The organism is Gordonia sp. ALPHA1B1 (assembly GCF_005502615.1).
GTDB classification, from domain to species: Bacteria; Actinomycetota; Actinomycetes; order Mycobacteriales; family Mycobacteriaceae; genus Gordonia; species Gordonia hongkongensis.
This window is the reverse complement of the sequence record NZ_SCOC01000003.1, coordinates 57,358-172,700: the sequence shown is the minus strand read 5'-3', so window position 1 is coordinate 172,700 and position 115,343 is coordinate 57,358. Positions and strand designations below refer to the sequence as shown.

Annotated in this window: 103 protein-coding genes and 4 tRNA genes (2 of these 107 only partly in view); 32 read left to right on the top strand and 75 right to left on the bottom strand. The window is 69.4% G+C overall.

Annotated elements, in window-relative coordinates:
• Positions 1–22: the final stretch of a hypothetical protein gene (locus FFS52_RS03145; protein WP_137808801.1), read on the top strand. It extends 554 nt beyond the left edge of the window; the window shows 22 of its 576 coding nt (coding positions 555–576); its start codon lies off the left edge, out of view; it ends in the stop codon at positions 20–22.
• Positions 23–127: 105 nt separating this feature from the next.
• Here FFS52_RS03145 and pyrF read toward each other — a convergent pair whose 3' ends face one another.
• The 10 genes from pyrF to FFS52_RS03095 form a co-directional block, all read right to left on the bottom strand.
• Positions 128–958, bottom strand: a complete 831-nt coding sequence (pyrF, locus tag FFS52_RS03140; RefSeq protein WP_137808800.1) for an orotidine-5'-phosphate decarboxylase — start codon at positions 956–958, stop codon at positions 128–130.
• A complete protein-coding gene (carB, locus tag FFS52_RS03135) occupies positions 955–4,296 on the bottom strand; it encodes a carbamoyl-phosphate synthase large subunit (RefSeq protein WP_137808799.1) in 3,342 nt (1,113 codons plus the stop codon). The genes pyrF and carB overlap by 4 nt, the downstream gene beginning before the upstream one ends.
• Positions 4,296–5,465, bottom strand: a complete 1,170-nt coding sequence (carA, locus tag FFS52_RS03130; protein WP_137808798.1) for a glutamine-hydrolyzing carbamoyl-phosphate synthase small subunit — start codon at positions 5,463–5,465, stop codon at positions 4,296–4,298. Before carA ends, carB begins: the two co-directional genes overlap by 1 nt.
• A complete protein-coding gene (locus FFS52_RS03125) occupies positions 5,462–6,097 on the bottom strand; it encodes a hypothetical protein (protein WP_137808797.1) in 636 nt (211 codons plus the stop codon). Before FFS52_RS03125 ends, carA begins: the two co-directional genes overlap by 4 nt.
• Positions 6,094–7,401 carry a dihydroorotase gene (locus tag FFS52_RS03120; protein ID WP_137808796.1) on the bottom strand — a complete coding sequence of 436 codons (1,308 nt, stop codon included), beginning with the start codon at positions 7,399–7,401 and terminating at the stop codon, positions 6,094–6,096. Before FFS52_RS03120 ends, FFS52_RS03125 begins: the two co-directional genes overlap by 4 nt.
• A gap of 31 nt (positions 7,402–7,432) precedes the next feature.
• Positions 7,433–8,383: an aspartate carbamoyltransferase catalytic subunit gene (locus FFS52_RS03115; protein ID WP_058250562.1), complete on the bottom strand. Its 951-nt coding sequence runs from the start codon at positions 8,381–8,383 to the stop codon at positions 7,433–7,435.
• On the bottom strand, positions 8,383–8,967 hold the full coding sequence (gene pyrR, locus FFS52_RS03110; protein WP_058250344.1) for a bifunctional pyr operon transcriptional regulator/uracil phosphoribosyltransferase PyrR: 585 nt from the start codon (positions 8,965–8,967) through the stop codon (positions 8,383–8,385). The genes FFS52_RS03115 and pyrR overlap by 1 nt, the downstream gene beginning before the upstream one ends.
• Before the next feature lie 118 nt (positions 8,968–9,085).
• Positions 9,086–9,571 carry a transcription antitermination factor NusB gene (nusB, locus tag FFS52_RS03105; protein ID WP_137808795.1) on the bottom strand — a complete coding sequence of 162 codons (486 nt, stop codon included), beginning with the start codon at positions 9,569–9,571 and terminating at the stop codon, positions 9,086–9,088.
• A 3-nt stretch (positions 9,572–9,574) separates the two neighbouring features.
• Positions 9,575–10,138, bottom strand: a complete 564-nt coding sequence (efp, locus tag FFS52_RS03100; protein ID WP_058250342.1) for an elongation factor P — start codon at positions 10,136–10,138, stop codon at positions 9,575–9,577.
• 21 nt (positions 10,139–10,159) lie between these two features.
• Positions 10,160–11,269: an aminopeptidase P family protein gene (locus FFS52_RS03095; protein ID WP_137808794.1), complete on the bottom strand. Its 1,110-nt coding sequence runs from the start codon at positions 11,267–11,269 to the stop codon at positions 10,160–10,162.
• A 114-nt stretch (positions 11,270–11,383) separates the two neighbouring features.
• Here FFS52_RS03095 and FFS52_RS03090 point away from each other — a divergent pair, with 114 nt between their 5' ends.
• Entirely contained in the window at positions 11,384–11,890 is a 507-nt protein-coding gene (locus FFS52_RS03090) for a B-4DMT family transporter (RefSeq protein ID WP_137808793.1), read from the top strand.
• 108 nt (positions 11,891–11,998) lie between these two features.
• On the opposite strand, the gene aroB is transcribed toward FFS52_RS03090, so the two are convergent.
• The 14 genes from aroB to aspS form a co-directional block, all read right to left on the bottom strand.
• The gene (aroB, locus tag FFS52_RS03085) at positions 11,999–13,123 is read right to left on the bottom strand and encodes a 3-dehydroquinate synthase (protein ID WP_137808792.1); all 1,125 of its coding nucleotides are present in this window, start codon (positions 13,121–13,123) and stop codon (positions 11,999–12,001) included.
• 17 nt (positions 13,124–13,140) lie between these two features.
• Positions 13,141–13,698, bottom strand: a complete 558-nt coding sequence (locus FFS52_RS03080; protein WP_068972554.1) for a shikimate kinase — start codon at positions 13,696–13,698, stop codon at positions 13,141–13,143.
• Entirely contained in the window at positions 13,695–14,903 is a 1,209-nt protein-coding gene (aroC, locus tag FFS52_RS03075; protein ID WP_065632127.1) for a chorismate synthase, read from the bottom strand. The genes FFS52_RS03080 and aroC overlap by 4 nt, the downstream gene beginning before the upstream one ends.
• A gap of 51 nt (positions 14,904–14,954) precedes the next feature.
• Positions 14,955–15,359: an A24 family peptidase gene (locus FFS52_RS03070; protein WP_137808791.1), complete on the bottom strand. Its 405-nt coding sequence runs from the start codon at positions 15,357–15,359 to the stop codon at positions 14,955–14,957.
• A gap of 88 nt (positions 15,360–15,447) precedes the next feature.
• Positions 15,448–16,317 (bottom strand): shikimate dehydrogenase, encoded by an 870-nt coding sequence (locus tag FFS52_RS03065; protein ID WP_249356633.1) that lies wholly within the window; start codon positions 16,315–16,317, stop codon positions 15,448–15,450.
• A 14-nt stretch (positions 16,318–16,331) separates the two neighbouring features.
• Complete coding sequence (gene mltG, locus FFS52_RS03060; RefSeq protein WP_137808789.1) at positions 16,332–18,272, bottom strand: endolytic transglycosylase MltG; 1,941 nt, start codon at positions 18,270–18,272, stop codon at positions 16,332–16,334.
• Positions 18,259–18,720, bottom strand: a complete 462-nt coding sequence (gene ruvX / locus FFS52_RS03055) for a Holliday junction resolvase RuvX (RefSeq protein ID WP_137808788.1) — start codon at positions 18,718–18,720, stop codon at positions 18,259–18,261. The genes mltG and ruvX overlap by 14 nt, the downstream gene beginning before the upstream one ends.
• The gene (gene alaS, locus FFS52_RS03050) at positions 18,720–21,431 is read right to left on the bottom strand and encodes an alanine--tRNA ligase (protein WP_137808787.1); all 2,712 of its coding nucleotides are present in this window, start codon (positions 21,429–21,431) and stop codon (positions 18,720–18,722) included. Before alaS ends, ruvX begins: the two co-directional genes overlap by 1 nt.
• A 138-nt stretch (positions 21,432–21,569) precedes the next feature.
• Complete coding sequence (locus tag FFS52_RS03045) at positions 21,570–22,955, bottom strand: replication-associated recombination protein A (protein WP_137808786.1); 1,386 nt, start codon at positions 22,953–22,955, stop codon at positions 21,570–21,572.
• Positions 22,956–22,962: 7 nt separating this feature from the next.
• Positions 22,963–24,156 carry a hypothetical protein gene (locus FFS52_RS03040; RefSeq protein WP_137808785.1) on the bottom strand — a complete coding sequence of 398 codons (1,194 nt, stop codon included), beginning with the start codon at positions 24,154–24,156 and terminating at the stop codon, positions 22,963–22,965.
• 147 nt (positions 24,157–24,303) lie between these two features.
• Positions 24,304–25,209 carry a transglutaminase family protein gene (locus FFS52_RS03035; RefSeq protein ID WP_137808784.1) on the bottom strand — a complete coding sequence of 302 codons (906 nt, stop codon included), beginning with the start codon at positions 25,207–25,209 and terminating at the stop codon, positions 24,304–24,306.
• Complete coding sequence (locus FFS52_RS03030) at positions 25,206–27,941, bottom strand: circularly permuted type 2 ATP-grasp protein (protein WP_137808783.1); 2,736 nt, start codon at positions 27,939–27,941, stop codon at positions 25,206–25,208. The genes FFS52_RS03035 and FFS52_RS03030 overlap by 4 nt, the downstream gene beginning before the upstream one ends.
• The gene (locus tag FFS52_RS03025; RefSeq protein WP_137808782.1) at positions 27,938–31,438 is read right to left on the bottom strand and encodes a transglutaminase family protein; all 3,501 of its coding nucleotides are present in this window, start codon (positions 31,436–31,438) and stop codon (positions 27,938–27,940) included. Before FFS52_RS03025 ends, FFS52_RS03030 begins: the two co-directional genes overlap by 4 nt.
• Before the next feature lie 169 nt (positions 31,439–31,607).
• Entirely contained in the window at positions 31,608–33,440 is a 1,833-nt protein-coding gene (aspS, locus tag FFS52_RS03020) for an aspartate--tRNA ligase (protein WP_137808781.1), read from the bottom strand.
• Between the two features lie 142 nt (positions 33,441–33,582).
• On the opposite strand from aspS, the gene FFS52_RS03015 reads away from it, so the two are divergent.
• Complete coding sequence (locus tag FFS52_RS03015; RefSeq protein ID WP_065632116.1) at positions 33,583–34,440, top strand: neutral zinc metallopeptidase; 858 nt, start codon at positions 33,583–33,585, stop codon at positions 34,438–34,440.
• A complete protein-coding gene (locus tag FFS52_RS03010; RefSeq protein WP_137808780.1) occupies positions 34,437–36,125 on the top strand; it encodes a DUF885 domain-containing protein in 1,689 nt (562 codons plus the stop codon). Before FFS52_RS03015 ends, FFS52_RS03010 begins: the two co-directional genes overlap by 4 nt.
• A gap of 88 nt (positions 36,126–36,213) precedes the next feature.
• On the opposite strand, the gene hisS is transcribed toward FFS52_RS03010, so the two are convergent.
• Both hisS and FFS52_RS03000 read right to left on the bottom strand, forming a co-directional pair.
• Positions 36,214–37,479 carry a histidine--tRNA ligase gene (gene hisS / locus FFS52_RS03005; protein ID WP_137808779.1) on the bottom strand — a complete coding sequence of 422 codons (1,266 nt, stop codon included), beginning with the start codon at positions 37,477–37,479 and terminating at the stop codon, positions 36,214–36,216.
• A complete protein-coding gene (locus FFS52_RS03000) occupies positions 37,476–38,216 on the bottom strand; it encodes an MBL fold metallo-hydrolase (protein WP_137808778.1) in 741 nt (246 codons plus the stop codon). Before FFS52_RS03000 ends, hisS begins: the two co-directional genes overlap by 4 nt.
• 186 nt (positions 38,217–38,402) lie before the next feature.
• Between FFS52_RS03000 and FFS52_RS02995 the strand changes: the two genes are divergently transcribed.
• Entirely contained in the window at positions 38,403–39,323 is a 921-nt protein-coding gene (locus FFS52_RS02995) for a peptidylprolyl isomerase (RefSeq protein WP_137808777.1), read from the top strand.
• Positions 39,324–39,508: 185 nt separating this feature from the next.
• Here the strand turns inward: FFS52_RS02995 and FFS52_RS02990 are convergent, their stop codons facing one another.
• The 24 genes from FFS52_RS02990 to FFS52_RS02875 form a co-directional block, all read right to left on the bottom strand.
• Entirely contained in the window at positions 39,509–41,893 is a 2,385-nt protein-coding gene (locus tag FFS52_RS02990; protein WP_137808776.1) for a RelA/SpoT family protein, read from the bottom strand.
• A 106-nt stretch (positions 41,894–41,999) separates the two neighbouring features.
• Positions 42,000–42,575, bottom strand: a complete 576-nt coding sequence (locus FFS52_RS02985; RefSeq protein WP_137808775.1) for an adenine phosphoribosyltransferase — start codon at positions 42,573–42,575, stop codon at positions 42,000–42,002.
• A gap of 16 nt (positions 42,576–42,591) precedes the next feature.
• Complete coding sequence (locus FFS52_RS02980; protein ID WP_137808774.1) at positions 42,592–44,325, bottom strand: ABC transporter substrate-binding protein; 1,734 nt, start codon at positions 44,323–44,325, stop codon at positions 42,592–42,594.
• Between the two features lie 10 nt (positions 44,326–44,335).
• Positions 44,336–45,529: a protein translocase subunit SecF gene (secF, locus tag FFS52_RS02975; RefSeq protein WP_137808773.1), complete on the bottom strand. Its 1,194-nt coding sequence runs from the start codon at positions 45,527–45,529 to the stop codon at positions 44,336–44,338.
• Positions 45,526–47,151 (bottom strand): protein translocase subunit SecD, encoded by a 1,626-nt coding sequence (gene secD, locus FFS52_RS02970; protein ID WP_249356407.1) that lies wholly within the window; start codon positions 47,149–47,151, stop codon positions 45,526–45,528. The genes secF and secD overlap by 4 nt, the downstream gene beginning before the upstream one ends.
• Positions 47,152–47,399: 248 nt before the next feature.
• On the bottom strand, positions 47,400–47,783 hold the full coding sequence (yajC, locus tag FFS52_RS02965; RefSeq protein ID WP_137808771.1) for a preprotein translocase subunit YajC: 384 nt from the start codon (positions 47,781–47,783) through the stop codon (positions 47,400–47,402).
• A 170-nt stretch (positions 47,784–47,953) separates the two neighbouring features.
• Positions 47,954–49,042 (bottom strand): Holliday junction branch migration DNA helicase RuvB, encoded by a 1,089-nt coding sequence (gene ruvB / locus FFS52_RS02960; RefSeq protein WP_058250271.1) that lies wholly within the window; start codon positions 49,040–49,042, stop codon positions 47,954–47,956.
• Positions 49,043–49,636, bottom strand: coding sequence for a Holliday junction branch migration protein RuvA (gene ruvA, locus FFS52_RS02955; protein ID WP_137808770.1), 594 nt, complete (start codon positions 49,634–49,636; stop codon positions 49,043–49,045).
• A complete protein-coding gene (ruvC, locus tag FFS52_RS02950) occupies positions 49,633–50,202 on the bottom strand; it encodes a crossover junction endodeoxyribonuclease RuvC (protein WP_068971778.1) in 570 nt (189 codons plus the stop codon). Before ruvC ends, ruvA begins: the two co-directional genes overlap by 4 nt.
• A 102-nt stretch (positions 50,203–50,304) precedes the next feature.
• Complete coding sequence (locus tag FFS52_RS02945; RefSeq protein WP_058250268.1) at positions 50,305–51,060, bottom strand: YebC/PmpR family DNA-binding transcriptional regulator; 756 nt, start codon at positions 51,058–51,060, stop codon at positions 50,305–50,307.
• Between the two features lie 142 nt (positions 51,061–51,202).
• On the bottom strand, positions 51,203–51,823 hold the full coding sequence (gene pdxT, locus FFS52_RS02940) for a pyridoxal 5'-phosphate synthase glutaminase subunit PdxT (RefSeq protein ID WP_137808769.1): 621 nt from the start codon (positions 51,821–51,823) through the stop codon (positions 51,203–51,205).
• The gene (locus FFS52_RS02935) at positions 51,820–52,674 is read right to left on the bottom strand and encodes an acyl-CoA thioesterase II (RefSeq protein ID WP_065632103.1); all 855 of its coding nucleotides are present in this window, start codon (positions 52,672–52,674) and stop codon (positions 51,820–51,822) included. Before FFS52_RS02935 ends, pdxT begins: the two co-directional genes overlap by 4 nt.
• Positions 52,675–52,737: 63 nt before the next feature.
• Positions 52,738–53,229, bottom strand: a complete 492-nt coding sequence (locus tag FFS52_RS02930) for a LuxR C-terminal-related transcriptional regulator (protein WP_065632102.1) — start codon at positions 53,227–53,229, stop codon at positions 52,738–52,740.
• Positions 53,230–53,399: 170 nt separating this feature from the next.
• Complete coding sequence (locus tag FFS52_RS02925; RefSeq protein ID WP_137808768.1) at positions 53,400–54,170, bottom strand: FHA domain-containing protein; 771 nt, start codon at positions 54,168–54,170, stop codon at positions 53,400–53,402.
• A gap of 11 nt (positions 54,171–54,181) precedes the next feature.
• Positions 54,182–55,048 carry a protein phosphatase 2C domain-containing protein gene (locus tag FFS52_RS02920; protein ID WP_137808767.1) on the bottom strand — a complete coding sequence of 289 codons (867 nt, stop codon included), beginning with the start codon at positions 55,046–55,048 and terminating at the stop codon, positions 54,182–54,184.
• Positions 55,049–55,179: 131 nt separating this feature from the next.
• On the bottom strand, positions 55,180–56,091 hold the full coding sequence (pdxS, locus tag FFS52_RS02915) for a pyridoxal 5'-phosphate synthase lyase subunit PdxS (protein WP_137808766.1): 912 nt from the start codon (positions 56,089–56,091) through the stop codon (positions 55,180–55,182).
• A gap of 96 nt (positions 56,092–56,187) precedes the next feature.
• Positions 56,188–56,733 (bottom strand): NUDIX hydrolase, encoded by a 546-nt coding sequence (locus FFS52_RS02910; RefSeq protein WP_058250261.1) that lies wholly within the window; start codon positions 56,731–56,733, stop codon positions 56,188–56,190.
• Positions 56,733–57,857 (bottom strand): glycosyltransferase family 4 protein, encoded by a 1,125-nt coding sequence (locus FFS52_RS02905; RefSeq protein ID WP_068971776.1) that lies wholly within the window; start codon positions 57,855–57,857, stop codon positions 56,733–56,735. The genes FFS52_RS02910 and FFS52_RS02905 overlap by 1 nt, the downstream gene beginning before the upstream one ends.
• 19 nt (positions 57,858–57,876) lie before the next feature.
• The gene (locus tag FFS52_RS02900; protein WP_137808765.1) at positions 57,877–58,800 is read right to left on the bottom strand and encodes a phosphatidylinositol mannoside acyltransferase; all 924 of its coding nucleotides are present in this window, start codon (positions 58,798–58,800) and stop codon (positions 57,877–57,879) included.
• Entirely contained in the window at positions 58,797–59,516 is a 720-nt protein-coding gene (gene pgsA / locus FFS52_RS02895) for a phosphatidylinositol phosphate synthase (protein ID WP_068971774.1), read from the bottom strand. Before pgsA ends, FFS52_RS02900 begins: the two co-directional genes overlap by 4 nt.
• Positions 59,517–59,627: 111 nt before the next feature.
• Entirely contained in the window at positions 59,628–60,191 is a 564-nt protein-coding gene (locus FFS52_RS02890) for an HIT domain-containing protein (protein WP_058250257.1), read from the bottom strand.
• Positions 60,184–62,280 (bottom strand): threonine--tRNA ligase, encoded by a 2,097-nt coding sequence (gene thrS / locus FFS52_RS02885; protein ID WP_137808764.1) that lies wholly within the window; start codon positions 62,278–62,280, stop codon positions 60,184–60,186. Before thrS ends, FFS52_RS02890 begins: the two co-directional genes overlap by 8 nt.
• Positions 62,281–62,400: 120 nt before the next feature.
• Positions 62,401–62,901: a TIGR02611 family protein gene (locus tag FFS52_RS02880; RefSeq protein ID WP_083207463.1), complete on the bottom strand. Its 501-nt coding sequence runs from the start codon at positions 62,899–62,901 to the stop codon at positions 62,401–62,403.
• Positions 62,902–62,978: 77 nt separating this feature from the next.
• The gene (locus tag FFS52_RS02875) at positions 62,979–64,376 is read right to left on the bottom strand and encodes a glycosyltransferase 87 family protein (protein ID WP_249356403.1); all 1,398 of its coding nucleotides are present in this window, start codon (positions 64,374–64,376) and stop codon (positions 62,979–62,981) included.
• 148 nt (positions 64,377–64,524) lie between these two features.
• On the opposite strand from FFS52_RS02875, the gene FFS52_RS02870 reads away from it, so the two are divergent.
• Entirely contained in the window at positions 64,525–65,064 is a 540-nt protein-coding gene (locus FFS52_RS02870; RefSeq protein ID WP_137808763.1) for a hypothetical protein, read from the top strand.
• 43 nt (positions 65,065–65,107) lie between these two features.
• Here the strand turns inward: FFS52_RS02870 and FFS52_RS02865 are convergent, their stop codons facing one another.
• Both FFS52_RS02865 and FFS52_RS02860 read right to left on the bottom strand, forming a co-directional pair.
• A complete protein-coding gene (locus tag FFS52_RS02865; protein WP_249356400.1) occupies positions 65,108–65,437 on the bottom strand; it encodes a hypothetical protein in 330 nt (109 codons plus the stop codon).
• Positions 65,438–65,639: 202 nt separating this feature from the next.
• Positions 65,640–65,714, bottom strand: a tRNA-Val gene (locus FFS52_RS02860).
• Between the two features lie 253 nt (positions 65,715–65,967).
• On the opposite strand from FFS52_RS02860, the gene FFS52_RS02855 reads away from it, so the two are divergent.
• From FFS52_RS02855 to FFS52_RS02845, 3 genes are all read left to right on the top strand, one after another.
• Positions 65,968–66,040: transfer RNA gene (locus FFS52_RS02855), tRNA-Gly, on the top strand.
• A gap of 22 nt (positions 66,041–66,062) precedes the next feature.
• Positions 66,063–66,136: transfer RNA gene (locus FFS52_RS02850), tRNA-Cys, on the top strand.
• A gap of 21 nt (positions 66,137–66,157) precedes the next feature.
• Positions 66,158–66,232: transfer RNA gene (locus FFS52_RS02845), tRNA-Val, on the top strand.
• Between the two features lie 51 nt (positions 66,233–66,283).
• On the opposite strand, the gene FFS52_RS02840 is transcribed toward FFS52_RS02845, so the two are convergent.
• The 4 genes from FFS52_RS02840 to FFS52_RS02825 are packed head-to-tail and all read right to left on the bottom strand — an operon-like array spanning position 66,284 to position 70,245.
• Positions 66,284–67,378 (bottom strand): CaiB/BaiF CoA-transferase family protein, encoded by a 1,095-nt coding sequence (locus tag FFS52_RS02840; RefSeq protein ID WP_137808761.1) that lies wholly within the window; start codon positions 67,376–67,378, stop codon positions 66,284–66,286.
• Complete coding sequence (locus FFS52_RS02835) at positions 67,375–68,019, bottom strand: TetR/AcrR family transcriptional regulator (protein ID WP_137808760.1); 645 nt, start codon at positions 68,017–68,019, stop codon at positions 67,375–67,377. The genes FFS52_RS02840 and FFS52_RS02835 overlap by 4 nt, the downstream gene beginning before the upstream one ends.
• The gene (locus tag FFS52_RS02830; protein WP_137808759.1) at positions 68,000–69,610 is read right to left on the bottom strand and encodes a class I adenylate-forming enzyme family protein; all 1,611 of its coding nucleotides are present in this window, start codon (positions 69,608–69,610) and stop codon (positions 68,000–68,002) included. Before FFS52_RS02830 ends, FFS52_RS02835 begins: the two co-directional genes overlap by 20 nt.
• Positions 69,607–70,245 carry a nitroreductase family protein gene (locus FFS52_RS02825; protein ID WP_137808758.1) on the bottom strand — a complete coding sequence of 213 codons (639 nt, stop codon included), beginning with the start codon at positions 70,243–70,245 and terminating at the stop codon, positions 69,607–69,609. Before FFS52_RS02825 ends, FFS52_RS02830 begins: the two co-directional genes overlap by 4 nt.
• Positions 70,246–70,383: 138 nt before the next feature.
• Here FFS52_RS02825 and FFS52_RS02820 point away from each other — a divergent pair, with 138 nt between their 5' ends.
• Genes FFS52_RS02820 through FFS52_RS02810 form a run of 3 tightly spaced genes read left to right on the top strand, consistent with a single transcriptional unit; the run spans position 70,384 to position 73,743 of the window.
• Positions 70,384–72,330, top strand: coding sequence for an NAD(P)/FAD-dependent oxidoreductase (locus tag FFS52_RS02820; RefSeq protein ID WP_137808757.1), 1,947 nt, complete (start codon positions 70,384–70,386; stop codon positions 72,328–72,330).
• A 19-nt stretch (positions 72,331–72,349) separates the two neighbouring features.
• The gene (locus FFS52_RS02815) at positions 72,350–73,168 is read left to right on the top strand and encodes a sulfurtransferase (RefSeq protein WP_137808756.1); all 819 of its coding nucleotides are present in this window, start codon (positions 72,350–72,352) and stop codon (positions 73,166–73,168) included.
• 44 nt (positions 73,169–73,212) lie between these two features.
• Positions 73,213–73,743, top strand: a complete 531-nt coding sequence (locus FFS52_RS02810; protein ID WP_249356397.1) for a GNAT family N-acetyltransferase — start codon at positions 73,213–73,215, stop codon at positions 73,741–73,743.
• Positions 73,744–73,848: 105 nt separating this feature from the next.
• On the opposite strand, the gene zapE is transcribed toward FFS52_RS02810, so the two are convergent.
• A complete protein-coding gene (gene zapE / locus FFS52_RS02805; protein ID WP_137808754.1) occupies positions 73,849–74,862 on the bottom strand; it encodes a cell division protein ZapE in 1,014 nt (337 codons plus the stop codon).
• Positions 74,863–74,897: 35 nt separating this feature from the next.
• On the opposite strand from zapE, the gene FFS52_RS02800 reads away from it, so the two are divergent.
• From FFS52_RS02800 to msrB, 4 genes are all read left to right on the top strand, one after another.
• Positions 74,898–75,683 carry a pyrimidine reductase family protein gene (locus FFS52_RS02800; RefSeq protein WP_137808753.1) on the top strand — a complete coding sequence of 262 codons (786 nt, stop codon included), beginning with the start codon at positions 74,898–74,900 and terminating at the stop codon, positions 75,681–75,683.
• A 79-nt stretch (positions 75,684–75,762) separates the two neighbouring features.
• The gene (locus tag FFS52_RS02795; protein ID WP_137808752.1) at positions 75,763–77,373 is read left to right on the top strand and encodes an alpha/beta hydrolase; all 1,611 of its coding nucleotides are present in this window, start codon (positions 75,763–75,765) and stop codon (positions 77,371–77,373) included.
• Between the two features lie 58 nt (positions 77,374–77,431).
• Positions 77,432–78,718 (top strand): glycosyltransferase family 87 protein, encoded by a 1,287-nt coding sequence (locus FFS52_RS02790; RefSeq protein WP_137808751.1) that lies wholly within the window; start codon positions 77,432–77,434, stop codon positions 78,716–78,718.
• A 37-nt stretch (positions 78,719–78,755) separates the two neighbouring features.
• A complete protein-coding gene (gene msrB, locus FFS52_RS02785; RefSeq protein WP_058250317.1) occupies positions 78,756–79,187 on the top strand; it encodes a peptide-methionine (R)-S-oxide reductase MsrB in 432 nt (143 codons plus the stop codon).
• Positions 79,188–79,208: 21 nt separating this feature from the next.
• Here the strand turns inward: msrB and hemQ are convergent, their stop codons facing one another.
• Genes hemQ through hemE form a run of 3 tightly spaced genes read right to left on the bottom strand, consistent with a single transcriptional unit; the run spans position 79,209 to position 82,432 of the window.
• Entirely contained in the window at positions 79,209–79,904 is a 696-nt protein-coding gene (hemQ, locus tag FFS52_RS02780) for a hydrogen peroxide-dependent heme synthase (RefSeq protein ID WP_058250316.1), read from the bottom strand.
• A 57-nt stretch (positions 79,905–79,961) separates the two neighbouring features.
• Positions 79,962–81,368: an FAD-dependent oxidoreductase gene (locus tag FFS52_RS02775; protein WP_137808750.1), complete on the bottom strand. Its 1,407-nt coding sequence runs from the start codon at positions 81,366–81,368 to the stop codon at positions 79,962–79,964.
• Positions 81,368–82,432 (bottom strand): uroporphyrinogen decarboxylase, encoded by a 1,065-nt coding sequence (gene hemE, locus FFS52_RS02770; protein ID WP_137808749.1) that lies wholly within the window; start codon positions 82,430–82,432, stop codon positions 81,368–81,370. Before hemE ends, FFS52_RS02775 begins: the two co-directional genes overlap by 1 nt.
• A gap of 93 nt (positions 82,433–82,525) precedes the next feature.
• Between hemE and FFS52_RS02765 the strand changes: the two genes are divergently transcribed.
• The 3 genes from FFS52_RS02765 to FFS52_RS02755 all read left to right on the top strand — a co-directional run bounded on the left by FFS52_RS02765 (position 82,526) and on the right by FFS52_RS02755 (position 85,022).
• Complete coding sequence (locus tag FFS52_RS02765) at positions 82,526–83,152, top strand: DUF3000 domain-containing protein (RefSeq protein WP_137808748.1); 627 nt, start codon at positions 82,526–82,528, stop codon at positions 83,150–83,152.
• Entirely contained in the window at positions 83,149–84,438 is a 1,290-nt protein-coding gene (locus FFS52_RS02760; RefSeq protein WP_137808747.1) for an HRDC domain-containing protein, read from the top strand. Before FFS52_RS02765 ends, FFS52_RS02760 begins: the two co-directional genes overlap by 4 nt.
• Positions 84,439–84,593: 155 nt before the next feature.
• Positions 84,594–85,022, top strand: coding sequence for an SRPBCC family protein (locus tag FFS52_RS02755; protein ID WP_068969826.1), 429 nt, complete (start codon positions 84,594–84,596; stop codon positions 85,020–85,022).
• 320 nt (positions 85,023–85,342) lie between these two features.
• On the opposite strand, the gene FFS52_RS02750 is transcribed toward FFS52_RS02755, so the two are convergent.
• From FFS52_RS02750 to FFS52_RS02735, 4 genes are all read right to left on the bottom strand, one after another.
• Entirely contained in the window at positions 85,343–86,482 is a 1,140-nt protein-coding gene (locus FFS52_RS02750; RefSeq protein ID WP_249356395.1) for a glutamate--cysteine ligase, read from the bottom strand.
• A 41-nt stretch (positions 86,483–86,523) separates the two neighbouring features.
• Positions 86,524–88,482 (bottom strand): 1-deoxy-D-xylulose-5-phosphate synthase, encoded by a 1,959-nt coding sequence (gene dxs, locus FFS52_RS02745; RefSeq protein WP_137808745.1) that lies wholly within the window; start codon positions 88,480–88,482, stop codon positions 86,524–86,526.
• 150 nt (positions 88,483–88,632) lie between these two features.
• Positions 88,633–89,940 (bottom strand): TRAM domain-containing protein, encoded by a 1,308-nt coding sequence (locus FFS52_RS02740; RefSeq protein ID WP_137808744.1) that lies wholly within the window; start codon positions 89,938–89,940, stop codon positions 88,633–88,635.
• Complete coding sequence (locus tag FFS52_RS02735) at positions 89,937–91,952, bottom strand: APC family permease (protein WP_137808743.1); 2,016 nt, start codon at positions 91,950–91,952, stop codon at positions 89,937–89,939. The genes FFS52_RS02740 and FFS52_RS02735 overlap by 4 nt, the downstream gene beginning before the upstream one ends.
• Before the next feature lie 78 nt (positions 91,953–92,030).
• Between FFS52_RS02735 and FFS52_RS02730 the strand changes: the two genes are divergently transcribed.
• Entirely contained in the window at positions 92,031–92,699 is a 669-nt protein-coding gene (locus tag FFS52_RS02730; RefSeq protein WP_137808832.1) for a TrkA family potassium uptake protein, read from the top strand.
• Between the two features lie 22 nt (positions 92,700–92,721).
• Positions 92,722–93,384 carry a TrkA family potassium uptake protein gene (locus tag FFS52_RS02725; RefSeq protein WP_137808742.1) on the top strand — a complete coding sequence of 221 codons (663 nt, stop codon included), beginning with the start codon at positions 92,722–92,724 and terminating at the stop codon, positions 93,382–93,384.
• On the opposite strand, the gene FFS52_RS02720 is transcribed toward FFS52_RS02725, so the two are convergent.
• Positions 93,365–93,979: a DUF3159 domain-containing protein gene (locus FFS52_RS02720; RefSeq protein WP_091344242.1), complete on the bottom strand. Its 615-nt coding sequence runs from the start codon at positions 93,977–93,979 to the stop codon at positions 93,365–93,367. The genes FFS52_RS02725 and FFS52_RS02720 overlap by 20 nt on opposite strands.
• 104 nt (positions 93,980–94,083) lie before the next feature.
• A complete protein-coding gene (locus FFS52_RS02715) occupies positions 94,084–94,458 on the bottom strand; it encodes an OB-fold nucleic acid binding domain-containing protein (RefSeq protein WP_004018839.1) in 375 nt (124 codons plus the stop codon).
• Between the two features lie 378 nt (positions 94,459–94,836).
• Here FFS52_RS02715 and FFS52_RS02710 point away from each other — a divergent pair, with 378 nt between their 5' ends.
• Complete coding sequence (locus FFS52_RS02710; RefSeq protein ID WP_137808740.1) at positions 94,837–95,568, top strand: alpha/beta hydrolase; 732 nt, start codon at positions 94,837–94,839, stop codon at positions 95,566–95,568.
• Between the two features lie 24 nt (positions 95,569–95,592).
• On the opposite strand, the gene FFS52_RS02705 is transcribed toward FFS52_RS02710, so the two are convergent.
• Together FFS52_RS02705 and dut are read right to left on the bottom strand one after the other, a co-directional pair.
• Complete coding sequence (locus tag FFS52_RS02705) at positions 95,593–96,483, bottom strand: DUF3710 domain-containing protein (protein WP_137808739.1); 891 nt, start codon at positions 96,481–96,483, stop codon at positions 95,593–95,595.
• 109 nt (positions 96,484–96,592) lie between these two features.
• Positions 96,593–97,078, bottom strand: a complete 486-nt coding sequence (gene dut / locus FFS52_RS02700) for a dUTP diphosphatase (protein ID WP_065628893.1) — start codon at positions 97,076–97,078, stop codon at positions 96,593–96,595.
• Between the two features lie 22 nt (positions 97,079–97,100).
• Here dut and FFS52_RS02695 point away from each other — a divergent pair, with 22 nt between their 5' ends.
• Positions 97,101–97,673: a DUF3093 domain-containing protein gene (locus FFS52_RS02695; RefSeq protein ID WP_137808738.1), complete on the top strand. Its 573-nt coding sequence runs from the start codon at positions 97,101–97,103 to the stop codon at positions 97,671–97,673.
• 97 nt (positions 97,674–97,770) lie between these two features.
• Here FFS52_RS02695 and FFS52_RS02690 read toward each other — a convergent pair whose 3' ends face one another.
• Positions 97,771–98,070, bottom strand: coding sequence for a DUF4193 domain-containing protein (locus tag FFS52_RS02690; protein WP_004018846.1), 300 nt, complete (start codon positions 98,068–98,070; stop codon positions 97,771–97,773).
• A 410-nt stretch (positions 98,071–98,480) separates the two neighbouring features.
• Here FFS52_RS02690 and cei point away from each other — a divergent pair, with 410 nt between their 5' ends.
• A complete protein-coding gene (cei, locus tag FFS52_RS02685) occupies positions 98,481–99,173 on the top strand; it encodes an envelope integrity protein Cei (RefSeq protein WP_065628895.1) in 693 nt (230 codons plus the stop codon).
• A gap of 54 nt (positions 99,174–99,227) precedes the next feature.
• Here cei and FFS52_RS02680 read toward each other — a convergent pair whose 3' ends face one another.
• On the bottom strand, positions 99,228–100,154 hold the full coding sequence (locus tag FFS52_RS02680; RefSeq protein WP_137808737.1) for an inositol monophosphatase family protein: 927 nt from the start codon (positions 100,152–100,154) through the stop codon (positions 99,228–99,230).
• A gap of 169 nt (positions 100,155–100,323) precedes the next feature.
• Between FFS52_RS02680 and ppgK the strand changes: the two genes are divergently transcribed.
• The 4 genes from ppgK to FFS52_RS02660 all read left to right on the top strand — a co-directional run bounded on the left by ppgK (position 100,324) and on the right by FFS52_RS02660 (position 104,670).
• A complete protein-coding gene (gene ppgK, locus FFS52_RS02675) occupies positions 100,324–101,142 on the top strand; it encodes a polyphosphate--glucose phosphotransferase (protein ID WP_137808736.1) in 819 nt (272 codons plus the stop codon).
• Between the two features lie 56 nt (positions 101,143–101,198).
• Positions 101,199–102,764 carry an RNA polymerase sigma factor gene (locus FFS52_RS02670; RefSeq protein ID WP_137808735.1) on the top strand — a complete coding sequence of 522 codons (1,566 nt, stop codon included), beginning with the start codon at positions 101,199–101,201 and terminating at the stop codon, positions 102,762–102,764.
• A 393-nt stretch (positions 102,765–103,157) separates the two neighbouring features.
• Positions 103,158–104,207 (top strand): sulfite exporter TauE/SafE family protein, encoded by a 1,050-nt coding sequence (locus tag FFS52_RS02665; RefSeq protein ID WP_137808734.1) that lies wholly within the window; start codon positions 103,158–103,160, stop codon positions 104,205–104,207.
• Positions 104,208–104,463: 256 nt separating this feature from the next.
• Entirely contained in the window at positions 104,464–104,670 is a 207-nt protein-coding gene (locus FFS52_RS02660) for a hypothetical protein (RefSeq protein ID WP_004018852.1), read from the top strand.
• Positions 104,671–104,820: 150 nt separating this feature from the next.
• On the opposite strand, the gene FFS52_RS02655 is transcribed toward FFS52_RS02660, so the two are convergent.
• Positions 104,821–106,563, bottom strand: coding sequence for a DEAD/DEAH box helicase (locus tag FFS52_RS02655; protein WP_137808733.1), 1,743 nt, complete (start codon positions 106,561–106,563; stop codon positions 104,821–104,823).
• 283 nt (positions 106,564–106,846) lie between these two features.
• Between FFS52_RS02655 and FFS52_RS02650 the strand changes: the two genes are divergently transcribed.
• Positions 106,847–108,085 carry a YihY/virulence factor BrkB family protein gene (locus FFS52_RS02650; RefSeq protein ID WP_137808732.1) on the top strand — a complete coding sequence of 413 codons (1,239 nt, stop codon included), beginning with the start codon at positions 106,847–106,849 and terminating at the stop codon, positions 108,083–108,085.
• Positions 108,086–108,116: 31 nt separating this feature from the next.
• Here FFS52_RS02650 and FFS52_RS02645 read toward each other — a convergent pair whose 3' ends face one another.
• Positions 108,117–108,389, bottom strand: coding sequence for a DUF3039 domain-containing protein (locus FFS52_RS02645; protein WP_058250213.1), 273 nt, complete (start codon positions 108,387–108,389; stop codon positions 108,117–108,119).
• A 212-nt stretch (positions 108,390–108,601) separates the two neighbouring features.
• Here FFS52_RS02645 and FFS52_RS02640 point away from each other — a divergent pair, with 212 nt between their 5' ends.
• Both FFS52_RS02640 and FFS52_RS02635 read left to right on the top strand, forming a co-directional pair.
• A complete protein-coding gene (locus FFS52_RS02640) occupies positions 108,602–109,060 on the top strand; it encodes a DUF3099 domain-containing protein (protein WP_137808731.1) in 459 nt (152 codons plus the stop codon).
• Positions 109,061–109,363: 303 nt separating this feature from the next.
• A complete protein-coding gene (locus tag FFS52_RS02635) occupies positions 109,364–110,302 on the top strand; it encodes a sigma-70 family RNA polymerase sigma factor (RefSeq protein WP_171011532.1) in 939 nt (312 codons plus the stop codon).
• Positions 110,303–110,346: 44 nt separating this feature from the next.
• Here the strand turns inward: FFS52_RS02635 and FFS52_RS02630 are convergent, their stop codons facing one another.
• Complete coding sequence (locus FFS52_RS02630; RefSeq protein WP_249356363.1) at positions 110,347–113,136, bottom strand: bifunctional GNAT family N-acetyltransferase/acetate--CoA ligase family protein; 2,790 nt, start codon at positions 113,134–113,136, stop codon at positions 110,347–110,349.
• Positions 113,137–113,182: 46 nt separating this feature from the next.
• A complete protein-coding gene (locus FFS52_RS02625) occupies positions 113,183–114,427 on the bottom strand; it encodes an acetoin utilization protein AcuC (RefSeq protein WP_137808729.1) in 1,245 nt (414 codons plus the stop codon).
• 185 nt (positions 114,428–114,612) lie between these two features.
• On the opposite strand from FFS52_RS02625, the gene FFS52_RS02620 reads away from it, so the two are divergent.
• Positions 114,613–115,308 carry a metal-dependent transcriptional regulator gene (locus FFS52_RS02620; protein WP_065628906.1) on the top strand — a complete coding sequence of 232 codons (696 nt, stop codon included), beginning with the start codon at positions 114,613–114,615 and terminating at the stop codon, positions 115,306–115,308.
• A 21-nt stretch (positions 115,309–115,329) separates the two neighbouring features.
• Here FFS52_RS02620 and FFS52_RS02615 read toward each other — a convergent pair whose 3' ends face one another.
• Positions 115,330–115,343: the 3' portion of a DUF4192 domain-containing protein gene (locus tag FFS52_RS02615; RefSeq protein WP_137808728.1), read on the bottom strand. The gene runs 1,111 nt beyond the window's last position; 14 of the gene's 1,125 nt are visible here — the last part of the coding sequence; the start codon falls outside the window, past its right edge — the gene reads right to left on this strand; it ends in the stop codon at positions 115,330–115,332.

Sequence of the window (115,343 nt, the reverse complement as noted above, 5' to 3'; positions counted from 1 at the left end):
AGTTATCGCCGGTGGGCAGTGATCCGCATCGATCGATTCGATCGTCGTCGATACTGGCGGTCGCCGGAGCGGGCCTCGCCGTGGCGACCGCCGGTTGTCTCCCGAACCCGCGACTCCTGACCGCACCTCAGCCCAGCGCGGCCTCGACCTCGTCCCGGGCGCGGACGAAAGCGTCGCGCAGGGCGATGGGATCGGGCCCGGCTCGGAGCACGCCGCGCGAACTGGCGGGCAGCACCCAGGCCGGGTCGGCCCCCTCGAACACAATCGGCAGGTCGGCGGCCGTCGCACCCTGGGCACCCAGCCCGGGGGCCAGGATCGGGCCGCGGAGGCCGGCGAGATCGAGCCCGTGCTCACGTGTCGCCCCGACGACCAGACCGACGGTCGCGGTGCCGTCCGTGTTCTCGGCGGCCGCGGCGTCGACGATCGATTGCGCGACCGTCCGCTCCCCCACCTGCGCCCGCTGGAGCTCGCCGCCCTCCGGGTTCGACGTCCGCGCCAGCACGAAGACGCCGCGCTCGCCGGACCGCGCGAGATCCAGTGCAGGGCGCAGGGATTCGTAACCCAGGTAGGGAGACGCGGTGACCGAGTCAGCGCACAGCGGCGACGACTCGGACAACCAGGCCTGCGCGTAGGCGGCCATCGTCGAACCGATGTCACCGCGCTTGGCGTCGGCGATGACGAGGGCGCCCGCCTCGCGGCAGCCCGCGATGACGCGTTCCAGTACCGCGAAACCCGCGGACCCGAACGGCTCGAAGAAGGCGACCTGAGGTTTGATGACGGCGGCCACCGGACCCAGCGCCTCGACGCAGATGTCGGCGAACGCCGACAGTCCGTCGATGTCCACCGAGAGGCCCCACTCCGCGAGCAACGCGGCGTGGGGATCGATCCCGGCGCACAGACGCCCGCGCTCGGCGACCGCCCTCGTGTAGCGGCCGCCGAACCCGGACGCGTCCGTCACGAGCGGCCGGCCAGGTCGGCGTGCCGGTTCTGCAGCGACCGCACCCCGATGTCGCCGGTCATCGCGGCCTCGATGCCCTGCACGGCGGCCGAGGCACCTTGCACCGTGGTGATACACGGGATGTTCACCGACACCGCGGCGCTCCGGATCTCGTAGCCGTCGACGCGGGGCCCCGAGTTGCCATACGGGGTGTTGACCACCATCGTCACCTCGCCGGCGCGGATGATGTCGACGATCGTGCGCTGACCCTCGGCGGCCTCGAAGTGCTTGCGCACCGTCTCGCACTTGATCCCGTTGCGGCGCAACACGTCCGCGGTCCCCTCGGTGGCCAGGATGTCGAACCCCAGGTCGGCGAGGTGCTTCACCGGGAAGATCAGCGCCCGCTTGTCCTTGTTGGCCACCGACACGAAGATCTTGCCGCTGGTCGGGAGCGAGCCGTAGGCGGCGGTCTGCGACTTGGCGAATGCGCGACCGAAGTCGGCGTCGATGCCCATGACCTCGCCGGTCGACTTCATCTCGGGGCTCAGCAGGTTGTCGACCCCGCTGCCGTCATGGCGACGGAACCGATTGAACGGCAGGACCGCTTCCTTCACCGAGATCGGCGCCGTCGCCGGAGCCTCGCCGCCGTCGCCGTCGCCGTCGCCGGGCAGGATGCCCTGCTCCCGCAGATCAGCGATCGACGCGCCGAGCATGACGCGCGCACACGCCTTGGCCAGGGGCACCGCGGTGGCCTTGGAGACGAACGGGACCGTCCGGCTCGCACGCGGATTGGCCTCGAGCACGTAGAGAATGTCGTCCTTGAGCGCGTACTGGACGTTGAGCAGACCCTTGACGCCGATGCCCTTGGCCAGCGCCTCGGTCGAGGTCCGCACCATCTCGAGGTCGGCTCGGCCGAGAGTGACCGGCGGCAACGCGCACGCCGAGTCACCGGAGTGGATTCCGGCCTCTTCTATGTGTTCCATCACGCCGCCGATGTAGACCTCGTCGCCGTCGCAGAGGGCGTCGACGTCGATCTCCACCGCGTCTTCGAGGAACCGGTCGACCAGTACCGGATGATCCGGGGTCAGCTCGGTCGCGCGAGAGATGTAGTCCTCCAGGGACTTCTCGTCGTAGACGATCTCCATGCCGCGTCCACCGAGGACGTACGACGGCCGGACGAGCACCGGGTACCCGATCCGGGCGGCGGTGTCGCGGGCCTCGTCGAAGCTCGTCGCGGTACCGAACGCCGGGGCCGGTAGTCCGGCGGCGGTCAGCACCTTGCCGAACTCGCCGCGATCCTCGGCGAGGTCGATGGCCGCCGGGCTGGTGCCGACGATCGGCACCCCGGCCTCCTCCAAACGGTGCGCGAGACCGAGCGGCGTCTGGCCGCCGAGCTGGACGATGACACCTTCGACGGTGCCCGACTCCGATTCGGCGTGGTAGACCTCGAGGACGTCCTCGAACGTCAGCGGCTCGAAGTAGAGACGGTCGGCGGTGTCGTAGTCGGTGGACACCGTCTCCGGGTTGCAGTTGACCATGACGGTCTCGTATCCGGCGTCCGACAGGGTCAATGCGGCGTGCACGCACGAGTAGTCGAACTCGATGCCCTGACCGATGCGGTTGGGGCCCGAACCGAGGATCAGGACCTTGGGGCGCTCCGTCTGGGGCGCGATCTCACTGGTCGCCCCGGGGTCGAGTTCGTAGCTCGAGTAGTGGTACGGCGTCTTCGCCTCGAACTCGGCCGCGCAGGTGTCGACGGTCTTGTAGACCGGCCGCACGCCCAGCCCGATCCGGTGGGCGCGAACGGCTGCCTCGTCGGCGAAATCCGAACGCAGAGCGGCGATCTGACGGTCGGAGAAGCCGGTGGACTTGGCCTCGCGCAGCAACGACTCGTCCAGTGTGTCGGCGTCGCGGATCTCCGCTCCGAGCGCGGCGATCCCCCCGATCTCGGCGAGGAACCAGGGATCGATCGCGGTGGCCTCGTAGAGGTCCTCGATCGTCGCGCCGGCCTCGAAGGCGAGCATCAGCTTGTACAGTCGGCCGTCGCGCGGGGTCTTGATGTCCTCGAGCAGTGCGGGCAGGTCGACGGTCGACGGGTCTGGGCGGTTGGGCTCGGCCCAGAAGCCACCGGCCTTCGTCTCCAGCGACCGCATGACCTTGCCGAGCGCCTCGGCGAAGCTGCGACCGAGGCTCATCGCCTCGCCCACCGACTTCATCGTGGTGGTCAGCGTGTCGTCGGCGCCCGGGAACTTCTCGAACGCGAACCGCGGAGCCTTCACCACGACGTAGTCGAGCGTCGGCTCGAAGCAGGCCGGGGTCTCCTTGGTGATGTCGTTGACGATCTCGTCGAGGCTGTAGCCGATGGCCAGCTTCGCGGCGATCTTCGCGATCGGGAAGCCGGTGGCCTTCGACGCGAGCGCCGACGACCGCGACACGCGCGGATTCATCTCGATGACGACGAGGCGCCCGTCGCGCGGGTCCTGGGCGAACTGGATGTTGCAACCGCCGGTGTCGACGCCGACCTCGCGCAGGATGTCGATGGAGAGGTCGCGCATGATCTGGTACTCGCGGTCGGTGAGCGTCATCGCCGGGGCGACGGTCACCGAGTCACCGGTGTGGACGCCGACCGGGTCGAGGTTCTCGATCGAGCAGACGACCACCACGTTGTCGCGGTTGTCGCGCATGAGCTCGAGCTCGTACTCCTTCCACCCGAGGATCGACTCCTCGATGAGGACGTTCGCCGTCGGGGAGGCGGCGAGACCGCCGCCCGCGATCCGGTCGAGGTCCTCGTCGTCGTAGGCCATGCCCGAGCCGAGACCGCCCATGGTGAACGACGGCCGGACGACGACCGGGAACCCGAGCTCGGCGACGGTGTCCCGCACCTCGTCCATCGTGTGGCAGACGCGGGACCGCGCGCTCTCCCCGCCGACCTTCTCGACGATGTCCTTGAACATCTGCCGGTCCTCGCCGCGCTGGATGGCGTCGAAGTCGGCGCCGATCAGCTCGATGCCGTACTTCTCCAGCGAGCCGCGATCGTGCAGTGCGACAGCGGTGTTGAGCGCGGTCTGACCGCCGAGGGTCGCCAGCACGGCGTCGATGGGATGCCCGGCGTCGCGCTCGGCCTCGATGACCTTCTCCACGTACTCGGCCGTGATCGGCTCGATGTAGGTGGCGTCGGCGAACTCCGGATCGGTCATGATCGTGGCCGGGTTCGAGTTGACCAGGCTGACCCGCAGGCCCTCGGCCTTGAGGACCCGGCAGGCCTGCGTGCCGGAGTAGTCGAACTCGCAGGCCTGACCGATCACGATCGGCCCGGACCCGATGACCAGGACGTGGTTGATGTCTTCGCGGCGCGGCATCAGGCACTCGCTCCTTGGGACTTGTCCCCTTCGAGCAGGGTGACGAACTTGTCGAACAGATACGCGGCGTCGTGGGGACCGGCGGCCGCCTCGGGGTGGTACTGCACCGAGTAGGCGCGACCGGAGAGCAGCTCGACGCCCTCCACGGTGCCGTCGTTGGCGCAGACATGGCTGACCCGGGCGCGGCCGAAGTCGGAGTCGAACTCCTCGCCCGCCTCGCCTTCGAGCGCGAAGCCGTGGTTCTGCGAGGTGATCGAGACCTTGCCGGTGGCGTGGTCGACCACCGGGATGTTGATGCCCCGGTGGCCGAACTTCATCTTGTAGGTCGACCGGCCGAGCGCGCGGCCCAGGATCTGGTTGCCGAAGCAGATGCCGAAGAGCGGGATGTCCTGGCCGAGCACCCCGCGGGTGAGTTCGACGATGTCGTCGGCCGTGGCCGGGTCGCCGGGACCGTTCGAGAGGAACACCCCGTCGGGTTTCAGGTCGGCGATGGCGTCGAGCGCGACGGTCGCGGGCAGCACGTGGGTGCGGACGCCGCGTTCGGCGAACATCCGCGGCGTGTTGGTCTTGATGCCCAGGTCGATGGCGGCCACCGTGAACCGGTGCTGGTCGAGGGGTTCGACCACGTAACCGCTGTCGGTGGTGACCTCGTCGGCCAGCCGGGCGCCCTTCATGTCCGGCTGGTTGCGCACGCGGGCGACGAGTTCGTCGGTGTCGGCGAGCGCCGGGCCGGAGAAGATCCCGGCCTTCATCGACCCGTGGTCGCGGAGGATGCGCACCACGGTGCGGGTGTCGATACCGCCGATCCCGACGATGCCCTGACGGTCCAGCTCCTCTTCGAGAGAGGTCGTCGCGCGCCAGTTGGAGACGCGTCGGGTGGGGTTGCGAACCGCATACCCCGCGACCCAGATCTTGCCCGAGTCACCGTCGACTCCGGTGCTCCCGGCGCTGCCCGTGCTCTCGCCGTCCTCGGTGTTCCAGCCGGTGTTGCCGATCTGCGGCGCCGTGGCGACCACGATCTGCCGGTGGTAGCTCGGATCGGTCAGGGTTTCCTGATAGCCGGTCATCGCGGTGCAGAACACCGCCTCGCCAAGGGTCTCGCCGACTGCGCCGAAGCTCCGGCCGGTGAACACCTGGCCGTTCTCCAGCACCAAGACCGCTGTGTTCATTCCTGTGCCCCTTGTCCCTGTGGCCCGTGGCCACTGTCATGCGTCCCGGCGAAGGCGCTCACCCAGCCGGGGTAGATCGTTTTGTCGTCGGCGCGCACCCCGGAGTCGATCTCGGTGCCGCTGGGCAGGACCCAGCGGATGGCGAGGACGCCGTCGGCGGTCATCACCTTGCCCGCGATGCCGCGTTCGGTCCGGACCGCGGTGATCGATTCCCGGGGAATCCAGAGGTCACTGGCTCCCTGACGCGCAATGAGGATGCCCCTCTCGAACTCGGTCAGCACCGAGGACGCCCGGTCGCCGATGTCGCCGACGGTCACCCGGTTCTGCCAGCTCGGCGCGATGGTGCTGCCGAGGTAGAGGCCGGTATCTGGACCTCTGAGTACCGCGCCCGGCTCGGTGGGGATCGTCGGAAGCGTGCCGATCACGTCGGCCTGCGCCGCGGTCTTCTTCCGATTCCCGGTTGCCAGCAGGTAGAACACCGACGCCACCCCGAGGGCGAGCAGTGCGACCACGCCGATGAACCAGGCGTTGAAGACGATTTTGCCGTATCCGAGCAGCGACGCGACCACCGAGGCGACCACCAGCACCGCGAGGATCGCCGGTACCAGTCCACGCCTGGGTCTCGCGGTCATGGGGTCACCTGCCCGTCGTGGGCCGTCACCACGCCACGCAGCACGGTCGCGGTGACGGTGGCGGGCATGGTCATCGACTCGAACGGGGTGTTGTCCGAGAGGCTTGCCAGCTCGGGACCGTGCACCACCCAGGACGTGTCCGGATCGACGACGGCCAGGTTCGCCGGCTCGCCGACCTCGATCGGACGGCCCTGATCAGTCAGTTCGACGATCTGCGCGGGCCGCTCGCTCATCACACGCGCGACGCCGCGCCAGTCGAGCAGGCCGGGCTTCACGAGGGTCTCGACGATGATCGGCAATGCGGTCTGCAGGCCGAGCATCCCGGGCTTGGCCTGGGCGAACTCGCAGCACTTCTCCTGCGCGGCGTGCGGGGCGTGGTCGGTGGCCACACAGTCGACGATCCCCTCGGCCAGCGCCTGTCGCAATGCCTGCTTGTCGCGGACCTCGCGCAGCGGCGGATTCACCTTGTTGACCGGGTCGTACGTCTCGAGCCGCGAGTCGTCGAGCAGCAGGTGATGCGGGGTCACTTCGGCGGTGATCGCAATCCCCTGGTCCTTGGCCCAGCGCAGCAGTTCGACGGTGCCCTCGGTCGAGGCGTGACAGATGTGGATGCGCGCACCCGCGTCGCGTGCGAGCAGGGCGTCGCGGATGACGATCGACTCCTCGGCCGCACGCGGCCAGCCCGCCAGCCCGAGGCGCGAGGCCGTGGGCCCCTCGTTGGCGACGGCTCCGACGGTCAGTCGCGGCTCCTCGGCGTGCTGTGCGATGAGGACGCCGAGCCCGGTTGCGTACTCGAGCGCGCGGCGCATCAGGAGCGGATCGTCGACGCACTTGCCGTCGTCGCTGAACATCCGTACGCCCGCGGCACCGGCGGCCATCATGCCCATCTCGGCGAGCTGCTTGCCGGCCAGACCCACGGTCACGGCGCCGACCGGGTACACGTCGACGAGTCCGACCTCACGTCCGGACCGCCACACGTTGTCGGTGACGGTCGAGTTGTCGGCCACCGGGCTGGTGTTGGCCATCGCGAAGACCGCGGTGTAACCGCCGAGCGCGGCGGCCGCCGAACCCGACCGGATGGTCTCGGTGTCCTCGCGGCCCGGCTCCCGCAGGTGGGTGTGGAGGTCGACGAACCCCGGCAGCAGCACGCCACCTTTGCCGTCGAGGACGTCGGTGTCCTCGGGTGCGGTGACCTGATGGCCGATCTCGCTGATGATGCCGTCGACTACGAGGACGTCGATCGGGTCACCCTCGCCGTATGGACGAACGGCGCGGAGAAGAACGGATCCGGTGCGGGCGGTCACTTCACATCTCCTGACACGATGTCATGGGCGGTCATAGGTGGGCACCCGCGGAATCGGAACCGACCAGCAGCCGGAACAGAACCGCCATGCGGACGTGCACGCCGTTGCGGACCTGCTCCAGCACGGTCGCCTTCGGCGAATCGGCCACCGAGTAGCCGATCTCCATACCGCGCAACATCGGTCCGGGATGCAGGACCACGGCATCATCGGCCAGCAACGCCATCCGACGATCGTTGAGCCCGAAGCGGACCGAGTACTCGCGGGCACTCGGGAAGAACCCGCCGTTCATGCGTTCGGCCTGGACGCGGAGCATCATGACGGCGTCGACGGCCGGCAGCTCGGCGTCCAGACTTCCCGAGACGCTCACCGGCCACTGGTCCACCCCGACCGGCAGCAGCGTCGGGGGCGCCACCAGGACGACCTCGGCGCCGAGCGTCGAGAGCAGGTGGGCGTTCGACCGCGCGACGCGGGAGTGGATGATGTCGCCGACGATCGCGATCCGCCTGCCCTCGAGCGAACCGAGCCGCTGTCGCAGGGTCAGCGCGTCGAGGAGCGCCTGCGTGGGATGCTCGTGCGTTCCGTCGCCGGCGTTGATCACCGCGGGACCGTCACCGTCGGGCGTGGTCGTCCAGTCGGCGATCTGGGCCGGCGCGCCCGACGCCGGATGCCGGACGATCAGCGCGTCGGCGCCCGCCGCGTGCAGGGTCTTGGCCGTGTCGCGCAACGACTCCCCTTTGCCCGCAGAGGAACTCGAAGCACTGACGTTGATGACGTCGGCACTCATCCACTTGCCCGCGACTTCGAAGGAGACTCGGGTGCGGGTGGAGTTCTCGTAGAACACGGTCATCACCGTCCGACCGCGCAGCGTCGGCAGTTTGCGCACCTCACGCCCGGTCAGGGCCTGCTCGAAACGCTCGGCGTCGTCGAGGAGGGCGGTGGCGTCGTCACGGCTGAGGTCTTGCGTCGACAACAGATGCCGCATCATGAATCACTCTCCGCGGCAACCGAACTCGACGCCGAGGCGAGGACGACCTCGTCGATGCCGTCGTGTTCGACGAGATGGACCGAGACCTGTTCGTCGCGGGCCGTCGGGATGTTCTTGCCGACATAGTCTGCGCGCAACGGGAGTTCGCGATGGCCACGGTCGACGAGGACCGCGAGTTGCACGGCCGCGGGACGACCGAGATCGCGCAGTGCGTCGAGCGCGGCACGGACCGTCCGTCCGGAGTAGAGGACATCGTCGACGAGGATCACGATGGCGCTGTCGACGCCACCGGCCGGCACCATCGTCCGCTCGAGCGGGCGGTGTGGCTTGCCGCGTAGATCATCGCGGTAGAGCGTGATGTCGAGATATCCCACCGGCACGTCGACGCCCGCGAACTCGCTGATCTTGGCACCCAGCCGGGTGGCGAGAGATGTTCCGCGAGTGGGGATTCCGATGAGGACGACGCGAGGTGCGTCGGGCGAGTCCAGAGCAGTCTTCTCGATGACCTGGTGTGCGACACGGGCAATCGTGCGCGACACGTCAGCGGCATCGAGCAGCACCCTGGGAGCGGGGCTGGCCAAAGCCGACCTCCTTCTCCGCCTCGCAGGACGGATCGTTAAAGGATGTCTGTCTCGCGACACTCTACACCGGGCGGCGACGCCGACGAATTCCCGCGACGTACGCCACACCCGGTGCGGATCAGTTGGGCTCCGGCCGTCCGGGTGCGGCCCCACCGGGTTCGGCGGAAGCGGCTGCGCGGACCTGCGGCGCGAGCTCGGCGATCTTGGCCAGCACGCCGTTCACGAAGGCCGGCGAGTCGTCGGTCGAAAGTTCTTTGGCGAGTTCGACCGCCTCGTCGACGACGACGATCGTGTCGACGTCGAGAGAGTTGAACAGCTCCCACGTCGCCAGTCGCATGATGGCGCGATCGACGGCCGGGAGACGTTCGAGGGTCCAGTCGCGCAGATACGACGAGATGACCGCGTCGACCTGACCCTGGTCCTCGGCGAGTCCCTGGATCACGGTCGCGGTGTAGTCGTGGATCGAGCCGACGCTCTCGTCCGAGCGGACGTATTCACGACGTTCGGCGACGAGCTGCGCGGGACTGACCTTCTTGGCCTCGGCCTCGAAGAGCAGGTCCACCGCGCGCCGCCGCGCCTTGTGTCGGGCTCCGGGTTGTTTCACAGGTCAGGAGTTGACGCGGCCGAGATAGCTGCCGTCGCGCGAATCGACCTTGAGCTTGTCACCGGTGTTGATGAACAGCGGAACCTGGATCTCGGCGCCGGTCTCGAGCGTGGCGGGCTTGGTGCCGCCGGTGGAACGGTCGCCCTGGAGTCCGGGATCGGTCTGGGCGACGATCAGCTCCACCGTGACCGGCAGTTCGACGAACAACGGGTTGCCCTCGTTCAGCGAGACCTGCACGGTCATGTTCTCCAGCAGGAAGCGGGCGCCGTCGCCGACGGTGGCCGGGGGCAGGGAGAACTGCTCGTAGTCCTGCGCGTCCATGAACACGTAGTCGGTGCCGTCGTTGTAGAGGAAGGTCATGTCGCGACGGTCGACCGTCGCGGTCTCGACCTTGACGCCCGCGTTGAAGGTCTTGTCGACAGTCTTGCCGCTCAGCACGTTCTTGATCTTGGTGCGCACGAACGCGGGACCCTTGCCCGGCTTGACGTGCTGGAACTCCATGATCTGCCAGAGCTGGTCGTCCATGCGCAGCACGAGGCCGTTCTTGAAGTCGGCGGTGGATGCCATGTGGTTTTCGTTCCCTTGCAGTCAGATGACGGTGAATGTCTTGTCGGTGGCGGTCAGCAGGTCGGGGTCGCCGTCGGTGACCACCAATGTGTCCTCGATCCGGACCCCACCCCATCCGGGTAGGTAGACACCGGGCTCCACGGTGACCGCAGCACCGCATGGCAGTGTACCCGCCGCGAGTTTGCCGATTCCCGGCGCTTCGTGGATCTCCAGTCCCACTCCGTGACCGAGACCGTGCACGTAGTTCTCGCCGTGGCCGGCGTCGGCGATCACGTCGCGGGCCGCGGCGTCGACCGCCCGCAGGTCGGCCCCGGGCGTGAGGGCCCGGCGGCCGGCGGCCTGCGCGGTGGCGACGAGTTCGTAGAGGTCCCGCTGCCACGACGCCGCGCGCCTCAGGACGAAGGTCCTGGTCATGTCGGAGTGATACCCGCCGACCACCGAGCCGAAGTCGATCTTGACCAGATCGCCGTCCGCCAGAGCCGTGTGGGTGGGCCGGTGATGCGGGATCGCCGAGTGCGCGCCGGCGGCCACGATGGTCTCGAACGCGATCCCGTCGGCCCCGAGGCGGTACATCTCCCACTCGAGCGCACGCGCGACCTGCCGCTCGGTCGTCCCGGCCCGCAGGACGCCGTCGGCGATGATCTGCGCCAGGGCCGCATCCCCGATCGCGCACGCCGCCCGGAGCAGCTCGATCTCCCCCGGTTCCTTGACCGCGCGCAGGTTCTGCACGACACCGGTCGTGCTGACGAGTTCGATCCCGGAGTCCCCGACAGCCGCGGACAGCGCTCGGTGCCCGGCCACGGTCTCGGTGTCGGCTTCGAAGCCGACGCGACCCGCCCCGGCGGCCCGGGCGTGGTCGACGAGGGCACGCGCCGCCGAGCGTTCGATGATCGGCTCGACGTCGGGCACCTGTTCGGCGACCTGGGTGAGATACCGGCCGTCGGTGGCGATCCGGTCGCCGGCCGGATCGTCGACGTCGATCAGCACGGCGGCGTTGGAGCCGGTGAACCCGGTCAGGTAGCGGACGTTGACGAGGTCGGAGACGACGAGGAACGAGACCGGGTCGTCCGCGGTACGCAGCTCGGCACGCAGCCGGGCGCGGCGGCCTGCGGTGTCATGGTTGATCGGCACCCTGGCCACGCTACGGCCGGCGCCCCAGCCGCGCGAACCCGCCCGACCCGCGAAACCCGGCCACTTCGACCAGGTGTGTCCGCTGTCACCACCCCCGTGCGTAAGATGACGCGCATGTCTTCGTGGTTGGTGCGCGGTCTGACGATGACCGCAGTTCACGTCCTCGCCCGCGTCTTGCTGGGATTCGCCGTGGTGCAGGCGCCGCTGAACTCGACGATCTGGCGCACCATCGCGATCGCGGTCGTCGTGCTCATCGCCCTGGTGTGGGGTGGTTACGACGGCATCCGCGACGCCCGCGCCAACCCGGATCCCGATGACTACGAGGATCTGACCGTGCGCTGGCTGCAGGCCGGTGTCCTCGCCGGCGTCGTCGCCGGGTTGATCTCCTGGATCCTCGGCACGGTCGTCCTGGCCGGCATCGGGCAGGCCAGCCTGTTCATCGAGCTGATCGCCGGGGCGTCGTTCACCGCACTGCTCGTCTTCGTCCCGGCCTTCGTCGGCGCGGCGATCGGCCGTTTCCTCGTCCGGCGCGACCAGAACAAGGGCGCAGCCGACGACGACTGGTCGGTGCACGAGGATCGTCATGCCGACACGGATGCCCCGACTCGGGAGATCCGCTGACGTTGTCTTGACCGGCCGTCTACCCGCAAACCCACCCCCTTTCCACAAAGTCACCACGCTCGGACTGGGCTGGGTTTGTGGAAAAGGGGTGGGTTTGTGCAGCGCTGACTAGAGCAGCACCGACGTACTCTTCGCTGCCGGGCCGCCCGCCACTGCCGAGTAGGCAGCGGCGATCAGACCGGGGTCGGGCCCTTCGAGCCGGCCCGGCTTGGCGAGTCCGTCGAGCACGACGAAACGCAGTACGCCGGAACGGTTCTTCTTGTCCCCCGCCATCCCCTGCAGGAGATCGGCGAACGCATCCGGGTCATAGGTCGTCGGCAAGCCCACGAGATCCAGGATCGCCTTGTGCCGATCCGCCGTGGCGTCGTCGAGGCGGCCCGCCAGGCGGGAGAGTTCGGCAGCGAACACGAGACCCACCGACACCGCCGCGCCGTGACGCCAGCGATAACGCTCGCGGCGCTCGATCGCGTGGCCGAGCGTGTGCCCGTAGTTGAGGATCTCGCGCAGCGACGACTCCTTGAGGTCGGCCGACACCACGTCGGCCTTGACCTGCACCGAGCGCCGGATCAGATCGGGCAGTACCGGCGACGTCGGGTCGAGAGCGGCCTCGGGGTCGGCCTCGATGATGTCGAGGATGGTCGGATCGGCGATGAACCCGGTCTTGATGACCTCGGCGAGTCCGGCGACGATCTCGTTGCGCGGGACGGTCTCCAGCGTGCCGGTGTCGATCAGGACGGCGTCGGGTTCGTGGAACGAGCCGACGAGGTTCTTGCCCGCCTCGGTATTGATGCCGGTCTTGCCGCCCACGGCGGCATCGACCATCGCCAGCAGGGTCGTCGGAATGTGGATGACCCCGATGCCGCGCATCCAGGTCGCCGCGACGAACCCGGCGAGGTCGGTGGCGGCTCCCCCGCCGAGGCTGATGACCTTGTCGTTGCGTTTGAGGCCGATCCGGCCGAACACCTCCCAGCAGAACGACGCGACCGACAGGTCCTTGCCGGCCTCGGCGTCGGGGATCTCGACGCGATGGGCGTCGAACCCCTTGTCCGCCAGATACTCTCGGATCTGTTCGGCGGTCTTGGCCAGCGGCGGCTGGTACAAGATCGCGATGCGGTCGGCGCCCTGCGCGGCCGCGGCCACCTCACCGAGGAGTCCCCGGCCGATGGTCACGTCGTACGGTGCGCCGGCGTTGACCCGGATGGCGATGGGTTCGTTCGCTGCCTGTTCGTTCACGGTGATACTCGGCTTCCTCACATCAGTTCACGGGCGAGTTGGACGACCACGGCGTCGGCCACCGCGTCGGGGTCGGGGTCGGCGTCGACGTCGAAGGTGCACACCGCCTCGTAGACGGGTGTCCGCTCGGCGAGCAGTTCGGCGTACCGAGCGGCAGGGTCGGCTGTCGCCAGGAGCGGACGGTCGGTACCCGACACGCGCTCGTACCCGCGCTCGGCCGACACCCGCAGGTACACGACGCGCTGGTCGGCCAGTGCCTCGCGGATCCCGGCGGTCGTCACCGCCCCGCCGCCGAGCGACACCACCCCGCCATGGTTGTCCAGGACATCGGTGACGACGTTGGCCTCGATCGTCCGGAACCCCTCGAGACCGCCGGATTCGAAGATCTCCGGGATGCTGCGGCCGGTGCGCCGGACGAGTTCGATGTCGGTGTCGATGAAGTCGACGCCGAGCCGGTCGGCGAGCATACGACCGACGGTGGACTTCCCGGCTCCCATGAAACCGATCAGTACGGCCGCCGGGCGGCGACCGGTCGTCGGACGCGTCGGGGTCGGGGGTGCCGGGGGCTGGGTCATGCCCGGGGCGGACGCGCGTCGACGGCAGCCCGGTAGGCGGCGAGGTTCGCGCCGGTCTCGGTCACCGAGTCGCCGCCGAACTTCTCGAGAGCGGCCTGGGCCACGACGAGCGCGACCATCGCCTCGGCGACGACGCCCGCCGCGGGCACGGCACAGACGTCGGAACGCTGATGAATGGCGCTGGCCGTCTCCCCGGTCGACATGTCGATCGTGGACAACGCACGCGGCACCGTCGAGATCGGCTTCATCGCGATGCGCACGCGCAGGTCCTCGCCATTGGTCATGCCGCCCTCGAGTCCGCCCGCGCGGTTGGTCGATCGCAGGACACCGTCGGCACCGGGCACCATCTCGTCGTGGGCCTCACTGCCACGCCGGCGGGCGGTGGTGAAGCCGTCGCCGACCTCCACACCCTTGATCGCCTGGATGCCCATCAGCGCGGCCGCCAGCTTGGCGTCCAGCCGGGTGTCGCCGCTGACGTGCGAGCCGAGGCCGACTGGCACCCCCGTGGCGACGATCTCGACCACGCCGCCGAGGGTGTCGCCGTCCTTCTTCGCCGCCTCGATCTCGGCGATCATGGACGTCTCGGCATCGGCGTCGAACGCCCGGACCGGACTGGCGTCGATGGCCTCGAGGTCGGAGATGCGCGGCGGCGGGCCGACGTAGGGATCGCTCGCGCCGATGGAGATGACATGGGAGATGACGTCGACGCCCAGTACCTGGCGGAGGAAGTTGCGAGCGACCGTGCCCGCGGCGACACGCGCCGCGGTCTCCCGGGCGCTCGCGCGCTCCAGCACCGGACGGGCGTCGTCGAAGCCGTACTTGAGCATTCCCGAGTAGTCCGCGTGCCCGGGGCGGGGACGCGTCAGCGGTGCGTTACGGGCACTCCCCTCGAGTTCGGCCGCGTCCACGGGATCGGCCGCCATCACCGTCTCCCACTTGGGCCACTCGGTGTTGCCGATCTCGATCGCGACCGGGCCGCCCATGGTCTGGCCGTGGCGAACCCCGCCGAGCACGGTGACCTGGTCGGCCTCGAACTTCATCCGCGCACCGCGGCCGTAGCCGAGCCGGCGGCGTGCCAGTTGCCCGGCGATGTCGGACGAGGTGACCTCGACACCGGCCACCATGCCCTCGACGATGGCGACCAGGGCGGGACCGTGGGATTCTCCGGCAGTTATCCAGCGCAACACAGTGATCGATTGTTCCATGCTGCCGAGCCCGGACCGACGGCGGCGCCGCCGAACCACACGTAGCACGCGTCACAAGAGACCGGCGACCACGATCGTGGCGGCGACGAGCGCGGGTCCGTGCGGATGAGACCCGCGGCCGGCGGGGTCCCGGCGACCCACGCGATGCCCGATCACCATGCCCACCGCGATGACCGAGGCGAGCGCCACCACGAGCAGGGCGGCGTCCCACCGTACGGCGAGCGCACCGCACGCGATGGCGAGCTTGACGTCCCCACCGCCGCACCATCGCATCCCGAAGGCGAGCGCGTACGGGGCCGCGGCGACGAGCGCGGCCACCGCCGCGCCGGGGTGGACTGCGCACGCGCCCACCGCACCGCAGATACCGGGCCAGACGAGCACGTTCGGGATCCGGCGGGTGTCGGCGTCGGTCACCGCGATGACCGACAGCCAGATCAGGATCACGCACTCGGCCATCGGTCGAGCATGTCGGGGTGTTCGACCGGCACCGTTCGCCCGTCCACAACCGCCACGTACTGTGGACGGAGTCGGAGCTCCCCCGGAATCAGTCGGCGGTGAGTGCCGCAACCATCACGTCGCGGGGTGCGGGCAGCCCGGTGAACTGCTCGACCTGTCGGAATGCCTGATTGACGAGCATGACCAGACCACCGACCACGGTTCCACCGGCCGCGTCGACCGCGGACGCGAGAGGAGTCGGCCAGGGGTCGTAGATCACGTCCACGACCTTGCGTGCCCGCGCCACGGCGGGCGTCAGGACCGCGGCCGCGTCGGCCGGCACCGTCGACACGACGACCGCGGACTCGCGGCACCGGCGGGCCAGCGCCTCGGCGGGTTCGAAGGGCACGACGTCTCCCTTCATCCCCAACCGCTCACCCAGTTCGAGGACGGGCGCCGCCCGGCCGGCGTCGCGGGCGACCACTGTGACGTCGGTGATGCCCGTCTCGGCGAGCGCCATGATGGTCGGAAGTGCCGTGCCACCCGCTCCGACGACCACGGCAACGGGCGAGGTCCCGGCGGCGAGGTCCGCGTCGACCGCGAGGTCGGTGAGCGCTCCCGACACGCCGTCGATGTCGGTGCAGTCCGCGCGCCAGCCGGTCGCCACGCGCACCAGGGTGTTCGCCGACCCGACCAGTTCGGCGCGTTTGGTACGTTCGGTGGCGAACTCGAGGGCAGCGCGTTTGTTGGGCATGGTGACCGAGAACCCGATGAAGTCGGCGTCGGCTCCCGAGACGATCTCGGGCAGACGGTCGGCGGTGCACTCGATCCGGTCGTACCGCCAGTCGACCAGCCCGAGTGCCCGGTAGGCGGCCAGATGGACACGGGGCGAGCGCGAGTGCGTGATCGGCGACCCCAGAACCGCGGCCCGACGGTGGTCACCGTGCGGTGAGCGGGCGTCGGCGGGCACGGTGTTCATGGCGGGTCCGCTGCTCACTGGCTGCATCCCGTGGCCACCAGCTTGTTGCGGCAGGCGACCTGGCGGTTGCGGATGTGATCTTCGAAGGTGTTCGCGAACAAGGTGGTCCCGGCGGTGTCGACGGTGACGAAATACAGCCATCCGCCGGGCGCCGGGTCGAGCATCGCCTCCAGGGCGGGCACCCCGACCGCCGCGATGGGCGTGGGCGGCAACCCCTTGTACCGGTAGGTGTTCCACTCGTTGTCGTTCTTGTACGCCTCGCCGTGGACATCGATGTTCGTGATGTCGGCCGTGTAATTCTGCGTCGAGTCCATCTGCAGCAGCTGGTCGCGGTCGAGGCGGTTACGGATGACCCGCGCCACCTTCGGCGCATCCTCGACATGCCGGACCTCGCGCTCGACGATCGACGCCGCGATCAGGGTGTCGTACGGCTCGAGTCCGGAGTTGTTGCGGTCGAGCAGTCCCCATTGTTCGAACATCGTCGCGCTGCTGGAGATCATCTCCCGCAGGATCTGCGTGGCGGTGTGATCGGGTTCGATGCGCTCCCAGGTGGTCGGCGCGATGAGCCCCTCGATCCGGCGGTGATCGCCCGTCATCTCGGCGACGTTCTGTTCGGCCCACGCGGGCACACCGAGCTCGGCCGGGGTGGTCTCGGCGGCGGCCTTCTCGAGGTCGGCGACCGTCACCCCCTCCTGCTGCCCGTTGAAGGAGAATGACGTGGCGTTCTCGATGAGCTGGAAGATGCCCGGGGTGACCTTGCCGTCGATACCGGTCTTCGAATCGAGCTGCAGCCCCGGCGGGATCACCACCCGCCCGACGCGATGCTCGGCGCCGTCGGCGGTCAGCATCTCCACGGCCGTGGTGGCCGGGATCTGGGTGCGCATCTTGTAGAGGCCGCCGGACATCGGCTGTCCACCGGCGGCGTCGACGAACGCCCGCACGCTGCCCACCACGTCGGCGTCGACGAGGATGCGGCCGAAGTCGGCGAGCGTGGAGTTGTCCGGGATGTCGACGACGACATCGCCGGAACCGGCGGCGTTGGTGTAGTCCTTGCGCGACTCGAGCAGGCCGGTGGCGCGCACACCGTAGTAGCCGACCCCGGTGATCAGCGCGAGCATGAAGACGATCGCGACGGCGAGGACCGCACGACGCTTGCCCCGGCTGCGCTTGCGGCGCGGCGTACGGCGCTGTTGCTGGTCGGACTCGGTGTCGTCGGCGCCGGGCCACCAGTCGTCGTGCTCGTCGTGCTCGTCGAAGCGCCGGTCTCGTCGGGCGACGCGATCGTCGTCGCGGATCGGGCGTGCGGTGCCCGGCGTCTCGTAACGCCCGGTCTCGAAACGCCCGGTCTCGTGGCCACCGGTGTCGTAGCGCCCGGTGTCGTACAGCTCGGCGTCATGGCGTTCTGTCTCGTGACCCGCCGGCTCGTAGTCGGCAGCGGTGAACTCCTCCGCGGCGTGATCGTCCGGGAAAGAACGAGATTCGTCGGGGCGAGGACCCCGGGCCGGAGGCGCCGGAGCGGCCGGACGGGCCATGGTGAAGTCGGTGTCGACGTCGTCTTCGACCGGACCCCCGGCAGCCGTTGATGGACCGGGCTGCGGCGGACCGGGCTGCGGCGGACCGGGCCGCGGTGGTGCCACCGGCGGCGGCGGGGTGGGCGGCTGCCCCGGCGGGATGCGGACCGGCGTCGCGCGGGGGCCGGGCGTGCCGGATACCGGCCGCGCCTGTTCGGCGGGCGGGACATTCGGCGGGGCCGGGCGCCGGGGAGCCGGTTCGGCATTCTCGCCACCGGCGCGCCGGCGGCGGTGCCGCGTGTGGGGCGACCCGTCGGCCGACTGCGTGAAGTACCGCAGACGCTCGGGATCCATGCCCTCGGCACGGCGTCCCTGGCCGTCTCGGTGCCGGGTGCGACGCCGATCATCGGTCACCGGAGGCTCCCCTGACTCACCGTCGCGCATCCAACCACCCCTGCAGAATAGCGACCGCCGCGGCCTGATCGATCACCGCGCGCGAGGACTTCACCGTCCGGCCGCTGGCGTGCAGTGCCTGCTGTGCGGTCACCGTCGTGAAACGCTCGTCGTGCCAATGCACGGCCACCGGGTCGATCCGGGTCGCGAGACGATCCCCGAATTCCTGTGCGGTCTCGGCCGCCGCCCCCGCGGTGTTCTTGAGCGTCTTCGGCAGCCCCACGACGACGCCAACGGCCTCGTACTCCGCGACCAGCGCCGCAATGCGGTCGAGATCGTCTGTGCGCGAAGGGGTTCGACGCACCGTTTCGACCGGTGTGGCGAGGATGCCGTCGGGGTCGCACACGGCGACGCCGATCCGGACGCTTCCGACGTCGATCCCGAGAAGTCGCCCGCGGGTCCGCTGGTGACCGTCGGCCCGGGTGTGCGGATCCGGCATCAGGCGACGAACTCGCGGATTCGCGTCAGTGCCGCGTCGATCCCCGCGGGATCGGTGCCCGCGCCCTGGGCCAGGTCCGGCTTGCCGCCGCCACGACCGCCCACCAACGGTGCGACCTCCTTCACGAGGTCACCGGCCTTGATCCCGGCATCCCGGGCAGCCGCCGTGGTGGCGATCACGAACGGCACCTTGGCATCCGGTCCGTCACCGCTCGGCGAGAACAGCGCGATCACCGCCTGGCGGTCGGCGACCCGGCCGCGGAGGTCGGTCACCACCGAGCGCAACCCGTTGGCGTCGAGGCCCGGCACCCGTCCCTCGACGACGAGGGTGGCACCGACGGTCGTCGCCGTGTCGAGGAGACCGGACACCGCGGCCCGGGCCGCCTCGGCACGTACCCGCTCGAGTTCCTTCTCCGCGTCACGCAGCTTGGTGACGAGCTGCTCGACGCGGCCGGGCACCTCTTCCGACGGCACCTTGAGCGACGACGCCAGGCCGGCCAGCAACGCACGCTCCTTCGACAGGAACCGGAACGAGTCCATGCCGACGTAGGCCTCGACGCGCCGGACACCCGAACCGACCGAGGACTCCCCGATCAGCGTGATGGGTCCGATCTGCGACGACGACGCCACGTGCGTGCCGCCGCACAGCTCCATGGAGAACGGCCCGCCGATCTCCACCACGCGGACGACGTCACCGTAGTTCTCGCCGAAGAGCGCCATCGCGCCCATCGCCTTGGCCTCGGACAGACCCGTCTCGAACGTGTTGACCTGATAGTTCGCCTCGACCGCGGCGTTGCTGATCTCCTCGATCTCCCGACGCTGGGCCTCGGTCACCGGGCCGCTGGCGTTGAAGTCGAAGCGCAGGTAACCGGGACGGTTCAGCGAACCGGCCTGCGTCGCGCCGGGGCCGAGGACCTCGCGCAGCGCGGCGTGGACCATGTGGGTGCCGGAGTGGCCCTGCGTGGCGCCGTGACGCCACGCGGTGTCGACCGCTGCGAGGACCTCGTCGCCCTCCTCGATCTCCCCCTCGTCGATGCGGACCTTGTGCAGCCACACCGACTTGCCGACCTTCTGCACGTCGGTGACCGACATGCGCACTCCCGACCCGGTCGTGATGGTGCCGACGTCGGCCATCTGGCCACCGGATTCGGCGTAGAGCGGGGTGCGGTCGAGGACGACCGTCAGTTCCTGGCCGGCCGACGCCGCCGGCAGCCGTGCGCCGTCGGCGACGAGGCCGAGCACCCGCGCCTCCGACACCAGCTCGTCGAAGCCGGTGAACTCGGTCGGCCCGCGATCGAGGAAGTCCCGGTAGACGCTCAGGTCGGCGTGCCCGGTCTTGCGGGCGGTCGCGTCGGCCTTGGCGCGTTGCTTCTGCTCGGCCATCAGGGCGGTGAAGCCCTCTTGATCCACCGAGAGACCGGCCTCGGCGGCCATCTCCAGGGTGAGGTCGATCGGGAAGCCGTAGGTGTCGTGCAGCGTGAAGGCGTCGGAACCGGTGATGGTCGTACGCGACGCACTCTTGGTGGCGGTCGCCGCGTCGGCGAACAGCTTCGACCCCGCGGCCAGGGTCTTGGAGAAGGAGGTCTCCTCGCCCACGGCCACGTCGACGATGTGCCGGCGCTGCGTCTCCAGCTCGGGGTACGACGGTGACATCAGGTCGATGACCTTGCCGATGATCGTGCCCATGGTCGGCTGGCTGTCGGCGGTACCGATCCGATCCGGCCCGCTCGCTTCGCTCCCGGCGCCGAGCAACCTCATCGACCGGACGACCCGGCGCAGCAGACGGCGCAGGACGTACCCGCGGCCGTCGTTCCCGGGCAGCACGCCGTCGCCGATCAGCATCGCCGAGGTCCGCGCGTGGTCGGCGACGACGCGGAACCGGACGTCGTCGGCATGCGAACCGGCGGCGTATGCACGTCCGGACAATTCCGCGGCGAGGTCGATGATCGGCTTGCACAGGTCGGTCTCGTACACGTTGTCGACGCCCTGCAGGATGCAGGCCACGCGCTCGACGCCCATGCCGGTGTCGATGTTCTGCTTGGGCAGCGGGCCCAGGATCTCGTAGTTGTCCTTGCCGCCCCCGGGACCGCGGACGTTCTGCATGAAGACGAGATTCCAGATCTCGATGTAGCGGTCCTCGTCGGCCTCCGGCCCACCCTCGACGCCGTACTCGGGTCCGCGGTCGTAGAAGATCTCCGAGCACGGCCCGCAGGGACCCGGGACGCCCATCGACCAGTAGTTGTCCTTCATGCCCCGTCGCTGGATGCGCTCGGCCGGCACGCCGATCTCGTCGCGCCAGATGGCCTCGGCCTCGTCGTCGTCGAGATAGACCGTCGGCCACAGCTTCTGCGGGTCGATACCGAAACCGCCGTCGTCGACGCTGTTGGTCAGCAGCGTCCAGGCGAAGGTGATGGCCTCGCGCTTGAAGTAGTCGCCGAAGGAGAAGTTGCCCGCCATCTGGAAGAAGGTGTTGTGGCGGGTGGTGATGCCGACCTCGTCGATGTCGAGGGTGCGGACGCACTTCTGCACGCTGGTCGCCCGCGAGTACGGCGGCGTCTGCTCACCCAGGAAGAACGGCTTGAACGGGACCATGCCGGCATTGACGAACAACAGATTGGGGTCGTCGAGGAGCAGCGAAGCGCTCGGCACCTCGGTGTGCCCGGCTTTGATGAAGTGGTCCAGAAAGCGCTTCCGGATGTCATGCGTCTGCACTGTGGGTTTCGTCCTAGCCGTTGGTGGTCCCAGCCGTTCGGTGGTAGCGGCCGTTGTTTGTCGCGACATCCCAGCCTACCGTCGGCGAGTCGCCGGGGGCGCAGGGACTCTGCACTGGGGAAACGCCCGCACGGACGGTCAGCGCGACCGGCGCCGCGACACCGCGCCACGCACGATCGATCGCAACTTCGCGACCCGCGGCCCGATTTCGCGTTCCAGCCCATGGTCGGTGGGCTCATAGTAGTCCCGGCCGACCAGGTCGTCGGGCGGATACTGTTGTGGCACAACACCGTCGGGATCATCGTGCGGATAGCGGTATGCGACACCGCTACCGAGCTTCTTGGCCCCCGGATAGTGACTGTCACGCAGATGAGCCGGAACCGCGCCGGCCTTGCCCGCCCCGACATCAGCGAGGGCCGCGCCGATCGCCGACACCACGCCCGCCGACTTCGGTGCCGTCGCGAGGTGGATGGTGGCCTGTGTGAGCGCGAGTTTGGCCTCCGGCATCCCGACGAGGTTCACGACCTGAGCGGCCGCGACCGCGGTCTGCAGGGCCGTCGGGTCGGCCATGCCGATGTCCTCGCTGGCGTGGATCATGAGGCGCCGCGCGATGAACCGCGGGTCCTCCCCCGCCGCGATCATGCGGGCGAGATAGTGGACGGCGGCGTCGACGTCGGAGCCCCGGATGGATTTGATGAACGCACTCGTCACGTCGTAGTGCTGGTCGCCGTCCCGGTCGTACCGGACGGCGGCGCGGTCGATCGCGGTCTCCACGTCGACGAGGTCGATCCGGTCGGTGGCGTCGGCGCTGGCCTCCAGCGCCGTCAGCGCCCGGCGCGCGTCCCCACCGGACACCGCGACGAGGTGGTCGTAGGCGGCGTCGGTCACCTCGACCTTGCCGTCGAGCCCACGCTGGTCGGCGACCGCACGGGTCAGCACCTCCCGGATGTCGGCATCGGTCAGCGACCGCAGCTGCAGGACCAGCGACCGCGACAGCAGCGGCGCGACCACCGAGAACGACGGGTTCTCGGTCGTGGCCGCGACGAGCAGCACGATCCGGTTCTCCACGGCGTCGAGCAACGCGTCCTGCTGGGTCTTCGAGAACCGATGGACCTCGTCGATGAACAGGACCGTCTGCTGACCGCCGTTCTTGCCGTCACCGATGAGCCGGCGCCGGGCCACGTCGATGACTGCGCGCACCTCCTTGACCCCCGCCGACAGCGCGGACAGGGCCTCGAAGCGGCCGCCGGTGGCGCGCGCGATGAGCGAGGCCATGGTGGTCTTGCCGGTTCCGGGCGGCCCGTAGAGCAGCACCGACGCCGCGCCCGAGCCACTGATCAGCCTGCGCAGCGGCGAACCGGTACCAAGCAGGTGCTGCTGTCCGACGATCTCGTCGAGGGTCTGCGGCCGCATGCGGACCGCCAGGGGTGCGGTCGGGGCCGGTGGTGCGGTCAGACCACCGGCGTTGCCATGCCCGTCGGAGCCGGCCCGAGGATCGTCGGGTGGGTCGAACAGTCCGTCCACGAGCGTGTCAGGCCAGCCAGATGCGCTGCAGCGCGACGCCCATCGCGGTCGCGAACACCGCGATCTCCTCGTCGCCCGCGCGTCCCGCGGCGGCGGCGAGGTCGGTCCAGCGGCTGACGATCACGCGGGGGTCGTTCGTGTGCAGCGCCCAGTCATGCGTGAAGCCGGCGGCAGTGACGTCGGCCGGCTCGAAGTCGGGCGCTTCGACGTCCGCGTCCGGGCCGGTGGGAGCCAGCGGGTCGCTCGGCAGCATCCACACCGTCGACAGCCACACCCACAGCTGACGGGCGAGCAGCACCTTGCGCTGCATCTCCCGCTCATGGGCGAGCGCCGGCCAGATCGAGTGCACCTCCGAGCGCCAGGCGTCGACCATCGAGACCTCGAGGTCGGTGGCCCGGGCAGTGGTCCGGGGCGGAAGCTGCGCGGTGATGGTCACGAGCGCGTAGGCGATGTCGAGGGTGGCGTCGCGGAAGCCGCCCCACTCGTAGTCCATGAACTGCACGCCGTCGTCGTTGAGCAGGATGTTCTCGGGCCCGACATCCGACGGACTGAATGCGCGGTGATCGCCCTCGTCGAACAGCGTCGCCGCGGTACGCAACGACTCCACCACCTGCTCGGGGACCTCGACGCCGAGCGCGGCCGCGTGCCCCACCACCGAGTCGATCGACCGCAACGCCTCGTCGCGCAGGATGTCGCGTCCCTGCATACCCGACGGTCCGCGCCGCAGCAGCGCGAGGAAGTCGCCCTCGCCGCCGACCGTCGCCGCGTGCATCCGGCCGAGTGCCTGGCCCCAGGCACTGACAGCACGTGAGGTCTCGACCGGGTCGACGCCGGCCAGGTACTCGAGCATCGTCCGGCCGTGGCCGAGGTCGGAGAGCACCATGATGCGGAGATCGGTGTCGGAGGCGATCAGTTGCGGCCCCGGGCGCGATTCGTTCGGCAGTGCGGTCGCGTACTTGTACGACGCGATCTCCCGGTGGAAGGCCTGTGGGTCCTCGTGTTCGGGAAGGGCCTTGATCACCAGTGAGCGGTCCAGGCTGAGGGGGTTCTGGGCGACCCGAACCCGCACGACCGTGGTGCGTCCGCTGCCGCCGAGGTCCTCGGGATCGTCGAGAACCACTGCTGATCCGGCGCGGTGTGACAGCAGCGCCTCTGCCGCCCGCACCACGCTGGTGATGCGGCTTTCCGTAATGACCGTCATGTCGCCAACCAACCTACCCGTTGCAACGTTGTCGCAACAGCGCGTTCGTCCATCTGTACCACGCCGTTACCGGTATAGCCCGAAAACGTGCGCCGAAAACACTGTGGCACAGCGACTTACCGAGCAAGCGAGTCCGATGTGCCCAGTTCAGCCCGCGGTGAGGTCATCTGTCGGCCGGACGTCGACCGACACGTCGATCCGGCTCTTCGTGGAATCGGTGTAGATGACCCCTCGGAGAGGCGGGACGTCGTCGTAATCCCGCCCCCACGCCAGTGTGACGTGGCGTTCGTCGACCATCTTGTCGTTGGTCGGATCGAACGACAGCCAGCGACCGTCGGGCATCCAGACGGCCGCCCAGGCGTGACTGGCGTCGGCACCGAAGACCTTTTCCTTGCCGGGCGGCGGCTCGGTCGCGAGATACCCCGACTCGTACCGCGCGGCGAGACCCTGTGACCGCAGACAGGCGATCGCGATCCGGGCGAAGTCCTGGCAGACGCCCTCGCGACGCTGCAGGACGGTGTCGACCCGGGTAGTGATGGCCGTCGATCCGGACCGGTAGGTGAAGTCGGTGAAGATCCGCGACGTCAGATCGATGACCGCCTCCGCCAGCGGCCGACCGGGGGTGAAGATGCCGGCGGCGTAGTCGCGCACCGCGGGGGTGATCTCGGGCGGGTCGAGATCGAGGACGAACTCGGCGGCCAGTGCGCTGTCCCGCCCGTCGACCACGCACGGGCGCGCCTGTTCCCACGGACCCCGAGCCGCCGGACTCAGGAGGACGCCCGGGTCCACGGGATCCACCTCCACGACCGACCGCGCGGTCACGGTCAGCTCGCGGTGCGCGGTCCGGACATGGAAATAGCTGTCGTGGTTGCCGTAGACGTCGAGCCCCGTCGACCGGTCGTCGGGTTCGGGTTCGATCTCGACCGACGTCGAGTGCACGCGCTGGCCGGGCAGGTCGCGCGGGGTCAGATGGCAGCGCCCGTACGAGGACGACACGTCATCGTCGTAGGTGTAGCTGGTCCGGTGCAGCACACGGTAGACGCGCGTGCTCACGATTCCCCACCGGCCCAGATCGGTCGCGCCTGGCGCGGGGTGGCGAAGCGGGTCCGGGTGAGCAGATCGGAGAGTTCACGCGCCCCGGTGCGCAGGGTCGTCATCAGTTCGACGAGTTCCGGGCGCCTCCGGTCGGCGTCGACCCGCACGAGGTCGGCGGGGTCGCCGCGACGCAACTCGGCGATCATGTCCTGCACGGCCCGTTCGGCGCCCGCCGACCGCAGGGTCTCCGGGACGGACGACAGGTCGGCGTTCATCTTGTCGAGGCAGAAGATCATCGACCGGGGATTGGTCGGGTCGAACAGCAGCAGCTCGGCGACACTGGCCGCCTGATACAGCCCGCGGTTGCGGCGACGGTAGATCACCGACGATTCGTTGGCCACCAGGTACGACTCCAGCAGCGCCTGCTCGACGTCGGTGTCCTGCGCGTCGGCGAACATCGCGAGCGTGAGGTCGGCGAGGGTGACGGCCCGTTCGATGCGTCGGCCGACGTCCATGAACATCCAGGCCGGATCGTGCACCATCGACTCGGCCTGCAGCCCGGTCAGCGCCAGGACACCGTGCAGGATCTCGTCGTGCGCGCGGGCCAGATCGGGTCCGAGGTCCAGCGCGGCGTCGCCCGCCCCGGCGTCCGCGCGCGACCGGAGGACCAGCCTGGTCGTACTTGCCATGATCCGTTCGACCGGCGCGAGCACCATCCAGGTGCTCGTGGACATCTGGTCCCGGACCGCCCGGACCGTGCTGATCAGCCGGTCGACCGAGTAGGCGATGGTCCCGGGCACCGATCGCGACACGGTCAGGTCGGCGATCTTCTCGATCGCCTCGTTGACCTGATCGGGTGACGGCGGCCGGTCCGAACCCGGCAACAGCAGGTCGGCGGTGTCCAGGTAGCGCGCGGTGCCCGTCACCGTGGCGACCGCGTGCAACAGCAGCGGCACCGCCGGCGTGCCCGACATCCACGGCCGGTACTGGAAGTCCTGATAGCGCTCGCGGGACACCTTGGCCAGGCGGGTCACGAGCTCGGTCCGCTCCCCGTAGCGGCCCAGCCAGAACAGGTCCGCCAGGACGCGCGGACTGGCCGCGGCCGCGACGTCGGAGTACTCCCGGGTCACCGGGCGACCCGCCGACGTGCCCGCGACGACCTCCCAGGCCGGTTCGCCGCGCGTCTCCGACCGCCGCGACACGTGCCCGCCCACCTCGGTGCTGGTGACCCACACGTCCTTGGCGGCCACCACATGGTGGGCGGCGCCGGCGACCCCGTCGGCGAGAACGGCCCCCAGGCCGCCCGGCATGACCGCGTACCCGGGACCCTGCGCCACGCTGAACGCGCGCACCGACACCGGCGCCGCCCGCAGCGTCGCGATCGGTCCACCGGAACCGCTGCCGGGGGTGATCGTCGGGGCCACCGAGAACGCCTCGAGCTCGCGGGCCACCCACTGCCACGTCTGGGCCTCGATCCGGGCGGCGAGGTCGGCGCGATCGGTCGCCGCGAGCAACGGGCCGATGAACTCCTCCCCCGTACTCGTGTTCGTCAGGACGAGGGCGGCCAGTCGATCACGGATCAGGCTGCGCTGCAGCGGATCTCCGGCCCAGTACGTGGTGACCGAGCCCAGCCGCAGGTCCTCGTCGAGCAGGACGGGCGCGAGACGTTCCAGCACGGTGTGCAGCGCCGGGTTCTCCAGCACCCCCGAGCCGAGGGTGTTGAGGACCGTCACCGTGCCGCGCGAGATCGCCTCGACCAGCCCGGCGACGCCGAGCTGGGAGTCCGTCCGCAGGTCCAGCGGATCGGAGTAGGCGGCGTCGACCCGTCGCAGCAGCACGTCCACCCGCTTGTAGCGACCCAGCGAGCGCATGTAGACCGCGCCGTCCCGAACGGTGAGGTCGGCGCCCTCGACGAGGGGGAAGCCGAGCACCGACGCGAGATAGGCCTGGTCGAAGGCGGTCTCGGACATGCTGCCGGGGCTGAGGACCGCCACCGTCGGGTCATCGACCCCGGGCGGCGCGTACTCGGTGAGTGCCAGCCGCATCGTGCCGGCGAAGGTGGTCATCGGCCGCGGTGCGCACGCCTGGAACAGCTGCGGGAAGGTCTTCGACATCAGTCGCCGCCCGACGATCGCGTATCCGATCCCCGACGGCGCCTGGGTGCGGTCCCGGTAGGCGACGAACCGGCCGTCGGCGGTGCGCGAGATGTCGACCGCGTGCAGGAACAGCGCGTGCGGCCCGGCGACCTCGAGTCGGGCGGCCTTGCGGATGTAACCGGGATGGCCGAACACCATCTCGGGCGCGACGAGTCCGGCCGCGATCGTCTTCTGATCGCGGTAGAGGTCACGCAGGAGCAGGTCGAGCAGCATCGACCGCTGCGTGATGGCCTTTTCGAGTTCGGCCCATTCGACGCCGTCGATCACCAGCGGCACCGCGTCGACATCCCAGTCGCGGGTCACGGTGTGCTGACCGTCGAACTCGTTGTAGACCACGCCGTCGTCGCTGACGGCTGCGGCCAGCCGGGCCGCGGACTCGCGGAGGCGGTCCGGACCGCGCAGCTGGTAGATGCGGGCCAGGTCGGCCCACGCCGGACGGATCGCGCCGTCGGCTTCCAGGAGCTCGTCGTAGGAGTCGGCCGGCCGGTCCGCGGATGCGGCGAGACGGGTCAGACGGTCGGGATCGAAGAGAGTGTGGCCCTCGGCGCGGTAGCGGTCGAACACCGCGGAAGCGTTGCCCGGCGAAGAGGTCACCGAAGAACTGTACGTGCCCGCCGGAGGTCGAGGATCCCGGGCACCCCGAAGTCGGTGGCCTGCCGGGACTGTCGTTCCCGCAGCAGCCCGACGTCGACGGTGCCGGTCGTGTGACCGGCCGCCTCGAACCGCCCGTTGCGCCGGGACTCGGCCTCGACCGCGTTGACCGGCGGCCGATCGTAGGCACGTCCTCCGCGATGCACGACGTGGTACGTGGCACCGCCCACCGACCGGCCGTTGACCGTGTCGATCAGGTCGAAGGTGAGCGGGGTGTCGATGGTGATCGTCGGGTGCAGCGAGCTCGGCGGCTGCCAGGCCCGGAATCGGATGCCGGCGACGCGTTCACCGGTGCGACCGGTGGCGCGCAGTGGAATCGGGAAACCGTTGCAGGTCAACAGGTAACGATCGTCCTCACCACCCAGGACGCGCACCTGCACGCGCTCGACAGAGGAGTCCACGTACCGGGCCGTGCCCGTTCCGGTTGCCTCCTCCCCCAACGTGTTCCACGGCTCGATGGCACCGCGCAGCTCGATCTCCTGGTCCCGGATCTGCACGGTCCCCAGACGCGGGAAGCGGAATTCGGTGAACGGGTCCAGCCAGGCGGTCTCGAACGGATAGCCGGCCTCGCGGAGTTCCTCGGCGACCAGCGCGATGTCGGCGATGACGTAGTGCGGCAACAGGTGTTTGCCGTGTAGGTCGCCGCCGTGGCGGATCAGCCGGGCCCGGTAGGGCTTCTCCCAGAACCACGACACCAGGCTCCGCACCAGCAGCGACTGCACCATCGCCATCCGGTGGTGGGGCGGCATCTCGAACGCCCGCAGCTCCAGCAGGCCCAACCGGCCGCGCACTGAGTCGGGACTGTAGAGCTTGTCGATGCAGAACTCGGCCCGGTGCGTGTTGCCGGTGATGTCGGTGAGCAGATGCCGCAGCGCCCGGTCGGTGACCCAGGGGTTCGGGGGCGCGCCGTCGAACCGTCCCCCGGCCCGGGCACCATCGCCAGAATTCTTGACCGCGAGCCGGTCGATCTCGGCGAAGGCGATCTCCAGCTCGTAGAGCGAGGACTCCCGACCCTCGTCGACGCGCGGCGCCTGCGAGGTGGTGCCGATGAACCGGCCGGAGAACAGGTACGACAGCGCGGGATGACGTTGCCAGTAGGTCAGCATCGACACCAGCAGGTCGGGGCGGCGCAGCATCGGCGAATCGGCGGGCGTGACGCCGCCGAGGGTGATGTGGTTGCCGCCGCCCGTACCACCGTGGCTGCCGTCCAGATCGAAACTCTCGGTGCCCAGTCGCACGTGTCGGGCATGGTCGTAGAGCGATTCGAGCAGCTCGGACTGCTCGGCGAAACTCCCGGTCGGCTGGATGTTGACCTCGACGACCCCCGGGTCAGGGGTCACCGACAACGAGACGAGTCGCGGATCGGCGGGCGGTCCGTACCCCTCGACGACGACCGGCGTCGACACCGTGGCGGCGGCGTCCTCGACGAGTTCGACGATCGCGAGATACTCCTCCAGGGTCGAGGTCGGCGGCATGAACACGTGGACCACGCCGCCGCGGACCTCGGCGACGAGGGCGGTCCGGGGCAGGAACTGCGCGGGGTCCACCTCGCGGACGGTGTGCCCCAGCGCCGCCGACGGGTCGGTCGGCAGGTCGTCGTGGCGTGCGGACGGATCGGCTTCGAACAGCGTCGGGGCCGGACCCCACGACAGCGAGTTGAGCGGCAGCCGCAAGCCGGCCGGCGAGGTGCCGGGGGTCAGCACGATCCGTCCCCGCCGGGTCGTCCACACCGCGCTCTGCCACGCGGTCCGGTCCTCCGAGCGGCTCAGCGGCAACACGTGCGCACTCGGCTGGGTGACGGCGGCGTCGAGCCGCTCGATCAGGGCTCGTCTGCGTCGGACGGAATCCGTTGTCGGAGCGAGGCTCTCGTCGTCGTCGCCGTCCGCCGAATCGGCGTCGACGGAGATCTCGGCCTGCGCGAACGACCGTGCGGCGGGCAGGGTGGGGTCGGTTCCGGGGTCACCGGGCGGCATCGCGGCGAGTTCCCGCATCCGGACCAGCGGGTCCTCGTAGGCCGGCACGACCTGGGCGATCGGAAGTCCCAGTCGCGTCGCGAAGGCGGTGAGCAGTTCCCGTGCCGGGCCGGGGTCGCCGAGGTCGTCGGGGTTCGGGCCGTGGGTCTCGCGGTCGATCGCCGCGGCACAGTCGTCCGGCGTCGCCCACGGGTCGGCGAGCAACTCCGGATTCCGCCAGATCGGCAGACCGTCGGCGCGCCACATCAGTTCGAGCTGCCACCGCGGCAGCGGTTCACCGGGATACCACTTGCCCTGGCTGCGCCGCATCAGGCCGCCCGGCGCGTACGCCGTCATGAGGCGGTCGGCCAGCCGCCCGGCCAGCAACCGTTTGTGCGGACCGTCCGCGGCGGTGCGCCACTCCGGGTCCGTCTGGTTGTCGATGGACACGAACGTCGGCTCGCCGCCCATCGTCAGGCGTACGTCGTTGCGTTCCATCCGTTCGTCGACCAGCGCGCCGAGATCGGTGACCCGGCCCCACTGCTCCGCGGTGTAGGGCAGCGTGACGCGTGGGTCCTCGTGGAACCGCGTGACCGTGTTGGTGAAATCCAGAGTGGCGTGGCACGGGCCGGTCGAACCGGTGATCGGTGCGGCGCCGACCGGATGCGGGGTGGCCGCCAAGGGGATGTGCCCCTCGCCGGCGAACAGACCCGACGTCGGATCCAGTCCAACCCAACCGGCCCCGGGGAGGTACACCTCGGTCCACGCGTGCAGGTCGGTGAAATCGGCGTCGGGACCCGACGGACCGTCGAGCGACTTCACGTCCGAGGTCAGCTGGACGAGGTATCCGGACACGAAGCGTGCCGCGAACCCGAGTTCGCGGAGGAGGGCGACCAGCAACCAGGCCGAGTCCCGGCAGGAACCGATGGCACTGGAGAGCGTGTACTCCGGCGACTGCACGCCGGCCTCGAGGCGGACTGTATAGCCGACGGCGTCGCGCACCGCGGCGTTGAGGCGCACCAGGAAGTCGATGACCCGCGTGCGGCCGGCCGGCCGGTGCTTCGCCGCGAACCTCGCGATCTCCGGATGCACCGGCGCACCGGCGAATTCACCGTCGGTGACCCCGGCCGGCCGGAGGAAGATCTCGAGGTCGCGCCGCAGCTCGGCCGGATAGTCGAACCCGTAGAACTCGGCCCACTCCTCGATGAAGAAGTCGAACGGATTGATCGCGGTGAGGTCCGCGACCAGACTGACGGTGATCCCGAGGGTGGTCGAGGGTTCCGGGAACACCAGGCGCGCCAGATAGTTGCTGAACGCGTCCTGCTGCCAGTTCAGGAAGTGCTCACCGGGGTCGACGGTGAGCGAGTACGCCTCGATCGGTGTGCGCGAGTGCGGCGCCGGACGCAGGCGGACGACGTGGGGGTAGATCTTGGTCGGCCGGTCGAACGAGTACACCGTCCGATGCTCGAGGGCAACCTTGATCGTCACCGGCGGAACTCCCCGCCCGGGCCCGTCACCACTATTCCGGCAGCCGACTCGATCCCACCGCTGTGCGCCATGGTGGAGATCTCATCACAGATGACCTCCAGGCGCCGGGTGACGAGCACCGCGCCGGGAACACGGTGGCCGAACTCACTTCGGTCCACCGCTTTTCGGCTCAGGCAGTGCTCCCGGCGTCCTTCTGGTCGGCGCCCTTCTGCTCGGCGTCCTTCTGGTCGGCGCCGCCCCGCGGTGCGGGCTTGGCGTCGATCCCCGATTCCTTGCGCTGCTGCGGGGTGATCGCCGCGGGGGCGTCGGTCAGCGGGTCGACGCCGCCACCCGACTTCGGGAAGGCGATGACCTCACGGATGGACGACTCGCCGGCGAGCAGGGCGGTGATGCGGTCCCAACCGAAGGCGATGCCGCCGTGAGGCGGAGCGCCGTAGGCGAAGGCGTCGAGCAGGAAGCCGAACTTCTCCTGCGCCTCGTCGTGGCCGATGCCCATGATCTCGAAGACGCGCTCCTGCACGTCCCGCCGATGGATACGGATCGATCCGCCGCCGATCTCGTTGCCGTTGCACACGATGTCGTAGGCGTAGGCCAGGGCCGAACCCGGATCGGACTCCAAGGCGTCGATCGACTCCGGCTTGGGCGAGGTGAACGCATGGTGCACCGCGGTCCAGGCCGAATGTCCCAGTGCGACATCGCCGGACGCCGTCGCGTCGGCAACCGGCTCGAACATCGGCGCGTCCACCACCCAGGTGAACGCCCAGTCCCCGTCCTTGATGAGCCCGAGCTTCGAGGCGATCTCACCGCGCGCGGCACCGAGCAGGGCGCGGGTCGACTTCACCTCTCCCGCACCGAAGAACACGCAGTCACCCGGCTCCGCGCCGACATGGGCGGCCAGACCGGAGCGCTCCTCCTCGGAGAGGTTCTTTGCGACCGGCCCGCTGAGGGTCCCGTCTTCGGCGATGAGGACGTACGCCAGACCGCGTGCCCCGCGCTGCTTCGCCCATTCCTGCCATGCGTCGAGCTGGCGGCGCGGCTGCGACGCACCGCCGGGCATGACGACCGCTCCGACGTACGGTGCCTGGAACACGCGAAACGGGGTGTCCTTGAAGTAGTCGGCACACTCGACGAGTTCGATACCGAAGCGCAGATCCGGCTTGTCCGAACCGAATCGGCGCATCGCATCGGCGTAGGTCATCCGCGGGATCGGGGTGGTGATGTCGACGCCGATGAGCTTCCACAGCGCGACGAGGATCTCCTCGGCGACGGCGATGACGTCGTCCTGGTCGACGAAGCTCATCTCGATGTCGAGCTGGGTGAACTCCGGCTGCCGGTCGGCGCGGAAGTCCTCGTCGCGGTAGCAGCGCGCGATCTGGTAGTACCGCTCCATGCCCGCGACCATCAGCAGCTGCTTGAACAGCTGCGGGCTCTGCGGCAAGGCGTAGAAGGTGCCGGGCTGCAGGCGCGCCGGAACCAGGAAGTCACGTGCCCCCTCCGGCGTCGACCGGGTCAGCGTGGGCGTCTCGATCTCGGTGAAGTCGTGGGCGGCGAGCACGCCGCGCGCCGCCGCGTTCGCCTTGGACCGCAGGCGGAGCGCCGCGCTGGGCCCCGCACGCCGCAGGTCGAGGTAGCGGTGACGCAGGCGCGCCTCCTCGCCCGGCGACTCGTCGAGCTGGAACGGCAACGGCGCGGACTCGTTGAGGACCTCGAGCTCGACGGCGCTGATCTCGATCTCGCCGGAGCTCAGGTTGGGGTTCTCGCTGCCCTCGGGACGCACCTCGACGACGCCGGTCACGGTGACGCAGTACTCGGCGCGCAGACGGTGGGCGGCCGGCGCGACCGACTCGTCGCGGAAGACCACCTGGACCAGTCCGGTGGCGTCGCGCAGGTCGATGAAGACCACGCCACCGTGGTCGCGTCGGCGTGCGACCCACCCGGCGACGGTGACGGTCTGCGACGCGTCGGCGCGGCGCAGCGAACCTGCGGAATGCGTGCGGAGCACTGAGAATCCTTCCAGGAGTCGAAATCGGTCGGCGGAAACGCAGACCAGGTGTCCATGGTGCCGTATCCGCGCCCCCGGCCGTCAATCGCATACCTTCGCCGAGGCAGCGAGGGGCGGGTGACGATCGTGCCAGAATGGCCGCGTGACCTTCCAAGGCAGCGGATCGATCGACACCGGCAGCGTCTCCGGCGGCGGTGGAGGCGGTGGGGGCCGGATCGCGCTGGGCGGCGGCGCGGGACTCCTCATCACGATCGTCGCGCTGTTCTTCGGGGTGAACCCCGGCGATCTGCTCGGCGCCGGTGGCCCGACACCCGGCACCTCGTCGGACGCCGCGCAGATCCAGCAGCAACTGGACGAGTGCACCTATGAGATGGCCAACGAGAACACGATCTGCCGGATCAAGGCGACCACCGTCAGCGTCGACACGGTGTGGTCGGATCTGTGGCCCGAGTACGAGCCACCGCAGACGGTCATCTTCTCCGACGCGGTGAACACCGGGTGCGGCGCGGCGAGTTCGGCGACCGGCCCGTTCTACTGCCCCGCCGATTCGACGGCGTACTTCGATCCGACGTTCTTCGCCCAGCTGCGTCGCATGGGCGGCAGCGACGGGCCCCTCGCGCAGGAGTACGTCGTGGCCCACGAGTACGGACACCACGTGCAGAACCTCACCGGCGCCCTCGCCAAGGGTCAGCGGATGGGTTCGCAGGGACCGCGATCGGGTTCGGTACGGGTCGAATTGCAGGCCGACTGCCTCGCCGGGGTGTGGGCCCATCACGCCGACGACGGCCCCGACGCCCTCCTCGCGCCCATCACCGAGGAGCAGATCGCGACGGTCATCCAGACCGCGAAGGCCATCGGCGACGACACCATCCAGGGCGCGGGCTCCAATCCCGAGGGCTGGACTCATGGTTCGGCCGCCCAACGCACGCGGTGGTTCACCGTCGGCTACCAGTCGGGCGATCCGGATCGCTGCGACACCTTCGCCACCGACGACCTGTGAACGCCACCGACCCCGGCGGGACCGGCCCGCGCAGGCCCACCGCCGTCGACGCGATCGCCGAGGCGCACCTGGACCGGTTGTGCGCGCTCGATCCGCTGTTCGCCACCGAGATCGGGCGCGGCGGGCATGACGACCGGCTGACCGACTTCTCCGCGCAGGGGTGCGCCGAACGCGCCGAGGTCGCCGCCGGCACCCTCTCCGCCCTGGGCGGCGCCGACGTCGTCGATGCCATCGACCGCGTCACCGTCGCGACCATGAGCGCCTCGCTGCGTCGCGAGCTCGCACTCGCCGACGCGGGCGAGCACATCGGCAACTGCAATGTCATCGCGTCACCGTTGCAGGCGCTGCGCGACGTCTTCGACCTCATGCCCACCGACACCCGCGAGCAGCGGGAGACCTTCTTGTCCCGCCTCACCGCGATCCCGGCGTCGCTCACCGACGTCGTCGACGGCCTCGCCCACCGACTTCGTCACGGTCCGCCGCCGGCCCGTCGACAGGTGGCGGCGGTCGCCCGGCAGGCCGACACCGCGGCCGACGCCATCGCCGGCAACACCGCACCGATCGCGGCCGACCCGGCGCTGGCCGGCACCCTCGCCACCGCGCTCGACGCGGCCCGGACCTCGTTCGGGACCTTCGCCCACTACCTGCGCACCGGCGTTCTCGCCCAGGCCGTCGACGACGACGCGGTCGGCCGCGACCGCTACCTGCTGCACCTGCCGGCCTACCTGGGCGCCGACGCCGACCCCGACGACGCCTATGCCTGGGCGATGACCCGGTTGCAGCAGATCGTCGCCGAGCAGCAGGAGATCGCGGAGGGTCTGCTCCCCGGACAGGGGGTCGCGGCGACGCTCGCCTGGCTGGATCGTCAGCCGCAGTACCAGATCCACGATCGCGCGGAATTCGTCGACTGGATGCAGGCGACGTCCGACGCGGCGGTCGCCGGTCTGGCGGGCACGCACTTCGACCTCCCGGCCCGGCTGTCCCGGCTGGAGTGCCGGCTCGCCCCGTCGTCGACCGGCATCATCTACTACACCCAGCCCAGCGAGGATCTGTCCCGCCCGGGCCGGATGTGGTGGGCGGTGCCCGACGACCAGACCGTCTTCCATACCTGGCAGGAGAAGACGACGGTCTACCACGAGGGCGTGCCCGGGCATCATCTCCAGCTCGGATCGGCGATCGTCGACCCCGACCTCAACGCCTGGCGCAAGCTCGCGTCGTTCACCTCCGGACACGGCGAGGGCTGGGCGCTCTACGCCGAACGCCTGATGGACGAGCTCGGCTGGCTCGAGGACCCGGGCGACCGCATGGGGATGCTCGACTCGCAGCGGCTGCGGGCCGCGCGGGTCGTGGTCGACATCGGGGTCCACTGCCGCCTGCCCGCGCCGGAGTCCCTCGGCGGCGGGATGTGGGACGCCGACAAGGCCTGGACGTTCCTGACCTCGTCGGTCGCGATGGACCACGCCGTGCTGCGCTTCGAACTCGACCGCTATCTGGGCTGGCCCGGCCAGGCGCCCTCGTATGCGCTCGGCCAGCGCGTGTGGGAGCAGACGCGTACCGCCGCCCTCCGCCGGCACCCGGACTGGACGCTCAAGGACTTCCATTCGCGCGCACTGGCTCTCGGCGGTGTCTCGCTGGACGTCCTCGCGGCCGAGGTCGCCGGCGAGGACCAGGAGACGCGCCGCTGAAAACCACCCTCCGCAGCTTCGCCGACGCCTTTGAGCAGTCGCCGGTCCTGCACTGGGCGGTTTTCAGCTGCGAATGTATGCGCTGACCTCAGCCCAGGAGACGACGGACCTCGGCGACCACGTCGTCCAGGGCGACCCGGTGCTGTTCGCCGTTGCTCAGGTCCTTGATCTCCAGCCGGCGCTCGGCGAGTTCGTTCTCCCCGAGCACCAGCGCCAGCCGCGCCCCCGAACGGTCGGCCGCCTTCATCGCGCCCTTGAGGCCACGATCGCCGTAAGCCAGGTCGACACTGATCCCGGCGGCGCGCAGAGCGCCTGCGACACCGACGAGTTCGGCTTTGGCCGCCGAGCCCAGCGGCACTCCGAAGACCTGGCAGCGGGCCGCCTCGGTGCCCGCGACGCTCTCGGCCTCCAGCGCCAGCATCGTCCGGTCGACGCCGATCCCGAACCCGATGCCCGACAGATCCTGCTTGGCGCCCAGCTGTCGCATCAGACCGTCGTAGCGCCCGCCGCCGCCGATGCCCGACTGCGCACCGAGACCGTCGTGGACGAATTCGAACGTGGTCTTCGTGTAGTAGTCCAGGCCGCGCACCAGACGCGGGTTGATCTCGTAGACGACACCCAGCCGGTCCAGGTGCGCCAGGACGAGGTCGAAGTGCGCCTTCGCGTCGTCGGACAGATAGTCGATGAGCAGCGGTGCGCCTGCGGTCGCCGCCTTGATCTCGGGCCGCTTGTCGTCGAGGACACGCAGCGGGTTGATCTCGGCGCGCATCCGGGTGGCCTCGTCGAGATCGAGCCCGAACAGGAACTCCTGCAACGCCTCTCGATAGCGCGGACGGCTCTCGTCGTCACCCAGCGAGGTGATCTCGAGCCGGAACCCCGTCAGGCCGAGGCGGCGATAGCCCTCGTCGGCGATCGCGATGACCTCGGCGTCGAGCGCCGGGTCGTCGACACCGATCGCCTCGACGCCGACCTGTTGCAGCTGGCGGTACCGGCCGGTCTGCGGCTTCTCGTAGCGGAAGAACGGCCCGGCGTAGCAGACCTTCACCGGCAGCTGGCCGCGGTCGAGGCCGTGCTGGATCACCGCGCGCACCACGCCCGCGGTGCCCTCGGGACGCAGCGTCACCGAGCGGTCGCCGCGGTCGGCGAAGGTGTACATCTCCTTGCTCACGACATCGGTCGACTCCCCGACCCCGCGTGCGAACAGCGCGGTGTCCTCGAACACCGGCAGTTCGATGTGGCCGTAGCCGGCACGACGCGCGGCGTCGGTGAGCGTGTCCCGGACCCGCCGGAAGTCCGCCGAGTTCGGCGGGAAGTAGTCCGGGATGCCCCGGGGGGCCTGAAATGCTCCGCTCACAGTCCGTGTCGTCCCTTCGGTCGCGTGCTCTGGCGTTCGAGGCCGGCCAGGAAGGGATTGCTCGCACTCTCCTGGCCGATGGTGGTCTGGGGTCCGTGGCCGGGCAGGACCAGCGTCTCCGCGGGCAGCGGCAGGAGTTTCGCCGCTATCGAGTCGAGCAACTGCTGATGGTTGCCCCCGGGGAGATCCGTCCGGCCGATCGAACCGGCAAACAATACGTCACCGGAGAAGCAGACCCCGACCACCGACGGCGTGTCGGGCCCGGCCTGATCCCGGGCCTCGTCCGGCACGTCGACGTCGACCCCGAGCAGCACCGAGCCCTTTGTGTGCCCGGGCGCGAGATCGACCGAGAAGGAGACCCCGGCGAGCTCCACCGACTCGCCGTCGGCGAACTCGACCACCTTCTCCGGCTCGGTGAACACCTGGTCGCCGATCATCGCGCCCAACGCCCGTCCGATGCCGAGACCGGGATCGGCGAGCATCGGACGATCCGCGGGATGGATGTAGGCCGGGATCGAGTACTCGTCGCAGAGTTCCGTCGCGTTCCAGGTGTGGTCGAGGTGACCGTGCGTGAGCAGCACCGCCACCGGGGTGAGGTCGTGTTCGGCGAGCAGTTCCCGGACCCGCGGCGCCGCATCCTGGCCCGGATCGATGATCACCGCCTCCGATCCCGCCTCGGCGGCGACGATGTAGCAGTTCGTCTGGAACATCCCGGCGGGGAATCCGGTGATGAGCATGCTGCTCCTCGGGTCGGCGCGGACAGGACGACGCACACACGTCGGTGTCCATTGTTGCGTAGGCGGCATGGCTCGCGACCCGCCGCACCCCGTTCTCAGGTACAACTGGCACACTTGCCCCCGAGTAAGTGACATCCACGACGATGTCGGCACAGCCATGCCGAGGTTTCAGGAGGATCCACCCGCGTGTCCACCAATGAGGAGCGCCGCGAGGCGGCGAAGCGGAAGCTCGAAGAACGCCTCGAGACCGAGCGCCTCGCCCGGCGCAAGCGGAAGATCGTCATCGCCTCCGTCTCGACCGCGGTCGTGGTCGCCGTGGTCGCGGGCGTGACCGCCGTCGTGGTGAAGAAGATCATGGACGACCGCGAGGCCGCACGCTGGACGACCTGCGCCTACGAGGACTCCCCGAGCCGCTTCGACCAGCTGCCCGATCAGGTGCCCGACAACGTCCCGGCCGATCAGCGAGCGCAGTACCAAGCCGAACTCGACGAGCTGAAGGCGGCCGCGGAGAACGAGCGGACCTCGCCCAAACCGGATGAGCGCGTCCTCAAGTCGGGCACCGAGAAGGCCACGTTCGTCACCTCTCAGGGCACCCTGCCGATCACGCTCGAGCGGGACGGCGCGCCGTGCAACACGGCTGCGGTGACCTCGTTGATCGAGAACAAATTCTACGACGACTCCACCTGCCACCGCATGACCACCAGCGAGACGCTGAAGATCCTGCAGTGCGGCGACCCCACCGGCACCGGCATGAGCGGGCCCGGCTGGACCAGCCCCGACGAGCCGCCGACCGACCTGCAGACGGTCGGGCAGCCGGATCCGACGACCGGTTCGCAGCCCGTCATCTACCCGCGCGGCACCATCGCGATCGCCAACAGCAGCCAGGGCGGACAGAACCCGAACACCGGGTCCAGCCAGCTCTTCATCGTGATCAACGACAGCCAGTTGGGCCCGGACTACTCGATCGTCGGCAAGGTCGACGAACCCGGACTCGCGGTGCTCGACAAGGTCTACGCCGGCGGCATCAACCCCGGCCCGATCGACAGTCAGCCCGGGGACGGCGAGCCGAAGCTCCCGGTGACCATCGAGACGGCCACGATCAACTAGGCGCCGGGACTCTGATCCCTAATCCAAAAGAACCTCGAAACCCGTGATCCCTGAGGTGCGAGGAGCGCGAGCGACGAGCCACGAAGGGCCTGGCGAGGCAGCTCACCCGGCCCTTCGTGGCTCGCTTCGCTCGCACCTCAGGGAGCAGAGGGAGTGGGCTGGCGAATCAGAACAGAGCCTCCCGATCACGCCGCCGAGGTCACCCGGTAGACGTCGTAGACGCCTTCGACGTTGCGCACGACGTTGAGCACGTGCCCGAGGTGCTTCGGGTCGCCCATCTCGAACGTGAACTTGCTGATGGCCACCCGGTCCCGGCTCGTCGTCACCGACGCGGACAGGATGTTGACGCGTTCGTCGGCGAGCACCTTGGTCACGTCCGACAGCAGCCGGTGCCGGTCGAGCGCCTCCACCTGGATCGCCACCAGGAACACCGATTCCGGCGACGGGGCCCAGGACACGTCGAGAATTCGTTCCTCTTGCTGCCGAAGCGATTCGGCGTTGGTGCAGTCGGTGCGGTGCACGCTGATCCCGCCGCCGCGGGTGACGAAACCGAGGATGTCGTCGCCGGGCACCGGGGTGCAGCACTTGGCGAGTTTGATCACGACGTTGTCGATGCCGTCGATTATGACGCCCGCGTCGCCGCCCTGGCGTGCCCGGGTGGGCATCGTCGACGGCGTCGACCGCTCGGCGATCGCCTCTTCGGCGTCCTCGATGCCACCCAGTGAGGCGACCAGCCGGTTGACGACATGCCGTGCGGAGACATGGTTCTCACCGACCGCGGTGTAGAGCGCGGTGACGTCGGTGTAGCGCAACTCGCGGGCGATCGCCGACATCGATTCCGCGCTGAGGAGCCGCTGGAGCGGGAGCCCGCCGCGGCGGACCTCCTTGGCGATCGCGTCCTTGCCGGCCTCGAGGGCCTCCTCGCGTCGCTCCTTGGCGAACCACTGCCGGATCTTGGCCTTGGCGCGCGGCGAGACCACGAACGTCTGCCAGTCCTTCGACGGACCCGCGGTCGGCGCCTTGGAGGTGAACACCTCCACCACCTCGCCGTTCTCGAGCGTGCGCTCGAGCGCGACCAGCCGGCCGTTGACGCGCGCGCCGATACAACGGTGCCCGACCTCGGTGTGGACCGCGTAGGCGAAGTCGACCGGGGTCGACCCGGCGGGCAGCGTGATGACGTCGCCCTTCGGGGTGAACACGAAGATCTCGCGCACGGCGAGGTCGTAGCGCAGCGACTCCAGGAACTCACCCGGGTCCGCGGCCTCCCGCTGCCAGTCGAGCAGCTGGCGCATCCAGGCCATGTCGTCGATCTCGGCGGTGTCGGACTTCTTGCCCGACTTGCGGTAGCCGTTCTCCTTGTAGCGCCAGTGCGCGGCGATCCCGAACTCGGCCGTGCGGTGCATCTCGTGCGTGCGAATCTGCACCTCGAGCGGTTTGCCCTCGGGTCCGATGACGGTGGTGTGCAACGACATGTAGACGCCGAACCGCGGCTGGGCGATGTAGTCCTTGAAGCGCCCGGCCATGGGTTGCCACAGCGAGTGCACGACACCGACGGCGGCGTAGCAGTCGCGGTCCTCCTCGCAGAGGATGCGCATCCCGACGAGGTCGTGGATGTCGTCGAAGTCGCGGCCCTTGACGATCATCTTCTGATAGATCGACCAGTAGTGCTTGGGCCGCCCCTCCACGGTGGCGTTGATACGCGCCCCGGCCAGCGCGTTGTTGATGTCGGCGCGCACCCGCGCGAGATATGTGTCGCGGGACGGAGCGCGGTCGGCGACCAGCCGCACGATCTCCTCGTAGCGCTTGGGATGCAGGATCGCGAACGACAAGTCCTCGAGTTCCCATTTGACCGTCGCCATGCCGAGTCGATGAGCAAGTGGCGCAATGACTTCCAGGGTCTCGCGAGCCTTGCGCGCCTGCTTCTCCGGCGGCAGGAAGCGCATCGTGCGCATGTTGTGCAACCGGTCGGCGACCTTGATGACGAGAACGCGCGGATCGCGCGCCATCGCGATGATCATCTTGCGGATGGTCTCGGCCTCCGCGGCGCTGCCGAGGGCGACCTTGTCGAGCTTGGTCACGCCGTCGACGAGGTGTGCGACCTCGGGTCCGAAGTCCTTCTCCAGCGCCTGCAGGGAGTAGCCGGTGTCCTCGACCGTGTCGTGCAGCAGCGCCGCGATGAGTGTGGTGGTGTCCATGCCCAGATCGGCGAGGATCGTGGCGACCGCCAGCGGATGGGTGATGTAGGGATCGCCGGACTTGCGCTTCTGGCCGCTGTGCCGTTCGTCGGCGACGTCGTAGGCGCGCTGCAGCAACGCCACGTCGGCCTTCGGGTAGATCTCGCGGTGCAGGGTGACCAGCGGTTCGAGGACCGGCCGGACCTGGCTGCGGGTCGCGGTCATGCGGCGCGCGAGGCGGGCGCGCACCCGGCGTGAGGCCGACGCACCCGGCTGGATGGAGCCGACCGCGGCCGGTGCGTTCGGCCGGTCGACGGTCTCGGCCGACGTCGCGCCGGCGTCCGGGGTGCCCGCGGGATTCACGCCACGCTGCGCCGTGTCGGATTCATCGGGCATCAGCGGTCCTCCTCACGGTTGTCTGTCGGCATACGGTGACCCGTCCGGCCTGCCGGGCGGGCTCAGCCGATTCTAGTCGCGCCCGCCCATGACCGGGTCGACGCCGTCAGTCCAGCGCGACCGCATGAACGGGAACGTCCGGTCCGAGGCCACGGGCGATCGTGTCCCGGCCGCCGAGACCCGCGAGTTCCATGATCACCGCGACCCCGACGACGTGCGCACCCGCACGGTGGAGCAGTTCGGCTGCGGCGACCGCCGTCCCGCCGGTGGCGAGCACATCGTCGACGAGCAGGACACGCCGGCCGGTGAGGTCGAGGCCGTCGGCCGGGATCTCGAGCGTGGCCTGTCCGTATTCGAGGCTGTAGTCGATGGCGAGGACCGGCGGCGGCAGCTTGCCGCCCTTGCGGACCGCCAGCACCCCGACCTGGAGCTCACGCGCGACCGCGCCGCCCAGCAGGAACCCGCGGGCGTCGATGCCGGCCACGAGGTCAATCGACGAACAGCCATGGGTCAGCGCGGTGACGATCGTCGACAGCCCTTCCGGGTCCGCGAGGACCGGTGTCAGGTCCTTGAAAGCGATTCCGGGAGCCGGGAAGTCGTCGACGAGGCGAGCGTGTGCGGCGATCGCCGCCTGCGCTCGCGAGACCGCCTCCGCCGTACGGTCGGGCACGACACCACCCATCGCTTCACTCCCCTGCTCAGCCACGGATCGTCCACCGATCCATGTTCCATCCGGTGCCGTCGCGGCCGAGACCGGCCACCACGTTGCCCACCCGATCCTTCCACTGCCGTATCCGCGGCGCCGCGAAGAGGGGCACCGACGGCATCGTCGCCCAGGTCGCGTTCTCGATGGACCGGGCCAGACGGAGTCGGTCGGGCGCCGAGACGGTCGTCGCGAGCTGATCCACTCCCCGACTCACCATCGGCTCCCGGATGCCGGACAGGTTCAACGGGTCTCCGCCGCGCAACGCGTAGGCGTCCCGGCTCGGGTCGGCAGCACCGGCCGCGGCGAATGACGCGCCCCCGGCGACGATGAGTGCGTCGACGTCGCGGCCGAGCGCGTCGGGTCGCAGCTCGGGTGAGGACGCGTCCTCGACGACGATCCCGGCGGCGCGGCACGACGCCGCGATCGCCGCGGTCATCTGCTGCCACCGTGGAGTCGGTGCGACGTAGCCGATGCGTACCGTCCGCGGTCGCAGCGCGACCTCCGAACCGGCCGCCTCGCCGCCGGCCGGGTCCTGTACCGCGCCCTGCCCGGTGGCCGCCCGGACGAGTCCGCGCGCTCGTTCGATGTCCGGCCGCTGATAGGCCTGGCCGAATTCGGTGTTCATCTGTGCGGCCAGATTGTCTGCCGGGGAGAGCACCCGGAGATTCCAGACCTGCGCGCCGGCGCCGAAATCGCGCGCGAGGTCGGCTCGCGGGACGCAGGAGGCGAACGCCCGGCGCATCCGGACATCGCCGAACAAGCCGCGGCCCGCCAGGACGAGTTCCTCGACGCCCAGCGCGCGCGCCGGCGAGGACGACCCGGCGGCCCCCGCCGAACCGGCGATGTCACCGTCGACAAGGCCGGCCGTCACGTCGACGACGTCGAACCGCCCGTCGGGGAGCCGGCGGGTCGCGTCGGTCCCGCGCCCCCAGACGACGATGCGCGAGGTCTCCGGCTTGTCGCCCCACCACTCGTCGTTGGGCACCAGGACGAGTCCGCCCGAGCGCGAGTACCGGTCGATGCGATACGGACCCGACGCGGGATAGTGCGCGTGATCGACCGGTCCGAACGTCAGGTCGAAGCCGGTGTTCCATGCGTCCGCGATGCGTCCGACGGCGGCCCGGTCCATCGCCCGGATCGGGTCGATGACGTCGGAGAGGCCGGCCACGCGGGCCACCACATGCGCCGGCATCATCGCCCCGGCGCCGAAGAGCGACAGCCAGTTCCGGTACTCCCGTCCGGGCGAGAAGGTGACGGTCGCGCTCTTGTCGCCGGCCGCGCAGTCCACCGAATCGATGTCGCGATAGCCGGCCGTGGTCGCCGGGGTGAAGCCGGGCAGCCGTCCGCTCATCGCCGCCCAGGCGAGCACGAGGTCGTCGCAGTCAAGGGCCACCCCGTCGGAGAAGGTCGCCTCGGGGTTGAAGTCATACCGCAGGGTCGGCACGCGGCCGGGCACCTGGGTGACCGTGCCGACGTCGCGATCCGGGATGACCTGGCCGGCCGGGCCCAGCAGACTGAAGCCGGGCAGCAGCCGGGTGGTCGCCATGAGGACGCCATCGGCGTTGCCGCTCACCGTGTTCGCGTTGTAGGTCGTGATCCGCGCGTCGACCACGTAGTCGATCGTCGGCGGCCCGTCGTCGCCGCAGGCCGTCACCAGCCCGGCGACCGTGACGAGCCCGACGAGGAGACTCAGGACCCTGACGAACTCCCGGCGTCCAACGCTCACGTCGCAGAGACTAGCGGTTGCGGCGGCGTTTGCCGGTCGGGACCGCGCGGTCCGCGTCGTCGGTGTCGACTGCTGCCCCGGCGGACGCCCCACGGCGCGTCCGGACCGGCCGCGGCTCGTCGGACGGGAGCCCCGCGCGACGTCGGAGGACTTTCTCGGTGTGCCGGCCGATGTCGGGGCGACGTTCCTTCAGTGTCGCCAGGAGCGGCGCGGCGAGGAAGACCGACGAGAACGTACCGACGAGGACACCGACGAGCTGGATCAGCCCGAGATCCTTGAGCGTTCCGACGCCGAGCAGCCAGACCGCGATGACCATCAGCGCGATGATCGGCAGCACCGAGATGACGGTGGTGTTGATCGATCGCATGAGGGTCTGGTTCACACCCAGGTTGGCCTGTTCGGCGTAGGTGCGCCGGGTGGTCTGGAGCACCGAGCGGGTGTTCTCGGAGATCTTGTCGAACACGACCACCGTGTCGTAGATCGAGAAGCCGAGGATGGTGAGCAGGCCGATGACGGTCGCCGGGGTGACCTCCCACCCGACGAGCGAGTAGATACCGGCGGTCACGATCAGGTCGAAGAACAGCGACCCCATCGCCGCGATGGACATCTCCCGGTCGAATCGCACCGCGATGTAGACGAAGACGATGACCAGGAACACGGCCAGCGCGATCAGCATGCGCTCGGTGATCTCGCTGCCCCACGTCGAGCTCACATCCGAGATGCTCACCTCGGCGGGCGCGAGTTCGGGACCGAATTCGTCGGCGAGCGCGCGCGTCACCGATTCCGCCTGGGCGAGATCGAGGGTCTCGGTGCGCACCTGGACCGTCTGGCTGCCACCGGCTCCCGCGGTCTGTACCGATTCGGGCGCCTCGCCGAGGGTCGCGGTGACAACTTCTTCGACGGACTCCGCGGTGATATCGGAGGAGACAACCGGCACCGACATCTGGGTACCGCCCTCGAAGTCGATACCGAGGGTGAATCCGCGGATTCCGATCGAGGCCAGGCAGATCAGCAGGATCGCCGCGGTGACGCCGTACCACATGCGGCGGCGTCCGACGATCTCGAAGGCACCGGTACCGGTGTAGAGCCGGGACAGGAACGAGCGGTTGCGATCGGCGACGAAGTCGGCGTCCGCGCCGGGCTGCGCCTTGTCGGCGTCGAGGACGGCCGAGTCGCCGGTTGCCTTGTTGTCCGGCCCGGTCATCGCACGGTCCCCTTCTCCCGAGTGGCGTCAGTGGTGTCGTCGGCGTCCGTCGGCGACGCAGACGTGCCGGCGGTGGCCGCACCCGCTTGCCGGTGCGCGGCGACGCGACGCTGGCGGGCGACCTCGCTGATCGCCCCGAGTCCGTTGACGCTCGGCTTCGACAGGAACGTCGAACGGCTCGCGTAGACGACCAGCGGATGGGTCACCAGGAACACGACCATGACGTCGAGGATCGTCGTGAGACCCAACGTGAACGCGAAGCCGCGGACCTCGCCGATCGCCAGGATGTAGATGACGGCGGCGGCGATGAAGCTCACCGCATTGCCGGACCAGATCGTGCGGCGCGCGCTCGCCCAACCGCGGGGCACCGCGGACCGGAAGCTGCGCCCCTCGCGCATCTCGTCCTTGATTCGTTCGAAGTAGACGACGAACGAGTCGGCGGTCATACCGATACCGATGATCAGACCCGCGATGCCGGCGAGGTCGAGGGTGAACCCGATCCAGCGACCGAGCAGCACGATGATGCCGTACACCATGGCCCCGGCGAGGACGAGCGACAGCACCGTCAGGATGCCGAGCATGCGGTAGTAGGCCAGGGCGTAGATGAACACCGCGATCAGGCCGACGAGTCCGGCGATCAGACCGGCCTGCAGCGACGCGAGACCCAGTGTCGCCGAGATCGTCTCGGCGTCGGAGGCGGTGAACGACAACGGCAGCGAGCCGTACTTCAGCACGTTGGCGAGTTCGTTCGACGACGACTCGGTGAACGGACTGGCGCTACCGCCGCTGATCCGGGTCTGACCGCCCGGGATGGGCTCGTTGATCGCCGGCGCCGAGACGACGCGCGAGTCGAGCGTGAAGGCGGTCTGGGTCCGGTTGGGGGCCTGCTCGGCGGTGTACCTGGGCCAGAAGCTGGCGGCCTCACCCTCGAATTCGAGGGTCACCACCCATTCGCCGGTCTGCGGATCGGTACCGGCGTTCGCGTTCTTGATGTCGCGACCGTCGATAATCTCCGGGCCGAGGAGGTAGACCTCCGAGCCGTCCGTCGAGCAGGCCACGAGGTACTGGTCGGGGCGGTCATTACCCAGCAGCGGGTCGTTGGCCGTCGGCGAGCAGTCCATCTTCGCCATCTGCTGCTGGAGTGCCTCGAGCTGCTGCGGGGTCGCGTTCGCCGGCGCCTGACGGAGCTTGCGCTGCTCGTCGATGGCGGCTGCCGCGGCCTCGGTGGGCAAGGCGTCGGCCTGATCGTCGGCACTCTCGGGCTTCGGCGGTTGCGGAGTCGCCATGGCCGGCTGCCCGACGACCGGTCGGACGTACAGGCGCGCCGTCTGGCCGAGTGACTTGGCCTGCGCGCCGTCCTGGCCGGGGACCGTGATGATCAGGTTGTCACCGCTGACGACGACCTCGGAACCGGAGACGCCGAGCCCGTTCACGCGCTGCTCGATGATCTGCTTGGCCTGATCGAGCTGCTCTCGGGTCGCCGCCTGACCGTCCTCGGTCCGCGCGGTCAGCGTGACGCGCGTACCGCCCTGGAGGTCGATACCGAGCTTCGGTTCGATGGTCTGGGGTCCGGTGAAGAAGATCAGTCCGTAGACGACCGCGAGCAGGCCGATGAAGGCCACGAGCGGACGCCACGGCGGGATCTCTCGAGCCGGTCGCGACCGCTTCCCTGCAGTCCGGCCCTTCCCCGAAGTCCGAGAGGGAGTTGTCACAGCTGTTCAGGTCTCCTTGAGAGCGTCAACCGGCCGACGAGCAGCCCGACCGGCATGACCCATCGTCCACTCCTGGCCGGGACACGCCGGAAGCGCGTCGGAGGCGGTGCAGACGGACGGGCGCGCCGCGTCGTGGTCCGACGCGGCGCGGATGCGGCTTACTTGTCGTTGTCGCGCGCGTCGTCGGTGGCGGGCTTGTCCACGCTGACCGCGTCGGCGTCGTCGTAGTCGTCGGACTCGATCTCCGGGGCGACGTGGCCGGCGTAGGTGGCCGCGGCCTCATCAGTCGGGACGACGCGCATGACGGCCAGCCGGTTCCAGCGGGTGACCACGCCGGTGGCGATCTCGACGTCGACGACGTCGGGCGAACTCGCGTCGATCACGGTGCCGAAGAGACCCGAGGTCAGCTGGACGCGGGTACCGGTGGACACCGAGTTCTGCATCTCCTGCATCTCGGCCACACGCTTCTTCTGCTTCCGCATCGACAGGAACATGAAGCCGGCCAGCAGGGCGAGCAGAAGCGGGAAGAGCAGAGCGTCCATGAGTGCGAGTCAGTCCTTTGGGTATCAGTGGGTACGGCGTGAGCGAGCGGCCTGTCCGGACGAATCCGGGCAGCATCAGCTCAGCTGTGCTCCACACAGTGTGCCACGTCTTGCGCGGAGCTCATCCCCGCAGGTGGTGCCGGTGTCCTCGACGGTCGTCGAAGATCCGGCTAGAGGTCGTCGAACAGCGTGTCGGCCGCCACGTCACGGGGACGCACCCCGAAGGTGGCGTTCATCGCACCGGCGGGCGGGGTGAGTCCGAGGTGATGCCAGGCGGCGGCGGTGGCCACCCGCCCGCGCGGCGTCCGCGCGATCATGCCCGCGCGCACCAGGAACGGCTCGCAGACCTCCTCCACGGTCGCCGGTTCCTCGCCGACGGCCACGGCCAGCGTGGACACCCCGACCGGCCCCCCGCCGAAGGCGCGGATCAGGGCGTCGAGGACCGCCCGGTCCAGACGGTCGAAGCCGAGTTCGTCGACGTCGTAGACCGCGAGCGCCGCGCGGGCGACGTCCACGGTGATCGACCCGTCTCCCCTCACCTCGGCGTAGTCGCGGACCCGGCGGAGCAGCCGGTTCGCGATGCGGGGCGTGCCCCGCGACCGGCGCGCGATCTCGCCCGAGGCGTCGCCGCGGAGTTCCATGCCCAGGATCCCGGCCGAGCGATGCAGCACCCGGACGAGTTCGTCGGGCTCGTAGAACTCCATGTGCGCGGTGAACCCGAACCGGTCGCGCAGCGGGCCGGTCAGCGACCCCGACCGTGTTGTCGCCCCGACCAGCGTGAAGGGTGCGACGTCGAGCGGGATCGAGGTCGCTCCCGGGCCCTTGCCGACCACGACGTCGACGCGGAAGTCCTCCATCGCGAGGTACAGCATCTCCTCGGCCGGGCGCGCGATGCGATGGATCTCGTCGATGAACAGCACGTCGCCCTCGACGAGGTTCGACAGCATGGCCGCGAGGTCGCCGGCCCGCTCGAGTGCCGGACCGGAGGTCACCCGGATGGCGGCGCCCATCTCCGAGGCGATGATCATGGCCAGCGACGTCTTGCCGAGCCCGGGCGGTCCCGACAGCAGGATGTGGTCGGGGGTGCCACCGCGGCCCTTGGCCCCGTGCAGGACCAGTTCGAGCTGTTCGCAGACCCGCGGCTGGCCGATGAAATCAGCGAGTGACCGGGGACGGAGACCGGCGTCGAGGTCGCCGTCGGAGCGCACCGGCATCGCGCTCACGTCCCGATCGTCGACGTCGTCCGGATCGCCGCCCATCTACGACGCCTTGCCGAGCAGTGACAGCGAGTGACGCAGCGCGGTGGACGCATCGGCGTCGGGATTCTCGGCAAGTACCGTCGTGACCGCCTTCTCCGCGGGGCCCGCGGTGAACCCGAGCCCGACGAGCGCCTCGGCGACCTGCTCGCGAATACCGCCGACGACGGTCACACCGGTCGACGCCTCTCCCGTGGGCCGGTCCACCTTGTCCCGCAGTTCGACGCACAGCCGTTCGGCCACGCGTTTGCCGATGCCGGGTACCGAGGTCAGTGACTTGGTGTCGGATTCGGCGAGCGCGCGTCGCAACGCATCCGGCTCGAGGACTGCGAGGGTCGCCATCGAGAGTCTCGGGCCGACGCCGGTGACCGTCTGCAGCAGCGCGAACAGCGCACGGGCGTCGGGTTCGGCGAAGCCGTAGAGCGTCATCGAGTCCTCGCGGACGATCATCGAGGTCAGCAGCGTCGCCTCGTCACCGCGGCGCAGCCGGGACAGCGTCGCGGGCGTCGCCAGCACGCGGTAACCCACTCCCCCGCAATCGATCACGGCGTGGTCGAGCGCGATCTCGAGCACCGGTCCGCGGACTGACGCGATCATGCGCGACTCCCCTCTCGTGCCTGGGCCACCCGCGCGCGGTGCCGGGCCGCGGCGGCGTCGGCCTGCTTCTGTGCGGCTGCCATCCGCTCCATCATGGGTCCGCGCCAGCAGTGACAGATCGCGAGCGCGAGCGCATCCGCGGCGTCGGCGGGACGCGGCTTGGTCTGCATGCCGAGAATCCGGGTGACCATCGCGGTGACCTGGGACTTGTCGGCTCGTCCGCTGCCGGTCACCGCTGCCTTCACCTCCGACGGGGTGTGGAAGCGCACCGGTACGCCGCGCTGGGACGCCGCGAGCGCGATGACGCCGCCGGCCTGCGCGGTCCCCATGGCCGTGGACACCTGGTTCTGCGCGAAGACCCGTTCGATGGCCACCACGTCGGGCTGGTGCACATCGAGCCAGTGACACGCCGAGGTGTAGATCGCGAGCAGTCGCTCGGCGAGTTCCATGTCGCTCGGGGTGCGCACGACGTCCACGTCGAGGGCGGTCACCGTCCGCCCCCGACCCGACTCGACCAGCGCGATACCGCACCGGGTCAGACCCGGATCGACGCCCATGACGCGCACTCGTACCCTCCCAGGCATCGTGATCTGCGAACAGTTGTTCGAGATCTTATCGGGGAGAGCGGACAAGTCCGGTGATCAACACACCGGGCGGGCGGCGGGGTGTCAGTCGTTCTCGAGTTCGGCGAGGACCTCGTCGCTGATGTCGACGTTGCTGTAGACGTTCTGGACGTCGTCGGAGTCCTCGAGCGCGTCGATCAGCTTGAACACCTTGCGTGCGCCGTCGGCGTCCACCGCGACCTCGACCGACGCCCGGAAGCTGGCCTCGGCGGAGTCGTAGTCGATCCCGGCCTCCTGCAGCGCGCTGCGGACGGCGATGAGATCGCTTGGCTCGCTCACGATCTCGAAGGACTCGCCGAGATCGGTGACCTCTTCGGCGCCCGCGTCGAGCACGGCCATCAGGACGTCGTCCTCGGTCTGTCCGTTCTTCTCCAGCGTCACCACGCCCTTGCGGGTGAACAGGTAGGAGACCGAACCCGGGTCGGCCATGTTGCCGCCGTTGCGCGTCATCGCGGTCCGGACCTCGCCGGCCGCACGGTTGCGGTTGTCGGTGAGGCATTCGATGAGCACGGCGACGCCGTTGGGCCCGTAGCCCTCGTACATGATGGTCTGCCAGTCCGCGCCGCCGGCCTCTTCACCACCACCGCGCTTGCGTGCGCGTTCGATGTTGTCGTTGGGAACCGAGGACTTCTTCGCCTTCTGGATCGCGTCGAACAGCGTGGGGTTACCCGCCGGGTCACCGCCGCCGGTCCGCGCCGCCACCTCGATGTTCTTGATGAGCTTGGCGAACATCTTGCCGCGCTTGGCGTCGATGGCCGCCTTCTTGTGCTTGGTGGTGGCCCATTTGGAGTGGCCGCTCATGTCCGTCGATTCCTTTCCCGGCGCCGGCACGTGCGGCGGGCCGTGGCCCGCAACCGGCGCACTCCTACGTCTACTCGGTCGCCCTGTTGGTTGTCTCCGGCGCGGTGCCGGGCTCGTGGTCTACCGCTGGTTCGGCACGATCTTACCGACGCACCATCTCCACGAAGTATTCATGTACGCGCCGGTCGCCGGTCACCTCCGGGTGGAACGACGTCGCGAGCACGTTCCCCTGGCGGACCGCGACGATCCGCCCGGCCGCCGGGCCGTCGGGAACACGCGCCAGGACCTCGACCTCCGGGGCGACGGACTCGACCCACGGCGCCCGGATGAACACCGCACGCATCGGCGCGGCACCCTCGGTGTCGGTGATCCCGGTGAACTCCAGGTCGGTTTCGAAACTCTCCACCTGTCGCCCGAATGCATTGCGCCGCACCGTGACATCGAGGGCGTCCAGATGCCGTGCGTCTGGCCGGGTGTCGAGGATCGTGGAGGCGAGCATGATCATGCCCGCGCACGACCCGTACGCCGGGAGGCCGTCGGACAGCTTGTCGACCAGCGGGTCGAACAGGTCGAAGATGCCGAGCAGTTTGCTCATCGTCGTCGATTCACCGCCGGGGATGACGATTCCGTCGATCTCGTCGAGTTCGGCCGGGCGTCGCACCGCCACGGCGTCGGCGCCGGCCGCCTCGAGCGCGAAGACGTGCTCGCGCACATCGCCCTGCAGTGCCAGAACCCCGATCCGCGGCCGGTTGCCTTCGCTCACCGATCGGTCCGGGCGTGCTGGTCGTCGGGCATCACACGACCGGTGCGCGCCAGCCCCTCCTGGGTGACCGCCGCCACCAGGCGGCCCTGTCGATCGAAGATCCGTCCCTGGGTCAGCGCGCGACCACCGCCCGCCGACGGCGACGTCTGGTCGTAGAGGAGCCAGTCGTCGGCCCGGAAGGGGCGCATGAACCACATCGCGTGGTCGAGGGAGGCGACCTGCGGGTTGGACTCCGGATGGGGCACGCGCGAGGAGCCGAGCAAGGTCATGTCGCTCATGTAGGCGAGGGTGCCGACATGGAAGACGGTGTCGTCGGGCAGCCGATGGCGGTAGCGGAACCAGACTCGTTGTTGCGCAGCGAAATACGACGAGGTGACCATCATCTCCGGGGGCACGATGCGCAGATCGAAGTTGCGCCACTCCTTGAACACCGCGCGCTCTTCCTCGGCCAGCTCGTCGAGGCGGTCGGTGAGCTCGTCCGGTTGCGGCGCCGGCGGCATCCGGTCCTGGTGCTCGTAGCCCTGGTCGGTCCGTACATGGAACGACGCAGACATGGTGAAGATCGCCTCGCCGTTCTGGATGCCGGTCACCCGCCGGGTGACGAACGACCGTCCGTCGCGGATGCGGTCGACGAGGAACACCGCCGGACGATCCGGGTCACCGGGACGCAGGAAATAACCGTGGAGGGAATGAACGTCGAACTCGTCGGACACCGTGCGGGTCGCCGACATCAGGGCCTGGCCGGCGACCTGGCCGCCGAAGGTGCGCTGAAGGTGACTCGGGAACGCACCGCCGCGGTAGATGTCGGTCTCGATCTGTTCGACCTGGAGTATGTCCTCGATGGCTGCCACGCAGACCAGTATCGCGCACGGCGCCGGTGGGCACTCCCCTGCCCGCCGAAGCGCGGCCGGCGATCAGAGTTCGTCGAGGGTCATGATCCCGTCCTGGATGGCCCTGGCGACCAGCGATGCCTTCGTCGGGGCCGGACGGCCGATCTCGGCGTACTTGGCCCGGATCCGAGTGAGGTGGGTGTTCACCGTACCGAGCGAGATGTAGAGCTGCTGGGCCACAGCGGGTTTGGAGTCGACGAGCATCCAGGTGCGCAGGACCTCGACCTCGCGCGAGGTGAGATTCGGCTTGGCGCGGTCGGCCGTGGCCTCCGCGACCTCGGGGAACTCGGCGAGCGCGGGAACGGCGACCGCACGGTGCAGGTGGGGGTGTCCCGGACGATGGCCCAGGCCGAGCGGCTGACCCGCGCGCGGTGTCTGGATCTGGTGGCCGGGCAACGGCATCCGGCGAGCCGCCAGACGCGCCAGGGCTTCCTTCCGGCGGGCGATGGCCTCCGCGTCACGACGAGCGCTGACCGAGCGCAGGTGCTGGGGGGCCTGATGGGCGATCGCAGTCATGTGTGCTTCCTCTTCACTCATTCAACCGGTGGTCTTCCGGGTTCTCCCGGCGATGAGATGAAGATTATGGGCTGCGGCCCGGGTGGTCGATGGGGAGAACTCCCCTACCCGTGGGGAGAACTACCCACGGTGAAACCGCAGGTCAGCGACGTGAATACGCGGCGGCTGACTCAGTCGGCCGCGTTTCGGGCCGCCTCGGCGTCGATGAGGGGGAGATCTTCTCGCGTGACGATGCGTGACGACACCGCGTACTCCACCAGTTTGGTCCGGCGGTTGCTCGCGAGTTTCCCGCCCCCGCCGCGCATTCCGCTCACCCCGAGTTGATCGAGTTTGTCGCAGACGTTGTCGAGCTTGCGATTGAACTTGGTCAGCGGCCAGCCCAGCCGGCGCGCCGCCTGCGCCGACGACGGGATGGCACTCGAGCCGGTCCCCTCACGCCGCAGGATCTCCTCGGCCAGCACGATGATCAGCAGCTTCTGACTCTCCGTGAGCGTCGGCACGCCCTGCGTCGTGTGCCCGCCGCTGTATTCCGGACGCGTCACCGACTTCACCTGCGGCGCGCGGGCGAACAGGCTCAGCTCGTAGGTCGTCGGGCCGGCGGTGAACACGATGGTCGTCTCACCGAAGACGAGCGGCATCCGCGCACCGGGGCCCAGGGTCGCCGAGAACCCGACGTCGCCCGCCGAGACGCTCGCCGACAGGTGCGTGCCGAGATTGGTGAGCCACCAGAGCCCGTTCTCGTTGTGTATCACCAAGAATCGGCGATGAAGGTACGGGTTGTCGTCGATGGACAGATCCGCTTCGCGGCCGATGAAGAACCGTCGGTCGGCGTCGAGCGCGATGCGCTCGCCGCAGTATTCGACGTAGGTCGCCCCGGCGTCCAGCGCGGCGCCGCCGGACTCTGCGGGGGATGTCTCGGCCCGGTCCTGACCCGTGGTCATCAGTCCTCCGATCAGCTCGGGTCGGGGGCCGGAGCAGCTCCGGCGGCCTCTCCCTGCGCCGACTCGTCGAGCGCGGGCATCGTGAGAGTCGGCACCGATTCGTGGACACTCACGACGATGACGGTGACGTTGTCGTGCGCGCCGAGCGCCAGCGCGGCGTCGACGAGCCGCTCGGCCGCCTGCCGGGAGTCCTCCGCATTGCGCAGGATGTCACCGATCTCCTCGTCGGGCAGCTCCCCGGTGAGTCCGTCGGTACACAGCAGCAGCACATCCCCCGGGAATGCCGGCGTACTCGAGTAGTCGGCGACCGGGTCGACCATGCCCGCGCCGAGCGCACGCGTGATCACGTTGCGGCGCGGGTCGGTTCGGGCCTGCTCGGGCGTGAGGAATCCGGCGTCGATGAATTCCTGGACCTGCGAGTGGTCGGTGGTGAGCTGGTTGAGCGACCCGTTCTGGAAGCGATAGGTCCGCGAGTCGCCGATGTTGAGCACCAGCCAGTGCGGGCTCTGCTCGTGGGTGACGAGCACGATGCCGGTGGCGGTGGTACCCGCGCGTCGCTCGGTCTCGGTGTCGATCTCGCCGATGCGCCGCTGGGCGGCGAGCAACAGATCGTCGAGTTGCAGTTGGGTCGCCTTGAGTTCACCCGCGCTGGTGGCCTCCGACAAGGTGAGCAGTGCGGCCTCGCTGGCCAGTTCGCCGCTGTCGTGCCCGCCCATGCCGTCGGCGAGCAGGTACATCCCCGGCAGCGCGAGTGCCGCGTCCTCGTTCGTCTCCCGGACTCGCCCCACATTGCACGCGGCGGACCACTCGAGCCGCAATTCACCCACGATGTGTGTGCCCGAGACCGAAGCGTCTCGAACGATGGTCGCCGCATCCATGATCAGCAGATACTACCGCCGCGAAGCCCCTGACCCGCCACGCATGTCGACTGTTCGGTCTCCGGCGTGTTGAGAAGGGGCCCCGCGGCGGCCGGCGGTCGGTCTGACCACCTACGATCCGGACGAAGCGGTCACCAGCCGCGCTCGGCGAGGCGGTGCGGCTGCGGGATGTCGTCGACGTTGATGCCGACCATCGCCTCGCCCAGGCCGCGCGAGACCTTCGCCAGCACGTCGGGATCGTCGTGGAACGTGGTCGCCTGCACGATCGCCGCGGCCCGCTGTGCCGGGTTGCCCGACTTGAAGATCCCCGATCCGACGAACACGCCCTCGGCGCCGAGCTGCATCATCATCGCGGCGTCGGCCGGAGTGGCGATCCCGCCGGCGGTGAACAGCGTGACCGGCAGCTTGCCGGCCTCGGCCACCTCGACCACGAGCTCGTAGGGAGCCTGCAATTCCTTTGCGGCCACGTACAGTTCGTCCTTCGGCAACGAGGTCAGACGCCGGATCTCGTCGCGGATCTTGCGCATGTGGGTCGTCGCGTTCGACACGTCGCCGGTGCCGGCCTCGCCCTTCGAGCGGATCATGGCCGCGCCCTCGGTGATCCGGCGCAGGGCCTCACCGAGATTGGTCGCACCGCACACGAACGGCACGGTGAAGGCCCACTTGTCGATGTGGTTGCTGTAGTCGGCCGGGGTCAGGACCTCGGATTCGTCGACGTAGTCCACCCCGAGGCTCTGCAGGATCTGCGCCTCGACGAAATGGCCGATGCGGGCCTTGGCCATCACCGGGATCGAGACGGAGGCGATGATGCCGTCGATCATGTCGGGATCGCTCATCCGCGACACCCCGCCCTGGGCACGGATGTCGGCGGGCACCCGCTCCAGAGCCATGACGGCCACCGCCCCGGCATCCTCGGCGATCTTCGCCTGCTCGGGGGTCACGACGTCCATGATCACGCCGCCCTTGAGCATCTCCGCCATGCCGCGCTTGACCCGGGCCGTGCCCTGGCCGACCTCGGGAACGGTCGCGCCGTTGTGACTCACTGAAGATCTCCTCGTGTCGCAGTCCCGACCTGCCGCGTTCGCGGCGGCGGTATGCCCACCAGTCTAGGTGAGGGGCCGAGGGCCGCTGACGAGGGATCAGTCCGCCTGGCCTGGGGTGACGCGCTCGATGATCTCGAAGTACTCCGGGGGTGCCGCGTGGCCGCCGAGCCGCAGCCATCGAACGGGCCGTCGTTGCGCGAGAGCCCTGGTGTCACGCACGGCGTCGTTGTAGAACCGACGCGCCATCATCACCCGCGTCTCGGCGTCGGCGAGTTCGACGACGAGGGCCGCGGACCGACGATTCGGGTCGGTGCGCGCCAGTGCGGCCGACAGCGCGTTCTCGGCGTCCTCACGTGCCGACGGCGCGGCCCGCTCGGCGCGATCGGCCAGCGTGGCGAGCTCTCGCGCCTGGGCGGCGACGCCGTCGTCGACGGACGTGCGGGAGTTCGCGGCGCCGTCGCCGGCGATCATCTCCGCGGACACGGCACGCACGACCACCGCGCGCCGGTCGAGGTTCGATTCGAGCGCCTGGCGGGCGAGATCGACACGGACGTTGAGCCGGTCGAGGCGGTTGGCCGTGTGGTAGGCCCATCCCGCCACGAGCAGCACGGCCACCACGCCGAGGACGATCCAGGTGGCCATCAGTCCGACACCACGACCGGACCGGCTCCCACCGTGACGGTGTCGTAGACCCGCAGGATCTGGTCGGCCACCCGCGACCAGTCGTACTTGTCGGCCCGAATCCGTCCGGCGGCGACGAGATCGGCGCGCGCCTCCGGGTCGGCGAGGAGTTCGACGAGGCCGGCGGCGAGCTGATCGGGGGACCCCGTCTCGACGAGTCGCCCGGCCCGGCCGTCGTCGAGCACTCGCCGGAAGGCGTTCAGGGAGCTGGCGATCACCGCCGCCCCGGCCGCCATCGCCTCGACCAGGACGATGCCGAAGCTCTCGCCGCCGAGGTTGGGGGCGCAGTAGACGTCGGCGGAGGCCAGCGCCCGCGCCTTGGTCGCGTCGTCGACCTGCCCCAGGAACACCAGGTGTTCGGCGAGTGGACCCGCCCGCCGCCGCAGCGCCGCCTGGTTGCCGCCGCCGACGACCAGGACCCGCACGTACGGGAACCTCTCCACGACCGCGGGCAGTGCACGCATGAGCACGTCGATGCCCTTGCGCGGTTCGTCGAAACGACCGAGGAACAAGATCGTGCCGCCCGGGTGCGGATACCCCTCGAGGGGCTCGGCGTCGGCGAAGGACGCGACGTTGATGCCGTTCGGGATCTCGACGGCATCGGAGCCGAGTGACTCCATCTGCCAGCGACGTGCGAGCTCGGAGACGGCGATCTTGCCCGCGATCCGTTCGTGGTACGGCCGCAGGATTCCCTGGAAAACGCTCAGCCACAACGATTTCGAGGTGGCGGTGTGGAAGGTGGTGACGATGGGGCCGGAGGCCACCATCAACGACAGCATCGAGATGCTCGGCGAATTCGGTTCGTGGACGTGCAGGACGTCGAAGCCGTTCTCGGCGACCCAGCGACGCAATCGCAGGTAGCCCTTGGGACTGAAATTCACCCGGGAGACCGAGCCGTTGTACGGGATCGCCAGCGCGGGTCCCGCCCGGACGACGTACTCCGGCAGTTCGGTATCGCGGCCGGCTGGGGCGAGCACGCTGACCTCGTGGCCCCGGTCCAGGAAGACGTCGGCGAGTTCGGTGACGTGGGCCTGCACACCCCCGGGCACGTCGAAGGAGTAAGGGCAGATCATTCCGATTCGCATGGCACTCCCCTGGTCGTCGTCATGTCGGCGTCCCGTCCTGCTCCACGCGACCGCGCTGACGGTCGGTCCAGTCGCTCTCCCAGAGCGGCTGCAGCATGTGCCAGTCCGCCGGATGCGCGGCGATGTTGACCGCGAAGGCGTCGGCGAGGGCCTGGGTGGCGGCTTCGATCCCACCGGAGACGTCGATCTGCTCCCCGCAACACATCATCGAACGCGGCGCCTCCTCGAACCAATGATGGACGGGCATCAGCGCGGCACCGGTCTCCATCGCCAGCCGTGCGGACCCCGCCGGCATGCGGGTTCGTTCGCCGAAGAAGGTCACCGGCACCCCGTGCCGGGCGATGTCGCGTTCGCCGAGCAGGCACACGATGCCGCCGGCGCGGAGCCGGTCGGCCAGCTGCCCGAACGGGGGTTGCTGGCCACCGCTCAGCGGGAAGATCTCGAAGCCGAGCGACTCCCGGTAGGCGACGAACCGGTTGAACAGTGACTCCGGCTTCAGGCGTTCGGCTACCGTCGCGAATCTGCCGTAGTGGTGGACCAGCCAGACCCCGGCCATGTCCCAGTTGCCGGTGTGCGGCAGCGCCAGGATGACTCCCTTACCCCGGGCCAGCGCGGCGTCCAGGCGGGCCCGGTCCTCGTCGGGGAGCGCAACGGTGGACGTGACGGTCGCACGATCCTGCGTCGGCAGGCGGAACGCCTCGCACCAGTACCGGGCGTAGGAGCGCATGGCGTCGGCGACGAGGTCGTCGGGCACCTGTGCGGGTTCCACGCCCAGGACACGGGCCAGGTTGCGGCGCAACTGGTCCGGGCCACCGCCACGACGACCCGCGTAGCTGCCGGCACGGTCGAACAGACCCCGCGCCGCCCGTTCCGGAGCCCAGCGGACGGCGGCCCAGCCGGCCCGGTACCCGAGATCGGCGGCCATCGCGCCGAGATCGGTCATCGCTGTCCCGCGGGCGGGGTCTGACCGTCCGAGCCGGACGAGGGTTCGGCATCGCCGTTCTCGGCTTCTGCGGGCTCGGTGTCTGCGGGTTCCGAGGCGATGGGGATGAGGTCCCGCGCACCCGGCGACTGCGCGATCGACCACATCCGCTGCCCGACGGTGATGACACTGGCGACCGCGAGGAACCACATCGCGACGTGGATGGCCCACCACAGGCCGAGACCCGTGAGACCGGCGCCGACGAGCACGATGATCAGCCGGTCGGGCCGCTCGATGAGACCGCCGTCGCCGTACAGGCCGCTCGCCTCCGCGCGGGCCTTGGCATAAGAGATGACCTGGGAGGTCACCAGACAGATGAGGGTCGCGACGAGGAGCAGATCGTGGGGTTCGGTGACCGCGCACCACCAGGCGAGGCCGGCGAAGATGGCGCCGTCGGCGACGCGGTCACAGGTCGCGTCGAGAACCGCGCCGAATCGCGTGCCGCCGCCCCGGGCACGGGCCATCGCGCCGTCGAGCATGTCGAACATCACGAACAGCCAGATGACCAGCGTGCCCCAGAACAGCTCCCCCATCGGGAACAACGTGAGGGCGGCTGCGACGCCGGCCAGCGTGCCGATCACCGTCACCGAGTCCGGCGTGAGCCCGGTCCGCAGGAGCGCGCGACCCATCGGGAGGGTCACCTTCGAGACCGATGCCCGACCCAGAATGCTCAGCATCGCCGAGTTCCTCCCCCATCTCGCGCCGCGTCGTGCCTCAGCGCTTCCCGATCGCTCTCGTCTGACATCGCCTCACCTGATCGCACCGGCACCCGATCGCTCACAGCGGGGTCAGTCGTCCAGCCGTTGCCAGGCGGTGGCCAGCAGTCCGCGGGTGTCCCGGAGCAACTGGGGCATGACCTTTGTCTCGCCGACGATGGTGATGAAGTTCGCGTCGCCCATCCATCGCGGCACGATGTGCTGGTGGAGGTGCTCGGACAACGAACCGCCCGCCGCATAGCCGAGATTCAGACCCACGTTGAATGCGTTGGGGTTCGACACCGCCTTGATCGTGCGGATCATCCGCTGCGTGAACGCCATCAGTTCCGCGGACTCCGCGGCGGTCAGATCCTCGAGGTCGGCGACCTGCCGGTACGGCACCACCATGGTGTGCCCCGGGTTGTAGGGGTACAGGTTCAGCACCGCGTAGACGGTGTCACCACGCGCCACGATGAGACCGTCCTCATCGCTCATGGTCGGGATGTCGAGGAACGGGTGCCCCGTCTTCTCGGCCGGTTGCGGGTCGGCGATGTAGGTCATCCGGTGGGGACTCCACAGCCGTTGCAGGCGATCCGCCACACCGACACCCTCGTCCCGGATCTCGCCGGGCGCCTCACCGAACGCGGCGTCACTCATCGAGCGCTCCCGCCACCACGACCGTCTCCACCTCGCCGAGCGCGGCCTCGACCAACTCCTTGGTGGGCGACTCGTTGCGCCTGCTCCGGACCCACTCGACGATCACCGACACCGCATCGGCGACCGGCACGCCGTTGACCTGCGTGCCGTCGCGGAACCGGAAGCTCACCGCCCCGGCCTCGACGTCGCGTTCGCCGGCGAGCAGCATGAACGGCACCTTGCCGGTGGTGTGGTTGCGGATCTTCTTCTGCATGCGGTCGTCGGAGGCGTCGACCTCGGCGCGGACACCGGCGGCGAGAAGGTCGGCTGCCACGTCGTACAGATGCTCCTCGAACGCCTCCGCGACCGGGATGCCGACCACCTGGACCGGTGCGAGCCACGCCGGGAACGCGCCCGCGTAGTGCTCGGTGAGCACGCCGAAGAACCGCTCGATGGAGCCGAACTTCGCCGAGTGGATCATCACCGGCTGCTGCTTGGTGCCGTCGGCGGCGGTGTACTCGAGGTCGAATCCGGCCGGCTGGTTGAAGTCGTACTGGATGGTCGACATCTGCCAGGTACGCCCGATCGCGTCCTTCGCCTGAACCGAGACCTTCGGTCCGTAGTAGGCGGCACCACCCGGGTCGGGCACGAGGTCGAGACCTGATTCGACGCACACCTCTTCGAGGATGGCGGTCGCGGCGGCCCACTGCTCCGCGGAACCGATGAACTTCGGCGAGTCGTCACGGGTGGACAGCTCGAGGTAGAACTCGTCGAGGCCGAAGTCGCGCAGCAACCCGAGGATGAAGTCGAGCAGATGCTTGATCTCGTCCTTGGCCTGTTCCGGCGTCACATAGCTGTGCGAATCGTCCTGGGCGAACCCGCGGACGCGGGTCAGACCGTGCACGACGCCCGACTTCTCGTAGCGGTAGACGTGACCGAACTCGAAGAGCCGCAGCGGCAGTTCACGGTACGACCGTCCGCGCGACCGGAAGATCAGATTGTGCATCGGGCAGTTCATTGCCTTGAGGTAGTAGTCCTGCCCCTGGCGGGTGATCTCCCCTGCCTCGTTGCGTTCCTCGTCGACGTGGATCGGCGGGAACATGCCGTCGGCGTAGTACGGCAGATGGCCCGACAGGTGGAACAGATGTTCCTTCGAGATGTGCGGGGTGCCGACGTACTGGAAGCCGTTCTCGATGTGCTTCGCGCGGACGTAGTCCTCCATCTCGCGCTTGATGATGCCGCCCTTCGGGTGGAAGACCGGGAGTCCCGAGCCGAGCTCGTCGGGGAAGCTGAACAGGTCGAGTTCGGCGCCGAGCTTGCGGTGATCGCGCTTCTCGGCCTCCGCGAGCATCTCCAGGTGTGCGTCCAGCGCCTCCGACGATTCCCACGCGGTGCCGTAGACGCGCTGCAGACCGGCGTTGGCCTGATCGCCGCGCCAGTACGCCGCCGAGCTGCGGGTCAGCTTGAAGGCCGCGATGTACTTGGTGGTCGGGACGTGCGGTCCGCGGCACAGGTCGCACCAGATGCGTTCTCCGGTGCGCGGATTGAGGTTGTCGTAGACCGACAGTTCCCCGCCGCCGACCTCCATCACCTCGGCGTCGTCGGCCGCGCCCTTGTCGTCGATGAGTTCGAGTTTGAACGGCTCGCCGGCCAGTTCGGCGCGGGCCTCGTCCTTCGACTCGTACACCCGCCGCGAGAACCGCTGACCCGACTTGATGATCTGCTTCATCTTCTTCTCGAGGGCGGTGATGTCCTCGGGGGTGAAGGGTTCGGCGACGTCGAAGTCGTAGTAGAAGCCGTCCTTGATCGGCGGGCCGATCCCGAGCTTGGCCTCGGGGAACAGCTCCTGGACCGCCTGCGCGAGAACGTGTGCGGTGGAGTGCCGGATCACGCTGCGGCCGGCCTCGGTGTTCGCGGCGACCGGTTCGACATCGGTGTCGGCGTCGGGTGCCCACGACAGGTCGCGGAGGTCCCCGCCCGCGTCACGGACGACGACGATGGCCTCCGGGCCCTTGTTGGGCAGCTCGGCCTCGCGCAGTGCGGTGCCCGCGGTCGTCCCAGCCGGCACACGGATCGTGGCGGGGCTGGTCACCTGGACGTCGTCGGGCACGGGGTCGCTCCTCGGGTTGGGGCGGACACGCGAAGACGCGTCCGGGTCGGACGTTTGCGACTCTGATGGTATCCGCGACGGGTCGTCGTGGAGTGCACCCCTACCTTGCGGCGTCGGAGATCAGCCGAAGATCGGACTCGCCAGCCAGCCGTAGTCGAGGCCGACCCACCCGGCGACGGTGTTGAGCGCGCCGAGAACCCACAGGGTGGCGATGACGATGGCACAGGTTGCGAGCCAGAAGACGGCCTGTACCGACCAGTGTTGCCGACCGATCCAGTCCATCCAGGCGTCGTACTTCGCCCGCGCGAACTTCAGCAACCGGTGCGCCCAGTCGAACTCCGACGCCAGGATGCCCAGTCCGAGGAACACGATGAGCCAGCCCGGGCCCGGGTACGGGATCGCGACGATGCCGCACAGCAGGACGATCGTGCCGATGGTCCCGACCGCGATGCGGTACATGCCATGCCATTTCGGGTTGCTGCGCACGACGTAGCGACGATGGCGTGCGCGGATGCGCAGGCGATGCCGGAGAGACCCGCGGTCCGCGTCGGCCGACGTCCGCGCGCCGCTCGGTGTGGACGTCTCGTTCACTCCGGACTCGCTCGCCCCCGGTGTCGGCATCGTCTCCCACCTCGTTCATTCGGCCCGCTGCGCACTTCGGCCCGGTGTTCGTCTCGGCCTGGAAAGTGACGTCCAGGCTACGCGATGCAGGTGTGGGCCTCCGGCGTCGGCAGGGTGGTCGAGCGGCGCCGTCGCCTCCGCCGCGCGCCGTCGATCAGAGTCGCGGACACGGTGACCGCGAGAAGCAGCGGATAGCAGCCCGAGTACAGCACGACGAGCAGATCGCCCACGACGGAGTCGTCACCGTTTCGCGGCATCATGAAAAGCCCCAACGCGATCGCATGGTCGGAGGTCAGGTATGGCCCGCTGTCCCACCAGTGCCGCCACCAGGTGAACGTCAGCGTCGCCACGCCGGCCGGCGCGAGCCAATACCACCATGTGCGAGCCGTACTCCCCTGCCGCATCGCCAGATCCAGCGCGACGACGAACAGCGGCACGCACCAGACCCAGTGGTGTCCCCACGCGAAGGGTGAGACCGCACACATCGTCATCCCGACGATCGTGGCCGCGAGGAGGTCGCGACCGTCGCGGTGGGCAACCACCGCGGCGAGCAGTCCGAGCGCGGCGACGACCAGCGCGAGCGGGAGCCACAGCCACGTCGGTGCGACGAAGACGGGTCCGCCGGGTGCGGGCTCGGCGAACCGCCCGATGTCGAAGTGGGACAGCATCTGTGACACGAATCCGCGCATCGACTGGTTGGCCGGCGAGTCGGCCCGGCCGATGCGTTCGGTGTCCGTGAGGTGGCGGGTCCAGTAGGTCCACGAGTCGGCGGGGACGGCGAGGAATCCGATCATCACGGTCGCCGCGAACGTCGCCAGCGCCGTGGCTGCCGCGCGCCACTGGCGGGTCACCAACAGGTAGACGACGGCGAACAGCGGTGTCAGTTTGATCCCGGCGGCGATGCCGATGGCGACTCCGCGCCACCGCGATGTCGTCGAGAGGAACACCAGGTCGACGAGGATCAGGGTCATCACCAGGAGGTTGACCTGTCCGAGCCAGATGGTGGTTCGGATGGGTTCGAGGGCGGTCGACGAGATCGCGAGTAGGGCGGCAAACATGATCAGGCGACCGTCCGGCCGGTAGCGCAGGCTCCGAAGGCACATCCCGATCACGCCGGTGAGCGCGGCGAAACCGATTGTCCACCAGACGATGTTGGCGACGGCCTCGGTGAGCAGAGCCAGCGGGACGAACACGACCGCGGCGAACGGCGGATAGGTGAAGTGCAGTCGCCACAGGACATGTGCGTCGTACAGCGGACCCGCGTCGAGCACGGTGGCCGCGCCCGCGCGATAGACGCGGGCATCGGTGGCGTTCTCGAAGAGCCCGTAGAACGGGTTGGTGATCGGGAACGCCGCGATGTGCCATGCGATCACCCCGACCGCGACGACGGCCGCCACGACGATCGCCGCTGTCGGGATCCGTGCGGGCACAGGACGAGACGACTCCGGCGATTCGACGGCAGTCTTCGCGGCCACGCGGCGAGCGTACGGCCTGATTGTGAGATACATCACGCGCAACGCCGTGGGGCGTGGTCGGTTGTTCGGTGGACAGCTGGATCGCGACGGTCCGTGCCGGACTACCGTTGACCTCGGTGGGTGACGAGATCACCTTGGGGACGACACCATGTCATCGCTACGAGCAACCCTCGGAGTCGTACTGGTCATCGCGGCATCATCGACGCTGACCGTCGCATGCGTCGGGGAAGGCATAGAGCCGGTCGCGATGACGCGCGACACCTCGTCGAGCACCGCCGACGGTCCAGTTCCACCGATCCACATCGCACTCGAGACCCCGTCCGAGGTCGTGCGCCCGCGGCTCGACCCCTGGCCACCCCCCGACGACTCTGCGCTACGACCCGACCAGCGGCGAGTGGTCGACGTACTCATCGATCTCTCGACCGGGAACGACGGTGAGGAGCTCGCGCAGCGGTCGACCTGCCGCGTTCTCGACGGCATCCAGTCACCGCCGGCCGACGCGCCGGCCTGGCAGGCGCGCATCGTCGCCACGGTGACGATGCGACACGGTTACGCGCTCCTCGCCGCGCCGTTGCAGCGGTCCGCAGACGCCGCGGTCGTCGTGCTGGCCCGGGTTCTCGCCGACGTCGATGCGGTTGCGGGACAGCCATATCGGCCCGTGTTCGTTCAGGGGTGTAGTCCGTACTGACGCAGGTCGGTGATGCCGAACGGACGAAACGCTGGTGCGGCGATTACCACTGCCATCGCAAACCGGCGCTGTTCGACTGGCGGCAGGTGGCGATGCCGTCGGTCTGGTACACCATCGCGCGAGCACCGAGCTTCGGGCAGGGGGCGCCTAGGCGGACCTTGGGCGCACTGGTTACTGCGTAGCTGCGCCAGCTGGCGTTTTCGGCGGAGCAGTACAGCGTGCCGTCGGCCGAGTCCATGCCGTACTCGTGCTGATAACAGGGTCCGCCTTCGCGCTGAACCGAAGACGGTGCCGCCGACGCCCCGCCGGCACCCGCTAGCAGTCCTCCGCTCAAAGCCATCGTGACGAGGATTCCGGTGATGAGTCGCTTCAACTTGCCTCCAAGCATGTCCCTGCGGCCGTGACCTCCCGATGACCCAACTGCCGCTGCCGCCGGATCGTAGCGCCGCGAGGCGAGGTGATCGGCAGTTGTAGGCACTGTTCATCCGACCGACCGAACGCCGAGTTCCGGCGAGATAACCGGGTGAGATCGAACAAAAAAAGCCCCGCCGATGTCGGCGGGGCTTGTGGAACTGTGGTGGTCCCGGCTGGGATCGAACCAGCGACCTTCCCGGTGTGAACGGGACGCTCTTCCACTGAGCCACGGGACCGTGTCGGGCGCCTTCGGTCAGTGCCGGGGGCGCCTGCGCACGAGCCAGAAGATTACACGGGTTGCGCAGAAGTCCCAAATCACCGCGGTGGGCCACGTCACAAACCCTCCCCAACGGCGCGCGAGCGAATCACACGCTGGGGATTCACTCGCGGACACGTCGCTGACCAGGCGATTTGGATAGTTCGGAAACCATCGCGTAAGTTTCTCTTCGCACCGCGAGCAGCACGATCCACAAGATCGCTCGTGGGCATGCGGATGTAGCGCAGCTGGTAGCGCATCACCTTGCCAAGGTGAGGGTCGCGGGTTCGAATCCCGTCATCCGCTCGGCGCGAGTCGACTCGCATCTGGTGGTGTGGCCGAGTGGTGAGGCAACGGCCTGCAAAGCCGTGTACACGGGTTCGATTCCCGTCGCCACCTCCACCGCTGCACAATTCCATACCCGCGCGATTAGCTCAGTGGGAGAGCGCTTCCCTGACACGGAAGAGGTCACAAGTTCAATCCTTGTATCGCGCACCACGACAAAACCCCCGGATCGCTCCGGGGGTTTTTCGTTGGCTCATCGGCCGTTTAGATCCCCGCCGACCACTCCTCCACGACCTCCCCCAACGACGCCGCCGACGGACCCGAGGGCGCGGGCAGCACGGTCCGCGAGAACCGCGGTGCCGGCGCGGGGGCGATCGCGTCATCGACGCGCACGAACGAACCGCGTTGCACCGCGACCGGGTCTGCGGCGGCCTCGTCGAAGTCGAGAACCGGTGTCACACAGGCGTCCACACCGTCGAACACACTCCCCCACTCGTCGCGCGTACGCGACCCGAAGCGGGCTTGCAGTTCCGCGCTGATCACCGGCCACGCGGCACGGTCCCACCGGTCGGGCAGGTCGCCGAGGCCGAGGGTGTCGACCAGGTTCCGCCAGAACTTCTCCTCGAGCGCGCCGACGGCGACGAACTTGTCGTCGGCGCACCGATACGTCGCGTAGAACGGCGCCGAACCGTCGAGCAGGTTGCCCTGGTCCCGAGAACCCCAGCGTCCGGCGGCCTTCCACGACCACTGCAGCGCCCCGAGCAGCCCGGCACCATCGACCATGGCGGCATCGATCACCTGGCCTCGGCCGGTCCGAGTGCGGTCGTGCAGAGCGGCCAGCACGCCGACGACGAGCAGCATCGACCCCCCGCCGAAGTCGCCGACGAGCGAGAGCGGTGGCACCGGCGGCGCACCGGCCGGACCCATCGCCTCGAGCACACCGGTGACCGCCAGGTAGTTGATGTCATGCCCCGCGCTCGCGGCACGATCCCCGTCCTGACCCCACCCGGTCATGCGCGCATAGATGAGTTGCGGTGCGTCGGAGCAGATCTCGGGACCCAGCCCGAGACGTTCCACAACGCCCGGCCGGAACCCCTCCACGACGATGTCGGCGCGCCGGATCAGGTCACGGATGCGGGCCACGTCGTCGGGGTCCTTGACGTCGGCGTCAACGGTGCGTCGCGACCGGTACAGACCGGCGTCGGCATCCGGGATACCGTCGGGCCCGGGCAGATCGGGGCCGGGCCGCCGGATCCGGATGACGTCGGCGCCGAGATCGGCGAGCAGCATGCAGGCGTGCGGGGTCGGCCCGAGTCCGGGCATCTCGACCACCCGCACGCCGGCGAGTGGTCCGCTCACGACGTCGGACGATGGTGGAGAACACCACCGATCGTGAAGTCGACGTAATCGCGGACCAACTGGTCGACATCGTGAGAGTCGTTCAGCCACCAGCTGATCCCGTTCATCAGGTCCAGCACCGCGATCGCCGACTGGTGCGGGTCGCGGACCTCGAACAGCCCCAGTCGGGCGCCGGCGGCGATAACATCGCGAATTCGACGCTGGTAGTACTTCCGATAGTCGGTGACCACCCGTCGATGCTCGGGTGTCAGCGCCGACAGCTCCCGCAGGGCGACAAGGTGTTCCACCCGGTGTCGCGCCAACCGCCGGACATGCGCCTCGATCAGGTTCGTGAGCCGTTCGACGGGACCGCCCTCGGCATCGAGCAGCAGCAGATCCTGCTGCGGATCCTCGGTCATCCGCAGGGCGATCGCGTAGAGGATCTCCTCCTTGGACTGAAAATGGTTGTACAGGCTCGCGCCCCGCATACCGACCGCCTGCGCGATGTCACGCATCCCGGCGTTGGAGTAGCCGTGATCGGCGAAGTAGCGGGCCGCGGCCTCGACGATCTCGTCGCGGCGTCGGCGGGGCCGCCGCGCCGGCGCCGTCCGGTGTTCGTCGGTTGCCGCGTCGGCGTCGATCTCAGCCCTGACCGGTTCCATAGGCCTTCCTCAACTCGCGCTTGAGCAGTTTGCCCTGGGCGTCGGTCGGCAGTGCGTCGACGACGTGGACCTCCTTGGGCACCTTGTACGATGCCAGGTCGGTGCGGCAGTACTCACGGATGTCGTCGCCGGTGTGTTCCGCGCCGGCGCGGAGCACCACGAATCCGGTGACCGCCTCCGACCAGTACGGGTCGGGCAGCCCCACGACGGCCGCGCGCTCGACGTCGGGGTGCGCCTGCAGGACACGCTCGACCTCTTGCGATGCGACGTTGAACCCGCCGGTCTTGATCATGTCCTTGCGCCGGTCGCGGAAGAACAGGTTGCCCTCCGCATCGATGCGGACGATGTCACCGGTGTGCACCCAGCCACCCTCGAAGGCCTGCGCGGTGCGCTCGGGGTCCTTGTGGTAGCCGAGCATGACCGACGGTGTGCGGCACAGGAGTTCGCCCTCTTCGGCGTCGTTGCCGTCGGCGTCGACGACCCGGACCTCCAGGTGCCCGACTGGTTTGCCGATCCAGGTCGGGTCCTGGTCCGGCACGTCCTCGAGCCGCCGGAACCAGCCGACCGAGCCCAGCTGGGTGAGTTCGGACTGTCCCCAGTAGGTACCCCAGACCGATTCCGGGGTCGCCGCGGCCCACGCGTCGACCGCGTGCGGCGACACCTGACCGCCGTAGGTCAGGCAGCGGCGCACCGAACCGACGGTGTCGGCCCCGAAGTCGGGGTGGTTGGCGAGCGCGATGAAGAAGGTCGGCGTCTGGGCCAGCACCGAGATCTTCTCGTCGCGGATCATCCGCAACGCCGTCGCCGGGTCGACCGCGGCGGGCAGCACCAGGGTGGCGCCCAGCAGCGTCAACGAGGTCAGCGAGCCGATCCCGGCGATCGTGTGGAACGGCATCACGTAGAGCCACACGTCGTCGTTGCGGCAGCGCAGCCCCCACGTGTACGCCGGCGAGGTGGAGATGAGGTAGTTCCGATGGGCGATCTCGACGCCCTTCGGCGTCGACTCGGTGCCGCTGGTGTAGACGATCATCGCGAGATCGTGTTCGTCGACCTCGCAGTCGGGCTCGGAATCGTCAGCCGCCGCGACGGACTCGTCGAACGAGTTCCATGAGTTCGCCTCGTCGTCGCCGACGACGAGAACCGAGATGCCGAGACTGTCGGCGATGGGGCCGGCCAACGCGGACAGAGGTTGTTCGACGACGAGCACCGTCGGTTCCAGGTGCCGGAGCTGCTGGGCGACCTCGCCCTCCCGGAACATGGGACTTACGCCGGAATACGCGGCACCGACCTTGAGGGCGCCGTAGTAGGTGGCGACCGTCTCGACCCGGTTACGACTCATCACCGCAACGCGATCCCCGCGCCCGACGCCGAGGTCGAGCAGCACATGGGCGACCCGGTTGGCCATCGTGTTCAGCTCCGCGTACGACGTCGACGTACGTCCGCCTTCCGCGTCGTAGGCCACGATCGATGGGGTCGAACCCTGGGACCGGGCCAGGCGACGCAGCTGGTCACCGATCGTGGCCCGGCCCAGCATCGAGGTCTGTGCGGGAGAGAGAGTGCGCGTCGAGGGATTCACGGCGGGGGCGCTCACGCGAACATCCGGTTGTCGAAGCGGTCGAGGAAGGCGATCTCCTCGACCGGGGTCCGGGACAGCTTGCGGGGGAAGTCGTCACGCGGATAACCGACGGCGATGTGGGCGGCGGTGAGGTAACCCTCGGGGATGCCCAGGAGGTCCTTCACCTCGTTCTCGGCAGCGCACAGCAGGGTCGTCAGCGCAGTGGCCACGCCTTGCTGCCGCAGCGCAAGGGTGAGGTTCTGGACGCTCGGGTAGATCGACGCACCGCCGACGACGCTCAGCCTGCCGAGCTCGTGGTCGGTCGGGTGCAGTCCGTCCATCTCGGCGCACACCACAATCAGGGCGGGCACCTCGGCGAGGTGGTGCGCGAAATAGTTGGCGCTCTCCACGGTCTTGGGGATGGCGCCGACCTTCTTCGACCCCTCGACGACCGCGGCGTAATAACCCTCCCAGAACGGCAGGTAGAGGTCGGCGAGAGCCTTCTTGGTCACCTCGTCGCGGACGACGACCCAACGGACGGGTTGGCGGTTGCCGCCCTGCGGGCCGAAGCGCGCGTCGTCGAACGCCCGGTACAGCACCTCGTCCTCCACCGGGCGGTCGCTGAAGTAGCGGCAGGTGCCCGTCGTGCGCATTGCCTCGCTGAGATCCATGTCAATCCTCCGTGCTCACTAACCGTTGTTAGTATGACTGAGGACACAGTGACACAGCTCGTTTTCGCCGTCAAGGCCCGTCAATCCGAGCAAAACGCGGTGTTGACGACGCACTACTAACAGTGGTTAGTTTTATCCATGACATCTGTTTCGCTGCGTCCGGAGACGCGCCCGACCACAGCGGAGATCAGGGCATTCGTGGCGGCGGGCAACATCCCGACCCTGCTCGCGGTCCTCGTGGAGCTGACGGGTGACCACCGGTGGATGGCCGATCGATACCGCCCGACGCGGAGCCGAGGCATGGACGACAACTCCTCGGGCGGGCTCGGAGAGGACGTCCAGCAGGAGATCCGCGCGGCGGTCGTCGGCGCCCTCGAGGACTGGTACGACCACGGCCGGCCCGCGCGGAAGCCGGCCGACGAGGCACTCGTCGCATCGTTGATGTCGTTCACCGCGGGCGAGCAGGTTGCCCCGGAATTCGCGCCGATGATGACCGAGATCGTCCGCGGCGACCTCCGGGACACACATCTGCCGGCGTTGCCCGACGATCTCGCCACGTCGATGGACGCATTGGTCATCGGCGCCGGTGTGGCCGGCATGCTGATCTCCACGCAACTCGCCGAAGCCGGCGTCGAGCACACCGTGCTGGAGAAGAACGACGAGGTCGGCGGCTCGTGGTACGAAAACCGCTACCCCGGCGCCGGCGTGGACACGCCGAGCTACCTGTACTCGATCTCGTCCTTCGACCACCCGTGGTCCACGCACTTCGGCAAGCGCGACGAGGTGCAGGGCTACCTACAGGCCTTCGCCGACCGGCACGCGGTGCGCGATCGCGTCCGCTTCGGCACCGAGGTCCTCTCGGCTGCCTACGACGCCGAGACCCAGCGCTGGACGGTCCACGTCCGTAACCGCGAGGGCCACCAGGACACCCTGACCGCCCGGATCCTCATCAGCGCAGTCGGTCTCCTCAACCGCCCCAAGCTTCCCGAACTTCCGGGGATGGACGACTTCACCGGTCCGATCTTCCATTCCGCACAATGGCCGGACGAACTCGACGGGCCCGGCGCGCTCACCGGCAAACGGGTCGCCATCGTCGGATCCGGTGCCAGCGCGATGCAGATCGGGCCGGCCATCGCCGATCGGGTCGGATCGCTGACGATCTTCCAGCGCTCACCGCAGTGGATCGCGCCGAACGATGACTACTTCGCGCCGGTCGGCGACGACGTGCACTGGCTGATGGACAACCTCCCCGGGTACCGGGAGTGGTACCGCGCACGGCTGTCGTGGATCTTCAACGACAAGGTCCACTCGACCCTGCGCATCGACCCGGACTGGCCCGAGCCGACCGCGTCGATCAACGCCGTCAATCACGGTCACCGCGAGTTCTACCTGCGCTACCTGCGCAGCGAACTGGGCGACCGCGACGACCTCATCGACCTGTCGACGCCCGACTATCCGCCCTTCGGGAAGCGGATGCTGTTGGACAACGGCTGGTTTCGCATGCTGCGCAGGCCGAACGTCGAGCTGGTACCGCACGGCGTCGAACGGGTCACCTCCGATGGACTCGTCGACGGCACCGGCACCGCCCACGACTTCGACATCATCGTGTTCGCGACCGGGTTCCACAGCGACCGCTACCTCTACCCCATGGACATCGTCGGACGCAGCGGGCAGAACACCGTCGAGGCGTGGGGTGATCACGACGCGTACGCCTACCTCGGGATCACCGCACCCGACTTCCCCAACCTGTTCATCCTCACCGGGCCGAACACCGCACTGGGACACGGAGGCAGCTTCATCAGCATCCTCGAGTACCAGGTGCGCTATGTCTGCGACGCTCTCCGCGCGATGATCGAGAACCGGCTGGGCGCACTGGAAGTCCGGCGGGACGTCACCGAGGAATACAACGACGCCGTCGACCGAGCCCACGCGCAGATGGTGTGGACGCATCCGGCGATGACCAATTGGTATCGCAACCCCGACGGACGCGTCGTCGCCGTCCTGCCGTGGCGGATCGTCGACTACTGGGCGCGGACGCGCAGTGTCGACCTCGACGATTTCGTCGCCGAACCCCTCGTCGACTGACGGGACTACCGTGGCTGTCATGACGCCCCTCATCTCCGCCACCGATCTCGCCGCCCGCCTCGGCGAGGAGAATCTCCGCATCGTCGACGCCACCGTCCATCTGACCTTCGATGCCGACGGCGCACACGTCGCCTCCGGTCGGGAGACCTATCTGGCCGGGCACCTGCCCGGCGCGGTGTTCGCCGATCAGATCACCGACCTCAGCGACCCCGACGGCGAAGCACCGTTCGCCGCCGCAGACTCCGCGCGTTTCGCCGGCGCGGTCGGCCGCCTCGGCATCGGCGACGACTCCACCGTCGTCGTGTACGACACCGCCAACGGCATCTGGGCCACGCGACTGTGGTGGCAGTTCGGACTCGAGGGCTTCGACGGCGTACTCGTCCTCGACGGCGGATACGCCGCCTGGACCGCGGGCGGCCTCCCGGTCGAGACCGGCGAGGTCACGACCACCCCGGCTTCGTTCACCCCGCGCCGCCGGCCCCAGCGGATCGTCTCCACCGACGAGGTCGCTGCCGCCACCGGCGATTCGTCCGTCCTGCTGGTCAACGCGCTCGACCGGGAGTCGTTCGCGGGCGGCCACATCCCCGGCAGCGTCAACGTCCCGTTCGCCGAACTGGTCGACGACGCAGGGCGCCTCCGGCCGCTAGAGGAGCTGCGCGAACTGTTTGCAGATGTCGGCGCCCTCGACCCGTCGGTACGCCCGGTCACCTACTGCGGCGGCGGGATCGCCGCCACCGCAGCGGCTTTCGCGTTACATAGCCTCGGACGCGACGACGTCGCGGTCTACGACGGATCGATGAACGCCTGGACCGCCGATCCGGCTCGTCCGCTGTCGTGAGCGATCCCGGTGCCACAGATATCGCCGATGTCACCGTGGAGGTCGTGACCGACCCCGCAGCGGCGGCGGGAGTCGCCGAGGTCGCCGCCGTCACGTTCCCGCTCGCGTGCCCGCCGCACGCCGCACCGGCCGACATCGAGAATTTCGTCGCCGACAATCTGCGGGAGAACAACTTTCGTGATCACATCGCCGATCCGACTGCAGATGTCCTGGTCGCGCGCGACGGTGTCGGCGGACCGATCCTCGGGTACGCGCTGGTGATCCACGACGATCCGACGCACCCCGACGTGTGTGCGGTCGTGACCGAGCGTCCGGTGAGCGAGATCTCGAAGATGTACGTGCTGCGCGACCATCATTCGCGGGAGGGCGCGACGACTCCGTCGCACCTGCTCATGGGTGCCGCGCTCGATCGCGCACGGTCGCACGGCAGTGCTCTGGTGTGGTTGGGCGTGAACCAGCTCAACGTCCGGGCCCAGCGGTTCTACACGAAGATGGGTTTCGAACGCGCCGGCGTGAAGACCTTCACCCTCGGGGACAGCATCGAGCACGACTACGTGTTCACGCAGCGGCTGTGAACCGGCGGGCTCAGTCGCGCCCACCCGCAAACCCACCCCTTTTCGGTAAACCCACCGCGCTCGGATCGGGTGGGTTTACGGAGAAGAGGTGGGTTTGTACGGAGATCAGGCCGCCGACTCCGCGAACCGCGAGAGAGCCAGCAGGCGCGACGTGGCGCGCAGGTACTTCTTGCGGTAACCGCCCGCGAGCATCTCCTCGGTGAAGATCTCGTCGAGCTTCGCACCCGAGACGGTCACCGGGATGTGGGCGTCGTAGAGACGGTCGGCGAGCACCACCAGGCGCAGCGCCACCGACTGGTCCTCGGCCGGATGCACCCCCGAGATGCAGACCAGGGAGACGCCGTCGACGAGGTCCTTGTACTTCGACGGGTGCAGCGTGCTGAGGTGGTCGCACAGAGCATCGAAGTCGTCGAGGGTCGCGCCGTCGGTGGACTCGGCGATCTCGGTCAGTTCGGACTCGCTGCGCGGCTCCGGCGCCGGCGGCAGATCGCGGTGACGGTAGTCGGGACCGTCGACGCGGATCGTCTCGAACACCGCGGACAGCTTGCGGATCTCCCGCAGGAAGTCCTGGGCGGCGAACCTGCCTTCACCCAGCTGGCCGGGAAGCGTGTTGGAGGTGGCGACGATCGACACGCCCTTGGCGGTGAGTTCGGTCAGCAGCCGGGAGACGAGCATCGTGTCGCCCGGGTCGTCGAGCTCGAACTCGTCGATACACAGCACCGTGTGCTGCGAGAGCCGCTCGACGGCATTCACGAAGCCCAGCGCGCCGACCACGTGTGTGACCTCGACGAATGTCGCGAACGACTTCGGTGCGGGCATCGAGTGGTAGATCGACGCCAGCAGGTGGGTCTTGCCGACGCCGAAGCCGCCGTCGAGGTACAGACCGACCCCTTGGGCCGGCGCCTTCCGGGAGAACAGGCCCTTCTTGCCCGAGCGCGCCTTCGACGCCCGCGCCACGAAGTCGCGCGCCTTGGCCACCGCCTCGGCCTGCGACGGCTCGTTGGGGTCTGGGATGTAGGAGTCGAAGCTCACGTCGTCGAAGGTCGACGGGGGCACCATCTCGTCGATGAGTGCGTCGGGCGAGGTCGCAGGGTTGCGATCGCAGAGTCGGGCCACCATGTGTGGAGAGTAGCCAGGCGCGTAATGATGAACGCATGTTCCACCTGCAGAAAGCGACCCAGGTCACATCCGAGGACGAGCTGGTCCGGCTGGCCGAGCTCTACTCCTACCCCCCTCGATCGTCCACGGATCCGGACGACGGCACGCCGTTCGTGCGGGCGAACATGGTGTCGTCGATCGACGGTGCGGTCACCGTCGACGGCAAGTCCGGCGGTCTCGGCGGTCCCGGCGACAAAGCCGTGTTCCGCGTGCTGCGAGGGCTCGCCGACGTCGTCCTCGTGGGTGCGGGCACGGCGACCACCGAGGGATACGGGCAACCCGCACCCGACGACGCCCTCGCCGCAGTCCGGCGATCGCTGGGGCAGGCGCCCGCCCCGGCACTCGCGCTCGTGTCCCGGTCGCTGTCGATACCGCCCGACTTCGAGCCCGTGTCCCACGAGAACACCGTCGTCCTCACCTGTTCGAACGCGCCCGCCGATCGCCGGCGGGCTCTGCTCGATGCCGGCGCGACGCTGGTGGACTGCGGCGACGACACCGTGTCGACCGCGGCCATCCTGGAGCACTGCGGTGTTCGCGGATGGCCCCGGGTGCTCTGCGAGGGCGGCCCTAGCCTGCTCGGTTCACTCGTGACGGCCGATGCCGTGGACGAACTGTGTCTGACCACGAGCCCGCACCTCGTCGGCGGGAGCGCCGGCCGCATCGCGGTCACCGACGAGGGGGCGGCGGTCCTGCGCGCACTGCACCCCGCGTCGATCATGACCGATGACGACGGGTTCGTGTTCACCCGCTGGGTCCGCGACGGCCGCCCGTCCGCCCGGTGAGCTGTCCGCTCCCGGTCCGGGACTCACCCCGACACCCGGCTCGAGCGTCCTCGCGGATTCGTTGACTACGCTCGCGGACATGCCAAGAGCGCACACCCCGGCCGTCGGCGCAGCACCGAACTCCCGCCCGAGGGCTCTCGCGGGTGTGGTCGCCGGCGTGATCGCGGCGATCGTCCTGTCCTCTTGCGCCGTCGGTCCCGATCGTGGTCCCGACCTGATCCCGGGGGGTGGCGGTCAGGAGGGACCGGCACCGTCGTCGTCGACCGCTCCCCCCGCCCCGGCGCTCACGGTGCCGAAGACCGATCTCGAGTGGAGCGAGTGCGCCGCCGAGACGAGCGAACGATACGGGGTGCCACGTCCGGAGGGCGTGACGATCGAATGTGCCGAATACGACTCGCCCATCGACCGCGACCAACCCGACGGCGAGGTCGTGTCGGTCGCGGTGACGCGCGCCCGGACCGCGGACACCCCACCCGACGCCGCGCCGCTCGTCCTCACCTCCGGTTCCGATCTGCCGTCGTCGCGGACGCTGATGGTGATGACCGCCGGCCAGGGCCGGGCGTTCCTCTCCTCGCACCCCGTGGTCGCGGTCGACCACCGCGGCATCCCGCTCAGCAGCGACATCGACTGCATGACCCGACTGGAACGCACGACGATCGCCAACAACGGCCTCGTCGACCGCGCCACGACGACGGACGCGCGGATCTCGCGCCTGTCCACGGCCGCATCATCGGCCTCGGACGGGTGCACGGAGACGCTCACCCCCTACCAACTGAGTTTCGGGGCCGCGAACGCCGCCGCGGACCTCGAGTCCCTGCGGCAACGCTGGGACGTCGAACATCTCGGGCTCATCGGCACCGGTGAGGGTTCCGACGTCGTGCTCACCTACGCGTCCCTGTACGGCGGACGTGCCGGGCGGATCATCCTCGACACCCCGACCCCGTTCGGCGCGAACGCACGGGATCGCGCACAGTCCCAGGCGCGGGGCGTCCAGGTCACGCTCCAGGGCTTCGCACAGCGGTGCTCGGCGTTACCGGGCTGCGCGCTCGGGTCCAACGGGGTCGCGACGATGACCCGCATGCTGGGCAAGGCACGGGCGGGCGACCTCGAGTCGCTCTCCGACACGGCCGCGCTCGATGCGATCACCACGACCCTGGCCCTGGCGCCGGACCGCCCCCGATCGTTGCTCGACCTCGCAGATGCCATCGCAGCGGCCGACCGCGGTCAGACCGCGGCGCTGGTCCGCCTCGCCGATCGCGCCGCGGCCCTGCGGCTCCCCGACGGCGCCCTGGTGTCCCGCTGCAACGACGTGACCGGCCCGGTCGGACAGAACGAGGTGCCGGGTCTGGTGGACGCGTGGTCCAAGCAGAACCCCCTCACCGGCGCGAACAGTGCGCTGTCACTCGTCCGGTGCAACGGCTGGGCGTCGGGCAATCCGGTCCGGCCACCCACGTCGCTGCCCGCCGACCCGTTGATCCTCAACGGGACGCGCGACCCGATCAACGGTGGCGAGGGAGCCAATGCTCTCGTGCCGCTGTTCATGAACGCCGAGGCCGAACCGGTGACCGTCACCTGGGACGGCCTGGGCTATTCGGTCCTGGGACGCAGTGCGTGCGCCGCCGGGGTCGTCGCGGAGTACGTCGATCGGGCGCCGCTGCAGGGTCCGACCCAGCGGGGCTGCCCCACCTGAGTCCCCGGACCACGCCGCACGGTTCTGAGCTCGGCGGCGCGCGTAGTACGGTTCGCGGGTGGCCAATCTCGACAGGTATCTCTATCCCCCGATGAGTGCTCAGCGGATCATCCCGATGGTCCTGTGGCCGATCAGCCTGCTCATGGTCGTGCACCGCTCGGTGTTCCTCGGTGTCAACGGTGACCGCACCGACGACTTCAAACCGGTGTACGCCGCGGCCTACAACTTCCTCAACGGCCTGCCGGTCTACGGCGAGAACTACGCCACGGTCGACCCGCACTACCTCTACCCGCCGTCGGGCACCCTGCTGATGGCGCCGGTCGCCGTCATCGACTACGAGCGCGCCCGCTGGGCCTTCATCGCCGCGAGCGTCATCGCGCTGCTGATCTGCGCTTACCTGCTCACCCGCATGTTCGGGTTCGCGTTCAACTCGTGGGTCATGCCGACGGTCCTGTTCTTCTTCTTCAGCACCGAGACCGTTTCGCACACACTGATCTTCACGAACTTCAACTCGTTCGTGCTCCTCGGCCTCCTCGCCTTCCTGATGCTGATGCTCAGCCGGCACGACTGGTGGGCGGGCGTGCCGATGGGCCTCACCCTCGCGGTGAAACCGGTGCTGGCGCCGCTGATGCTGCTGCCGCTGCTCAACCGGCAGTGGCGGGTGTTCGCGCTCGCCATCGTGGTTCCGGTCGTCCTGACGATCGTCGCCTGGCCCCTGTCGGTCGACGCGAACGACTTCATCAGCCGGACCGTCCCGTACCTCGGCGAGGCGCGCGACTACTACAACAGTTCGATCGCCGGCAACGGCGCGTACTTCGGCGTCGCACCCTGGCTGGTACTACTGCTCCGCGTCGCCTTCGTCGCGATGGCCGCGTTCTCGCTGTGGTTCCTGTACCGCTACTACCGCAGGACCAACGAACTGCTGTGGATCACGGCATCGTCGGGGGTGCTGCTGTGCACGACCTTCCTCGTCGGTTCGCTCGGCCAGGGCTACTACTCGATGCTCCTGTTCCCGCTCCTGATGACGGTGCTGCTGCCCGGATCGCCGATGCGCAACTGGCCCGCCTGGCTCGGTGTCTACGGGTGCATGACCTTCGACGGTTTCTACTCCGACCGCTGGACGGCGTTCGGCTGGATGGTCGAGTACAACAAGGTCACCTGGGGTTGGTCACTCCTGATGATCGCGGTGTTCTGCTCGCTGCTGTTCCGCTACCTCGACATGCGGTCCGACGGGGTGGCCGGCATGGTGCCGCCGGTCCGCTCGGAGACCGACGCGCCACGCATCCTCGCCGCCGAGACCGGTGCCACCGAGAACGAGACCGTAGGCCTGTCGAAACAGCGCTGACACAGTCGATCCTGCCGGGCGCGCTACCGTGGAGGACATGACCGACAGCACCCCGTCGACCGACGCCGAGAATCTCGCCGAACTCACCGACGAGCAGTGGCGCCAGCGCCTGACGCCGGCCGAGTACCGTGTCCTCCGCCAGGCGGGCACCGAGGCGCCGTTCACCGGTGAGTACACCGACACCAAGACGGTCGGCATCTACCGGTGCCGCGCCTGCAACACCGAACTGTTCCGTAGCGAGCAGAAGTTCGAATCGCACTGCGGCTGGCCGTCGTTCTTCTCCCCGCTCGCCGGCGACAAGATCATCGAGGTCGAGGACAACTCGTTGGGCATGCGGCGCGTCGAGGTGCTCTGCGCGAACTGCAAGAGCCACCTCGGCCACGTCTTCGCCGGTGAGGGCTACGACACCCCCACCGACCTGCGCTACTGCATCAACTCCATCAGCCTGACGCTGGAACCGGCCGAGTAGCAGCCGGTCCCTCGGCGCGGCTCAGGGCAGGGCGTCGATCAGCGCCGGTACCTCGACCCGCGGTCCGGTGAAGAACGGGGTCTCCTCGCGCACGTGCATCCGCGCCTCCGTGGCGCGCAGATCACGCATGAGATCGACGATGCGGTGCAGCTCCGGCGCCTCGAAGGCCAGCAGCCACTCGTAGTCACCCAGCGCGAACGACGACACCGTGTTGGCGCGGACGTCCTTGTACGCACGCGCTGCCTTGCCGTGGTCGGCGAGCATCTTGCGCCGCTCCTCGTCGGGCAGCAGGTACCACTCGTAGGACCGCACGAACGGGTACACGCAGATGTAGTTGCCGGGGTCCTCGCCCGCGAGGAACGCCGGGATGTGGCTCTTGTTGAACTCGGCGGGCCGGTGCAGCGCGACGTTGCTCCACACCGCGTTGCACGCCCGTCCCAGAACGGTCTCGCGACGGAACTTCGCGTAGGCGGCCTGGATCGGCTCGACGTCCTCGGCGTGCCACCAGATCATGAAGTCGGCGTCGGCGCGCAGACCCGACACGTCGTAGACACCGCGGACGACGACGCCGGTGTCCTCGAGGGACTTGAAGAAGTCCGCGGCGTCGGATTTGGCCTGATCGCGATCAGCACCCAGTTCACCTGGGCGGACCGCGAACACCGAGAACATCAGGTAGCGGATCGTCGAGTTGAGTTCTGCGTAATCCAAGCGGCTCATGGGTGCCATCGTGCCACCGGCGCCCACCCGGCGACCAGGCAGGTCAGCGGAGTCGGGTCACGTCAGATCTGCCAGCAGTTCGGCCGCCGCGCGACCGGCCCGGCCGATACATGCCGGCACCCCGACCCCGGCATACGACGACCCGGCCAAGGCCAGACGCGACGGCCGCGCGGCCAGCACCTGCGACATCGCGGCGAGGTGCCAGGGCGCATACACCGGCAGTCCGTCGTCCCAACGCTGGACGTATGCGTCGACGACCCGCAACGACACCGGTGCGACACCGGCGGCGCGGCACACCTCGTCGAGGTCTTCGAGTGCCTCACGACGCAGCCGGTCGTCGACGCCGGGTTCGGTCGTCTCATCCGGTACCACCGCACCGAACCTCCCGAACGACGCCCGCACCGAGACCGGCCGGTCTCCATCCGACAGATGCGCCCACTTCTGCGAGCTGAACGTGAAAGCCTTGGCGCGCAATCCTTCTCCGGTCCCCACCAGCACACCGGAGTGATCGGGCAGCTCGGTCCCCGGCGCGAGCGCGATCGACACCACCACCGACGAGGCGCCCCGGACCGCGCGCAACGGCGCAGACAGGTCCGGCGCGGACCGACCCAGTAGCTCCCCCGCCCGCCAGGCCGGCACGGCCAGGAGCACGGCGTCGTACGGTCGCGGGTCGCGAGCCGTACCGAAGTCGAGCACCCACCCGGCCCCCGACGGAGTGACTTCGGTGACCGGACACGAGATCTCGGGTTCGACGCCGGCCGCGGCCCGCAGGGCGTCGAGGAGGACTTGGTATCCGCCCACGAGGGCGCCGAAGACCGGCCCCGAGGCCCCGGCCCCCGCGGCGATGAGGTCGCCGACGGCAGCGGTGAGCGACGGCGCGCCCGCGTCGAGGCGCGTGGCCAGCGCCGGTAGCGCCTCGCGGACCCCGATGTCGCCGGCGAGACTGGAGTACACACCCCCGAGCATCGGGTCGACGCTGCGCGCCACCACCGAGGGCCCGAACCGGTCGGCGACCAGCTGCCCGACCGACGTATCGGTCCCGGCTTCCCACCGCATCGAACGGTCGGGTTCACCGGACATGCGGTCGACGTCCTCGGGGTCGGCGAGACCGTCGACGACGGCCGGTCCGGCCGGGATGCCAATCAGCGCCGGACTGGGCAACGGATGCAACCGCTTACCCGACCACACCGCGGGACGGCGCGGCGTCGGCGAGACGATCCGGTCGGCGAGGCCCAGTTCGGTGACGAGTTCGAGCGCCTCGGGTCGCCGGACGATGAACGCCTCGGCCCCGACGTCGACGGCCCGACCGCCGACCGTCGTGGTGTGCAGGACCCCGCCCACCCGTCCGGAGGCCTCGAGCAGGTCGAGGTGCGCGTCGGGCCCGAGCGCACGACGAAGGCGGTAGGCGGCGGTCAGACCGGAGATCCCGCCGCCGACGATCGCGATCCGGACCCGCGGGGACATCAGAGGCTGTGGATCACTTCGACGGCCCGGGTCAGCACGTCCGGGTCGGTGCCGGGCAGCACGCCGTGTCCGAGGTTGAAGATGTGCCCGACCGCCCCGGCGGCGATCGCCCGGTCGCCGTCGGCGACCACCCGGCGGACCTCGGCGCCGACGACGTCGGGGCCGGCGAACAGCAGTGTCGGATCGAGGTTGCCCTGCACTGCCTTACCCGGACCCACCCGGCGCACGGCCTCCTCGAGCGGCACACGCCAGTCGACGCCGATGACATCGGCACCGACATGCGCCATCGGGGCGAGCAGCTCACCGGTGCCGACGCCGAAGTGGATGCGCGGGACGCCGTACCCGGCGACCTCGGCCAGGACACGGGCGCTGTGCGGTGCGACGAAACGCTGGTAGTCGGCGGCCGACAGCATGCCCGCCCACGAGTCGAAGAGCTGGATCGCGTCGACTCCGGCCTCCAGCTGGACACGCAGGAACGCGATGGTGATGTCCGCGAGGCGCGCCATCAGCTCGGCCCACGTCTCCGGGTCGCCGTGCATCATCGCCTTGGTCCGCTCGTAGTTGCGGCTCGGGCCGCCCTCGATGAGGTACGAGGCCAAGGTGAACGGCGCTCCGGCGAAGCCGATCAGCGCCGCCTGGTCCCCCAGCTCGCCGAGCAGCAGTTCGATGGCCCGCGCGATCGAGCCGACCGCTGCCGGTTCCAGCCGCGGGATGCGCGACACCGCGTCGGGCGAGCGCACCGGCTCGGCGATCACCGGCCCGGTGCCCGCGACGATGTCGAGGTCGATGCCGGCGGCCTTGAGCGGCACCACGATGTCGGAGAACAGGATCGCCGCGTCGACGTCGTGCCGGCGGACGGGCTGCATGGTGATCTCGCAGACCAGTTCGGCGTCGAAGCAGGACTCCAGCATGCCGTGATCGGCGCGGATGGCCCGGTATTCGGGCAGCGAGCGACCGGCTTGCCGCATGAACCACACCGGACGGCGTGACGGGGTCGCGCCGGTGGCCGCGGCGACGAGCGGCAGGTTCGACCTATGGACCCGGGTACCAGTTGCGTTCGACATCACCGCTTACTCTGCCATGCCCCTCGATCTGCGCACGGGTGGTCCTCGGCGCGCCTCCGCCGTGGCCGGGCACCCCAGCCCTACGGTCGAACGGTGACCTCTTCGGGAGCTCCGGACGAGCCTGCTGATTTCCGCGCGGCGGTGGAGTCGCTGCATGCTGCCCGGGTGCGCCGCGAGATCGAGGTCGGACCGATCCGGCCGCCGCAGCGCCTGGCGCCGTACAGCTACGCCGTCGGTGCCGAGGTGCGCCCGCCCGAGGACCTCGACGTGGTGCCCACGGATTCGCAGGGCAGCGCGTTCGGGCGCCTCATCCTGCTGTTCGATCCCGCCGGACAGGACGCGTGGAACGGCACCATGCGCCTCGTCGCGTTCCTCCAGGCGGAGGTGGAGGCCGCCCTGGCCATGGATCCGCTGCTGCCCGAGGTGGCCTGGAGCTGGCTCAGCGACGCCCTCGGCGTCCCGGTGGGCGCGACCGCCACGCCCGACGGTTCCGCCCACCGCGTCGAGGTGACCGCGCTCGGCGGCACCGTCACCTCCACGACGTCGGTCCGGTACGGCGACATCGCCGGACCTCCGCGCGCACATCAGCTCGAGGTGCGCGCCTCGTGGACCGCCCTGAGTTCGGACGGCCTGAACCACCACCTCGAGGCGTTCTGCGACGTCCTCGCCTCCGCCGCCGGCCTCCCGCCGGTCGGGGTCACCGAACTCGGCGCGACGTGAACGACTCCGCCCCCGGGGATGCGGCCGAGAACCCGATCGAGCCGGACCCCGCGCCGGAGGTCACCCCGCTGCTCCGGCCGGCCGACGGCGTGCCCCCGGTACTGGCGACCGCCAGCGAATTCGCCGACGCGGCAGCCGCTCTGGCCGCCGGCGACGGGCCGATCGCCGTCGACACCGAACGCGCGTCGGGCTACCGGTACTCGCAACGCGCCTATCTGATCCAGATCAAACGACGCGGATCAGGGAGCTTCCTGCTGGACCCGATCGGTGATCCCGGCGCGCTGGCGCCCGTCATCGACGCGATGCGCGGACCAGAATGGGTGCTGCACGCGGCCGATCAGGACCTCCCGTGCCTCCGCGAACTCGGTTTCGAGTGCGTCGAGCTGTACGACACCGAGCTGGCCGGACGCCTCCTCGGCCTGGCGAAGGTCAACCTCGCCGCGATGGTGGCGGAGTTCCTCGGGCTGGGACTCCTCAAGGGACACGGCGCCGCCGACTGGTCGCGCCGCCCGCTGCCCGACGAATGGCTGAACTACGCCGCGCTCGACGTCGAGGTCCTCGTCGAATTGCGCGACGCCATGGACGCCGCACTCGCAGAGGCGGGCAAGGACGGCTGGGCGCGAGAGGAATTCGCGTACGTCCTGGGCCGGCCACCGGCACCGCCGCGCACCGACCGGTGGCGCAAGACGTCGAACGTGCACACCGTCAAGTCCACCCGCGCCCTCGCCGCGGTCCGCGAATTGTGGACTGCGCGTGAGGAACTGGCGCAGCGTCGGGATGTCGCGCCCGGACGTGTCCTGCCCGACACCGCCATCGTCAACGCCGCGACCGTGAACCCCCAGTCCATCGCCGAACTCACCAAGCTGCCGGTCTTCGGCGGCCCGCGTCAGCGCCGTCAGGCCGGGATCTGGATGTCCGCGCTGCAGCGGGCGCGCGAGATCCCCGACAACAAGCTGCCCTCGCGGAAGTCGACCGGACCGGGCCTGCCCCCGGTGAGCCGGTGGGATCAGCGCAATCCGGAGGCCGCGGCGCGGCTGCAGGCGGTCCGGCCGGTGCTCAAACAGATCGCCGAAGACCACACCCTGCCGGTGGAGAACCTCCTCGCACCCGATGTGGTGCGACAGTTGTGCTGGGACGGGTTGCCGGAACCGATCACGACCGAGGCGCTCGATGCACATCTGGCCGCCGCCGGCGCCCGCACGTGGCAGCGGACGCTCTGTGTGGAGGCCCTGACCGAGGCCCTCCTCGACGCCGCCCGACCAGGGCCGACGGCGGCCGCCGAGTAGATCGCCCAGCCCGACGAGACCCCCGGCCATCGCGCTGTGGCGCCGACCTTCGCGTACATTCGGGGGTCACGACCCGAATGCCATCACCCGAGTACGCGAGCCACCGGGAAGTCACCTCCGGTGTGCACACCACCTTCCGCGATGGGAGCAGTTCCGTGGCCACAGTCTCCGTCGGCATCGACTCCGACCTCGAACCGAGCGCAGCATGGGCGCTCGCCAGCAACCTCTCGCGCTTCGACGAGTGGATGACCATCTTCGGCGGGTGGCGCTCGCCGGTCCCCGACACGATCGCCGAGGGCACCACCATCTCCTCCCTCATCAAGGTCAAGGGCTTCCGCAACGTGATCCATTGGACCGTCACCGACTACGACGAGCCGCGGCTCATCGCACTGTCGGGAACCGGCCGCGGCGGGGTGAACATCGATCTGGCGATGAAGGTCGACGAGATCGCCGACGGCTCGCACTTCGATCTGTCGGCCGAACTGTCCGGCGGTCTGCTCAACGGCTCGGTCGGCAGGCTTGTCGCCAAGATCCTGGAATCCGATGTGCACAAGTCGATCTCGAACCTGGCGACACTGCGCTGAGTCGATCGGGGCCGACCTGACCCCTCTGCACCCTAATCCGAGGAACCACCAAACCGCTGGTCTGTGGGGTGCAAGCGACCCCCTTCCTCCGCTCCCTGAGGTGCGAGGAGCGCCAGCGACGAGCCACGAAGGGTTCGCGACGCATCTCACCAGGACCCTTCGTGACGGCCTCCGCAAGCTCCGGCCTCCTCAGGGAGCAGTAGTAGGGCTCGCCGCGAGCACACAGGTTTCTTTCGTAGTCCAGGACGGCCGTCAGGCCGCTGGTACTGAGGTGCGAGGAGCGCCTAGCGACGAGCCCCACGAAGGGCAGGCGGCCGTCGTCAGCCAGGCGGGTGCAACGTCGCGGCCCGGACCACGGCGAGAGCCGATCCGGACTCCTCGAAGAGGCGCCGCTGCCGAGTGGCTCCGTTGCCCTGCAGACGCAGCCGGTCCAGCGTCTGTACGACGCCGTCCCGCTCACCGAGTCGGTCCAGCGCCGGCGCGACCACGGTGAGCAGCTGTTCGACTCGCGTCCAGACCGGCACCAACGCGCCGGTCGTCGGATCGAGCGCACGCCCGTCGACGCCGTCGTGGGCGGCGATCCAGTACGCGGCCGACAGCAACGCCGGATCGAGGTCCGCGGCCGGGAACCGCCGGTCCTCCGCGCGCAGGTCGTCGAGGGCGGTCATCACCGCCGCACGGACGAGGGTGGCGAAGGTCTGCGTCTCCTCCACCCGCATCTGCACGTCCCCGACCCGCACCTCGACCGTGGGCAGATGATCCGACGGCCGGGCGTCCCAGTACAGCATGTGCGGGTCCAGGATCGTGCCCGTGGCCACGAGGAGTTCGACCGTCTCGGCGAAGTGTTCGGCCGAGCGCAGGTGCGGTGGCGGTCCCGCCGCCGGCCATCGCGACCAGAGCACCGAGCGCCAACTGGCGTGGCCGGAGTCGGCGTCGCGATAGATCGCCGAGTTCGCCGACAGCGCAAGCATTATCGGTAGCCACGGGCGCAGGCGATTGCACACCGCGACGGCGGTGTCGGTGTCCGGGACACCCACGTGGACGTGACAGCCGCTGATGCCCTGTTCGTGTGCCAGCATGCCGTACCGCGCGGCGATCGCCCGGTAGCGGCCGGTGTCGGTCACCGGAAACGACTCGGGCACGCGTGGCGGCACCCCGCAGGCGACCACGTCGACGCCCACGTCGTCGGCGGCCGCCGCCAGGATGCCCCGCAGCCGGTGCAGGTGGTCGCCGATCTCCTGACTCGTCGCCGCGGTCGGCGTGGCGATCTCCACCTGCGACGAGGTGAGTTCCAACTCGAGGTCGAGGCCGCGCGCGGATGCCGCGGCCGCGACCTCGCGGTTGCTCCCGACCGGCCGTCCGGTCTCCCGGTCGACGAGGACGAACTCCTCCTCGACCCCGAGGGTCGGCGCCGGCGTGCCCCGGAAATCCCCGCCCGCGGAACCGTGCTCGTCGTTCACACGGAGAAAATGCCCAGCGGCGGCATCGGTCAAACGGGACGTCAGTCCTCGACACGGCTCTCGGCCGGATCGGGCGTGTTCTCGATCGCCCGGTCCAGGCCGGGACCGGCCTGCATGCCCGAGACCGTCGCGGTGATCGACCGAGCGAGGTCCTGCGCGGTCAATCCGAGATCGGCCAGGATCTCGGTGCGCGAGGCGTGCGCGATGAACTCCTGCGGGATGCCCTTGATCTGTACCGGTACCAAAACCTCTGCCGCCGACAGCGCGGCGGCGACCGCGGAACCGACGCCGCCGCTGGTGCACCCGTCCTCGAGCGTCACGACGAGCCGGTGGCGGCGCGCGACCTCGACCACCGAGGTGGGCACCGGCAGTACCCAGCGCGGATCCACGACCGTCGCATCGATTCCCTGACGGGCCAGGCGTTCGGCGGTGTCGACGGCCAGCCCGCAGAAGGCACCGACCGCGACGATGAGCACATCGCCGCCCGCCGGACCGAGGTCCCGGTCCGTCCGGTGCAGCACGTCGACACCGTCGTCGAGCCGCTCGACCGCGCGGATGTCTTCGGGGACAGCACCTTTGGAGAATCGGAGGGCCGTGGGGCCGTCGGCGACGCCGAGTGCCTCGTCGAACTCCTCGCGCAGCCGGACGGCGTCACGGGGTGCGGCGACCCGCAGGCCGGGCACCATCGCCATCAGCGAGAGATCCCACATGCCGTGGTGGCTGGGGCCATCGGGTCCGGTGATGCCGGAACGGTCGAGGACGAGCGTCACCGGCTGCCTCAGCAGCGCGACGTCCATCAGCAGCTGATCGAACGCGCGGTTGAGGAACGTCGAGTAGATCGCGACAACCGGATGCAGTCCGCCGAGCGCGAGTCCGGCCGCCGAGGTCATCGCATGCTGTTCGGCGATGCCGACGTCGAACATACGGTCCGGGTAGCGTTCGCCGAAGGGGGTGAGGCCCGTCGGTCCGGGCATCGCCGCGGTGATCGCGACGACGTCGGGACGGTTGGCGCCGGCGTCGAGCAGTGCGGCGGAGAACACGGCGGTCCAGTCCTGGGGTGAGACGCTGGTGGGCCGGCCGGTGATCGGGTCGATGATGCCGGTCGCGTGCATGAGGTCGGCGACGTGGTTCTCGGCGTGGGCGTAGCCCATGCCCTTGCGGGTCACGGTGTGCACGATCACCGGGCCGCCGAAGTCGCGGGCCTGCCGCAGCGCCGACTCGACCGCGTCGATGTCGTGACCGTCGACGGGCCCGACGTACTTCAGTCCGAGATCGGTGAACATCGCCTGCGGGGCCAGGAGGTCCTTGAGCCCGCTCTTCATCCCGTGCAGGACGGCGTATGCCGGCTCCCCGACGACGGGCACCTGCTTGACGACGCGACGACCCTCGTCGAGGAACTTCTCGTACCCGGGCTGCAGGCGCAGCCCCGACAGGTGGCTCGCGAGTCCGCCGATCGTCGGCGCATACGACCGACCGTTGTCGTTGACGACGATGACGACCCGGCGGTTGCAGGCGGCGATGTTGTTGATGGCCTCCCAGCACATACCGCCGGTCAGGGCGCCGTCGCCCACCACCGCGACCACCGTGCGATCCGGCTGACCGGTCAGTTCGAAGGACTTCGCGAGCCCGTCCGCATACGACAGCGCCGCCGACGCGTGCGAGGACTCCACCCAGTCGTGGTCGGACTCCGCGCGCTCCTGGTAGCCGGTGAGCCCGCCGCGCTGGCGCAGCTGATCGAAGCCGTCCTTGCGTCCGGTGACGATCTTGTGGACGTAGGACTGGTGGCCGGTGTCGAACAGGATCGGATCCGAAGGCGAGTCGAAGACGCGGTGGATGCCGAGCGTCAACTCGACGACTCCGAGGTTCGGTCCGAGATGTCCGCCCGTGGCGGCGACCTTCTCGATCAGGAACGTCCGGATCTCGGCCGAGAGGACCTGCATCTCCTCGTCCGACAGCGGCCGGAGATCGGCCGGCGAGCTGATCCGGTCGAGCACACCCATCGTTTCCTCCATCACCGGCGAGACGCCAGGTCGGCTGTCGAGCCGGAGAACGTCCGGCACATGTCTGGTCAGTCTACGGAAGCATTCGTCGCGAGCCCGATCGACGGATGGCCGACGCGTCGGGACCCGGACCTCGCGAGCGCGCCCCGCTCACCCGTCGGCGGCCGGAATGAGGCAGGCCACCGCCTCCACGTGGTGTGTCAGCGGGAAAGCGTCGAAACCGCGTATGTCGACGACACGGAATCCGCGTGCGGCGAAGTATCCGAGATCACGTGCGAATCGGGCGGCGTCGCAGCCCACGTGGACCACGATGCCGGGCCGGGCGTCGGCGATCGCCCCGATCACCCGTTCCCCGGCTCCGGTACGCGGGGGATCGAGGACGACGACGTCCGGCCGCGCGGTGAGGTCCGTGATCCGGGCCGCGACCTCCCCGCGATGGGTGTGCACCCGATCGCCGTCGCCGGCGAAGGCCCGCTCGGCGGCGTCGAGTGCGGCCGGATCCGAATCGACGATGTGCACCGTGTCCGGCGCACCGGCCGGGCCGTCGAGCAGTGCGCCCGCGAACACCCCTGCCCCGCCGTACAGATCCCACGCCACGCGTGGCGGTCCCCCGAGATGCGCACCGACGAAGTCGACGACGGTCTCGGCGTAGGCCCGCGGCGCGTCGCGGTGCGCCTGCCAGAATCCCGAGACGGGAATGTCCCACGACCGCCCGCCGACCCGCTGGACGGCCGTCGCCCCACCTTCGACGACCCGCTGGGCACGGGGCCGTGCGTGCCGAGCGCGGTTCTGCTGCGCCCGGCGCCGGCTGTCGGCGCGGCCCCGGCGCGGCTCCGCCACGGGCGCGAGTTCGGTGATGTGGCGCGCGCCGTCGGCGTCGAGCACGACGGCGAGTTCGGAGTGCGTGGTGAAACCGCGGTCGGCGAGTCCGTCGAGCATTCCCGGGGCGGGCTGGACGCAGGCCTCGGTGACGACGCCGCGGCCGCGGAACGCCGACTGCCCCGGGCGCCCCCGGCCGTCCACGGCCAGGCGGGTCCGGATTCGCCACCCCACCTCGGCGTCAACGAGACGCCGCACGCCGTCGGTCGCCAGCTCGGTGCCGGCCACGATCTCGCCCGGTAGACGACCCACGCGATCCAGGACATCGAGCAGCACAGCCTGTTTCAGGTCCCGCGCATGGTCGGGCGTCACGTGCGCGAGGTCACAGCACCCGGCCCCGGCCGCAGCCGCCGGACACCGCGGCGCCACCCGGTGCGGCGAGGCGTCGAGCACCTCCGCCACCTCAGCCCGCCAGTACGAGTCGTGCCGGTCGTCGGTGATGTCGGCGACCACCCGTTCGCCGGGGATCGCCCCGCGGACGAACACGACGCGGCCGTCGGCGCGGCCCACGGACTCACCGCCGTTGGCCGGACGGTCGACGGTCACCTCGACCCGGCGCGGTGTTGCCGGGCCGCTCACGGTCGCCGTTCGGGTTCGCCGAGCGCACGACGGGTCTCCCCCGGCGCCCAGTACGCGCGGTCTTCCTTGCGCCGGTCCGACGAGGTGAGCTGCCACGGCACCGAGGTCACCATCACGCCGGGCTCGAACAGCAGCCGGCCCTTGAGGCGCAGCGCCGACTGGTTGTGCAGGATCTGCTCCCACCAGTGCCCGACGACATACTCCGGGATGAACACGGTCACGACGTCGCGCGGCGACTCACGCCGCACCCGGCGCACGTATTCGATGACGGGCCGGGTGATCTCGCGATAGGGCGAGGCGATGACCTTCAGCGGGACCGTGATGTCACTGGCCTCCCACTCCGAGACGAGCTTGCGGGTGTCGCGGTCGTCGACGTTGACCGTGATCGCCTCCAGGACGTCCGGACGGGTGGCCCGCGCATACCGCAGGGCCCGCTTGGACGCCATGTGCAGGCTGGACACGAGCACGATCGAATGCGTGCGGCTGGGCAGGACGGCCTCGTCGTCGTCCTCGGCGCGGTCGAGTTCGCGCTGCACCGACGCGTAGTGGTGATGGATGAGTTTCATGATCACGAACAGCGAGACCATCGCGATCACCGCGATGTAGGCACCCTCGGTGAACTTGGTGATCAGGACGACGACCAGGACGGTCGCGGTCATCACCAAGCCGACCGTGTTGACCACCCGGGACTGCATCATCCGACGCCGCGCGCTCGGGTCGGTCTCGGTACGCAGCAGGCGGGTCCAGTGCCGCACCATGCCGGTCTGGCTCAGGGTGAACGACACGAACACGCCGACGATGTAGAGCTGGATCAGCGCTGTCACCTGCGCCCCGAACGCGACGACGAAGACGATCGCGGCGATCGCGAGGAAGAGGATGCCGTTGCTGAACGCCAGGCGGTCGCCTCGGGTGTGCAACTGGCGCGGCAGGTAGCGGTCCTGCGCGAGTACCGAGCCGAGCACCGGGAAACCGTTGAACGCCGTGTTGGCGGCCAGCAGCAGGATCAGCGCGGTGACGGTGGCGACGAAGAAGAAGGCCGGCGGGAACGAGTCGAAGACGGCATGGGCCAGCTGGGCGATCATGGCCTTCTGCTGGTAACCCTCCGGCGCCCCGATGAGGTCCTGCTCCGGGTTCATCACGTACTTCGCGCCGATCTTCTCCGCCAGCAGCACGATGCCCATCAGCAGGGTGATGGAGAACGCGCCCAGCAGCAGCAGTGTCGTCGCGGCGTTGCGCGACTTCGGTTTCCGGAAGGCCGGCACCCCGTTGCTGATGGCCTCCACCCCGGTGAGCGCCGCACAGCCCGAGGAGAACGACCGGGCGACGAGGAAGATCAGCGCCAGCCCGGTGAGGTTGTCCTGTTCGGGCACGATGCCGAAGTCGGCGGTCTCGGAATGGATGTCCTGACCGAGCACGTAGATCTCGGTGAACCCCCAGATGAGCATGCCCAGGACACCGATGATGAACCCGTAGGTCGGGATCGCGAGCACGGCCCCGGACTCCTTGATGCCACGCAGGTTGACCGCGGCGAGCAGCATGATCGCGCCGACGCAGAACCACACCTTGTGCTCTTCCACGAACGGGATCGCCGAACCGATGTTCTCCGCCGCCGACGTGACCGACACCGCCACCGTGAGCACGTAGTCGACGAGCAGAGCGCTGCCGACGGTCAGGCCCGCGTTGGGACCGAGATTGACGGTCGCGACCTCGTAGTCGCCGCCACCCGAGGGATAGGCGTGCACGTTCTGGCGGTAGCTCGCGACGACCACGGCCATGACGACGGCGACGGCGATCGCCACCCAGGGCGTGAACGCCAGCGCGCTGATGCCGGCGACGGACAGGACCAGGAAGATCTCCTGCGGCGCGTACGCCACCGAGCTCATCGCGTCGGAGGCGAACACCGGCAGGGCTATCCGCTTGGGCAGCAGCGTGTGACCGAGCGTGTCGCTGCGGAAAGGCCTGCCGAGCAGGAGGCGTTTCGTCGCGACGGACACCTTGGAGACGGTGGACACCAGGCAACCCTAGAGCGTTGGCGCCGAGGCGGGTAGGTTCGACTCGCGGCAGACGAGCCGCGTGTGGAGAGGAATGCCGTGCAGGTGGTCATCATGGGTTGCGGGCGGGTCGGATCCGCGCTCGCGATGTCGATGCAGAAGCGCGGACACGACGTCGCGATCATCGATCGGGATCCGAGCGCGTTCGTGCGGCTGAGTCCCGACTTCGCGGGCCGCACGATCACCGGGGTCGGGTTCGACCGCGAGATCCTCGTCAAGGCGGGCATCGAGCACGCCGACGCGTTCGCCGCGGTGTCCTCCGGGGACAACTCGAACATCATCTCGGCGCGAGTGGCCCGCGAGAACTTCGACGTCGAGCGCGTCGTCGCCCGGATCTACGACGCCAAGCGCGCCGAGGTGTACGAGCGACTCGGCATCCCCACGGTGGCGACCGTCCCCTGGACGACCGAGCGATTCGTCTCGGCGCTCGGCGAGACGACGACGATGGAGTGGCGCGACCCGTCGGGTTCGCTGGCGATCGCCCAGATCGACGTCGACGACTCGTGGATCGGGATCTCGGTCGGCAAGTTCCAGGAGCAGACCGGCGCGCGGGTGGCCTTCCTCAGCCGTGTCGGACGTCCGGTTCTCCCCGAGGCGAAAACCGTTCTGCAACAAGATGATGTGGTCTACGGAGCGGTCATGCTCGACAACCTCAAGAACGCCCGCGGCGTCGCTGCGCGGCCGTTCACCCAGAACGAGTCCGGATGACCCGGGCCGAAGGAGTCCCGAAGTGAAGGTCGCCATCGCCGGAGCCGGCGCGGTCGGGCGCTCGATCGCCCGCGAACTGCTGGTGAACGCCCACGAGGTCACGCTCTTCGAGCGCAACGCCGGCCACATCGACACCGACGCGGTCGTCGGCGCGGGCTGGGTGCTCGCCGACGCGTGTGAACTCGCCAATCTCGAAGAGGCGCAACTACAGACCTACGACGTCATGATCGCCGCGACCGGCGACGACAAGGCCAACCTCGTCGTGAGCCTGCTCGCGAAGACCGAGTTCGCCGTCAACCGGGTCGTCGCCCGCGTCAACGACCCGCGTAACGAGTGGCTGTTCGGCGAGGACTGGGGCGTCGACGTCGCCGTCTCGACCCCGCGCCTGCTCGCCTCCCTGGTCGAGGAGGCGGTGTCCGTCGGCGATCTGGTCCGGCTGATGACGTTCCGTCAGGGGCAGGCCAACCTCGTCGAACTCACCCTGCCGTCGAACACTGCCCTCGCCGGCAAGCCCGTCCGGAAGCTGGAACTGCCGCGCGACGCCGCGCTCGTCGCGATCCTGCGCGGCGGCCGCGTCATCGTCCCGCAGCGCGACGACCCCATCGAGGGCGGCGACGAACTGGTCTTCATCGCGCCCACCGAGGCCGAACCCGCCCTCTATGAGGCTATGCAGATCGCGCGGTGACGTCCGCGTCCGGCGGGGTGCCGGCGCGCGCCGCCTCGGCTCGCTGCGCCCGGCGGACCAGGAGGATCGTCGCGAGCACCACGAGCGCGGTCAGCGGCCACCCCATCGCGATGCGCGCGAACGCCAGCCACCCGGTGGCCCCGTCGTCGTACAGTTCCGACTGCGTGAGGTAGCGCGCCGCGAAGAGCACCGCCCACAGTGCGGTGGCGATGTCGTAGGCGCGGAGGATGGACCGCTGCTTGCGCCAGCCCGAACCCTCGCCGTTGATCAGATGCCAGGCCACCCCGATGAGGGGCCACCGCACCAGGATCGAGACGGCGAACACGATCGCATAGACGAGGGTGCTCCAGATCCCGAAGAGGAAGTAGCCCTTGGCATCCCCCACCCGGTCGGCGATGAAGACGCAGATGGCGACGCCGAGCAGACCCGAGATCGCGGGGGTCAGGGGTTCGCGGCGCACGAGCCGTACGACGAAGAGCAGCGCCGCCACGCCGAGGGCCGCGTAGATGGCGGTCCGGAGGTCGAAGAAGGAGTTGACGGGGACGAACACCACCACGGGCACCGTCGAATAGACCAGGCCGGAGACGCCACCGATCTGTTCGAGGACCGTGGGCGCCGTCCGCTCGGGTGCTGACTGTCCGGGTGCCGACGGTTCGGCGTCCGGCTGTCTCGAGGCCGGATGCTCGGGGACCGGACCGGTCACTCGTCGACGCCGTGCAACTCGTAATAAGGGTTGTAGATCACCTTGTGGCCGTCCTGCTCGGCGAGCCGGCCCCGGACGGTGACCTTGCGGCCGGGCTCGATGCCGGTGATGCGGTTACGGCCCAGCCACTTCAGCATCACGATGTCGGAGCCGTCGAAGAACTCGGCCTTCACCCCCGCCTTGGCCGAGCGCGAACAGGTCTCGACCGCACGCAGTTCGCCGTGCATGGTGACCTCGTCACCGCGGCAGCACTCGGATGCGCGCTGGGCACCTGTCGCCTTGGATTCCTCGGCGATCTTCTCTGCGTCGGCGTCACCGAGATCTTCGGTCAGCCGACGGGTCAGTCGTTTGAGATAGCCGGCAGTGGGCATCTCGACCCTCCCAATGGATTTCGGCCGGCACCGCAGGGCTGTAGAGAGCGGTGTCCGTGGGTCGCCGAACGAGTGATCGGTGACCTGCCCGCCAGCGTAGACCTCGGCCTCGGCCAGTGACAACGTCGGCGACCGCGGGGCCATTCCGTGGTCGCCGGACCCCCGCTGTCCAGGTCTGCGCGGGGGCCTCGGGACACCTTAGTGGTGTGTCTCAGAAACAGGCGACTGGCCTCCGCCGTTCGATCGGCGCCTGGCCGCGTTGTCGTCGGTCGAGATAGCTCCGCTATCCCTCCATCCTCCGCCTTGCCAGACCACCGATCGCTCCACCGGATACCGGCCGCCTCTTTTCGAGACACACCACTAGGGGATGATGCCCTGATGCCTGGCACCGACGGTCCGCACCGCCCTCGCCCGACAGCTCTGGTCGGCATCCCCGGAACGGGCTCCGACGCCGATCACGTCACCCGTTCCTTTCAGCGCGCCGCAGCTGACCTGGGGGTCGAGCTCATCGCGCTGGACCCGACGACGCCGCTGATCGACGGCCACCTCCGCGGACTGGAACGGGCCGCCGGAGCCCACCGCTCGATCCTGGTGGGCGGCGTGTCGATCGGGGCCGCGATCGCGCTCGAGTGGGCCCTGCGCGACACCGACCGACGCTGCGTCGGGGTGCTCGCCGCGCTGCCGGCATGGAGCGGCGACGCCGACTCGGCACCCGCGGCAGCGAGTGCCGGCGCCACCGCCGAGGCGCTCGAACGCGACGGACTCGAGGCGACCATCGCGGCGATGGCGAGCAGCAGCCCGGCCTGGCTGGCCGCGGAACTGACCCGGTCGTGGCGGCGTCTGCACCCGGGCCTCGCCGGCATGTTGCACGAGGCGGCTCGCCATCGGGCGCCGACGCCGGCCGAGATCGCCGGGCTCACGGTGCCGCTGGCCATCGTCGCGGCCGCCGACGATCCGATCCACCCCGTCGCCGTCGCCCGCGAATGGCATGCTGCCGCACCGCGATCGACCCTCGTCGAGATCACGCTCGACGACTGGGGCCACGATCCGGGTGTGCTGGGAGACGAGCTCCGGGCCGGGCTTGTCGAACTCACCGACCCGCCGGGGTGATCGGAGCCCGGTGTGGCCGGAGCTTCAGCGGCGGCGGCGGAAGCGCTGCATCGCCGAGCCCGACGACGGCGGCAACGGCTCCTCGTCGACCTCGGGATCGGCGGGAGCCGCGGACTCCACTTCCGGGGCGGCGGCCGCCTCCGGCTCGTCGCGGTAGGCGTTCTCCCCGTAGACGGTGGCGTGGGCTACCTGATCGAGCGCACCCCCGGCAACGGGTACCGAATCGTCGGTCGCGTCCTCGGTGGTCGCGGCACCCGGGCCCGCGTCCTGTGCGGTGGGGTTCTGGGCGGAGGGGTCCGGGGATTCTTGTCCGGCCGGGGGGCCGGCGAACATCTGCTGCTGGGCGGCCGCGACCTGCTCGGCGAGCACCGGCGGCAACACGACGGGCAGCGGATCCCGCGGGGGGAACGGCTCGGACCCGCGTCGGACCACCGTCTCGGCCAGTACGGCGCGGCTCAACCGTGCGAGGTCGTCCGCATGCTCGGTGGGTCCGCTGCCCACGCATCGGACGAGCCAGCGCGGGCCGTCGACCCCGATGAACCGGTGGGTCGCACCGTCCGTCTCGGCGACCACCTCACGCCCCCAGTGCCCGTCTTCGACACTCGTGGCCGCGCCGTCGTCGCGGAGGGAAGCGGCCAGCTCACGGACCACCTCACGCCACATCCCGGGGGACTTGGGTGCGGCGAAGGCGCTCACCGAGATCCGGCCGATGGGGGTCACCAGATACACGTTCTGCGGCTGGTGGGCCTCGGACATCTCGACGGTGACCTGTCCGCCCTCGACCACCGGGACCAGCACCGATCCGAGGTCCAGATGGGAGTTCTCGAGCTCTTGCGGCCGGGTCGCCAGTGCGTCGATGTCGTAGGGGCCGCGCGCCTGACCGACCCGCAGCTCCTCTGATCCGTCCTGTGCCATCGCGTCACTCCTCGTTCGTCACCGCCGGCGACAACGATCCGCCGGACACACGGGAAACACTAATCGACTCCCGTCGGGGAGAGCCCCGGGCGACAGTTCGCCGCAGAGGTCAGGCGAGAATCGCCGATCCCCCGCTCGATCCGTACCCGCCGTCGCCGCGTGCGGTGTCGTCGAGTTCGTCGACCTCGACGAAGTCGGGCAGCTCGACGCGCTGCACGATCAGCTGGGCTATGCGGTCGCCCCGCGAGATGGAGATCGTCTGCTCCGGATCATGGTTGATCAGACAGACCTTGATCTCCCCGCGATAGCCCGCGTCGATGGTGCCGGGGGTGTTCACGACCGACAGGCCGGCCCGGGCGGCCAGTCCCGACCTCGGGTGGATCAGCCCCACGGTGCCGATCGGCAACGCCACGGCGATCCCGGTCCCGACGAGTTGACGGCGTCCGGCGGGCAGTTCGAGATCGATCGTCGAATAGAGATCGACCCCCGCATCCCCTGGGTGCGCCCTGGTCGGCAGCGGTAGGTCGGGATCGAGGCGTCGGAGCGCGATCGGCGCCGGGTCAGCGGGGTGCGCAGGGGGGAGATCTGAGGCCACGCAGGCAGACTACGCTGGTCACGTGACCGCAGATCATTCGCCCGAGCGCCCCGGAGGACCCTCGGACGCCTCCCCCGCACCCACCGGGCGGAACGCCGGCGTCACCGACTCGACCGCCGATCTGTTCGACGAGCGCCTGTACGTGCCGTGGTGGTGGTGGTGGGCAGCCGTGGTCCTCACCGGCGTGGTGGGCTACGAGATCCAGCTGTCGGCGCGCGGGAGCGCCTGGAGCGTCATCGGATACGTGGCCACCGGCGTGCTGTGCGTCGTGATGCTGTGGTCGATGAGCCGTACTCGCATCCGGGTGACCGCGGATCGGGAGCTGCATGCCCACCGTGCGGTCCTGCCGCGCGCCGTCGTCGCGCGGGCGGCGACGGTCCCGGCGACCGCGAAGAGCGCCGCACTCGGGCGGCAGCTCGACCCGGCGGCCTATCTCGTGCACCGCTCCTGGGTGAAGACGATGGTCCTCATCGTGCTCGACGACCCCGACGACCCGACACCGTATTGGCTGGTCTCGACACGTCGGCCCGCCGAACTCCTCGCGGCACTGGGCGTCGACGACGCCGCGGCCGACCGTCCCGCACCCACCGCCTGACCCGGGCACGACTTCCTACCCGAGACACGACGAAGGGGCCGCGCCGTATTCGGCGTCGGCCCCCTTCATCAGCTGTGACAGCTGGACTCAGTTCATCTCACGCGCAGTCGACGCAGATGAGCGAGCTTCCGTTCTCCTCGGCCAACCGGCTGCGGTGGTAGACGAGAAAGCAGCTGGTACAGGTGAACTCGTCGGCCTGCTTGGGGATGACACGCACGGACAGTTCCTCGCCCGAGAGATCGGCGCCCGGGAGTTCGAAGGACTCCGCGGTATCACTCTCGTCGACATCCACTGCCGAGGACTGCGCCTCGCTGCGTCGAGCCTTCAGTTCTTCGAGCGAGTCCTCGTTGAGGTCCTCGGTCTCCGTCCGTCGTGGCGCGTCGTAATCTGTAGCCATTCCTTGCCTAACTTGTCGAGAGTGTGAGGGGCGCTCACGGTGACGGCGCTGGCGTCGCCACCCGGTGTTATTGCGCACGACTCCGCCGGGATTGTCTTACCGATGGGGTCACTGCAACGTCGTCTCGGGCGAGATTCGTACCAGAGGATCAGACGTATTGCGTGATTTCGATCACGGTTTCATATCGGGCGCACCCCGGGTCTGGAAGCGCGGGCGCCCGAAGCATAGTCGACACGCTATCGAAGGTCAATACCCGGGACCCAACTCGTCGGTAAGTTTCGGTTCGGCGCCCGATCCATGCCCCGGTACACCCCAGTCGTACCGCTCCCGGCGAGGCTCGCGGGGCACTGCGGGGTCACCCTCTACAGTGATCCGAGATCACGCAACGCCCAGTGAGGAGTCAGTCCACGGTGGTGTCGAAGATTACGGTCGGCTATCCGACCGACGAGCAGGGCCGACCCTACCGTCGGCGGCGCTACGCACCGGCGATCGTCACGGTCGTCGTCCTGATGGTCGTCGGCGTGGTGGTGTGGGCGGTTGCGCTGGGCGGCGGCGAGTCCGAATCCGTTCCGACAGCGTGCAATCAACCGACTCCGCCGACGTCGGTGGAAGCGGGCGCGCCACCTCCGCCGGCCCCGCCGACCCTCACCGTCGTCGGACGGGACGAGATGCTCGGAGTCGCTCCGGCCCCGCTGTCGACCTTCGGCGTCCGCGTCCTCAACGCCTCCGACGAACGAGGCGCGGCCCGCACGGTGTCCGACGACCTGACCGCGCAGGGGTTCAGCCCGGTGCCGGACACGCCGTACGCCGATGACCCGGTCTATCCCAATCGGGATCTCAACTGTGTCGCACAGATCCGGTTCGGGCCGGCCGGTCGCGCGGCGGCGGCGGCCACGTGGCTGGCGTTCCCGTGCGCCCAGCTGGTCGACGACGGCCGGCGCGGTACGGCCGTCGACGTCGCACTCGGGGTCCACCACTCGGGTGGCGAGATGTCGCAGGACGCGCAGGCTGCCCTGGAGGCGCTGCGGTCGGCGGATCCGAAGAACCCGGCGAGTGGTGTCGACCCGGTCCTCGTCGAGGCCGTGCACTCCGCCCCCTGCTGACCTCCGCACGCCGTGCGGCGGCCGCCGACCCCATGGCGAGACGCGGGAGGGCCGTCAGGTGAGCGGGCTGCGGGCGTCGAATTCGTCGAGCAGCGCGAGGAATTCGTCGGCAACCCCGGGCGCGACAGCGACGGTGATGTGACCCTCGTCGGCCCGTGAATCCGGTGGCGGAGTCTGGACGACGGCGCCGGCCTCGGCGGCGATCAGCCCGCCGGCGGCCCAGTCCCACGGGCTCAGACCGTGTTCGTAGTGGGCGTCGACCGCGCCGGTCGCGACCATGCAGAGGTCGAGGGCCGCGGCGCCGATGCGTCGGACGTCGCGGACACGAGGGAGCAGTTCGGCGACGATGCGTCCCTGCTGCCGGCGGCGCGCCGCGTCGTACCCGAAACCCGTTGCGACGAGCGCCAGTTCGGCCCTGTCGACCGGATTGCAGCGGAGCGGCCGGCGTACCCCGGCGGAGTCCGCCGCCCACGCTCCCCCGCCGAGGGTCGCGCCGTACGTGACGTCGCGGGCGACGTCGACGACGACCCCGGCGACCGACTGTCCGTCGACCTGGGCCGCGATGGACACCGCATAGGCCGGCACGCCGTACATGAAGTTGACGGTCCCGTCGATCGGATCGACCACCCATCGGACACCGGTAGGCACCGCCCGGCTCCCGCCGTCCTCCTCGCCCAGCACCTCGTCGTCGGGGCGCGCCTCACGGAGCAGTGAGCGGATCAGGCGTTCGGTCTCGGTGTCGGCGAGGGTGACCGGATCGGTTTCCGTCGACTTCGTCGACACGGGCTGCACCGTCGACTTCGTCGACACGGGCTGCACGGTGGAATCCACCGCGGCGGGCTGCGGCGGCTCGCCGTGTCCCGGTGTCGCACCGAACAATTCGGGCCGGCGGCGACGTACGTGCGCGGCGGCCTCCCGGGCCACGGCGCCGGCGACCGCGGCGAGCTCGTCCACCGGAATTGTCTGATCCACGCCCTCCATGTGAGCACATGGCCGGTGCGCACCACCGATCGCGGTGACCGATCTCTCCCCCTGCGTGGTCGAATCGTGTCGACATGCGTTGCGATGACGGGCGTTGCGCCGGTCGCGTGAATAGGCTGGTCTCGGATTGCCCCCACCCTCAGACACCGACCCGGACAGGGAGCCCGCCATGACCGACACGTCCGTCCCCGGATCGTCCGACTCCGATGTCGCCGGCCCCGATGATCCGACACCTCCGAAGAACCTCGGTTTCGGGGTCGACGTCGGCGGTTCCGGGATCAAGGGCGGCATCGTCGATCTCGACACCGGTGAACTCGTCGGCGAACGGTTCAAGGTGCTCACCCCGCAGCCCGCGACACCCGAGGCCGTGGCCCGGGGCGTCGCCGAGGTGGTCGCGCATTTCGACTGGACCGGCCCGGTGGGTGTCACCCTCCCCGGGGTCGTGACCGACGGGATCATGCGCACGGCGGCGAACATCGACAAGGCCTGGATCGGCACCGACGTCTACGACCTCTTCAGCGGACACCTCGGCGGTAGGCAGGTGTCGGTCCTCAACGACGCCGACGCCGCGGGTATGGCCGAGGACGCGTACGGCGCGGGCAAGGGCGTCGCGGGGGTCGTGATGCTGCTGACGTTCGGAACCGGTATCGGGTCGGCGATCCTGATCAACGGCACCCTCGTGCCCAACACCGAGCTCGGTCACCTACAGGTCGGCAAGAAGGAGGCCGAGCACCAGGCGTCTTCGCGTGTCCGCGAGGAGAAGGGCTGGTCGTACGAGAAGTGGACCGAGAAGGTCTCCGAGGTCCTCGAGACCTACGAGGCGCTGTTCTGGCCGAATCTCTTCATCGCCGGCGGCGGTATCAGCCGCAAGTCCGACAGGTGGATTCCGCTGCTGACCAACAAGACGCCCGTGGTACCGGCGACGCTGTTGAACACCGCCGGCATCGTGGGTGCGGCCATGGCAGTGTCCCAGGGGCTGAAGACGTGACGCCGCGCAGGGCGTGACCAGGGCTTTGACACACCGGGGACGGCGATGTCGTTACAATGGTCGTCACCGGTCATTCCAACCGAGAAACCAAGACCTCGTCCACGGCGGCTCATGCTGCCGTGTCGCGTCTGGTGACAGACGACAGAAGACACCACAGAAGACAGTTCGAAAGGTTGTACGTGGCAGCCATCACGACCCACCAGGGTGATGCAGAGGCCGAGTCGACGGAGTCGACCCCAGCCGCGACCGACGCCCCGGCGAAGCGAACCGCCAAGAAGGCTGCGAAGAAGACCGCCGCCCGCAAGGCCCCCGCCAAGAAGGCCCCGGCGAAGAAGGCCACCAAGAAGGCGGCACCGAAGAAGGCCGCCAAGAAGGCCGCGTCCGCGGAGGGTTCCGGCGACGATCCGAACGCCGAGCCCGACGACCCGGACTCGATCGACGACATCGACGGTCCCGACGCCGAACTCGAGGACGTCGAGATCGACGACGATCTGGAGGTCGACGACGACGACTCCGAGGACGAGTCGGAGGACGACGACGAGTCCGAGGAGGCGACCGCGCCCGCCGCCGGCGGCGCAACCCCGGCCGCCGCGAAGGCCGCGTCCAAGGACGAGGCCGCCGCCGCGAAGTCCGGCGACTTCGTCTGGGACGAAGAGGAGTCCGAGGCGCTGCGTCAGGCCCGCAAGGACGCCGAGCTCACCGCCTCCGCCGACAGTGTCCGCGCGTACCTGAAGCAGATCGGCAAGGTCGCCCTCCTCAACGCCGAGGAAGAGGTCGAACTCGCCAAGCGCATCGAGGCCGGACTGTTCGCCACCGAACGTCTTCGGCGCATCATGGATGCCGGCGAGAAGCTCAGCACCGCCCAGAAGCGTGACCTGAACTGGATCTCCCGCGACGGCAACCGCGCCAAGAACCACCTGCTCGAGGCGAACCTGCGCCTCGTCGTGTCGCTGGCCAAGCGCTACACGGGCCGCGGCATGGCGTTCCTGGATCTCATCCAGGAGGGCAACCTCGGTCTGATCCGCGCGGTCGAGAAGTTCGACTACACCAAGGGCTACAAGTTCTCGACATATGCCACCTGGTGGATCCGTCAGGCGATCACCCGCGCCATGGCCGACCAGGCCCGCACCATCCGGATCCCGGTGCACATGGTCGAGGTCATCAACAAGCTCGGTCGCATCCAGCGTGAACTCCTCCAGGACCTCGGCCGCGAGCCGACGCCGGAAGAACTCGCCAAGGAGATGGACATCACCCCGGAGAAGGTGCTGGAGATCCAGCAGTACGCCCGGGAACCCATCTCGCTGGACCAGACCATCGGCGATGAGGGCGACAGCCAGCTCGGCGACTTCATCGAGGACTCCGAAGCCGTCGTCGCGGTCGACGCGGTCAGCTTCACGCTGTTGCAGGATCAACTGCAGTCGGTGCTCGAGACCTTGTCCGAACGTGAGGCCGGCGTGGTCCGCCTCCGCTTCGGACTGACCGACGGCCAGCCCCGCACCCTCGACGAGATCGGGCAGGTGTACGGGGTGACCCGCGAGCGCATCCGTCAGATCGAGTCGAAGACGATGTCCAAGCTGCGCCACCCGTCGCGCTCGCAGGTCCTGCGTGACTATCTCGACTAGTCGGTGACGACAGCACCCTCATCGCCCCCGGAACCTCGCGGTTCCGGGGGCGATGTCGTTCTGCCATCCACATCGACTTCGATCTGTCAATAGTTCTGCGCGCTCCGATTTGGACACGACCGGATTCTCGGGCTTTCGGGGACGCACTACATAGGATGGCGCGGTGACTTACGCAGTGACCGGGAGCAGACGCGGCGCCATGCTGGTGCGTCGTGCCACCGTCGACCTGCTGCGCACAGCATCGATGCTGTGTCTGTGACGCGACAGACCCCACCCGAGGGCGAGAACGCCACCTGCGATCCCCTCCTCCGCGTTCCACTTCGTCGCGGGCACTGAGTGCCTGCCCCAGCCTCGTCACGTCCCTGACGGCGTGACTTCCCGGAAAGACCCACTATGAGAACGATTGTCCTGATCGGCCTCGTCGGCTTCGCTGCTCAGCTCGTCGACGGCAGTCTCGGCATGGCTTATGGCGTCACCACCACGACCCTCCTCCTCGCCATCGGCACCAACCCGGCTGCCGCCTCGGCCACCGTGCACCTGGCCGAGATCGGCACCACGCTGGTCTCCGGCGTCTCGCACTGGAAGTTCGGGAACGTCGACTGGCGCGTCGTGCGCCGTATCGCGATCCCGGGAGCCATCGGCGCCTTCCTCGGCGCCACGATCCTGTCGAGTCTCTCCACCGAGACCGCTGCGCCGGTCATGGCCGTGATCCTGCTGGTGCTGGGGCTCTACATCCTGGTGCGGTTCACCTTCCAGGGCATCCCCCGCCACAACCTCGGCAAGCCGCTGCGCAAGCGATTCCTCAGCCCGCTCGGATTCGTCGCCGGATTCGTCGACGCCACCGGTGGCGGCGGTTGGGGTCCGGTCGGCACCCCGGCCATCCTGGCCAGCGGCCGTCTCGAGCCCCGCAAGGTGATCGGTTCGATCGACACGAGCGAGTTCATCATCGCCGTCGCCGCGAGCCTCGGCTTCCTGTTCAGCCTCGGTTCGCAGGGAATCAACTTCGCATGGGTCGCGGCCATCCTCGTCGGCGGCGTGATCGCCGCTCCGATCGCGGCCTGGCTCGTGCGTCACATCCCGCCGCGTCTGCTCGGCGCCTCGGTCGGCGGCCTGATCGTCCTCACGAACACCCGCAGCCTGCTGAAGAGCGACTTCATCGACGCCCCCGGCTCGGTGCGCAACGTCTTCTACATCGTGATCGCCATCGCCTGGGCCGCGGCGTTCGCCTACTCGCTCCGCGAGTACCTGCGCGACCGGGAGAACGAGTCCTCCGACGCGGTCACCCATTTCCGCGAGGAGCAGGAAGAGGCGCTCGTGGGCGCCGAGGGCGCGGAACGCCCCGGCTCCGAGGGAACGTCGACGTCGGACATCCCGGCCGCCGAGTCCGCACCCGAACCCGATGCGGGTGCGAGCGGAACACACACCCCCACGCGGACGAGCTGACCGAACGACTCGTCCCGCGCACAACGCGTAGAGTGGTGCGACCCGGCCCCATGGCCGGGTCGCATTGCGTTCGGACGATCGTTGTTCAGTTGTTGCCTGGTGTAAACGGTGAGTGACGACACACCGAGAGCACCCTCGGAACAATACGAACGCCCCGAGCGTCTGACAGAGTGAGGTTGACGCATCGCCCGGATGTGTCGGCTCGAAGGGAAGGCGACCGGACACCCGGCGCCGGACCGGGACGGAGGAACGAACCATGACTGACATCGCCACCACAGCCCCGATCTACCTGCCGCTCACTGCCGCCGATCGCTGCGATCGCTGCGGCGCCGCAGCCAAGGTACGGGCCGTCCTGCCCAAGGGCGGCGAACTTCTCTTCTGCCGCCACCACTTCAACGAGCACGAGGCCCGCCTTGTCGAGTTGAGCGCCACCGTCGTCGAATCCGCCGGCGAGCTGGTCTGACACCTCCGACGATCGAACGCGGGCTTTCCCTACGCGCACAGAGCCCGGCCGGAACAATCCGGCCGGGCTCTGTCGTGTCCGGGGCCTGTTCCGGCCCGCCCGACCAGCGCCGCTGCGAAGCCTCTGTCAGCGCCACTCGCGCAGTGTCTATCAGCGCCACTCGCGCAGTGCGGCGATCCGTTCCTTCAGCTGATCGGCGCTCGCCATCGCGGTCGGCGGCCCGCCCAGCCGAGTCCGCAACTCGTTGTGCACCATGCCGTGTGGTTTGCCCGTGCGGTGATGATGCATTGCGACGAGCGTGTTCAGTTCCTTACGCAGGGCGTGCAGGTTCTCGCCGGTGGTTCCCGCCGGCCGGCCGGGAGTGGGCGGCTCGGCAGCCGACGATTCCGAGGACGACGCGACCGTCCGCGCCGTGACCTGTTCCTCCTGGCGTTTGCGCAGGAGGGCACGCACCTGGTCGGCATCGAGCAGCCCGGGCAACCCCAGATAGTCCGACTCCTCGTCGCTACCGGCGAACGCGGCCGTGCCGAACGAGGTGCCGTCGAAGATGACCTGATCGAGTTCGGCGTCGGCATGCAGCGACTGGAACTTCGGCTCGTCCTCCCCCGGCTCGTCCTCCTGCTTGTTGGCGTCGATCAGCAATTGGTCGTCGAGGCCGTCGCTCTCGCGGTGCGGCTTGCCGAGCACGTGATCGCGTTCGACCTCCATCTGGCTGGCGAGGTCGAGCAGCACCGGGACCGACGGCAGGAAGACGCTCGCGGTCTCACCCGGACGACGCGATCGCACGAATCGTCCGATGGCCTGGGCGAAGAACAGCGGCGTCGACGAGCTGGTGGCGTACACACCCACGGCCAGGCGGGGGACGTCGACACCCTCGGACACCATGCGGACCGCCACCATCCACTCGTCGGTGGACGCGGCGAACTGGCCGATCCTCGACGACGACTTCGGGTCGTCGGAGAGCACCAGCGTCGGCGGCTTGCCGGTGATGGTGGTGAGGAGTTCGGCGTAGTCGCGGGCCGCGGTCTGATCGGTGGCGATGACCAGCCCGCCCGCATCCGGTGTGCCGGTCGCACGGAGCTGGCCCAGCCGCGTGTGTGCGGCGGTGAGGACCGCCGGAATCCAGTCGCCGTGGGCGTCCAGCGCGGTACGCCAGGCGCGGGTGGTGTGCTCCGCGGAGAGCGGTTCACCCAGCCGGGCGGTGTACTCCTCGCCCGCGCTGTCGCGCCAGCTGGCCTCACCGGAGTAGGCGAGGAACACGACCGGACGGACGACGCCGTCCTTCAGTGCGTCGGCGTAGCCGTAGGTGTGGTCGGCCTTGGAGCGCTGATGCCCGCCGGCCTCCGGTTCGTAGGTGACGAACGGGATCGGCGAGTCGTCGGAGCGGAAGGGTGTACCGGTCAGCAGGAGCCGGCGCTCGGCGTCGTCGAAGGCCTCCCGGATCGCCTCGCCCCACGACTTGGCATCGCCACCGTGGTGGATCTCGTCGAGGATGACCAGGGTGCGATAGTTCTCGGTGCGCACCCGGTGCCGGGCCGGATGGGCGGCCACCTGTGCATAGGTGACGACGACGCCGTGGAAGTCCGAGCTGGTCTGTCCGGCGGCGTTGGTGAACCGGGAGTCGAGCGCGATCCCGACCCGCGCGGCGGCCTCGGCCCACTGGTGTTTGAGGTGTTCGGTCGGGGCGACCACGGTGATCTTGTCGACGGTGCGGTCGTCGAGGAGTTCGCGGGCGATACGCAGGCCGAACGTCGTCTTGCCGGCGCCCGGCGTCGCCACGGCGAGGAAGTCCTTCGGCTTCTGCGTCAGGTACTTGGTCAGCGCACGACGCTGCCAGGCGCGGAGCTGGAGTTTCGGGCCGGCGGTGGATCCGGAGGGTTCGGCTGACGTCACCTTCTGGGCTGCTCCTCCACGCGTGCGGGTTTCCGGCCGGACATGAAACGACCCCTCGCGTGCGGGACCCGCGCCCGAGGGGACCCGCCAATGGTACCGCCGAAGCGCGACAGCTCCCGCATCCCGACACCGGGCCGCGGCGTCCGCCGCGACGGGCGCCCGTGGGCGATCCGAACGACTCGCCTGGTGACCCGGGTACCCAATCGGCCTCCCGATCGGGGATATTGAACACATCACAACGCGCAAGAGGAATCCGGTCCCACTGGCCGACGACCCGTCGTCGGTGGTTGCCGCGAGCCCGCCCGCCGTCCCGCCGGGTCCCGTGTCGACTGCGGTCACCGCGCCGATCGGCGACCCACTCGCCGATGTCGGGGCCGCGACCGAACCCCTGCGCGCGCCGCTGCGGTCCGCCCCGGCGTCCGGGGACGTCGAAGTCCTCCGCGGCGCGAAGGGGTCGACCGAACCGGGCGCTGGGTCGGAGAAGACCGGGAACGACGATCCGGAACGAACCGAGGCGGCGTCCGGACCGGGCCTGCCGGTCCTGCCGAACATCCATCGCGTGGTCTGGCGCACGATCGTCAAGTCCTGGGACGACGGGATCATCGGCTGGGCCGCACAGGCCGCGTTCTGGCAGGCGCTGTCGCTGCCGCCGCTGCTGCTCGGTCTGCTCGGCTCGGTCGGTTACGTCGCCGGCTGGTTCGGCCCCGACACCGTCGACGTCGTCTACGCCCGCATCATCGACCTCGCCGGCCGGACCTTCACCCCCACGGTCGTCGACGACCTGATCACCCCGACGGTCGACAGCGTGCTCGGGCGTGGCCGGATCGGCCTCATGTCGGTCGGGTTCGTCATCTCGCTGTGGGCGGGATCGTCGGCCGTCTCGTGCTTCATCGCCTCGATCGCGCACGCACACGACCAGCACGAGGTCCGACACCCGGTGTGGCAGCGGTTCTTCGCGCTGTTCCTCTACGTCGGCTTCCTGAGCGTCGCGGTGTTCCTGCTGCCCCTCGTCGCGCTCGGACCGAACTACCTGCGGGCGATCGTGCCGGAGTCGTGGGGATCCTTCGTCACCACGCTCATCGACTACGGCTACTTCCCGTTCGTCGCCGTCCTCCTGCTGTTCGTCCTGACGACGCTCTACCACCTCGCGCTGCCCAATCCCCTGCCGTGGCATCGGCTCATCGGCGGGGCGATCGTGGCCGGCGTGTTCTTCTGGGTCGCGAGCTACGTGCTGCGCATCTACCTGACCAAGATCACCGAGGCCGGGGTCTCCTACGGGGCGCTGGCCACACCGATCGCGTTCCTGCTCTTCACGTTCTCACTGGGCTTCGGCATCGTGATCGGCGCCGAGTTCAACGCGGCCGTGCAACAATTCTGGCCCGCGAAGGCGTCGACCACCACGCAGGTCCGGCACTGGGTGAACTCTCAGACCTCCGACTTCACCGGCCAACTCCGGACCCTGCCCGACCGGCTGTCCTCCGGCCCGATCCGCCGGCAGGCGCGGCACCGCGACCGCGGCTGACCGGCGACGCCCGCCGATCAGCCGCGTCGCGTCACTTGCGCATCTTGTTGTAGATCTTCTTGCACTTCGGGCAGACCGGCGACCCGGGCTTGGCCGACCGCGTGACCGGGAAGGTCTCGCCGCAGAGGGCGACGACATGATTGCCCATGACCGCACTCTCGGCGATCTTGTTCTTCTTCACGTAGTGGAAGAACTTGGGGCGGTCGTCGTCACCCCGGTCGGTCGCGTCGGCATCGGGACGCTCGTCGGTCTTGGTGTCGGACCATTCGTCGAGGTCCGGGCGTTCGATGGTTTCGGTTCCCATTCGTCCATTGTGCGTCACAACCGGGCCGACGGAACACCCGAGTGCTCATTCGCCCCGCTCGCTACGCGCCCGGCGGCGGGACCCGATTCGCCCCGCTCGCTACGCTCCCGGCGGCGGGACCCGATTCGCCCCGCTCGCTACGCTCCCGGCGGCGGGTGCAATAGACCGACAAAAGGAGGACAGTGGAGAGGGTGTTCGAACAAAGGGAATCCATGGGTGAGTCCGCTCGCGGACAGCACGGCCGCAACAGCACGTCGCCGCACGTCGACGAGCACGGACATCCCGCGTCGAAACGTCCGGGCGCCGAGGCGTACCTGATCACCGACGCACCGGACTCGCTCGAGGCCCAGCACCGAGCGCGTGTGCGTAAGTATCTGTTCCTCATGGCTTTCCGCGTGCCGGCGCTCGCCATCGCCGGTATCGCCTACGGCATCACCGGGTCCGGACTACTGGCGCTGGCCATCGTCGCGATCTCCATCCCGCTGCCATGGGCGGCGGTCCTGATCGCCAACGACCGTCCGCCGCGCAAGCGCGGCGAGGTCCCCCAGTACAAGTACGGCGCCGACCATCACGTCGTCGGACCCCCGGCACTGACCGACACCGGCTCCGACCACCAGCTGTCGCGCACCATCGACGGGCAGGTCGTCGATCCCGACGACCCCCGCGCCTGACACCTCCGGACCAGACGGGTCGGCACCGCGGCCCCGTGCGGTCCCCGCGTTCCCTCGGGTTCCCCCGCGCGCGACATCTCAGCAACTTCTCAGCCGGTTGTCGAGTCGCGAAAAAGAATGCGCAGGTCACCAAGCCTCGGCGAGGTTTGCTCCGAACCACTCTCGGGAACTATCGCCCACACAAGGGCGTTGGACCCAGTGAACGCACTCAAGTCAGGAGGCCGCATGTCACGCTCGACAGTTGCACGTTCGACCCCGACCAAAGGTTTCGCCGAAGTCACCCCTCCGGGTACCCGGCCGGCGATGACCGAACAGGATCTCGACGCCCAGTCTCCAGCGGCGGATCTGGTCCGTGTCTATCTGAACGGAATCGGTCGCACCGCCCTTCTCAACGCGGAGCAGGAGGTCGAACTCGCCAAGCAGATCGAGGCCGGGCTCTACGCCAAACACGTTCTGGCCAACAAGAAGCGGCTGTCCGCAGCCAAGAAGCGTGACCTGGCGGTCATCGTCCGTGAAGGCGAGGCCGCCCGGGCCCACCTGCTCGAGGCGAACCTCCGCCTGGTCGTGTCGCTGGCCAAGCGCTACACCGGCCGCGGCATGCCTCTCCTCGACCTGATCCAGGAGGGCAACCTCGGTCTGATCCGGGCGATGGAGAAGTTCGACTACGCCAAGGGCTTCAAGTTCTCGACCTACGCCACCTGGTGGATTCGTCAGGCGATCACCCGCGGAATGGCGGACCAGAGCCGCACGATCCGGCTCCCCGTCCATCTCGTGGAGCAGGTCAACAAACTGGCCCGCATCAAGCGCGAGCTGCACCAGCAGCTCGGCCGCGAAGCGACCGACGACGAGTTGGCCAACGAATCGGGCATCCCCGCGGAGAAGATCGCCGACCTGCTCGACCACAGCCGCGATCCGGTGAGCCTCGACATGCCGGTGGGCAGCGACGAGGAAGCTCCCCTGGGCGATTTCATCGAGGACGCCGAGGCCACCTCCGCCGAGAACGCCGTCATCGCCGGCCTGTTGCACTCCGACATCCGCGCCGTCCTGGCGACGCTGGACGAGCGTGAGCAGCAGGTCATCCGGATGCGCTACGGCCTCGACGACGGCCAGCCGCGCACCCTGGATCAGATCGGCCGCATGTTCGGGCTGTCGCGCGAGCGCGTGCGTCAGATCGAGCGCGAGGTCATGGGCAAGCTCCGCCACGGCGACCGTGCCGAGCGCCTGCGCGCCTACGCCAGCTGAGCGTTCCCGCACGCTCAGCCGCCTCCTTCGCTGAGTCCACTCGGTCACCCGAGTCGCCTGGGTCCGGTGTCCCGCCTGTCGGGCACCGGGCCCACGCGTATCCGGGCATTGAGAACGGCCGCGCCGTCGACCGAGGCCAGGATCGGATCGCAGACCACCTCGCGGACCTCCGGGATGTCGTCGGTGAGCGTCGAGATGCGCAGCAGCAGATCGGCGAGCGCCTCCTTGTCGGCGGGCTCCTCCCCGCGGTAGCCCGACAGCAGCGGTGCCGAACGCGGCTCCTCGATCAGTTCCCGTGCATCGAGTTCGGACAGCGGGACGGCGCGGTAACCGTGGTCGCCCAGCAGATCGAAGGTCCGCCCGGACAGACCGAACGACATCACCGAACCGAACGACGGATCGTCGCGCACCCGGATGACCGTGCCGACGCCCTTCGGCGCCATCTTCTGCACGTGCAGCACGCGGTCGCCGGTGAGTTCGGTCAGTTCGGCGAACGCCGTCACCACCGTCGTCGCGTCGGGTAGGTCCAGGCGCGCGCCCTCGCGATCGAGACGACCGCGCCACTTGTCCGACGTCGCCTTCACCGCCACCGGGAGCCCGAGTTCACGGGCCGCCGCGGATGCCTCGTGCATCGTGGTCACCTCGCGGAACGGGACCACGTCGATCCCGTACCAGCGCAACAGCTTCGCCGACTCCACATGCCCCAGCAACCGTTCGGCGGGACGACCGGACGCACCGTCGCCGACCATAGCCTCGCGCACGAACATCCGCGCGGCCTCGGGATCGGTGCCGTCGGGACGGTGGACCACCGATTCCGGCCGCAGGCGCCACCGGGCGTACTGCCACGCCCTCGCCAGTGAGGCGGCAGCGCGCTCGGGCGAGCCGTACGACGGAATCGAGCCCTTGGTCGGCATGCCGTTCGGACCGGGCCGGGTCAACCCCGGCGGGATGCCGTCGACGGCGAGGAAGGTCGTGACGATCGGCTTGTCGGCGTCGGCGTCGGGAGTGTTGGCCGCCGCCATGAGCGCCCGGGCGTGCCAGTCGGCGCCGACCGCGACCGGCGGCACGAACACGACGATGATCCCGTCCACGCCCGGGTCGGCCATCGCCGCCGAGACCGTCGACTCGAACTCCTCCTCCGAGGCGCCGGCACCGAGATCGACGGTGTCGACGACCTCGAGGCCGCCGTTGCGCGCGGTGTCGGCCGCCAGGCTGCCCAGCACAGACGAATTGCCGATGATGCGGACGCGCGGGCCGCGCGGCAGCGGCTGGTAGGCGAACACGGCCGCGCAGTCGAACAACTCGGGGATCGTGTCCACCTGGATGACGCCGGCCTGTTCGAGCATCATGCGGGCGATCTGGTCGTCGAGGGTGGCCGCCGAGCGCGCCGCCCGGACCGGCGTCATCGCACCCCGGCCGGATTTGACCGCGATGATCGGCTTCGAGCGTGAGACCCGCCGCGAGATCCGGGAGAACTTACGCGGGTTACCGAAGCTCTCCAGGTAGAGCAGGATGACGTCGGTGGTGGCGTCGGTGTCCCAGTACTGCAAAAGGTCGTTGCCGGACACGTCCGCGCGGTTGCCGGCCGAGGCGAACGTCGACAGGCCGATCTGGCGTCGAGCCGCGGTGTCGAGGATCGCGATGCCCAGCGCGCCCGACTGACAGAAGAACCCGACCCGGCCGGCGGCCGGGATGCGGGGCGCCAGGGTCGCGTTGAGCGCGACCGCGGGGTCGTTGTTCGCCACGCCCAGCGCATTCGGCCCGACCAGTCGCATCCCGTGCTCGCGGACCTGGGCGACCAGGCGGCGCTCGTTCTCGAGGCCCTCCTCCTCGCCGGAGTCGCCGAAGCCCGACGACACCACGACGAGCGTGCGCACACCCTTGACCAGGCAGTCGTCGAGCACGTCGTCGACGCGCGCGGCCGGCACCGCGACCACCGCGAGGTCGACGGGGTCGGGGATGTCGCGGACGGTCTCGTAGGCCCGGATCCCCCGCACCGACGGCGGTCGTTCCCGGGTGCGACGACGCGCCGGCGTCGGGTCGCGGCCGACACCGGGCCGTCCCGGCTCCGGCTCCTCCTCGACCCGGGCGGGGCCGTTGACCGGGAACACCGGCCCGGTGAATCCCCCGGCGATGATATTGGCCAACAGGGCGTTTCCGACCTTGTTCGGGTCCGTCGAGGCGCCGATCACCGCGACCGAGGCGGGTCGCAGCAGATTGGCGACGCTGCGGGCCTCCGACGCGCGCTCACGGGCGTTGCGCACCGACAGCAGCGCCTCGGTGGGGTCGATGAGGAACTCGACGTGCACGGTCGAGCCGTCGAAGCTCCGTGCGAGCTGATACCCCGCGTCGCGGAACACCGCGACCATGTTCGGGTTCTCGCTGAGGACCTCGGCCTCGAAGCGGGTGAAACCGTTCTCCGCCGCCGCACCGGCCAGGTGCTCGAGCAGGATGGGTCCGAGGCCGCGGCCCTGGTGTTCGTCGGCGACGACGAACGCCACCTCGGCCGATTCGGGTTTGCCGTCGAAGCCGAGACCCTCGTAGATGCCGACCGCGATGATCTCGCCCCCGAGTTCGGCGACGATCGCGACACGCTGCTGGTGGTCGACGGTCGTCATCCGGGCCACCTCGCGCGGCGGCAGGGTCGGGGTCGGACCGAAGTACCGCATGTACCGGGTGCGCTCGGACAGCTTGGAGTGGAAGGCCACGATCCGGTCGGCGTCGTCGGGCACGATCGGTCGCAGGTGCACGACGCCGCCGTCGGACGCCAGCACGTCGGCGATCCAGTGCCGCGGGTAGTCCCACGGGCTACGCGGTTCCGGCTGATCGGCCATGGCGGGAGTGTCTGCGGGCGCGGTGGCGTCGGCGGTCGACGTGTCGTCAGTCACGGGGGTCCTCCGGGTCGAGACCGTGGAGCGGGTAGACCGCGCGTCGGGTGGCGAGGATCGCGCGGTCGGTCTGGCGTTGGGCGTTGGCCGCGACACCCTCGGGTGGTTCCTGACCGGCGTCGCCGGCCCACGGCTGGTAATCGACGATGCCCCCGTCGCCCATGACCCGAACGGGCGGGGCGGCGTAGTCGGAGTGCACCTGCTCGGAGATCTGTTCGGCTGTGGCACACCAGGATTCGTCGATGACCGACGACACGTCGACCTCGCGACCGAGCGCGACGCCCAGCAGATGCGTCCAGCTGCGCGGCACCACGTTGACGACGCCGTAGCCACCGCCGCCGACCGCGATCCAGCGGCCCTCGCAGTACTTGTCGGCCAGGTCACGCATGGCGATCATCGCCGCCCGCTGTCCGTCGACGGTGAGCGAGAGGTCGGTCAGCGGATCGGCGCGGTGACTGTCGGCACCGCACTGGCTGACGATGATCTGCGGCCGGAACTCGGCGATCAGCGACGGCACCACGGCGTGGAAGGCGCGCAGCCACAACCGGTCCTCGGTGTTGGGCATGAGGGCCAGGTTGACCGCGCTGCCCGCCGCGTCGCCGTCCCCGACCTCGGTCGGCCATCCGGTGCCGGGCCACAGGGTCGCCGGGTGCTGGTGCAGCGAGACCGTCATCACCCGCGGGTCGGCGGCGAACTCGACCTGGACGCCGTCGCCGTGGTGGGCGTCGACGTCGAGGTAGGCGATGCGGTCGAAGCCGTGGTCGAGCAGATACCTGATCGCGATGGCGCAGTCGTTGTAGATGCAGAATCCGGCGGCGCGCGAGCGCATCGCATGATGCATGCCGCCGCCGATGTTGACCGCTCTCGTCGCCGCCCCGGAGACGACCGTCTGCGCCGCGGCCAGCGTGCCGCCGACGAGCAGGCGCGCGGCCTCGTGCATCCCGGTGAAAACCGGGTTGTCGGCGTCGCCGAGGCCGAACAACCGCTCGAGCAACGGCCCCGACAGCGACGCCGTCCCCGAACCGACCGCACGGACCGCGTCGATGTAGTCGCGGCTGTGGACGACGGTCAGGGCGTCGTCGTCGATGGCCTGCGGCGGGATCGTCTCGACGTCGTCGAGGACTCCGAGGCTCTGCGCGAGGGTCATCGTGAGGGCGAGTCGGACCGGGTTCATCGGGTGCGTGTGGGCCCATCGGTAGGACAGGAAGTCCTCGCTCCAGATGACGGCCGTCGTCATCGGGCGCTCGTAGTGTTGATCACGACCTCAGGCTAGTGGTACACATCGCGCAGCGGCCACGGATGTCGCGTCGGACACGAGTGCGCGCCACGTACCGCCGCCCCGGGACTCCCCGGTCGCGGTGAGATCGCGGTCACCGCTCCCGAAGAGGGTAATCTTGGCGGGGACGAAAGGGATTGCGCACAGTGAACGACCTGGTTGACACCACCGAGATGTACTTGCGAACGATCTACGATCTCGAAGAAGAGGGCATCGTGCCGCTGCGGGCGCGGATCGCCGAGCGTCTGGACCAGTCCGGTCCCACCGTGTCGCAGACCGTTGCCCGCATGGAGCGCGACGGTCTCCTCCGGGTCGCCGGGGACCGGCACCTCGAACTGACCGACCGGGGACGCACGCTCGCCGTCGCGGTGATGCGCAAGCATCGCCTCGCCGAGCGCCTCCTGGTCGACGTCATCGGAATGCCCTGGGATCAGGTCCACGAGGAGGCCTGCCGCTGGGAGCACGTGATGAGCGAGAACGTCGAACGCCGCCTGCTGGCGGTCCTCGAGTACCCGACGACCTCGCCCTACGGAAACCCCATCCCGGGACTGGAGTTGCTGGGCGTGGAGGTGCCGAGCTCCGACGACGGCGCCACCCGCCTCGCCGACCTCCCGCCGGGTGAGACGGTGCCGGTCATCGTGCGTCGCCTGTCCGAACACGCCCAGTCCGACACCGAACTGATCGGCGCGCTGCGCGAGGCGGGCGTGGTTCCCAACGCCCGTGTGACGGTGTCGAACACGGCCGGCACGATCACGATCGACACACCCGGTCACGACGGCCTCGAACTCTCGTCCGACATGGCGCACTCGCTGTTCGTCGAGAAGGTCGTCGAGAAGGTCTGACACAGCCGAGGTCTGCAGTGGTCACCCGGCGGTAC

What these genes read in the sequence shown, in the direction of transcription:
- carB (WP_137808799.1), bottom strand. Translation starts at nt 4,296, where the DNA reads ATGCCGCGCCGCGAAGACATCAACCACGTCCTGGTCATCGGGTCCGGG.
- carA (WP_137808798.1), bottom strand. Translation starts at nt 5,465, where the DNA reads ATGAACACAGCGGTCTTGGTGCTGGAGAACGGCCAGGTGTTCACCGGC.
- FFS52_RS03125 (WP_137808797.1), bottom strand. Translation starts at nt 6,097, where the DNA reads ATGACCGCGAGACCCAGGCGTGGACTGGTACCGGCGATCCTCGCGGTG.
- FFS52_RS03115 (WP_058250562.1), bottom strand. Translation starts at nt 8,383, where the DNA reads ATGCGGCATCTGTTGTCGACGCAAGACCTCAGCCGTGACGACGCCACC.
- efp (WP_058250342.1), bottom strand. Translation starts at nt 10,138, where the DNA reads ATGGCATCCACCGCCGACTTCAAGAACGGCCTCGTGCTGCGCATGGAC.
- FFS52_RS03090 (WP_137808793.1), top strand. Translation starts at nt 11,384, where the DNA reads ATGTCTTCGTGGTTGGTGCGCGGTCTGACGATGACCGCAGTTCACGTC.
- FFS52_RS03080 (WP_068972554.1), bottom strand. Translation starts at nt 13,698, where the DNA reads ATGACCCAGCCCCCGGCACCCCCGACCCCGACGCGTCCGACGACCGGT.
- aroC (WP_065632127.1), bottom strand. Translation starts at nt 14,903, where the DNA reads ATGGAACAATCGATCACTGTGTTGCGCTGGATAACTGCCGGAGAATCC.
- FFS52_RS03070 (WP_137808791.1), bottom strand. Translation starts at nt 15,359, where the DNA reads ATGGCCGAGTGCGTGATCCTGATCTGGCTGTCGGTCATCGCGGTGACC.
- FFS52_RS03065 (WP_249356633.1), bottom strand. Translation starts at nt 16,317, where the DNA reads ATGAACACCGTGCCCGCCGACGCCCGCTCACCGCACGGTGACCACCGT.
- mltG (WP_137808789.1), bottom strand. Translation starts at nt 18,272, where the DNA reads ATGCGCGACGGTGAGTCAGGGGAGCCTCCGGTGACCGATGATCGGCGT.
- ruvX (WP_137808788.1), bottom strand. Translation starts at nt 18,720, where the DNA reads ATGCCGGATCCGCACACCCGGGCCGACGGTCACCAGCGGACCCGCGGG.
- FFS52_RS03040 (WP_137808785.1), bottom strand. Translation starts at nt 24,156, where the DNA reads ATGACGGTCATTACGGAAAGCCGCATCACCAGCGTGGTGCGGGCGGCA.
- FFS52_RS03000 (WP_137808778.1), bottom strand. Translation starts at nt 38,216, where the DNA reads ATGCTCATCACCGGATTCCCCGCCGGGATGTTCCAGACGAACTGCTAC.
- FFS52_RS02990 (WP_137808776.1), bottom strand. Translation starts at nt 41,893, where the DNA reads ATGCCCGATGAATCCGACACGGCGCAGCGTGGCGTGAATCCCGCGGGC.
- FFS52_RS02985 (WP_137808775.1), bottom strand. Translation starts at nt 42,575, where the DNA reads ATGGGTGGTGTCGTGCCCGACCGTACGGCGGAGGCGGTCTCGCGAGCG.
- secF (WP_137808773.1), bottom strand. Translation starts at nt 45,529, where the DNA reads ATGACCGGGCCGGACAACAAGGCAACCGGCGACTCGGCCGTCCTCGAC.
- yajC (WP_137808771.1), bottom strand. Translation starts at nt 47,783, where the DNA reads ATGGACGCTCTGCTCTTCCCGCTTCTGCTCGCCCTGCTGGCCGGCTTC.
- ruvB (WP_058250271.1), bottom strand. Translation starts at nt 49,042, where the DNA reads ATGGGCGGCGATCCGGACGACGTCGACGATCGGGACGTGAGCGCGATG.
- ruvA (WP_137808770.1), bottom strand. Translation starts at nt 49,636, where the DNA reads ATGATCGCGTCAGTCCGCGGACCGGTGCTCGAGATCGCGCTCGACCAC.
- FFS52_RS02945 (WP_058250268.1), bottom strand. Translation starts at nt 51,060, where the DNA reads ATGAGCGGCCACTCCAAATGGGCCACCACCAAGCACAAGAAGGCGGCC.
- FFS52_RS02930 (WP_065632102.1), bottom strand. Translation starts at nt 53,229, where the DNA reads ATGACTGCGATCGCCCATCAGGCCCCCCAGCACCTGCGCTCGGTCAGC.
- FFS52_RS02925 (WP_137808768.1), bottom strand. Translation starts at nt 54,170, where the DNA reads ATGACCACGGGTCAGGACCGGGCCGAGACATCCCCCGCAGAGTCCGGC.
- FFS52_RS02920 (WP_137808767.1), bottom strand. Translation starts at nt 55,048, where the DNA reads ATGGATGCGGCGACCATCGTTCGAGACGCTTCGGTCTCGGGCACACAC.
- FFS52_RS02910 (WP_058250261.1), bottom strand. Translation starts at nt 56,733, where the DNA reads ATGGCCACCTGGATCGTCCTCGGCGTGGTGGCCGTGCTGCTCGTGGCG.
- FFS52_RS02905 (WP_068971776.1), bottom strand. Translation starts at nt 57,857, where the DNA reads ATGCGAATCGGAATGATCTGCCCTTACTCCTTCGACGTGCCCGGGGGT.
- FFS52_RS02900 (WP_137808765.1), bottom strand. Translation starts at nt 58,800, where the DNA reads ATGACCGATCTCGGCGCGATGGCCGCCGATCTCGGGTACCGGGCCGGC.
- pgsA (WP_068971774.1), bottom strand. Translation starts at nt 59,516, where the DNA reads ATGCTGAGCATTCTGGGTCGGGCATCGGTCTCGAAGGTGACCCTCCCG.
- FFS52_RS02890 (WP_058250257.1), bottom strand. Translation starts at nt 60,191, where the DNA reads ATGAGTGACGCCGCGTTCGGTGAGGCGCCCGGCGAGATCCGGGACGAG.
- FFS52_RS02880 (WP_083207463.1), bottom strand. Translation starts at nt 62,901, where the DNA reads ATGCCGACACCGGGGGCGAGCGAGTCCGGAGTGAACGAGACGTCCACA.
- FFS52_RS02870 (WP_137808763.1), top strand. Translation starts at nt 64,525, where the DNA reads ATGTCATCGCTACGAGCAACCCTCGGAGTCGTACTGGTCATCGCGGCA.
- FFS52_RS02835 (WP_137808760.1), bottom strand. Translation starts at nt 68,019, where the DNA reads ATGGAACCGGTCAGGGCTGAGATCGACGCCGACGCGGCAACCGACGAA.
- FFS52_RS02825 (WP_137808758.1), bottom strand. Translation starts at nt 70,245, where the DNA reads ATGGATCTCAGCGAGGCAATGCGCACGACGGGCACCTGCCGCTACTTC.
- FFS52_RS02820 (WP_137808757.1), top strand. Translation starts at nt 70,384, where the DNA reads ATGACATCTGTTTCGCTGCGTCCGGAGACGCGCCCGACCACAGCGGAG.
- FFS52_RS02815 (WP_137808756.1), top strand. Translation starts at nt 72,350, where the DNA reads ATGACGCCCCTCATCTCCGCCACCGATCTCGCCGCCCGCCTCGGCGAG.
- zapE (WP_137808754.1), bottom strand. Translation starts at nt 74,862, where the DNA reads ATGGTGGCCCGACTCTGCGATCGCAACCCTGCGACCTCGCCCGACGCA.
- FFS52_RS02800 (WP_137808753.1), top strand. Translation starts at nt 74,898, where the DNA reads ATGTTCCACCTGCAGAAAGCGACCCAGGTCACATCCGAGGACGAGCTG.
- FFS52_RS02795 (WP_137808752.1), top strand. Translation starts at nt 75,763, where the DNA reads ATGCCAAGAGCGCACACCCCGGCCGTCGGCGCAGCACCGAACTCCCGC.
- msrB (WP_058250317.1), top strand. Translation starts at nt 78,756, where the DNA reads ATGACCGACAGCACCCCGTCGACCGACGCCGAGAATCTCGCCGAACTC.
- hemQ (WP_058250316.1), bottom strand. Translation starts at nt 79,904, where the DNA reads ATGAGCCGCTTGGATTACGCAGAACTCAACTCGACGATCCGCTACCTG.
- FFS52_RS02775 (WP_137808750.1), bottom strand. Translation starts at nt 81,368, where the DNA reads ATGTCCCCGCGGGTCCGGATCGCGATCGTCGGCGGCGGGATCTCCGGT.
- hemE (WP_137808749.1), bottom strand. Translation starts at nt 82,432, where the DNA reads ATGTCGAACGCAACTGGTACCCGGGTCCATAGGTCGAACCTGCCGCTC.
- dxs (WP_137808745.1), bottom strand. Translation starts at nt 88,482, where the DNA reads ATGGGTGTGCTCGACCGGATCAGCTCGCCGGCCGATCTCCGGCCGCTG.
- FFS52_RS02715 (WP_004018839.1), bottom strand. Translation starts at nt 94,458, where the DNA reads ATGCCCACTGCCGGCTATCTCAAACGACTGACCCGTCGGCTGACCGAA.
- FFS52_RS02710 (WP_137808740.1), top strand. Translation starts at nt 94,837, where the DNA reads ATGCCTGGCACCGACGGTCCGCACCGCCCTCGCCCGACAGCTCTGGTC.
- FFS52_RS02705 (WP_137808739.1), bottom strand. Translation starts at nt 96,483, where the DNA reads ATGGCACAGGACGGATCAGAGGAGCTGCGGGTCGGTCAGGCGCGCGGC.
- FFS52_RS02690 (WP_004018846.1), bottom strand. Translation starts at nt 98,070, where the DNA reads ATGGCTACAGATTACGACGCGCCACGACGGACGGAGACCGAGGACCTC.
- FFS52_RS02680 (WP_137808737.1), bottom strand. Translation starts at nt 100,154, where the DNA reads ATGGAGGGCGTGGATCAGACAATTCCGGTGGACGAGCTCGCCGCGGTC.
- ppgK (WP_137808736.1), top strand. Translation starts at nt 100,324, where the DNA reads ATGACCGACACGTCCGTCCCCGGATCGTCCGACTCCGATGTCGCCGGC.
- FFS52_RS02670 (WP_137808735.1), top strand. Translation starts at nt 101,199, where the DNA reads ATGGTCGTCACCGGTCATTCCAACCGAGAAACCAAGACCTCGTCCACG.
- FFS52_RS02665 (WP_137808734.1), top strand. Translation starts at nt 103,158, where the DNA reads ATGAGAACGATTGTCCTGATCGGCCTCGTCGGCTTCGCTGCTCAGCTC.
- FFS52_RS02660 (WP_004018852.1), top strand. Translation starts at nt 104,464, where the DNA reads ATGACTGACATCGCCACCACAGCCCCGATCTACCTGCCGCTCACTGCC.
- FFS52_RS02645 (WP_058250213.1), bottom strand. Translation starts at nt 108,389, where the DNA reads ATGGGAACCGAAACCATCGAACGCCCGGACCTCGACGAATGGTCCGAC.
- FFS52_RS02640 (WP_137808731.1), top strand. Translation starts at nt 108,602, where the DNA reads ATGGGTGAGTCCGCTCGCGGACAGCACGGCCGCAACAGCACGTCGCCG.
- FFS52_RS02635 (WP_171011532.1), top strand. Translation starts at nt 109,364, where the DNA reads ATGACCGAACAGGATCTCGACGCCCAGTCTCCAGCGGCGGATCTGGTC.
- FFS52_RS02630 (WP_249356363.1), bottom strand. Translation starts at nt 113,136, where the DNA reads ATGGCCGATCAGCCGGAACCGCGTAGCCCGTGGGACTACCCGCGGCAC.
- FFS52_RS02625 (WP_137808729.1), bottom strand. Translation starts at nt 114,427, where the DNA reads ATGACGACGGCCGTCATCTGGAGCGAGGACTTCCTGTCCTACCGATGG.